Annotated in this window: 91 protein-coding genes, 3 tRNA genes and 5 pseudogenes (2 of these 99 cut by a window edge); 66 read left to right on the top strand and 33 right to left on the bottom strand. The window is 69.0% G+C overall.

Going from position 1 to position 115,343, the window contains the following annotated elements:
- Together ACQ859_RS26300 and clsB are read left to right on the top strand one after the other, a co-directional pair.
- Positions 1-80, top strand: the final stretch of a protein-coding gene (locus tag ACQ859_RS26300) for an endonuclease/exonuclease/phosphatase family protein (protein ID WP_231993309.1). It extends 625 nt beyond the left edge of the window; the window shows 80 of its 705 coding nt (coding positions 626-705); its start codon lies off the left edge, out of view; it ends in the stop codon at positions 78-80.
- Positions 77-1,351 (top strand): cardiolipin synthase ClsB, encoded by a 1,275-nt coding sequence (clsB, locus tag ACQ859_RS26295; RefSeq protein ID WP_431263436.1) that lies wholly within the window; start codon positions 77-79, stop codon positions 1,349-1,351. The genes ACQ859_RS26300 and clsB overlap by 4 nt, the downstream gene beginning before the upstream one ends.
- 22 nt (positions 1,352-1,373) lie before the next feature.
- Here the strand turns inward: clsB and ACQ859_RS26290 are convergent, their stop codons facing one another.
- The 3 genes from ACQ859_RS26290 to hutU form a co-directional block, all read right to left on the bottom strand.
- Entirely contained in the window at positions 1,374-2,663 is a 1,290-nt protein-coding gene (locus tag ACQ859_RS26290) for an alpha/beta hydrolase (protein ID WP_431263435.1), read from the bottom strand.
- A gap of 136 nt (positions 2,664-2,799) precedes the next feature.
- Entirely contained in the window at positions 2,800-4,359 is a 1,560-nt protein-coding gene (gene hutH, locus ACQ859_RS26285) for a histidine ammonia-lyase (RefSeq protein ID WP_431263434.1), read from the bottom strand.
- Positions 4,360-4,414: 55 nt separating this feature from the next.
- Entirely contained in the window at positions 4,415-6,124 is a 1,710-nt protein-coding gene (gene hutU / locus ACQ859_RS26280) for a urocanate hydratase (RefSeq protein WP_431263433.1), read from the bottom strand.
- A 119-nt stretch (positions 6,125-6,243) separates the two neighbouring features.
- Between hutU and hutC the strand changes: the two genes are divergently transcribed.
- The 7 genes from hutC to ACQ859_RS26245 all read left to right on the top strand — a co-directional run bounded on the left by hutC (position 6,244) and on the right by ACQ859_RS26245 (position 14,614).
- Complete coding sequence (gene hutC / locus ACQ859_RS26275; RefSeq protein WP_431263432.1) at positions 6,244-6,978, top strand: histidine utilization repressor; 735 nt, start codon at positions 6,244-6,246, stop codon at positions 6,976-6,978.
- A gap of 122 nt (positions 6,979-7,100) precedes the next feature.
- Positions 7,101-7,655, top strand: a complete 555-nt coding sequence (locus tag ACQ859_RS26270) for a HutD/Ves family protein (RefSeq protein ID WP_431260959.1) — start codon at positions 7,101-7,103, stop codon at positions 7,653-7,655.
- Positions 7,652-8,881, top strand: coding sequence for an imidazolonepropionase (hutI, locus tag ACQ859_RS26265; protein WP_431263431.1), 1,230 nt, complete (start codon positions 7,652-7,654; stop codon positions 8,879-8,881). Before ACQ859_RS26270 ends, hutI begins: the two co-directional genes overlap by 4 nt.
- 98 nt (positions 8,882-8,979) lie before the next feature.
- Positions 8,980-9,804: an N-formylglutamate deformylase gene (hutG, locus tag ACQ859_RS26260; protein WP_431263430.1), complete on the top strand. Its 825-nt coding sequence runs from the start codon at positions 8,980-8,982 to the stop codon at positions 9,802-9,804.
- A complete protein-coding gene (gene hutF, locus ACQ859_RS26255) occupies positions 9,801-11,156 on the top strand; it encodes a formimidoylglutamate deiminase (protein WP_431263429.1) in 1,356 nt (451 codons plus the stop codon). Before hutG ends, hutF begins: the two co-directional genes overlap by 4 nt.
- 78 nt (positions 11,157-11,234) lie before the next feature.
- Positions 11,235-12,791 carry a methyl-accepting chemotaxis protein gene (locus ACQ859_RS26250; RefSeq protein ID WP_431263428.1) on the top strand — a complete coding sequence of 519 codons (1,557 nt, stop codon included), beginning with the start codon at positions 11,235-11,237 and terminating at the stop codon, positions 12,789-12,791.
- A gap of 266 nt (positions 12,792-13,057) precedes the next feature.
- Positions 13,058-14,614 (top strand): methyl-accepting chemotaxis protein, encoded by a 1,557-nt coding sequence (locus ACQ859_RS26245; protein ID WP_431263427.1) that lies wholly within the window; start codon positions 13,058-13,060, stop codon positions 14,612-14,614.
- A gap of 1 nt (position 14,615) precedes the next feature.
- Here ACQ859_RS26245 and ACQ859_RS26240 read toward each other — a convergent pair whose 3' ends face one another.
- Complete coding sequence (locus ACQ859_RS26240; RefSeq protein ID WP_431263426.1) at positions 14,616-16,298, bottom strand: diguanylate cyclase; 1,683 nt, start codon at positions 16,296-16,298, stop codon at positions 14,616-14,618.
- Between the two features lie 110 nt (positions 16,299-16,408).
- On the opposite strand from ACQ859_RS26240, the gene ACQ859_RS26235 reads away from it, so the two are divergent.
- Together ACQ859_RS26235 and ACQ859_RS26230 are read left to right on the top strand one after the other, a co-directional pair.
- Positions 16,409-17,305, top strand: coding sequence for a DUF429 domain-containing protein (locus ACQ859_RS26235; RefSeq protein WP_431263425.1), 897 nt, complete (start codon positions 16,409-16,411; stop codon positions 17,303-17,305).
- A gap of 78 nt (positions 17,306-17,383) precedes the next feature.
- A pseudogene (locus ACQ859_RS26230) lies at positions 17,384-18,315 on the top strand (ketopantoate reductase family protein).
- Between the two features lie 96 nt (positions 18,316-18,411).
- Here the strand turns inward: ACQ859_RS26230 and ACQ859_RS26225 are convergent.
- The 5 genes from ACQ859_RS26225 to ACQ859_RS26205 all read right to left on the bottom strand — a co-directional run bounded on the left by ACQ859_RS26225 (position 18,412) and on the right by ACQ859_RS26205 (position 23,175).
- Positions 18,412-18,903: a Csu type fimbrial protein gene (locus ACQ859_RS26225; RefSeq protein ID WP_431263424.1), complete on the bottom strand. Its 492-nt coding sequence runs from the start codon at positions 18,901-18,903 to the stop codon at positions 18,412-18,414.
- A 335-nt stretch (positions 18,904-19,238) separates the two neighbouring features.
- Positions 19,239-20,159 (bottom strand): arginase, encoded by a 921-nt coding sequence (gene rocF, locus ACQ859_RS26220; protein WP_431263423.1) that lies wholly within the window; start codon positions 20,157-20,159, stop codon positions 19,239-19,241.
- 43 nt (positions 20,160-20,202) lie between these two features.
- A complete protein-coding gene (locus ACQ859_RS26215; RefSeq protein ID WP_431263422.1) occupies positions 20,203-21,141 on the bottom strand; it encodes an LOG family protein in 939 nt (312 codons plus the stop codon).
- Between the two features lie 120 nt (positions 21,142-21,261).
- Positions 21,262-22,011, bottom strand: coding sequence for a HesA/MoeB/ThiF family protein (locus tag ACQ859_RS26210; protein ID WP_431263421.1), 750 nt, complete (start codon positions 22,009-22,011; stop codon positions 21,262-21,264).
- Between the two features lie 3 nt (positions 22,012-22,014).
- A complete protein-coding gene (locus tag ACQ859_RS26205) occupies positions 22,015-23,175 on the bottom strand; it encodes a trypsin-like peptidase domain-containing protein (RefSeq protein ID WP_431263420.1) in 1,161 nt (386 codons plus the stop codon).
- Between the two features lie 13 nt (positions 23,176-23,188).
- On the opposite strand from ACQ859_RS26205, the gene ACQ859_RS26200 reads away from it, so the two are divergent.
- The 3 genes from ACQ859_RS26200 (at position 23,189) to ACQ859_RS26190 (ending at position 25,738) form a co-directional block, all read left to right on the top strand.
- Positions 23,189-23,941 carry a Nif3-like dinuclear metal center hexameric protein gene (locus tag ACQ859_RS26200; RefSeq protein WP_431263419.1) on the top strand — a complete coding sequence of 251 codons (753 nt, stop codon included), beginning with the start codon at positions 23,189-23,191 and terminating at the stop codon, positions 23,939-23,941.
- Positions 23,938-24,966, top strand: a complete 1,029-nt coding sequence (pdxA, locus tag ACQ859_RS26195; RefSeq protein ID WP_431263418.1) for a 4-hydroxythreonine-4-phosphate dehydrogenase PdxA — start codon at positions 23,938-23,940, stop codon at positions 24,964-24,966. The genes ACQ859_RS26200 and pdxA overlap by 4 nt, the downstream gene beginning before the upstream one ends.
- A 115-nt stretch (positions 24,967-25,081) precedes the next feature.
- Entirely contained in the window at positions 25,082-25,738 is a 657-nt protein-coding gene (locus ACQ859_RS26190) for an energy transducer TonB (protein WP_431263417.1), read from the top strand.
- 31 nt (positions 25,739-25,769) lie between these two features.
- Here ACQ859_RS26190 and ACQ859_RS26185 read toward each other — a convergent pair whose 3' ends face one another.
- Both ACQ859_RS26185 and mscL read right to left on the bottom strand, forming a co-directional pair.
- Entirely contained in the window at positions 25,770-28,184 is a 2,415-nt protein-coding gene (locus ACQ859_RS26185) for a DUF1631 family protein (RefSeq protein ID WP_431263416.1), read from the bottom strand.
- Positions 28,185-28,301: 117 nt separating this feature from the next.
- Positions 28,302-28,745, bottom strand: coding sequence for a large conductance mechanosensitive channel protein MscL (gene mscL / locus ACQ859_RS26180; RefSeq protein ID WP_431263415.1), 444 nt, complete (start codon positions 28,743-28,745; stop codon positions 28,302-28,304).
- Between the two features lie 221 nt (positions 28,746-28,966).
- On the opposite strand from mscL, the gene petA reads away from it, so the two are divergent.
- The 6 genes from petA to ACQ859_RS26150 all read left to right on the top strand — a co-directional run bounded on the left by petA (position 28,967) and on the right by ACQ859_RS26150 (position 33,342).
- Positions 28,967-29,563, top strand: a complete 597-nt coding sequence (gene petA / locus ACQ859_RS26175; RefSeq protein WP_088403232.1) for a ubiquinol-cytochrome c reductase iron-sulfur subunit — start codon at positions 28,967-28,969, stop codon at positions 29,561-29,563.
- Between the two features lie 32 nt (positions 29,564-29,595).
- A complete protein-coding gene (locus ACQ859_RS26170) occupies positions 29,596-30,996 on the top strand; it encodes a cytochrome b (protein ID WP_431263414.1) in 1,401 nt (466 codons plus the stop codon).
- A gap of 26 nt (positions 30,997-31,022) precedes the next feature.
- A complete protein-coding gene (locus ACQ859_RS26165; RefSeq protein ID WP_431260974.1) occupies positions 31,023-31,805 on the top strand; it encodes a cytochrome c1 in 783 nt (260 codons plus the stop codon).
- Positions 31,806-31,969: 164 nt separating this feature from the next.
- Entirely contained in the window at positions 31,970-32,587 is a 618-nt protein-coding gene (locus tag ACQ859_RS26160; RefSeq protein ID WP_067276593.1) for a glutathione S-transferase N-terminal domain-containing protein, read from the top strand.
- A 14-nt stretch (positions 32,588-32,601) separates the two neighbouring features.
- The gene (locus ACQ859_RS26155) at positions 32,602-33,135 is read left to right on the top strand and encodes a ClpXP protease specificity-enhancing factor (RefSeq protein WP_431263413.1); all 534 of its coding nucleotides are present in this window, start codon (positions 32,602-32,604) and stop codon (positions 33,133-33,135) included.
- A gap of 131 nt (positions 33,136-33,266) precedes the next feature.
- Positions 33,267-33,342, top strand: a tRNA-Thr gene (locus ACQ859_RS26150).
- Between the two features lie 103 nt (positions 33,343-33,445).
- Here the strand turns inward: ACQ859_RS26150 and ACQ859_RS26145 are convergent.
- Positions 33,446-33,781: a hypothetical protein gene (locus ACQ859_RS26145; RefSeq protein WP_431263412.1), complete on the bottom strand. Its 336-nt coding sequence runs from the start codon at positions 33,779-33,781 to the stop codon at positions 33,446-33,448.
- Between the two features lie 256 nt (positions 33,782-34,037).
- On the opposite strand from ACQ859_RS26145, the gene secA reads away from it, so the two are divergent.
- The 3 genes from secA to argJ all read left to right on the top strand — a co-directional run bounded on the left by secA (position 34,038) and on the right by argJ (position 39,626).
- Positions 34,038-36,797: a preprotein translocase subunit SecA gene (secA, locus tag ACQ859_RS26140; protein WP_431263411.1), complete on the top strand. Its 2,760-nt coding sequence runs from the start codon at positions 34,038-34,040 to the stop codon at positions 36,795-36,797.
- 314 nt (positions 36,798-37,111) lie between these two features.
- Positions 37,112-38,209 carry an FxDxF family double-cut PEP-CTERM protein gene (locus tag ACQ859_RS26135; protein ID WP_431263410.1) on the top strand — a complete coding sequence of 366 codons (1,098 nt, stop codon included), beginning with the start codon at positions 37,112-37,114 and terminating at the stop codon, positions 38,207-38,209.
- Positions 38,210-38,396: 187 nt separating this feature from the next.
- A complete protein-coding gene (gene argJ / locus ACQ859_RS26130; protein WP_431263409.1) occupies positions 38,397-39,626 on the top strand; it encodes a bifunctional glutamate N-acetyltransferase/amino-acid acetyltransferase ArgJ in 1,230 nt (409 codons plus the stop codon).
- A 7-nt stretch (positions 39,627-39,633) separates the two neighbouring features.
- Here the strand turns inward: argJ and ACQ859_RS26125 are convergent, their stop codons facing one another.
- Entirely contained in the window at positions 39,634-41,070 is a 1,437-nt protein-coding gene (locus tag ACQ859_RS26125; RefSeq protein ID WP_431263408.1) for a hypothetical protein, read from the bottom strand.
- Between the two features lie 132 nt (positions 41,071-41,202).
- On the opposite strand from ACQ859_RS26125, the gene ACQ859_RS26120 reads away from it, so the two are divergent.
- The 4 genes from ACQ859_RS26120 to ACQ859_RS26105 all read left to right on the top strand — a co-directional run bounded on the left by ACQ859_RS26120 (position 41,203) and on the right by ACQ859_RS26105 (position 45,925).
- Positions 41,203-41,940, top strand: a complete 738-nt coding sequence (locus tag ACQ859_RS26120) for a response regulator (protein ID WP_431263407.1) — start codon at positions 41,203-41,205, stop codon at positions 41,938-41,940.
- 52 nt (positions 41,941-41,992) lie between these two features.
- Positions 41,993-42,652: a hypothetical protein gene (locus tag ACQ859_RS26115; protein WP_431263406.1), complete on the top strand. Its 660-nt coding sequence runs from the start codon at positions 41,993-41,995 to the stop codon at positions 42,650-42,652.
- Complete coding sequence (locus ACQ859_RS26110; RefSeq protein ID WP_431266658.1) at positions 42,544-43,269, top strand: class I SAM-dependent methyltransferase; 726 nt, start codon at positions 42,544-42,546, stop codon at positions 43,267-43,269. The genes ACQ859_RS26115 and ACQ859_RS26110 overlap by 109 nt, the downstream gene beginning before the upstream one ends.
- 223 nt (positions 43,270-43,492) lie before the next feature.
- Positions 43,493-45,925 carry a membrane-bound PQQ-dependent dehydrogenase, glucose/quinate/shikimate family gene (locus ACQ859_RS26105; RefSeq protein ID WP_431263405.1) on the top strand — a complete coding sequence of 811 codons (2,433 nt, stop codon included), beginning with the start codon at positions 43,493-43,495 and terminating at the stop codon, positions 45,923-45,925.
- A gap of 552 nt (positions 45,926-46,477) precedes the next feature.
- On the opposite strand, the gene ACQ859_RS26100 is transcribed toward ACQ859_RS26105, so the two are convergent.
- Complete coding sequence (locus ACQ859_RS26100; protein WP_431263404.1) at positions 46,478-48,685, bottom strand: prolyl oligopeptidase family serine peptidase; 2,208 nt, start codon at positions 48,683-48,685, stop codon at positions 46,478-46,480.
- Positions 48,686-49,016: 331 nt separating this feature from the next.
- Between ACQ859_RS26100 and ACQ859_RS26095 the strand changes: the two genes are divergently transcribed.
- Together ACQ859_RS26095 and ACQ859_RS26090 are read left to right on the top strand one after the other, a co-directional pair.
- On the top strand, positions 49,017-49,328 hold the full coding sequence (locus ACQ859_RS26095) for a hypothetical protein (protein WP_431263403.1): 312 nt from the start codon (positions 49,017-49,019) through the stop codon (positions 49,326-49,328).
- Complete coding sequence (locus ACQ859_RS26090) at positions 49,325-49,615, top strand: type II toxin-antitoxin system RelE/ParE family toxin (RefSeq protein ID WP_431263402.1); 291 nt, start codon at positions 49,325-49,327, stop codon at positions 49,613-49,615. The genes ACQ859_RS26095 and ACQ859_RS26090 overlap by 4 nt, the downstream gene beginning before the upstream one ends.
- Positions 49,616-49,622: 7 nt before the next feature.
- On the opposite strand, the gene ACQ859_RS26085 is transcribed toward ACQ859_RS26090, so the two are convergent.
- From ACQ859_RS26085 to ACQ859_RS26060, 6 genes are all read right to left on the bottom strand, one after another.
- The gene (locus ACQ859_RS26085; RefSeq protein WP_431263401.1) at positions 49,623-52,007 is read right to left on the bottom strand and encodes a TonB-dependent receptor; all 2,385 of its coding nucleotides are present in this window, start codon (positions 52,005-52,007) and stop codon (positions 49,623-49,625) included.
- Positions 52,008-52,062: 55 nt separating this feature from the next.
- On the bottom strand, positions 52,063-52,461 hold the full coding sequence (locus ACQ859_RS26080; RefSeq protein ID WP_431263400.1) for a DUF2946 domain-containing protein: 399 nt from the start codon (positions 52,459-52,461) through the stop codon (positions 52,063-52,065).
- A 198-nt stretch (positions 52,462-52,659) separates the two neighbouring features.
- Positions 52,660-53,943 carry a M20 family metallopeptidase gene (locus ACQ859_RS26075; protein WP_431263399.1) on the bottom strand — a complete coding sequence of 428 codons (1,284 nt, stop codon included), beginning with the start codon at positions 53,941-53,943 and terminating at the stop codon, positions 52,660-52,662.
- 60 nt (positions 53,944-54,003) lie between these two features.
- Complete coding sequence (gene uraD / locus ACQ859_RS26070) at positions 54,004-55,836, bottom strand: 2-oxo-4-hydroxy-4-carboxy-5-ureidoimidazoline decarboxylase (protein ID WP_431263398.1); 1,833 nt, start codon at positions 55,834-55,836, stop codon at positions 54,004-54,006.
- A gap of 15 nt (positions 55,837-55,851) precedes the next feature.
- Positions 55,852-56,808, bottom strand: a complete 957-nt coding sequence (puuE, locus tag ACQ859_RS26065) for an allantoinase PuuE (RefSeq protein ID WP_431263397.1) — start codon at positions 56,806-56,808, stop codon at positions 55,852-55,854.
- Between the two features lie 75 nt (positions 56,809-56,883).
- Positions 56,884-57,567, bottom strand: coding sequence for a GntR family transcriptional regulator (locus ACQ859_RS26060; protein WP_331615863.1), 684 nt, complete (start codon positions 57,565-57,567; stop codon positions 56,884-56,886).
- Positions 57,568-57,701: 134 nt separating this feature from the next.
- On the opposite strand from ACQ859_RS26060, the gene uraH reads away from it, so the two are divergent.
- The 4 genes and pseudogenes from uraH (at position 57,702) to ACQ859_RS26040 (ending at position 60,892) form a co-directional block, all read left to right on the top strand.
- A complete protein-coding gene (uraH, locus tag ACQ859_RS26055) occupies positions 57,702-58,055 on the top strand; it encodes a hydroxyisourate hydrolase (protein ID WP_431263396.1) in 354 nt (117 codons plus the stop codon).
- Between the two features lie 9 nt (positions 58,056-58,064).
- Positions 58,065-58,883, top strand: a complete 819-nt coding sequence (xdhC, locus tag ACQ859_RS26050; RefSeq protein WP_431263395.1) for a xanthine dehydrogenase accessory protein XdhC — start codon at positions 58,065-58,067, stop codon at positions 58,881-58,883.
- A 181-nt stretch (positions 58,884-59,064) separates the two neighbouring features.
- Positions 59,065-60,308 (top strand): annotated as a pseudogene (locus ACQ859_RS26045) (urate hydroxylase PuuD).
- The gene (locus tag ACQ859_RS26040) at positions 60,305-60,892 is read left to right on the top strand and encodes a hypothetical protein (protein WP_431263394.1); all 588 of its coding nucleotides are present in this window, start codon (positions 60,305-60,307) and stop codon (positions 60,890-60,892) included. Before ACQ859_RS26045 ends, ACQ859_RS26040 begins: the two are co-directional and overlap by 4 nt.
- Positions 60,893-60,902: 10 nt before the next feature.
- Here ACQ859_RS26040 and ACQ859_RS26035 read toward each other — a convergent pair whose 3' ends face one another.
- Positions 60,903-61,271, bottom strand: coding sequence for a hypothetical protein (locus tag ACQ859_RS26035; RefSeq protein ID WP_431263393.1), 369 nt, complete (start codon positions 61,269-61,271; stop codon positions 60,903-60,905).
- Positions 61,272-61,824: 553 nt separating this feature from the next.
- Here ACQ859_RS26035 and ACQ859_RS26030 point away from each other — a divergent pair.
- The 3 genes from ACQ859_RS26030 to ACQ859_RS26020 all read left to right on the top strand — a co-directional run bounded on the left by ACQ859_RS26030 (position 61,825) and on the right by ACQ859_RS26020 (position 62,317).
- A tRNA-Cys gene (locus ACQ859_RS26030) sits at positions 61,825-61,910 on the top strand.
- An 8-nt stretch (positions 61,911-61,918) separates the two neighbouring features.
- A tRNA-His gene (locus tag ACQ859_RS26025) sits at positions 61,919-61,995 on the top strand.
- 43 nt (positions 61,996-62,038) lie between these two features.
- Positions 62,039-62,317: a hypothetical protein gene (locus tag ACQ859_RS26020; RefSeq protein WP_431263392.1), complete on the top strand. Its 279-nt coding sequence runs from the start codon at positions 62,039-62,041 to the stop codon at positions 62,315-62,317.
- Here the strand turns inward: ACQ859_RS26020 and ACQ859_RS26015 are convergent.
- Positions 62,293-62,835: a TetR/AcrR family transcriptional regulator gene (locus ACQ859_RS26015; RefSeq protein ID WP_431263391.1), complete on the bottom strand. Its 543-nt coding sequence runs from the start codon at positions 62,833-62,835 to the stop codon at positions 62,293-62,295. The two genes, ACQ859_RS26020 and ACQ859_RS26015, sit on opposite strands and share 25 nt — an antisense overlap.
- A gap of 11 nt (positions 62,836-62,846) precedes the next feature.
- Here ACQ859_RS26015 and ACQ859_RS26010 point away from each other — a divergent pair, with 11 nt between their 5' ends.
- Together ACQ859_RS26010 and ACQ859_RS26005 are read left to right on the top strand one after the other, a co-directional pair.
- Positions 62,847-63,695, top strand: a complete 849-nt coding sequence (locus ACQ859_RS26010) for an SDR family oxidoreductase (protein ID WP_431263390.1) — start codon at positions 62,847-62,849, stop codon at positions 63,693-63,695.
- A gap of 92 nt (positions 63,696-63,787) precedes the next feature.
- Positions 63,788-64,723, top strand: coding sequence for a sugar kinase (locus ACQ859_RS26005; protein WP_431263389.1), 936 nt, complete (start codon positions 63,788-63,790; stop codon positions 64,721-64,723).
- 7 nt (positions 64,724-64,730) lie between these two features.
- On the opposite strand, the gene ACQ859_RS26000 is transcribed toward ACQ859_RS26005, so the two are convergent.
- The 3 genes from ACQ859_RS26000 to ACQ859_RS25990 form a co-directional block, all read right to left on the bottom strand.
- Positions 64,731-65,264, bottom strand: a complete 534-nt coding sequence (locus ACQ859_RS26000) for a hypothetical protein (RefSeq protein WP_431263388.1) — start codon at positions 65,262-65,264, stop codon at positions 64,731-64,733.
- A 405-nt stretch (positions 65,265-65,669) separates the two neighbouring features.
- The gene (locus ACQ859_RS25995) at positions 65,670-68,660 is read right to left on the bottom strand and encodes a TonB-dependent receptor (RefSeq protein ID WP_431263387.1); all 2,991 of its coding nucleotides are present in this window, start codon (positions 68,658-68,660) and stop codon (positions 65,670-65,672) included.
- A 301-nt stretch (positions 68,661-68,961) separates the two neighbouring features.
- Positions 68,962-69,297: a cupin domain-containing protein gene (locus tag ACQ859_RS25990; RefSeq protein ID WP_067276481.1), complete on the bottom strand. Its 336-nt coding sequence runs from the start codon at positions 69,295-69,297 to the stop codon at positions 68,962-68,964.
- 181 nt (positions 69,298-69,478) lie between these two features.
- Between ACQ859_RS25990 and kduI the strand changes: the two genes are divergently transcribed.
- From kduI to ACQ859_RS25895, 19 genes and pseudogenes are all read left to right on the top strand, one after another.
- Positions 69,479-70,315, top strand: a complete 837-nt coding sequence (gene kduI, locus ACQ859_RS25985) for a 5-dehydro-4-deoxy-D-glucuronate isomerase (protein WP_431263386.1) — start codon at positions 69,479-69,481, stop codon at positions 70,313-70,315.
- A gap of 41 nt (positions 70,316-70,356) precedes the next feature.
- Positions 70,357-71,117 (top strand): annotated as a pseudogene (gene kduD, locus ACQ859_RS25980) (2-dehydro-3-deoxy-D-gluconate 5-dehydrogenase KduD).
- A 143-nt stretch (positions 71,118-71,260) separates the two neighbouring features.
- Positions 71,261-72,148 carry a carbohydrate ABC transporter permease gene (locus ACQ859_RS25975; protein WP_331615873.1) on the top strand — a complete coding sequence of 296 codons (888 nt, stop codon included), beginning with the start codon at positions 71,261-71,263 and terminating at the stop codon, positions 72,146-72,148.
- A complete protein-coding gene (locus ACQ859_RS25970) occupies positions 72,145-73,116 on the top strand; it encodes a carbohydrate ABC transporter permease (protein WP_431263385.1) in 972 nt (323 codons plus the stop codon). The genes ACQ859_RS25975 and ACQ859_RS25970 overlap by 4 nt, the downstream gene beginning before the upstream one ends.
- A gap of 61 nt (positions 73,117-73,177) precedes the next feature.
- Entirely contained in the window at positions 73,178-74,386 is a 1,209-nt protein-coding gene (locus tag ACQ859_RS25965; protein WP_431263384.1) for an ABC transporter ATP-binding protein, read from the top strand.
- The gene (locus ACQ859_RS25960; RefSeq protein WP_431263383.1) at positions 74,383-75,723 is read left to right on the top strand and encodes an ABC transporter substrate-binding protein; all 1,341 of its coding nucleotides are present in this window, start codon (positions 74,383-74,385) and stop codon (positions 75,721-75,723) included. The genes ACQ859_RS25965 and ACQ859_RS25960 overlap by 4 nt, the downstream gene beginning before the upstream one ends.
- An 8-nt stretch (positions 75,724-75,731) precedes the next feature.
- Complete coding sequence (locus ACQ859_RS25955) at positions 75,732-76,883, top strand: oligogalacturonate lyase family protein (RefSeq protein WP_431263382.1); 1,152 nt, start codon at positions 75,732-75,734, stop codon at positions 76,881-76,883.
- Positions 76,884-76,900: 17 nt separating this feature from the next.
- On the top strand, positions 76,901-79,309 hold the full coding sequence (locus tag ACQ859_RS25950) for a pectinesterase family protein (RefSeq protein WP_431263381.1): 2,409 nt from the start codon (positions 76,901-76,903) through the stop codon (positions 79,307-79,309).
- A gap of 29 nt (positions 79,310-79,338) precedes the next feature.
- Entirely contained in the window at positions 79,339-80,145 is an 807-nt protein-coding gene (gene kdgR, locus ACQ859_RS25945; RefSeq protein WP_431263380.1) for a DNA-binding transcriptional regulator KdgR, read from the top strand.
- Positions 80,146-80,296: 151 nt separating this feature from the next.
- A pseudogene (locus ACQ859_RS25940) lies at positions 80,297-81,042 on the top strand (FadR/GntR family transcriptional regulator).
- A gap of 367 nt (positions 81,043-81,409) precedes the next feature.
- A complete protein-coding gene (locus ACQ859_RS25935; protein WP_431263379.1) occupies positions 81,410-82,405 on the top strand; it encodes a Bug family tripartite tricarboxylate transporter substrate binding protein in 996 nt (331 codons plus the stop codon).
- Between the two features lie 86 nt (positions 82,406-82,491).
- Positions 82,492-83,778, top strand: coding sequence for an enolase C-terminal domain-like protein (locus ACQ859_RS25930; protein ID WP_431266657.1), 1,287 nt, complete (start codon positions 82,492-82,494; stop codon positions 83,776-83,778).
- 35 nt (positions 83,779-83,813) lie between these two features.
- Positions 83,814-84,806 carry a Bug family tripartite tricarboxylate transporter substrate binding protein gene (locus ACQ859_RS25925; RefSeq protein WP_431263378.1) on the top strand — a complete coding sequence of 331 codons (993 nt, stop codon included), beginning with the start codon at positions 83,814-83,816 and terminating at the stop codon, positions 84,804-84,806.
- A gap of 90 nt (positions 84,807-84,896) precedes the next feature.
- Positions 84,897-85,682, top strand: coding sequence for a 2-dehydro-3-deoxyglucarate aldolase (gene garL, locus ACQ859_RS25920; protein ID WP_431263377.1), 786 nt, complete (start codon positions 84,897-84,899; stop codon positions 85,680-85,682).
- A 21-nt stretch (positions 85,683-85,703) separates the two neighbouring features.
- Positions 85,704-86,624, top strand: coding sequence for a 2-hydroxy-3-oxopropionate reductase (locus ACQ859_RS25915; RefSeq protein WP_431263376.1), 921 nt, complete (start codon positions 85,704-85,706; stop codon positions 86,622-86,624).
- A gap of 27 nt (positions 86,625-86,651) precedes the next feature.
- A pseudogene (locus ACQ859_RS25910) lies at positions 86,652-88,030 on the top strand (glycerate kinase type-2 family protein).
- Between the two features lie 149 nt (positions 88,031-88,179).
- Positions 88,180-88,887: a Crp/Fnr family transcriptional regulator gene (locus ACQ859_RS25905; RefSeq protein ID WP_431263375.1), complete on the top strand. Its 708-nt coding sequence runs from the start codon at positions 88,180-88,182 to the stop codon at positions 88,885-88,887.
- 51 nt (positions 88,888-88,938) lie between these two features.
- Positions 88,939-89,802, top strand: a complete 864-nt coding sequence (locus ACQ859_RS25900; protein ID WP_431261025.1) for an HDOD domain-containing protein — start codon at positions 88,939-88,941, stop codon at positions 89,800-89,802.
- A gap of 58 nt (positions 89,803-89,860) precedes the next feature.
- A complete protein-coding gene (locus tag ACQ859_RS25895; RefSeq protein ID WP_431263374.1) occupies positions 89,861-90,211 on the top strand; it encodes a GFA family protein in 351 nt (116 codons plus the stop codon).
- A 45-nt stretch (positions 90,212-90,256) separates the two neighbouring features.
- Here the strand turns inward: ACQ859_RS25895 and ACQ859_RS25890 are convergent, their stop codons facing one another.
- Complete coding sequence (locus tag ACQ859_RS25890) at positions 90,257-90,664, bottom strand: hypothetical protein (protein WP_431263373.1); 408 nt, start codon at positions 90,662-90,664, stop codon at positions 90,257-90,259.
- 224 nt (positions 90,665-90,888) lie between these two features.
- Positions 90,889-92,301 (bottom strand): carbohydrate-binding protein, encoded by a 1,413-nt coding sequence (locus ACQ859_RS25885; RefSeq protein WP_431263372.1) that lies wholly within the window; start codon positions 92,299-92,301, stop codon positions 90,889-90,891.
- Between the two features lie 321 nt (positions 92,302-92,622).
- Here ACQ859_RS25885 and ACQ859_RS25880 point away from each other — a divergent pair, with 321 nt between their 5' ends.
- From ACQ859_RS25880 to ACQ859_RS25865, 4 genes are all read left to right on the top strand, one after another.
- The gene (locus ACQ859_RS25880) at positions 92,623-94,638 is read left to right on the top strand and encodes a peptidase inhibitor family I36 protein (protein ID WP_431263371.1); all 2,016 of its coding nucleotides are present in this window, start codon (positions 92,623-92,625) and stop codon (positions 94,636-94,638) included.
- 157 nt (positions 94,639-94,795) lie between these two features.
- On the top strand, positions 94,796-95,059 hold the full coding sequence (locus tag ACQ859_RS25875; RefSeq protein WP_431263370.1) for a hypothetical protein: 264 nt from the start codon (positions 94,796-94,798) through the stop codon (positions 95,057-95,059).
- Positions 95,060-95,112: 53 nt separating this feature from the next.
- The gene (locus ACQ859_RS25870) at positions 95,113-95,808 is read left to right on the top strand and encodes a phytanoyl-CoA dioxygenase family protein (RefSeq protein WP_431263369.1); all 696 of its coding nucleotides are present in this window, start codon (positions 95,113-95,115) and stop codon (positions 95,806-95,808) included.
- A gap of 107 nt (positions 95,809-95,915) precedes the next feature.
- A complete protein-coding gene (locus ACQ859_RS25865) occupies positions 95,916-98,558 on the top strand; it encodes a DUF2339 domain-containing protein (protein ID WP_431263368.1) in 2,643 nt (880 codons plus the stop codon).
- Positions 98,559-98,640: 82 nt separating this feature from the next.
- Here ACQ859_RS25865 and ACQ859_RS25860 read toward each other — a convergent pair whose 3' ends face one another.
- Together ACQ859_RS25860 and ACQ859_RS25855 are read right to left on the bottom strand one after the other, a co-directional pair.
- Positions 98,641-100,269: a sulfatase-like hydrolase/transferase gene (locus ACQ859_RS25860; protein WP_431263367.1), complete on the bottom strand. Its 1,629-nt coding sequence runs from the start codon at positions 100,267-100,269 to the stop codon at positions 98,641-98,643.
- A 214-nt stretch (positions 100,270-100,483) separates the two neighbouring features.
- Positions 100,484-101,434, bottom strand: a complete 951-nt coding sequence (locus tag ACQ859_RS25855; RefSeq protein WP_431263366.1) for a GlxA family transcriptional regulator — start codon at positions 101,432-101,434, stop codon at positions 100,484-100,486.
- 110 nt (positions 101,435-101,544) lie between these two features.
- Here ACQ859_RS25855 and ACQ859_RS25850 point away from each other — a divergent pair, with 110 nt between their 5' ends.
- Positions 101,545-102,549, top strand: a complete 1,005-nt coding sequence (locus ACQ859_RS25850) for an SLAC1 anion channel family protein (RefSeq protein ID WP_431263365.1) — start codon at positions 101,545-101,547, stop codon at positions 102,547-102,549.
- A gap of 16 nt (positions 102,550-102,565) precedes the next feature.
- Here ACQ859_RS25850 and ACQ859_RS25845 read toward each other — a convergent pair whose 3' ends face one another.
- The 3 genes from ACQ859_RS25845 to xdhA all read right to left on the bottom strand — a co-directional run bounded on the left by ACQ859_RS25845 (position 102,566) and on the right by xdhA (position 107,965).
- Entirely contained in the window at positions 102,566-103,561 is a 996-nt protein-coding gene (locus tag ACQ859_RS25845) for a hypothetical protein (RefSeq protein ID WP_431263364.1), read from the bottom strand.
- Positions 103,562-104,000: 439 nt separating this feature from the next.
- Entirely contained in the window at positions 104,001-106,445 is a 2,445-nt protein-coding gene (xdhB, locus tag ACQ859_RS25840) for a xanthine dehydrogenase molybdopterin binding subunit (RefSeq protein ID WP_431263363.1), read from the bottom strand.
- Complete coding sequence (xdhA, locus tag ACQ859_RS25835) at positions 106,442-107,965, bottom strand: xanthine dehydrogenase small subunit (protein WP_431263362.1); 1,524 nt, start codon at positions 107,963-107,965, stop codon at positions 106,442-106,444. Before xdhA ends, xdhB begins: the two co-directional genes overlap by 4 nt.
- A gap of 179 nt (positions 107,966-108,144) precedes the next feature.
- Between xdhA and ACQ859_RS25830 the strand changes: the two genes are divergently transcribed.
- From ACQ859_RS25830 to ACQ859_RS25815, 4 genes are all read left to right on the top strand, one after another.
- Entirely contained in the window at positions 108,145-109,101 is a 957-nt protein-coding gene (locus tag ACQ859_RS25830) for a LysR family transcriptional regulator (protein WP_431263361.1), read from the top strand.
- A 51-nt stretch (positions 109,102-109,152) separates the two neighbouring features.
- Positions 109,153-110,466, top strand: a complete 1,314-nt coding sequence (guaD, locus tag ACQ859_RS25825) for a guanine deaminase (protein ID WP_431263360.1) — start codon at positions 109,153-109,155, stop codon at positions 110,464-110,466.
- Positions 110,467-110,619: 153 nt separating this feature from the next.
- The gene (locus ACQ859_RS25820; protein WP_431263359.1) at positions 110,620-112,608 is read left to right on the top strand and encodes a prolyl oligopeptidase family serine peptidase; all 1,989 of its coding nucleotides are present in this window, start codon (positions 110,620-110,622) and stop codon (positions 112,606-112,608) included.
- A 201-nt stretch (positions 112,609-112,809) separates the two neighbouring features.
- A complete protein-coding gene (locus ACQ859_RS25815; protein ID WP_431263358.1) occupies positions 112,810-113,220 on the top strand; it encodes a cold-shock protein in 411 nt (136 codons plus the stop codon).
- 104 nt (positions 113,221-113,324) lie between these two features.
- On the opposite strand, the gene ACQ859_RS25810 is transcribed toward ACQ859_RS25815, so the two are convergent.
- On the bottom strand, positions 113,325-115,343 hold the 3' portion of the coding sequence (locus ACQ859_RS25810; RefSeq protein ID WP_431263357.1) for a TonB-dependent receptor plug domain-containing protein. The gene runs 366 nt beyond the window's last position; only the last 2,019 of its 2,385 coding nucleotides appear in the window; its start codon lies beyond the right edge, outside the window — the gene reads right to left on this strand; it ends in the stop codon at positions 113,325-113,327.

Raw genomic sequence — 115,343 nt, 5'->3', positions numbered from 1 at the left:
ACATGAAGGTGCCGCGCGGTCCGGCGTGGGCGCGCATGTCCGACCACCTGCCGCTGCTCGCCGAGCTCGTGCTGACTTGAAGCGGACGCAGGAGCCCCTCTTCCCGTGGACCCTCGGGTCCCAACCCAGCTTCACCGGCGGCAACGCGGTGCGGCTGCTGTGCGGCGGCGACGCGCTGTTCCCGGCGCAGATCGAGGCGATCGATCACGCGGAACACGAGGTCTGGCTGGCGACCTACATCTTCCACGACGACGAAGCCGGCGCCGCGACCGTCGACGCCTTGAAGCGCGCGGCGCAACGCGGCGTGCGGGTGAGGGTGGTGGTCGATGGCTTCGGCTCCAAGGGCAGCCTGGCCTGGCTGCGGGCGCAGCTCGAGGGCGCGCCGGTCGCGCTGGCGGTGTTCCGTCCGATCGACCGGTGGTGGAACTGGCTGCATCCCGGGCAGTTGCGACGGCTGCACCAGAAGCTGTGCGTGGTCGACGGCCGTGTGGGCTTCGTGGGCGGCATCAACGTGATCGACGATCGCGTGGACCTGCACCACGGACGCACCGAGATGCCGCGGCTGGACTTCGCCGTCAGCGTCGGCGGGCCGGCGGTGCGGGCCATCGAGCAGGCGGCGCGCGCGGTGTGGACCCGGGCGTGGCTGGGCCACGACTTCGGCGACGAGATGCGGGCGATGATCCGCAGCGCCTCGCCGGCGCGGCGCGCGAAGCGCCTGATGCGGCGCATCCGGATGCCGCGCGGGGAGCACCGCCGTCGCGACCCCGACCGCCTGCCGCCGGTGCGCGCGGCCTTCGTGCTGCGCGACAACCTGCGCCAGCGCCGCACCATCGAACGGGCCTACGTCGACGCGATCCGCGCCGCGACCGCGCGTGTCGACCTGATCACGCCCTACTTCTATCCGGGGCAGCGCTTCCGTCGCGCGCTGAAGGACGCCGCCCAGCGCGGCGTCCAGGTGCGGCTGCTGCTCCAGGGCAAGGTCGACTACAAGATCGCCGCGCTGGCCGCGCACGCGCTCTACGACGAGCTGCTCGGCCACGGCGTGCAGATCTACGAATACACGCCGGCGTTCCTCCACGCCAAGATCTGCGTGGTCGACAACGACTGGGCCACCATCGGCAGCTCCAACATCGATCCGCTGTCGCTGCTGCTCAACCTGGAAGCCAACGTCGTCGTGCGCGATGCGGCGTTCGCCGGCGACGTCGCGCGGGAGTTCGACGCAGCCGTGGCGATGTCCCATCGCGTCGAGCAGACGGCCGGGCGCGGGATTCGCGGCTTTCTAGGGCGCGCGCTGGTCGCGTGGGTCGCCTACGTCTACCTGCGCGTGGCGGGGGCGACCGGGCGGTATTGATCGATCGCGGGGACGCAGGCCCTCACCACTGCGTGGGACGCCGTGGCTTGAAGATGTCGGGCACGAACGAGGTCGGGAACGGATCCTGGCCCACGGCGGGCTCCTTGCGGCCGTCGGGGTTCCAGACCTGCCGGTCCAGGAAACGGAGCATGTCGCCGAAACGGGCGGCCCAACTGGCCTCGTCGTGTGTCCCGCCGGGGACCTCGACGTAGTTCAAGGTCGTGCGTTGCCAGCCGCGCGCAAACAGTTGCGCGCGCAGTTGCCGCAGCTGGGCGACCGCCTGCGGGCCTTCCTCGGTGCCCATGTCCAGCCACAGGCGCGGCCGGTCCACGCTCATCGGCAGCGGCGTGCGGGCCACGTCGCGGATCGGGAATTCGTTGTCCCACCACAGCGACGGGGAGATCACCAGCGCCGCGCCGAACACGTCGCTGTGATGCATGGCCAGCCACAGGCTCGCGATGCCGCCGAGCGAGGATCCGCCGACTGCCGTGTGCGCCGCATCCGGCAGCGTGCGGTAGCGCGCGTCGATCGAGGGCTTGAGCTGCTCGATCAGGTAGCGCGCGTAGGCGGGCGCGAGACCGCCGCGCGTGTTGCCCTCGTATTTCATCGCCGTCGCGGTGTATTCGTCGATGCGGCGCGAGGTGTTGTTGACCGCCACGATGATCAGCGGCTGGATCTGGCCGTCGACGACCAGACGCTGCGCGGTCTCGTCGACCTGCCACTCGGCGCCCGCCGCAGCGGCGTCGAAGACGTTCTGGCCGTCGTGCAGGTAGAGCACCGGATAACGGCGGTCGGTGTCGCGCTCATAGTTCGGCGGCAGCCAGACCTGCACCGGGCGTTGGGCGACGAAGTTGCCCGGCAGCGGCGCCAGCCGCTCGATCGTGCCGGCACGGCTCAGCGAGATCGGAGCGCCCGGCGCGTTGAAGGCGCGCGTGACGCGCACCTCGTCGGACACCAGTTCCAGCGATCGGTTGGAGCCGTTCTCCCAGTCGCCCTCGGGATCGTTCTGGCCGGGATGCTCGACGTGGAACTTGTAGGGCACGTTGCCGCCGGGCGGAATGCGCTCGAAGAGGACGGACACGCTGTACCAGCCCTCTCGGCCCAGGCCCGCCGCCGGTGCGACCACCGAGCGTCCCCAGTTCAGCGGCGCCGCGCCGCCGCGCACGCCGACGACGTCCTTGGTCGGATCGAAACGGCCGCCGGCGATCTCCTCGCGCATGTCGATGTCGAACACGACCTTGGTTGCGGCGAAGGCGTGCGGCGCGACGAGCATCGCCGCGATCAGCAGCAACAGGCCGACCACAAAGCGCACAAGCTGGGGCGATGCGCGTTCCGGCGCGGGGAGGGCGGAAACGCGAACGGCGCGCGGAGTGCGCGCCGTCGAGGCGGTGTGGGGCATGCGGGGCTCGCGCGGAAATGGCGGGCCACGCCCGCCGATGTCCCGGATGTTAGTCGAGCACGACCATCTCCGTGCGCGCGCGCAGCAGCGCGGCCGGGCCGCGCGGGCCGTCGTCGTTGACCAGCACGAAGGCGCGCTCGATGTCCGGCGCCAGGTAGTGGTCGGTGGACATCGCCGGGCAGCGCTCCCGCAGCAGCGCGTGCACGTCCTCCAGCGGCGCGGAACTGCGCAGCGGGCGCAGGAACTCGATGCCCTGCGCGGCGGCCAGCAGCTCGATCGCGACGATGTGCGCGGTGTTGTCGAGCATCGGGCCCAGGCGGCGCGCCCCGAAGGTGGCCATCGAGACATGGTCCTCCTGATTGGCGGAGGTCGGCAGGCTGTCGACGCTCGCCGGATGCGCCAGCGACTTGTTCTCGCTGGCCAGCGCCGCGGCGGTGACGTGCGCGATCATGAAGCCGGAGTTGAGGCCGGCGTTCTCGGTCAGGAACGCGGGCAGGCGCGAGACGCCGGTGTCGATCAGCATCGCGATGCGGCGCTCGGCGATCGCGCCGACTTCGGCGATCGCGCAGGCCAGCGCGTCGGCGGCGAGGGCCACCGGCTCGGCGTGGAAGTTGCCGCCGCTGACCATCGCGGCCGGGCCGTTTTCCGGCGCGAACACGAGCGGGTTGTCCGTCACCGCGTTGGCCTCGCGCAGCAGCACGTCGCGCACGTAGCGCGACTGGTCCAGGCAGGCGCCCATGACCTGCGGCTGGCAGCGCAGGCAGTAGGGATCCTGCACGCGATCGTCGCCGTCGCGATGCGACTGGCGGATCGGGCTGCCGGCGAGCAGTGCGCGGTACGCGGCCGCGGTCTCGATCTGGCCGGGCTGGCCGCGCACCTCATGGATGCGGGGATCGAAGGGACCGTCGCTGCCGCGTGCGGCGTCCAGGCTCAGCGCGCCGCTGACGACGGCGGCGGCGTAGACGGTCTCGAAGCGCAGCAGGCCTTCCAGAGCGAGCGCCGTGGAGGTCTGCGTGCCGTTGATCAGCGCCAGGCCTTCCTTGGCTTCGAGCACCAGCGGCTTGAGGCCGGCCTTCTCCAGTTCGGCGAGCGCGGGCTTGCGCTGGCCGTCGACCAGCATCTCGCCTTCTCCCATCAGCGCCAGCGTCATGTGCGACAGCGGCGCCAGGTCGCCCGAGGCGCCCACCGAGCCCTGCGCCGGCACGTAGGGCACCAGGCCGGCGTTGAACGCGTCGAGGATGCTCTGCACCACCGACTCGCGCACGCCGGAGAAGCCGCGCGCCAGCGAGGCCGCCTTCATTGCCAGCATCAGCCGCACGACCGGCGGCGCCAGCGGCGCGCCGACGCCGACGCAGTGCGAGCGGATCAGGTTGCGCTGCAGGGCGGCCAGTTCGTCCTTGCCGATGCGCTTGGACGCGAGCTTGCCGAAGCCGGTGTTGACGCCGTAGACCGGGTCGTCGCCGGCCGCGGCCGCCTGCACGACGGCGGCGCCGCGGCGGATCGCCGGCCAGGCGTTGGCATGCAGCGCCAGCGACACGCCGCCGGCGCGGATGCGGCGCAGCTGCTCCAGCGAGAGCTGGCCGGGAATGAGTTCGAGGGAAGTCGTCATGGGAACTCGGATCGAAGTCTGATTCGGGTGTCTGGGGAAGGGCGAGAGCGAGGGCTCAGCGGCCCAGCATCGGCAGCTTCAAGCCGCGCTCCTGCGCGGTCTGCTGCGCCAGCTCATAGCCGGCGTCGGCGTGGCGCATGACGCCGGTGCCGGGATCGTTCCACAGCACGCGGGAGAGGCGCTTGTCGGCCGCTTCGCTGCCATCGCAGACGATGACCACGCCGCTGTGCTGCGAATAGCCCATGCCCACGCCGCCGCCGTGGTGCAGCGAGACCCAGGTCGCGCCGCCGGCGGTGTTGAGCATCGCGTTGAGCAGCGGCCAGTCGGAGACGGCGTCCGAGCCGTCCTGCATGGCCTCGGTCTCGCGGTTCGGGCTGGCGACCGAGCCGGAGTCCAGGTGGTCGCGGCCGATCACGATGGGCGCCTTCAGCTCGCCGGTGCGGACCATCTCGTTGAAGGCGAGGCCGGCCTTGTGGCGTTCGCCCAGACCCAGCCAGCAGATGCGCGCCGGCAGGCCCTGGAAGGCGATGCGCTCGCGCGCCATGTCCAGCCAGCGGTGCACGCCGGCGTGGTGCGGGAAGAGCTCCTTGATCTTGGCATCGGTCTTGTAGATGTCCTCCGGATCGCCGGACAGGGCGACCCAGCGGAACGGGCCGCGGCCTTCGCAGAACTGCGGGCGCACGTAGGCGGGCACGAAGCCGGGGAAGTCGAAGGCGTTCTTCACGCCCCGGTCGAAGGCGACCTGGCGGATGTTGTTGCCGTAGTCGACGGTCGCGATGCCCATGGCCTGGAAGTCCAGCATCGCCTGCACATGGACCGCGCAGCCGCGCGCGGCGGCGGCCTTCAGGTCGGCGTGCTTGGCGGGGTCCGCAGCCGCGGCCTTCCACTGCTCGACGTTCCAGCCCACCGGCAGGTAGCCGTTGATCAGGTCGTGCGCCGAGGTCTGGTCGGTGACCAGGTCCGGCTTGATCGCGCTGCCGGCCTTCACCCGGGCGACCAGCGCGGGCAGGACTTCCGCCGCGTTGCCCAGCAACGCGATGGAGACGGCCTTCTTCTCGGCCGTGTACTTCGCGATGCGCGCCAGCGCGTCGTCGAGGTCGGTCGCCTGTTCGTCGACGTAGCGTGTCTTCAGGCGGAAATCGATGCGCGACTGCTGGCACTCGATCGTCAGCGAGCAGGCGCCGGCGAAGGTCGCCGCCAGCGGCTGTGCGCCGCCCATGCCGCCCAGGCCCGCGGTCAGCACCCAGCGGCCGACCATGTCGCCGCCGAAGTGCTGGCGGCCGGCCTCGGCGAAGGTCTCGTAGGTGCCCTGCACGATGCCCTGCGAGCCGATGTAGATCCACGAGCCGGCCGTCATCTGGCCGTACATCATCAGGCCCTTGCGGTCCAGCTCGTTGAAGTGCTCCCAGTTGGCCCAGGCCGGCACCAGGTTGGAGTTGGCCAGCAGCACGCGCGGCGCGTCGACGTGCGACGGGAAGACGCCGACCGGCTTGCCCGACTGGATCAGCAGCGTCTCGTCCTCGTTGAGGTTCTTCAGCGATGTCAGGATCTGCTCGAAGCAGTCCCAGTTGCGCGCCGCCTTGCCGATGCCGCCGTAGACCACCAGCGCATCCGGGTTCTCGGCCACGGCCGGATCCAGGTTGTTCTGGATCATCCGGTAGGCGGCCTCGATCAGCCAGTTCTTGCAGCTCAGCTGCGTGCCGGTGGGCGCGCGCACCGGGCGCGGCTGGGCGGAGGGAGCGGTGGTCTTGAGGCTCGTCGTCATCGATGTCTCCTGGTCTGCGAGGCGGGCCGGCCCGCGGTCTTCGGGGTCCGATGGGGCGCGATCATAGGAGCGGTTTTCTCGGTTGTCTATACAAGTACAGTCAAGTAGGATCGCGCCCCATGGCGACCCCCTCATCGAGCGCGGCCGGCGGCGGCCCGGCGCCGCAGTACCTGAAGGTGAAGACGCATCTGCGCGAAGGCATCGCCGGCGGGCGCTGGCGTCCGGGCGAGCGCCTGCCGTCCGAGGCGGAACTGACCGAGACCTTCGGCGTGAGCCGCATGACGGTGAACCGCGCGCTGCGCGAGCTGCATCAGGAAGGCATGATCGAGCGCGTGCAGGGCGTGGGCACCTTCGTCGCTCAACTGCACCGGATCGCGTCGACGCTGACGGTGCGCGACGTGCACGAGGAGATCGCCCAGCGCGGCCATCGCCACGAGGCCGAGGTCCACGTGCTGGAGTCCTTGAAGGCGAACGCTGAACAAGCCGCGATGCTGGGTCTGCGCGCCGGTGCGATCTTGTTTCACAGCGTGATCGTGCATCGCGAGAACGGCGTCGCCATCCAGTGCGAGGATCGCCTCGTCAATCCGGCGTGCGCCCCGGCCTACATGGACCAGGATTTCGAGCGCGTGACGCCGACGCATTACCTCCTCGAAGTCGCCCCGCTGTCGGAGGCGCGCTATACGATCGAGGCGGCCATGCCCAGCGCCCTCGAGGCGAAGCTGCTGGGGATGCCGCGCGCCGAGCCCTGTCTCGTGGTGAAGCGCGCGACGTCGAGTCTTGGCCGGACGGTGACGGCGGTGCGGCTGGTGCATCCAGCCAGCCGATATTTTCTTGAAGGCAGCTTCCAGGCGTGACGCTGTTCACGAGTTGGCGCGCCAGTTGTGGCAGGAGAGCGGATGTGACGTTTCGTGACGTGACGCGGTGGATGAGTCTTCGAAAATCCCGGGCTTCGACAAAAACCAACAAGCTGCCGGACATGAGCTGGATGAGGATCACCGCGGATGATGTCGCGCCCACCCCGTGGCGCAACGGGGGAGGGCGGACGCGCGAGTTGCTGGCCTGGCCGCACGTGGCGGACTGGAAGGTCCGCGTCAGCATCGCGGACATCGACCGCGACGGGCCGTTCTCGACCTTCCCGGGCGTGGACCGCTGGTTCAGCGTGCTGTCGGGCGGGGGCGTGATCCTGCGCGGCCGCGCGCTGAAGCCCAACGAGGGCATCGTGCAGTTCGCCGGCGAGGACGCGCCGAACTGCGTGCTCATCGACGGTCCGACACAGGACTTCAACGCGATGCACCGCCGGGACGCGGGCGTGTTCCGCGTGCAACCCGCCGACCGGCCGGTGATCCCGCACGGCGCGCAGTGGCTGGGGCTGTTCACGCAGGAAGGCGGGATGATCATCCACGGCCACCGCTCGGTGCCGCTGGCGCCGCACACGCTGGCCTGGTGCGAGTCGCCGGCCTCGCAGAGCTGCGTCTTCGACGACGGCGATCAGCACGGTCCGGCCTGGTGGCTGATCTGGAGCGAGTCATGACGGACCAGCCCTCGACGCCGCGGCGCGTGCTGTACGCCAACGCGACGCTGACCACCCTGGCGGGCGACCGCGACTGGGGCCTGGTGAGCGACGGCGCGCTGCTGGTCGAGGGCGAACAACTGCGTTGGGTCGGGCCGATGGCGGCGCTGCCGCCCGATCTGCGCGACAGCGCGGGGGAGCTGCGCGACCTCGGCGGTCTGCTGGTGACGCCGGGCTTCATCGATTGCCACACGCATCTGGTCTACGGCGGCGAGCGCTCTGCGGAATTCGAGCTGCGCCTGCAAGGCGCGACCTACGAGGAGATCGCGCGCGCTGGCGGCGGCATCCGCTCGACGGTCGCCGCGACGCGGGCGGCGAGCGAAGAGGACCTCCATGCGCTGGCGGTACCGCGCGCCCGCGCGCTGATGGCCGAAGGACTTACGACGCTGGAAGTGAAGTCCGGCTACGGCCTGTCGCTGGCGGACGAGGCGAAATGCCTGCGCGTCGCTCGCCGGCTCTCCGGACTCGGCCTGACGGTGAGGACGACCTACCTCGGCGCGCATGCGCTGCCGCCCGAATTCGACGGTCGTCAGGACGAGTACGTCGACGCCGTCTGCGCGTGGTTGCCGGAGTTGCACCAGCAGGGACTGGTCGACGCGGTCGACGCCTTCTGCGAACGCATCGGCTTCACGCCCGACCAGACCCGCCGCGTGTTCGAAGCCGCTCGCGCGCTCGGTCTGCCGGTGAAGCTGCATGCGGAGCAGTTGAGCGATCAGGGCGGCGCCGCGCTCGCGGCGGCGTTCAATGCGCTCTCCTGCGACCACCTCGAATACCTGAGCGATTCCGGCATCGCCGCGATGGCGCGTGCCGGGACCGTGGCGGTGCTGCTGCCCGGCGCGTTCTACTTCCTCCGCGAGACCAAGCTGCCGCCGATCCAGGCGCTGCGCGACGCCGGCGTGCCGATCGCGCTGGCCACCGATCACAACCCGGGCAGCTCGCCAGGACTGTCGCTGCTGCTGATGCTCAACATGGCCTGCACCTTCTTCCGGATGACGCCGGAGGAGGCGCTGCGCGGCCTCACGACGAACGCGGCACGGGCGCTCGGTTTGCCTGACCGCGGACGGCTGGCCGCCGGGCAGCGCGCCGATTTCTGCATCTGGGATGCCGCGCATCCGCGCGAGCTGGCCTACTGGTTCGGCCGGAATCCGCTGCGGCAGACGGTCGTCGGCGGGCGGCCGCGCGGCTGAAGCGGCCGGGCGACAGAGTCTCGGCCGGGACAAGAACGAGGGGCCGCGGCGGGCCGCATGGGCCTGCCGCCGCCTCCTGGAGACAAGAGGAACGAGCGATGAAGCACGACGTCTTTGAACTGCGGCGCGGCCGCACCCCGCTGCTGATCAGCATGCCGCACGTGGGCCGCGAGATCCCGGCCGACCAGCACCACCGCTACGTCGAGCGGGCGCTCGGCAGCGAGGACACGGACTGGCACCTCGAACCGCTGTACGCGCCGATCGCCGGGCAGCTCGGCGCCGGGCTGCTGGTGCCGCGTTTCTCGCGCTACCTGATCGACCTGAACCGCCCGCCCGAGGACACGCCGATGTACCCCGGCGCGTCCAACACCGAGCTGTGCCCGACGCGGTTCTTCACCGGCGAGCCGCTCTACAAGGACGGCCTCGCGCCCGACGCCGAAGAAAAGCAGCGCCGTATCGAGACCTACTGGGCGCCGTACCACCAGGCGCTGCAAGGCGAGCTGCAACGGCTGCGCCAGGAACACGGCTTCGCGCTGCTGTTCGAGGCGCACAGCATCCGTTCCGAGCTGCCCTGGCTCTTCGAGGGCCAACTGCCCGACCTGAACATCGGCACCGTCGAGGGCAAGGCCTGCAAGCAGGTCACGCGTCAGGCGATGGAGATCGCGCTGCAGGCGCAGGACCGCTTCAGCTGGGTCGTCGACGGCCGCTTCAAGGGCGGCTACATCACGCGCCAGTACGGGCGGCCGGAACTCGGCCAGCAGGCCGTGCAACTGGAGATGTGCTATCGCTGCTACATGGTCGAGAACGACATGGGCTTCACCGGCTACGAGCTGGACGCGGCCTGTGTCGAGAGCGTCCGGCCGGTGCTGACGACTCTGCTGCAGGCCTACCTGCTGGCCAATCCGACCCGGAACGCCGCATGAGCCCGACGACTTTCCACGCAAGCCTGGCGTGGCTCGACGGACGCTGGCAGTCGGACGTGCAGATGCGCGTCGGCGCCGATGGCCACTGGACCGGATTCGTCGTTGGAGAACCGCCATCGGCAGAGGCCGTCCGGCTGGACGGGCCCGTTCTGCCGACGCTCGTCGACGCGCACAGCCACGCCTTCCAGCGCGCCTTCGCCGGCCTGTCCGAGCAGCGCGACAGCGACAGCGACGACTTCTGGTCCTGGCGCGATCGCATGTACGGCGTCGCGCTGCGCGTGACGCCCGCGCAGTTGAAGACCATTGCGGCGCAGCTGTACACCGAGTTGCTGGCCGGTGGCTACACGCAGGTCTGCGAATTCCACTACCTGCACCACCGCGAGGACGGAACGCCGTACGAGGACGAGCTCGCGATGGCGATGGCCCTGGCCGAAGCCGCGCAGGAGACGGGCATCGGCCTGACGCTGCTGCCGGTGCTGTACGCGCATGCCGGCTTCACCCAGAAGGGCCTGCGGGAGACGCAGCGGCGCTTCCGCACCGATGCCGGGTGGGTCTGGCGCGCCTGCCAGCGCATCAACGCGGCGGGCCTGCCGCTGGTGCGCGCCGGCGTGGCGGTGCACTCGCTGCGTGCGGCGCACGCCGAGGACGTGCGGGCGCTGCAGGCGCTGGTCGGTGACGCGGACATCCCCATCCACGTGCATGTCGCCGAGCAGCAGCAGGAAGTCGACGACTGCCTCGCGGCCACCGGCAAGCGGCCGATCGACCTGCTGGCCGATTACGGGCTGGATCCGCGCTGGCACCTGGTGCATGCCACGCACAGCACGCCGGACGAGATCGCGCGCATCGCCGCGAGCGGCGCGGGCGTGGTGATCTGCCCGGGGACCGAGGGCAACCTCGGCGACGGCCTGGCGGACCTGCCCGGCTGGCTGGGAGCGGACGTGCCGCTGACGGTCGGGTCGGACAGCCAGGTCACGCGGGGCTGGGTCGAGGAGCTGCGCTGGCTGGAGTACGGCCAGCGCCTGGGCCAGCAGCGACGCAACGTCGCGGCGCGGCCGGGGCGGCAGCCGTCGACGGCGGCACGTCTGTTCGACGCCTGCGTCGCGGGCAGCGCGCGAGCGGCGGGCCTGGACGCCTGGGGCCTGCGGACGGGCGCGCGCGCGGACTTCCTGGTGCTCGACACGGCCGCGAGCGGCCTGGCCGGGGTGCCGGAATCGGCGCTGCTGGACGGTCTGGTCTTCGCCAGCCAGGGGGCGACCTGGGCGGCGGTCTACGTTGCGGGGCAGCGGCGTGTCATGGACGATGCCGCCCGCCGCGAGGACTTTGTCGCGACGATGAACGCGCTCTGGCGCTGACCCCCGTTTCCACAGGGTGTCCGGCTGGCACGCCGGCTGCTAGGCTTTTCCCACTCCTTCTACAAAGATGGGAATGCCATGTGGTCCATGCGTAACTTCACGATCCGGACGCGCCTCATGGCGCTCGGCCTGTTGTCGGTGTTCGCGCTGCTGCTGATCGGCGGCGACGGGCTGTGGGCGATGGCCCGCACCAAGCAGGATTTCCAGCATTACGTGCGGCAGGATGTCGAGTCGCTGGTGCAGTTGTCCGAGATCCGCGCCGGTGTCGGCAACCTGCGGCGCTACGAGAAGGACATGCTGATCAACATCGGCGACGATGCCGCGGTGAAGCGCTACCAGGAAGAATGGCGCAAGGCCTTCGAAGGCGTCAACAGGAGCCTGGACGCGATCGGCCAGCTCGACATCCTTCCGGAGATCAAGTCGATGCCGCCGGCCATGAAGACCTCGCTGGGCAGCTACCGCAGCGGACTCGACGGCATCGTGGCGCGCATCCTGAAGCAGGAGTTCGTCGATTCCGCCGAGGCCAACCGGCAGACCGAACCGATCAAGGGACCGGTCCGGGAGATGGACAAGCAGCTCGGCGCGATGACGAAGGCGATCATGGACCGCGGCAACCAGGAGGTGCAACGCATCGACGCCGAGGAGGTGCGCATCCGGATGGCGCTGGGCGGCGTGATGCTCGTGGGCGCGCTGGTGATCGGCACCTTCACCTTCTTCAACATCGCATCGATCCTGACGCCGCTGGCGCAGGCGGTCGGCACGACCGAGCGCATCGCCCGCCAGGACCTGAGCGAACGCGTCGACGTGCTCGGCACCGACGAGACCGCCGCGATGATGCGCGGCGTGCAGGGGATGCAGACCTCGATACGCAATGTGGTCAGCGGCGTGCGCAGCGCCACCGACAGCATCGCGACGGCGTCGCGCGAGGTCGCGGCCGGGGCGCACGATCTCAGCTACCGCACCGAGCAGGCGGCGTCCAACCTCGAGGAGACGGCGTCGGCGATGGAGCAGCTCACCGCGAGCGTGCAGCACAACGCGGACTCGGCTCGGCAGGCGAATGCGCTGGCGGAAGAGGCCGCCCGCGCTGCCGGACGCGGCGTCAACGTGGTCGGGGAAGTCGTCCAGACGATGGGGAAGATCAGCGCGTCCTCCGCGCGCATCGGCGACATCATCGGCACCATCGACGGGATCGCGTTCCAGACCAACATCCTCGCGCTGAACGCGGCCGTGGAAGCCGCGCGCGCCGGTGAGCAGGGCAGGGGCTTCGCCGTCGTCGCCGGAGAGGTCCGCACGCTCGCGCAGCGCAGCGCCGAAGCCGCCAAGGAGATCAAGCAGCTGATCACCGCCAGCGGGGAAAGCGTCTCCAGTGGCGCCGCCCTCGTCGAACGCGCCGGGCAGACGATGAACGAGATCTCCGATTCGATCACCCGCGTGTCGCGCATCGTGGCGGAGATCAGCCACGCCACCGCCGAGCAGAGCGGCGGCATCAACCAGATCGGGTCGGCCATCTCCCAACTCGATCAGATGACGCAGCAGAACGCGGCGCTCGTCGAGGAGTCCGCCGCTGCGGCGCAAAGCCTGCAACATCAGGCCGATGCGCTGTCGCAATCGGTGGCGGTGTTCAAGCTCGGTTGAATACCCGTACTTCGACGGTCGGGGCGTTGGCCGCCAGAGCGCGGGGCCTTGGCGTCAAGCGCCAAGACCCCGCGCTCTGCCGTCCCCGATCACTGTCGTACTCCCGCGGTTCTGCTACGGAGGACTTCGGGTGAGCGCTCGAGGGTCTCGTTCGTGACATCGGTGCGGGAGAACTCCACGGTGCACGAGGTTTAGAGGACGGCGTCCTCGGGCGCTGGCATGGCGGCTGCTAGTCTTTTCCCATCGATCCATCTCGTTGGGAAAACATGCAGTCGTTGCGCCATTACACGATCCGGACCCGCCTGCTGGGTCTGGGTCTCCTGTCCGTCCTCGCCCTCCTGCTCATCGGCGGCGCCGGCCTCTGGGCCATGGGCAGTTCACGGTCCGACTTCCAGCAGTACGTCGCGCAGGACGTCGGCGCGCTGACGCAACTCTCCGAAGTCCGCGCAGGCATCGGCAACCTGCGCCGCTTCGAGAAGGACATGCTCATCAACATCGGCGACGACGGCACCGTCAAGCAGGCCCAGGCCGATTGGCAGAAGACCTACGCAGGCGTGATCCGCTCGCTCGACACGCTGGCGACACTCGACGCCAGCCCCGAGATCCGCGCGCTGCCGCCCAAGCTCAAGCAGTCGCTGGAGGCGTACAAGGCCGGCGTCGACGACATCGCCAAGCGCATCCTCAACGCCGACTTCGTCGATGCCGCCGAGGCCAACCGATCCACCGACGCCATCAAGGCGCCCGTGCAGGCGATGGACAGCGGCGTCGGCGACATGACGACGGCCATCCTCCAGCATGGGCAGGACGAGGTGGAACGCCTGGGTACCCGCGAACTGAGCGTGCGCGGCGTGCTGGGCGTCGTGATGGCGGTCGGCGTGGCGCTGATCGCGTTGCTGACGGTGCTGAACATCCGCTCCATCCTCGTGCCGCTGGCGCAGGCCGTGAGCACGACCGAACGCATCGCCCGCAAGGACCTGAGCCAGCCCGTCGAGGCCGAAGGCGCCGATGAGACCGCCGCGATGGCGCGTGGCGTGCAGGGCATGCAGGCCTCGATCCGCGAAGTCGTCAGCGGCGTGCGCAGCGCCACGGACAGCATCGCGACCGCGTCGCGGGAGGTCGCCGCCGGCGCGCACGACCTGAGCCAGCGCACCGAACAGGCCGCCTCCAACCTGCAGGCCACCGCGTCGGCGATGGGGCAGTTGACGGCGAGCGTGCAGCACAACGCGGCGTCAGCCGGCGAGGCGAAGTCGCTGGCCGAGCAGGCCGCCGAGGTCGCCGTCCGCGGCGTCAGCGTGGTGGGCGAGGTCGTGCAGACGATGGGCAAGATCAGCACCTCGTCGGCCCGCATCGGCGACATCATCGGCACCATCGACGGGATCGCGTTCCAGACCAACATCCTGGCGCTGAACGCGGCGGTGGAAGCCGCGCGGGCGGGCGAGCAGGGCCGGGGCTTCGCGGTCGTCGCGAGCGAGGTGCGGTCGCTGGCGCAGCGCAGCGCCGAGGCCGCGAAGGAGATCAAGCAGCTGATCACCACGAGCGGCGAGAGCGTGTCCAGCGGCGCCGCGCTGGTTGGCCGCGCCGGCGAGACGATCAATGAGATCTCCGAGTCGATCTCGCGCGTGTCGCGCATCGTGGCGGAGATCAGCCACGCGACTGCCGAGCAGAGCGGCGGCATCAACCAGATCGGCTCGGCGATCTCGCAGCTGGACCAGATGACGCAGCAGAACGCCGCGCTCGTCGAGGAGTCCGCCGCGGCAGCGCAGAGCCTGCAGCATCAGGCCGATGCGCTGGCCCAGTCGGTCGCCGTCTTCAAGCTGAACTGAGTCAGCAGGGCATGAACTGCACGCGGTTGCGTCCCGCGTGCTTCGCGGCGTAGAGCGCCTGGTCGGCGGTCTCGACCAGCAGGGCGGGCTTCGCGGGCGGTTCGCCCGCGGCGAGTCCGATGGACACGGTGACTTGCAGGTCCGCCACCAGTTCACCCCAGCCGTGGCTGGCGATCGCGGCGCGCAGCCGCTCGCAGATGTCTTGCGCGCGCTCGGGCGTGACGCCGACGAAGACCAGCATGAATTCCTCGCCGCCGACCCGCGCCAGCAGGTCCGCGCTGCGCAGTTGACGCCGCAGCACCTGCGCGACCCTCTGCAGCGCCTGGTCGCCGACGCCATGCCCGAAGGCGTCGTTGACCTGCTTGAAGTGGTCGATGTCGAGCAATCCGAGCGAGATCGGCTTGTTCTCCTGTCGCGCGCGCTCGAGCAGCAGCGGCAGCGCGAATTCCGCGTGACGGCGATTGTTGAGTCCCGTCAGCGCGTCTTCATGGGCCATGCGTCCCAGTTCCGTCGCCTGACGCCGCAGGCGCTGCTGCTCCTGTTCCGCAAGGTCCGCGCGTTCGCGCTCGCGCCGCGCATCCTGCATCGCGTGCTCGGCGCGCGCCTGCGCCTGCTGGAATTCCTGCCGGATCAGCATGGCCTCGGTCTGCAGCGCCATCGCGTTGCGCGCGGATTGGCGCTCCAGCGCCGTGAGCTGCTCATGCGCCGCCAGTGCGCGCACCGCGTCGCCGCGGAGCTTGTAGCCGCGATAGATGGCCAGTGTCAGCTGCCGGCGCAGGCGCGCGGGCAGCGATTGCGGCGCCTGCTGGCCGACCAGGTCCTGGAGCGTCTCCAGCGCCGGCAGCGCGTCCTGCGCGCCGGCGGAGTCGTCGCGTTTGAGCTGCAGCAAGGCCCGCTGCGCCCGAGCCTGCAGCACCATGCCCGCATAGCCGTGCCGCTGCGCCAGGCGCTCGTATTCATCGGCGATCTGGAGCGCCTCGTCGATCGCACCGGTGCCGAGCTGCAGCTCGACCAGGTTGGACAGCGACACGACGACCAGGAAGGGGTTGCCTTCCTCCCGCACCAGCGTGGCCGCCCGCACCGCGTAGGGCTCGGCCTGCGCGAGCGCCTCGGCGGACGCCGTCCGGTCCTCGTCCCGGATGGCTTCCGCATGGGCCTGCAGCCAGAAGTGGGCCAGGTTGTTGAGGCAGGACAGCATGAGCTCGCGCTCGCCCGGCGCCTGTTGCTGGGCGATCTCGAGGGCCTGCAGCGTGTGCTGGCAGGCCTGCTCGACCTGGTCCGAGACCGCGAAGGACACCGCCAGGCGGTTCAGCGCCCAGGCTTCGCGCGCCGCATCCTCGGCACGCCGCGCGGCGGCGAGGGCCTGCCAGCCGGCCTGCATCGCGTCCCGGCCCATCTGGAACTGCGCGTAGACGTAGCAGAGCTCGGTGAGCGCTTCGGCGGTCCAGGCGTCCTGGTCGGGGCCGTCGATCAGCCGGACCAGGGCCGCGGCCTCGCTCGCACGCCGCAGCGCGCCCTGCAGGTCGCCCTGCCGGGGCAGGTTGTGGGCGATCAGGATCAAGGCCCGCGCCCGGTCGCGGACGGTGTCGGCGGCCACCAGGGACAGCTCCAGCGCATCGGTGGCGTCGCGGTAGGCACCGCGGCGGCTCAGATGCAGGGCTCGGGCCAGTTCGCGTTGGAACAAGGCGGACTCTCCTCCGTCGATGTTGTCGACCTTGATGACGCAGCATTCGCCGCCGCATAGCGCACGTCAATGGCGACTGGCCCCAGTGGACGATGGATACAGTCGCAGGCATGTCAAAAGTCTCGAAAGCGGCGGCCGCCTCCCGCCGCATCGCCGACGCGCCGCCCATCCCGATCCCGGGCCCGCTCGCGGAACCGGTGGACCGCGCGCTGGTCGGCGTCGACTTCACCAGCGCGCCGACCGCCCGCAAGCCGATCCGGCTGGCGTTCGGTCGCCGGCAAGGGAGCGTCCTGAAGCTGGAACGGCAGGTGGGGATCCCGTCGCTCGAGGGCTTCGAGGCGTGGCTCACGGAACCCGGCCCCTGGCTCGGCGGTTTCGACCTGCCGTTCGGGCTGCCGCGCGAGCTCATCGAGACGCTGGGCTGGCCGACGGAGTGGGCGTTGCTGATCGCGCACTACGCGAGCCTGTCGCGGGCGGAGATCCGGGACACCTTCGCCGCGTTCTGCGACGCGCGACCGGTCGGCGGCAAGTTCGCGCACCGCGCCTGCGATGGCCCCGCCGGATCGTCGCCGAGCATGAAGTGGGTCAATCCGCCGGTCGCCTACATGCTGCATGCGGGCGTGCCGCGCCTGTTGCGCGCCGGCGTGCATCTGCCGGGGCTGCACGCCGGCGACGCGACGCGCGTGGCGCTGGAGGCCTATCCGGGGCTGCTGGCACGCGAGCTGATCGGCACGCGCAGCTACAAGAGCGACGATCGCGCCAAGCAGACGCCCGACCGCCTGATCGCTCGCAAGGACCTGATCGAGGCGCTCGAGCAGGGCCGCAGCCGCCTGGGCCTGCGCTTGAAGCTCAGCCACGCACAGCGGGACGAACTCGCCGATGACGGCAGCGGCGACAAGCTCGATGCGGTGCTGTGCCTGATGCAGGCGGCCTGGGCCGATGCACGGCCCGATCACGGGCTGCCCGCCGGCATGGATCCGCTCGAAGGCTGGATCGTCTGCGCCTGACGGCGGCCAGGGCCATGTCGTGCCTCCACCGCCTTCATTTCTTTCAACACCCCGAACCCTGATCGCGAGGATGACGCCATGACCCGCACCGATGACACCCCGGTCCCGCAGACGCCGCTCCAGGTTGCCGTGATGGGCGCCGGCGCCGTGGGCTGCTTCTTCGGCGGCATGCTGGCCCGCGCCGGCCATGACGTGACGTTGATCGGCCGCCCCAGCCACGTGGAGGCGATCCGCGACCGTGGCCTGCGCATGGAAACGCGGATGTTCGACGAACAGGTCCGCCTGCGCGCCGACAGCGAGCCCGCCGCCGCGCGCGGCGCGCAGGTCGTGCTGTTCTGCGTGAAGTCGACCGACACGGTGTCGGCCGCGCAGGCCCTGGCGCCGCACATCGGGGCCGACACCTTGCTGCTGTCGATGCAGAACGGCGTCGACAACGCCGAGCGGCTGCGCGGGACGGTGCCGCAACCGGTCTCGGCGGCGGTGGTCTACGTCGCGACGGAAATGGCCGGCCCCGGCCATGTGAAGCACCACGGGCGCGGCGAACTGGTCATCGAGCCGGCGGCTGGCGCCGACCGCGTCGCGCAGGCGCTGGTCGCGGCGGGCGTGCCCACCGAGGTGTCCGACAACGTGCGCGGCGCGCTCTGGTCGAAGCTGCTGATCAATTGCGCCTACAACGCGCTGTCCGCGCTGGCGCAGCAGCCCTACGGCGAGCTGGTGAAGGGGAGGGCGTCTGGGCCGTGATGGACCAGCTCGTCGACGAGGGGCTGGCGGTCGCTGCGGCGGATGGCGTCACGCTGGTGGGGGATGTCCGCCAGGCCGTGCGCAAGATCGCGGAGACGATGCCAGGCCAGTTCTCGTCGACCGCGCAGGACATGAGCCGCGGCAAGCGCACGGAGATCGACCACCTCAACGGGTTCCTCGTGCGTCGTGGCGAGGCGCTCAGCGTCCCCACGCCCGCCAACCGCGTGCTGCACACCTTGGTGCGGCTCGCCGAACTCGGCCGGGACTGAGAAGGGCAGGCAAGGGCCAGCAAGGACAGTCAGGGGCAGACGTGAAAAAGCCGGGACAGGCCCGGCTTCGTTGGGAGTTCGGCGCGGGGCCGGGGCTCAGTAGGTGATGGTCAGCGTGACCGTGTCGGCGTAGTTGCCGGGCACGATGCCGTTCAGCGACGGCAGTCGACCGTAGACGGTCAGTTGCTGCTGGCTGCCGGTGCCGGTGCCGGTGTACACGCCGCTGCTGTTGCCGTCGCCCCAGACCTGGGTGCGGCCGGCGTCGAGGTAGAGCTGATACGGCAGGTTGTTGTTGCCGCTCTTCATCACGCGCGATCCGAAGGCCGAGGCGTTACCCGCGTTGGCGCCGGCGCTCAGCGCGACGCTGTAGGGCGTCGTCTTCGTGCAGGTGACATTGAGCGCGGTCGACGCATCCACCGGACCGGGCGTCTGCAACGGATCGATCGAGCCGCCGAAGGTCAGCGTGCTGCCGGTGACGTTGCAGGCGACGAGGATCGTCGCACCGACCTGGAAGGTGCCCGAGCCGGTCGAGGGCGTGGCCGCGTGACTGGAAGCGATGGTGCCAACGATGGCCGCGGCGATGGCCACTGTTCGCGAGAGAACTGAAGACAACTGACGTGACAACATGGTTGGGGTTCTATTCATGCATCGCAGGCGTCGGCGGGCTGCTATGACTTCGGTGCGATGCCTCCGATGTCGGGCCTCTGTGCCGTCCCTGGGTATCAATTGGACACGATTTTGTCAGTTTCGCTCCGTGAGCCACTTCACGGATCGTGGACATCGGCCTAGAGAGTACCCTCGAATCGGGAGGAGTCCTCCCCATTCTGATTGGTATCGCAACCATCGCTGTCGGGTAGTGATCCAGCGACGCGTGTGTGACGGAAGTCTCACCCCGCGCGTCCCCAGTCGACGTCACCGGCGCGTCACTTGCGCATCAGCGTCGACTTGCCGAACAGCGATTCCACCAGATCCACCGCCACCAGCGCCGTCTTGTTGCGGACGTCGAGCGCCGGATTCAGTTCCATGATGTCCAGCGAGCCCAGCCGCCCGGTGTCCGCGATCATCTCCATGCACAGCTGGGCTTCCCGGTAGGTCGGACCGCCGGGAATCGTGGTGCCGACGCCGGGTGCGACGTCCGGATCGAGGAAGTCGACGTCGAAGCTCACATGCAGGTGGGTGTTGGCGTCCATCGTCGCCAGCGCCAGCTCCATCGTGTGGCGCATGCCCATCTCGTCGATGTAGCGCATGTCGAAGACCTCGAGGCCGACCTCGTGCACGAAGCGCTTCTCGCCTTCGTCGACGCTGCGGATGCCGATCTGGCGGATCCACTTCGGATCGATCGCCGGGACCTTGCCGCCGATGCCGATCAGTTCCTGCGGGCCGTAACCGCACAGGCATGCGACCGGCATGCCGTGGATGTTGCCGCTGGGCGTGAGCTTGCTGGTGTTGAAGTCGGCATGCGCATCCAGCCACAGCACGCGCAGCTTCTTGCCGGTGTCGCGGCAGTGGTGGGCCACCGCGGCGATCGATCCCAATCCCAGGCAGTGGTCGCCACCGAGCAGCACGGACATGCGCCCGTCGTTGAGTTCCGCATAGACCGCGTCGTGCACCGCCTGGTTCCACGCCGTGACCTCGTCGAGGTGGCGGTAGCCCTCCGTCGGCGGCTGCCAGGGATTGGACGGTCCGACCAGGTTGCCGCAGTCCTTGACCTCGACCCCGTGCGCCCGCAGCGCCTCGGCGAGGCCCGCCACCCGCAGGGCCTCCGGTCCCATGCTGGCGCCCCGGGCGCCGGCCCCCACGTCGGTGGGGGCGCCGATCAGGCTCACGTGTCGTGCTGCGGTCATGGTCGAACCTCTCTTGCTTGCTGGAAGGCCCCGCAGGGCCGGGTCAGGTGCCGTCGGCCGGGACCGTGCCGGTCCCGTTGTGGCCGTTCGTGCCGTTCGTGCCGTTGGTGGCGCCGCCGATGTCGTATTCCTTCTTCAGCAGGGCCCAGGCCTCGTCGGCGGTTTCAACGTAATGGAAGAGCTGCTCGTCACCGGGGCTGATCATGCCGGTGTCGATCAGCAGCTCGAAGTCGATCAGGCGCGACCAGAAGTCGCGTCCGAACAGCAGGATCGGACGCCGCCGGCACTTGCCGGTCTGGATCAGTGTCAGCGTCTCGAAGAGCTCGTCCAGCGTCCCGTAGCCGCCCGGGAACGCCGCCAGCGCCACCGACCGCATCAGGAAGTGCATCTTGCGCAGCCCGAAGTAGTGGAAGCGGAAGCAGAGCTCCGGGGTGATGTACTGGTTCGGGCGCTGCTCATGCGGCAGCACGATGTTCAGGCCGATGCTGCGGCCGCCGGCCTCATGCGCGCCGCGGTTGCCCGCTTCCATGATGCCGGGACCGCCGCCGGTCACGACGTACAGCGGATGCGCGAAGTCCTTGGTCGTCTCGGTGACGAGCCGCGCGAACTTGCGTGCTTCCTCGTAGTAGCCGCTCATGACGAGGCGACGCTCGGCGCGCTGCACGGCCGCTTCGTCCTTGGCGGCGCGGGCGGCGTCGACGGCTGCCTGGGCCGCTTCGCGATCGGCGATGCGCGCGCTGCCGAAGATCACCACCGTCGACTGGATGTTCAGCTCCTGCTGGATCAGCTCGGGCTTCAGCAGTTCGAGTTGCATGCGCACCGGACGCAGCTCGGGGCGGACCAGGAAGTCCGTGTCGGTGAACGCGAGCTGGTAGGCCGCGGGCGGATTGGCGTCGAACGCCGCGTCGAAGGACGCTTGCTGGGCGGCTTCTTCCTGCGCGGAGGGGAAGTTGCGGGCGGTGAGTTTGTCGCTTCTGGTCATGATCCGTTGGCCCGAGAGATTACGGGCGTTGCCACTTAATTTCTGTTCGTTCGCCTGGGCCGGACGCGGCCCAGGGCGTTGGTTTGTTGCGCTCGTCCGCCGTCGTTGGCGGCGTCGGTATCAGCGGGTGCCGCAGCACGGGCAGCGCGGGTCGCGGGCGACCTTGAGGTCGGTCCATTCCATGCGGCGCGCGTCCAGCATCAGCAACCGGCCGGGGAGTGTCGAGCCCATGCCCGTCAGCAGCTTCAAGGCTTCGGCCGCCTGCATGCTGCCGATGATGCCGACCAGCGGCGCGAACACGCCCATGACGGCGCAGCGCTGCTCCTCGGGCGGCTGATCGGCGGGGAACAGGCAGGCGTAGCAGGGGAAGACGCGATCGCGGCTGTCGTAGACGCTCAGTTGCGCATCGAAGCCGAGCGCCGCGCCCGAGACCAGCGGCTTGCCGTGTTTCACGCAGGCGGCGTTGACCAGGTGGCGCGTCGGGAAGTTGTCGGTGCAGTCGAGCACGACGTCGGCCAGCGGCACGAGTTCGTCGAGCAGTGCCTCGTCGGCGCGTTCGGTGATGGCCCGGACACGCGGTTCCGGATTGATCGCCGCGATGCCGGCAGCTGCCGATTCGGCCTTGGGCTGGTCCACCCGCGCGAGGCTGTGCGCGATCTGGCGCTGGAGATTCGTCACGTCGACGCGGTCGTGATCGACCAGCGTGAGGCGACCCACCCCTGCCGTGCCCAGGAACAGCGCCGCGGGCGAGCCGAGTCCACCCGCGCCGATCACCAGCGCGTGCGCGTCCAGCAGGCGCTGCTGGCCTTCGACGCCGATGTCGTCGAGCAGGATGTGGCGCGAATAGCGCAGCAGCTGATCGTCATCCATGGCTCATTCCGGCACGGCGTCATCGGTCGTCTGCGGTTGCCGCAGGCCGACCTGCAGCGGCAGCCTCAGCGATTCCTTGCCGCGTTGCACCGAGATCAGCGTCTGGCTCTCCGGCTTCAGCGCCGCGACGACGTTGACGAGCTCGCGCGGCGAGCGCACCGGCTGGCCCGCGACTTCGGTGACGACGTCGCCGGCCTCCAGACCGGCCTTCGCCGCCGGGCTGGCCTTGAACACTTCCTTGACCAGCACGCCATGGTCGACCGACAGCTTCAGCGTGTCCACGACCTCGGCGTTGATGTCGCCGGTGATCACCCCCAGCCATCCGCGCGAGACCTTGCCGTCCTTCACCAGCGCTTCCAGCACCTGGTACGCCGAGTCCACGGGGATCGCGAAGCCGATGCCCAGGCTGCCGCCGCCGGTGCGCGAGTAGATCGCCGTGTTGATGCCGACGAGCCGGCCCTGCACGTCGACGAGCGCGCCGCCGGAGTTGCCGGGATTGATCGCGGCGTCGGTCTGGATGAAGTTCTCGAAGGTGCTCAGGCCGAGCTGGGTGCGGCCCAGCGCGCTGATGATGCCGGAGGTCACCGTCTGGCCGACGTTGAACGGATTGCCGATGGCCAGTACCACGTCGCCGACCTGCAGCTCGCCGGCCTTGCCGGGGTGGATCACCGGCAGCGGCGGCGGCAGCGTGATGCGCAGGACGGCGAGGTCGGTTTCCGGATCGGTGCCGACCAGGCGCGCCGGCGTGTCCCGGCCGTCGGCGAGTTGCACGCGGATCTCGGTCGCACCGGCGACGACATGGTTGTTGGTCAGCACGTAGCCTTCGGGCGAGACGATCACGCCGGAGCCCAGGCCGGTCTGCGGCCGCTGCTGCTGCGGGCGCTTGCCGAAGTGGAACCGCAGCCAGGGATCGGCATCGATCTCGCGCTGGCTGGGCGCCGGCTTGTTGGCCAGCACGGCGACGACCGCCGGGGACGCCGCCTGGGCCGCCGCCGCGAAGCTGAACTGCACCGAGGCGCGCGGCGGGGCGCCGGCGGCGGCGGGCAGCGTGGGCACGACCTTGGGGGCCTCGTGCAGCCATTCGGGCTTGAGCGTCGATACGACGAAGTAGCCGGCCAGCGCCACCGTGGTGGCCTGGGAGAAAATCAGCCAGGTTTGACGCAAGAGAGATCCTGTCATGGCACATCGCACGGAGCTGGAGCGGCTGCTCGCCGCCACGCTGGAGCCCACGCGCTTCAAGGATTATGGGCCGAACGGTCTTCAGGTCGAGGGCCGCGACCAGATCCGGCAACTGGTGTGCGGGGTCACCGCCAGCCTCGCGCTGATCGAGGCTGCCGTCGAGGCCGGCGCCGATGCGATCCTGGTCCACCACGGGCTGTTCTGGCGCGGCCAGGACGGTCGTGTCACCGGCTGGATGAAGCAGCGCCTGTCCCGGCTGCTGACGAACGAGATCAACCTGTTCGCCTACCACCTGCCGCTGGACGCGCACCCGGAACTCGGCAACAACGCGCAACTCGCGAAACATCTGGGCTGGGCCGCCGAGGCCCGCTTCGGCGACCAGGACCTGGGTTGCATCGGCGCGCTGCCGCCTGCCTTCGAGTCGCTGCAGACGCTGGGCGCACACGTCGAGCAGCGGCTCGGCCGCGCGACGATCCAGGCGGCCGGCGACGGCCGCCCGCTCAAGCGGGTCGCCTGGTGCACCGGAGGCGCGCAGGGCTACTTCGAGGCGGCGATCGCCGCGGGTGCGGACGTGTTCATCACCGGCGAGATCTCCGAACCGCAGGCCCATTACGCCGCCGAGACCGGCGTCGCCTTCATCGCCGCCGGCCACCATGCGACCGAGCGCTACGGCGTGCAGGCCGTGGGCCGGCAGGTCGCCGACCAGCTGGGCCTGCAGTGCCGCTTCATCGACATCCCGAATCCCGCATGAACACCGTCATCGAGAGTTCCCGCCCCGTGCTGCTGACGATGGGCGATCCCTGCGGCATCGGCCCCGAGATCGCCGTCGCGGCCTGGTCGCGGGACCGGGGGGCGGATCTCCGCCTGGTCGGCGACACCGGGGTATTTCGACGCGCGCTGGGTCTGATGGGCCTGGATCTGCCAGTGGCGGTGCTCGATCGCGCGGACGATCCTGCGCCGCCCGATTGCCTGCCTGTCTGGCAGCCGACGGGATTGCCGGGCGACCTGCTCGCCCAACCGCTGGGTCAGGTGAGCGCCGCGGCCGGCGCCGCCGCGGCGCGCTGCATCGTCGCCGCCACGCAGGAGCAACTCGCGGGCCGATCGCGGGCGCTGGTGACCGCGCCGATCCACAAGGAAGCCCTGCATGCCGGAGGCATCGACCATCCGGGTCACACCGAGCTGCTGCAGGCCTTGTGCGCCGACGCGGACGGCCGTCTGCCGCCGGTGCGGATGATGCTGGCCAACGACGAACTCCGGGTCGTGCTGGTGACCATCCACGTGGCGCTGCGCCAGGCGGTCGACCAGATCACCACCGGTCGCGTGCTGCAGACGATCCGCATCGCCGAGGCCGCGCTGCGCCGCGCGGGGATCGCCGCCCCGCGGATCGCGGTGGCGGGCCTGAATCCGCACGCGGGCGAAGGCGGCCTGTTCGGCAGCGAAGAGATCGAGCACATCGCACCGGCGATCGCGCAGGCCCGCAGTTTGGGAATAGACGCAAGCGGCCCCTTCGCACCGGACACGGTGTTCATGCGGGCGCGCCATACGCCGCCCAAGCGTCCCGGAGAGTTCGACGTGGTCGTCGCCATGACGCACGACCAGGGGCTGATCCCGGTGAAGTACCTGGGCGTGGAGGAGGGGGTCAACGTGACGCTGGGGCTGCCATTGGTGCGGACGAGTCCCGATCACGGCACCGCCTTCGACATCGCCGGAAGCGGGCGTGCGGATCCGTCGAGCATGTCGGCGGCGATCCGCATGGCGAGGGCGATGTCGGCCTGAACCGTCGATCCTGAGGGGCCGCCGGACATCCCCCTCATGGGGAGCGAGCGCGGTGGATTCCGCGCGGGGCGTTGTTGATAATCCTCGGCACTACATCAATGCAGGGGAGTTCGAGATGGAAGCAGGACGAATGATGCGGCCGGGTCGCCTGGCGCTGCTGGCACTGGCTGCCGCGCTGCAGTTCGGTGTCTTCGGCGGGGCGTCGGCGCAGGAGGTGCAGCAGCCCTTGAACGTCTGGTTCGACGTGCTGTTCGATGAGAACGGTCAGGCCAAGGAAGTCGTGCCGATCGACGAGGCCTCGCAGTCGCCGGCCTTCTGGCAGCAGATGACCGCCCGGCTGCAGAAGGCCAAGATCCCGCCCCGGCAGGACGAGGGCAGGAACGCCAGCTTCCGTACCGGCGTGCGCCTGTACCTGAACGTCGACCCGGTGAAGTCGACCGTCGCCATCCGTTCGATGCAGATGGTGCCGATCCCCACGAAGATCGCCTACGCGTCCTATCCCAAGGACGCCGCGTCGAATGCCGGCTGGGAAGGCGAGATCAAGATGATCTGCCGGGTCGGCACCGGGGGCACTTGCGTGCAGTCCAGCGTCGAGATGCCGGCGGGCATGCCGGAATCGTTGCGCCGCTACGGGCGCGCGTCGATGGAGCAGTGGCGCTTCAAGCCGCAGGAAGTGAACGGCAAGCCGGTCGAGGGCGAGTATGTCGAGCTGATGCGGCTGAAGACCGAGGACAACATGCCGGTCGACTTCCGGGAGCCACGCAAGCTCTGAGGGAGGACGCCGGCGCCGGCGTCGCGTTGCGTCAGTGCTTCGCGCCGAGCGCGGCCAGTTGCTGTCGGGCGCGCGCCGTTGCGCGCTCCAGCAGATGAGCGTGTTCGTATGCGCGCAGCCGGCCGCCCTCGCACAGCTTGTGCAGCATGCGCGAGGTCATGGTCAGCGTCTCCTGGTGCTTCGTCCCGTGGGTGAAGATGAAGAAGCTGCGCGTGGCGCTGATGTGGGCCAGTCTCACCTTGATCCAGTCGCCGTCGCGGTGCATCCGGTACGCGGTGCCGATCTGGAGATGGTCGAGCAGCAGTTCGCCCGAGGGTGGCGAGGGCGCCTCCTCCGCGGCGGGCAGGCCGTCGATGCTGATGTCCACCGCCTGCAGCGGCACATGTTCGTCGGCGCCCAGGTCGAGATCGATGTCGACATGGCCGTCCCAGTCGACATGCTCGTCCGCCATCAGGCCGAGCCGCTGGGCTTCGTCATCGGACAGCTTCTCGCTCAGGTCCAGATCCAGCGGCGCGTTGCCCGCGGCGGGCAGGTCCTGCTCGCGCGGCGGCGCCATGCCGAAGACGGATTCCAGCTGCTTGGCGAGCAGGTTGTATTCGAGCGGGCTGAGGGCCTGGCCCTTCAACGACTCGGCATGCGCCGGCAGCAGCTCGGCGAAGAACTTCTTGCGGTCGGCCTCCGGCCAGCGGATCAGGTCCAGGCCTTCGTTGAGCGTGCGCATCAGCACCGGCAGCGAGGCCAGGAAACCCTGGCGCTGCTGAGGCGTCGTCTTCGGCTGGACCGACAGCACCAGGTCGCGGCCCATGTTGCGCAGCCGTTCGACCAGCGCCGCGTCCAGGTCCGGATGACGCGAGGCATGCACCAGGACCTCGCTCCAGGTCTGGGTCAGGAAGTCGCGCAGGAAGTCCCGCATGTCCACGCTGGACATGGCCTGCTGCAACTGCTGCATGTAGCGGCGCTGCAGGCGGAGCTCGGTCTCCTTGCGCTCCAGCAGCGCCGCGGTGTCACCCTGCGACTTCAGCGTCTGGGCGGTCTGGTCCTGGATGAACTGTTCGAGCTGGCCGAGCTTGGACTCGTACAGCTCCATCCGGTCGAAGTCGCCGCTGACGACGTCCTGGATCAGGTCCCGCACCAGGGCGAGGTAGGACTTGCCCGGCTCGTCGGTGAAGTCGTCGTACGCCGCGGCCAGCGTCGCGATGCGATTGACCAGGCGCCGCACCGGGTGCCGGCGCGAGGAGAAGAAGGAGCGGTCGCCCAGCGCCGCGCGCAGCACCGGGAGCTGCAGCCGCGCGATCTGCTGCGCCATCAGCGGCGGCAGCTTCGCATCGGACAGGATCTGGTCGAACAGGCCGGCGACCACGTCGATCACCATGTGATCGAGCGAGCCGCTGGCCGCCTGCCGCAGTTCGTCGCGGTGCAGGTGGATCAGGTTGGGCGGCAGGACGACAGGCCCGCCTTCGACATAGCTGGCGGGATCGCCGTCCCAGCCTTGCCACTGGCTGTTCACGGGCAATGCGCCGCCGCCCGTCGAGGGCATGCCGAGCGCGGGGCTCATCGCCAGCCGGCGCATCAGGTCCATCAACTGCGGATCCACCGACCAGCCCATGCCGCCGCCTGCCTGGCCGCCGCCGGTCGACGCATAGCCATCCGCGCTGCCGCCGTGGAATCCGCCGGACATGCTGTGCAGGCCGGCGGCGCGGCTGCCGTGGACGGCCGGATGAAGGGCGCCGGGCAGCGTGGCGTAGCGGCTGTCATGCAGCGGCACGCCGGACGTCGTGCCACCGTGCAAGGCCTGACCCCGCGTGGCGCCCGCGACCGCCCGGACGCGCAGATCCTGCGGACGCAGGCCGCGGCTGCGGAACAGGCCGGCGACGTCGGCGTAGCAGGCGCGCATCTCCAGCGCCAGCGCCCGGGTGAGTTCGTCGGTCAGGACCTGGCGCGTGTCCGGATCGTCGGTGACCGCGTTGACGGCCTCGATCAACGCCTGGGCGATGGCCTGCGGGCGCAGCGGGTGACGGTCTTCGTCCACGCCGGGGATGTCGCCCATGTAGGAATTGACCTCGCGCAGCTCCCACTCGCTCTGGTGCCCCAGTGCCAGCCCGATGCGGTCCGTCGCGACCAGCGTGTTGACCTGGTCGTCGTCCATCAGGGACAGCTCGTCCCACTGCGTCGCCTTGGGCGCGGCACGCGCATTGCCGGACGAGGAGGCGCCAGTGCCCGGCGCCTCGGCCGCCTGCTGGCGCATGGACTGGTCGAAGCGCTGCGAGAACAGCGCCTGGTGCTTGCGGAAAATGAATTGCGCGGACAGCAGGGAATCCCGCCGCTTGGCCTGTCCAGAGGACAGGGCGGCGAGACCCAGACCTTCAGCGCCGCGTTCCGCGGCTTGTTCCGCCGCGAGGCGCACGCGCTGAAGCGCCGCGTCGACGTGGGGGTTCAGACGGTTCATCAAGGCATCAGGCACATTGTGGTGACCGCACCACACGCCAAGTATCGGCGATGGCCATCCCTCGTCCGAGTGGGACTCACCCGGCTTGTGCGCAAAAGGTGAGCTTTGAGCGCAGATTTACGCTTTGTCACGCCTCAGCGCATCGCGGATCTCGCGCAACAGCTGGATGTCTTCCGGCGTCGGGGCGGGTTCCGCCGGGGCGGCCGGGGTGTCGCGCTTCAGGCGGTTCACCTGCTTCACCATGATGAAGATGATGAAGGCCAGGATGATGAAGTTCAGCAGCACCGTCAGGAAGTTGCCGTACGCGAAGAGCGGCACGCCGGCCTTGGTCAGGGCCTCATAGGTCATCGGGCCGGCGTAGTTGGCCGGCGGGTCCGACAGCATGATGAAGTAGCTGCTGAAGTCCAGGCCCCCGACCGCCTTGCCGACGATCGGCATGATCAGGTCCTTGACCACCGAGTCGACGATCTTGCCGAAGGCGGCGCCGATGATCACGCCCACGGCGAGGTCCATCACGTTGCCCTTGACGGCGAACTCACGGAATTCGGTCAAAAAACCCATCGCTTGCTCCTTGTGCTCCACGTGTGCGAAGGCGCCAACTACCAAGCGCTTTCCCGGGGGCGTGCTCCGCCTCCGGGCAAGCATCCTAACGGCGTTTGCACCACGACAAATGTCAACGTGGTGCACCGATGCACATCGGTAGAGCGCCTAGGGGCGCGCCGGAAGTTTCTTACCTAGAATCTTTGGTTGCCCCTGATCAGAAGTTCCCTGTAAGGACCCTCATGAGTGACCCACAAGTGGACCAAGGCAAGCGCACCTGGCTGATCGCCACCGGTTGCGCGGGAGCAGTAGGCGGCGTGGCCACCGCCGTCCCGTTCGTCAGTACCTTTGCTCCGAGCGAGCGCGCCAAGGCGGCCGGTGCCGCCGTCGAGGTGGACATCGGCAACCTCGCCCCCGGTCAGAAGCTGACCGTCGAATGGCGTGGCAAGCCGGTCTGGATCGTGCGCCGGACCAAGGAGCAGCTCGATGCGCTCAAAGGCAACGATCCGGAACTCGCCGACCCGCAGTCCGATCGCAAGGCCTTCCCGATCCCTGAGTACGCCAAGAACGAATGGCGTTCGCTCAAGCCGGAGTACCTGGTCGTCGTGGGCATCTGCAGCCACCTCGGCTGCTCGCCCAGCGACAAGTTCCAGTCCGGTCCGCAGCCCTCGCTGCCGGACAACTGGCATGGCGGCTTCCTGTGCCCCTGCCACGGCTCGACCTTCGACATGGCCGGCCGCGTCTTCAAGAACAAGCCCGCGCCCGACAACCTCGAGGTGCCGCCTTACGCGTTCCTGTCCGACACCCGGCTGTTGATCGGTGAAGACAAGAAGGCCTAACTCCCCAGGAACAGGACCGAGGCAGACAACACATGGCTGAATTCAAGGAAGCACCCGCCGGAGCCCCCTTGGGCGTCAAGCTGATGACCTGGGTGGACAACCGGTTCCCCGCGTCCAAGCTCTACAAGGAGCACATGTCGGAGTACTACGCTCCGAAGAACTTCAACTGGTGGTACATCTTCGGCTCGCTGGCGCTGCTGGTGCTGGTGATCCAGATCGTCACCGGGATCTTCCTGGTGATGCACTACAAGCCGGACTCGACGCTCGCGTTCGCGTCGGTCGAGTACATCATGCGGGACGTCCCCTGGGGATGGCTGATCCGCTACATGCACTCGACGGGCGCGTCGGCGTTCTTCGTCGTCGTCTACCTGCACATGTTCCGCGGGCTGCTGTACGGCTCGTACCGCAAGCCGCGCGAACTGGTCTGGATCTTCGGCTGCGCGATCTTCCTGTGCCTGATGGCCGAGGCCTTCATGGGCTATCTGCTGCCGTGGGGCCAGATGTCGTACTGGGGCGCGCAGGTGATCGTGAACCTGTTCGCCGCGGTGCCGTTCGTCGGCAACGACCTGGCGCTGCTGATCCGCGGCGACTACGTGGTTGGGGACGCGACGCTGAACCGCTTCTTCAGCTTCCACGTGATCGCGGTGCCGCTGGTGCTGCTGGGCCTGGTCGTCGCGCACATCATCGCGCTGCACGAAGTGGGGTCGAACAACCCGGACGGCGTGGAGATCAAGGCGAAGAAGGGACCGGACGGCCATCCGCTGGACGGCATCCCGTTCCACCCGTACTACACGGTGCACGACATCTTCGGCGTCGGCCTGTTCCTGATGGCCTTCTCGGCGGTGATCTTCTTCGCGCCGGAGCTGGGCGGCTACTTCCTGGAGTACAACAACTTCATCCCGGCCGACCCGCTGAAGACGCCGCCGCACATCGCGCCGGTCTGGTACTTCACGCCGTTCTACTCGATGCTGCGCGCCACGACCGACGTGATGGTCCAGGTGCTGTGCGGCGTGATCGCGCTGTCGGCGGTCATCACGCTGTTGCGCGGTGGACTGTCGACGCTGGGCAAGGGGATCGTGGTCGTCGGCGCGGTGGTCGGCATCGCACTGCTGCTGACCTTCGACGCGAAGTTCTGGGGTGTCGTCGTCATGGGCGGCGCGGTCATCATCCTGTTCTTCCTGCCCTGGCTGGACCACAGCCCGGTCAAGTCGATCCGCTACCGGCCCGACTGGCACAAGTATCTCTACGGCATCTTCGTGCTGCTCTTCCTCGTGCTGGGTTACCTGGGCGTCAAGCCGCCGTCGGATGCGGGAACGATCGTGTCGCAGATCGGCACGCTGTACTACTTCGGCTTCTTCCTGCTGATGCCGTGGTGGAGCCGGGCCGGCACCTTCAAGCCGGTGCCCGATCGTGTCACGTTTCACCCGCACTGAACCGCCAACGTCACGGAGTCGAACGAATGAAGAAAATCATCGCCACGCTGCTGACGTCGCTGTGCCTGGGCGCGGGTCTGACGTCGACGGCGCTCGCGTCTGAGGGCGGCATCGAGTGGGATCGTTTCCCGACGTCGAAGATGAACGATCTGGCCGCCTTGCAGCACGGCGCCAAGATCTTCGTCAACTACTGCCTCAACTGCCACAGCGCGAGCTTCATGCGCTACAACCGGCTGAAGGACATCGGCCTGACCGACGAGCAGATCAAGGGCAATCTGCTGTTCGCCGGGGAGAAGGTCGGCGAGACGATGAAGGTCTCGCTGGACCCGAAACAGGCCAAGGAATGGTTCGGCGCGCTGCCGCCGGACCTCACCGTGATCGCCCGTTCGCGGGCCGACGGCGCCAAGGGAACAGGGGCGGATTACCTCTATACCTACCTCAGAAAATACTACCGGGACGAAACCAAGGCCACGGGATGGAATAATCTCGCTTTCCCCAGCGTGGCCATGCCGCATGTGCTGTGGGAGCTCCAGGGCGTCCGCACCGCCAGGTTCGAAGAGGAAAAGGACCCGCATGACCCGAGCAAGGTCACGCATGTCTTCAAGGACTTCGTACAGGTGACGCCCGGGACGATGACGCCGCAGCAGTACGACGAGTCCGTTGCCGACCTGGTCGCCTATCTCCAATGGATGGGCGAGCCGGCGCAGGGGGCCCGTTTCCGGCTCGGCATCGTCGTGGTGCTGTTCCTGCTGGGGTTCACCGTGTTCGCCTGGCGCTTGAATGCCTCCTTCTGGAAGGACATCAAGTAAGAACCGATGACCCGGTCGAAGACCGGGTCCTCAAGCGCAGTGGGGCGCCGAACAGGCCCCCACTGCGTTGTCGTTTGTCTGTTCGGTCTTTGACCGCGCCGGCGTTGAACTGTGTTTTGTAGAAATCGATGAAGCCGAGAGGCTTCGATCAGGAGTCCACTGCCATGATGGTGCTTTATTCCGGAACCACTTGCCCCTACTCGCACCGTTGCCGGTTCGTGCTGTTCGAGAAGGGCATGGACTTCGAGATCCGTGACGTCGACCTGTTCGCCAAGCCCGAAGACATCGCGCTGATGAACCCGTACAACGAGGTGCCCATCCTCGTCGAACGCGACCTCATCCTGTACGAGTCGCACATCATCAACGAGTACATCGACGAACGCTTCCCGCATCCGCAGCTGATGCCCGGCGACCCGGTGGCCCGTGCCCGCGTGCGCCTGTTCCTCTTCAACTTCGAGAAGGAACTGTTCGCCCACGTCAACGTGCTGGAGAACCGCGGCCAGACGGTCAAGCCGACCGAGAAGCAGCTGGAGAAGGCCCGTTCGCAGATCCGCGACCGCCTGACGCAGCTGGCGCCGATCTTCCTGAAGAACAAGTACATGCTGGGCGACGACTTCTCGATGCTGGACGTCGCGATCGCACCGCTGCTGTGGCGCCTGGACTACTACGGCATCGACATGTCGAAGAATGCGGTGCCGCTGCTGAAGTACGCGGAACGGATCTTCTCGCGTCCGGCCTACATCGAGGCACTGACGCCGTCCGAGAAGGTGATGCGCAAGTAATACACTGGCTCCCCATGGATGACAGCAAGGACGGCGGCGGTCTCGCCGCCAGCTCGACGCGGCCGTACCTGATCCGCGCCCTGCACGAGTGGTGCACGGACAACGGGTTCACGCCCTACGTCGCGGTTCACGTGGACCGCACGGTCCAGGTGCCGCTGGAGTACGTGAGCAACAACGAGATCGTGCTCAACGTCGGTTTCGACGCGACCAGCAACCTGGACCTCGGCAATGAACTGATCCAGTTCAAGGCCCGGTTCGGCGGCGTGGCGCGCGAGATCATCGTGCCGGTCGATCACGTGGTCGCGATCTATGCGCGCGAGAACGGCCAGGGCATGGCCTTCCCGCCGCCGACTGCGGAAGACGCCGCCGCACGCCCCGCAGCGCCCAGTGCGCCGCGAGGCCTGCGTCTCGCGTCTGATGCGAACGGTGGCAACGGCGGCACGGCGCAAGGGGAACCCAAGCCGGAGCCGGTCGCGACGCCGCCGGACGATGACGATCCGGGTGCGGGTCCGTCGGGCGGTCGTCCGGCGCTCAAGCGCATCAAGTGATCGGCTGACCCCCGTTCAAGTGCGGGGGGCGAGTGGGGAGGGAAGGCGCGGTTTTTCGCTCTGGACCTCTCGAAGCTGCGTCTAGAATGCAGCCCGCGTCGCAGCTTCTGCGGCGCTCCAGTTTTCCTTGTGCCGGCTTAGCTCAGTTGGTAGAGCAACCGCCTTGTAAGCGGTAGGTCATCAGTTCGAATCCGATAGCCGGCACCATCAACACCCAGGCATCCGCCTGTTCCGAAGCCCCGTTTCGTCGACCGACGAGCCGGGGCTTTCGTCTTTCTGGAGTGGGAGGAGGAGCGCCGAGCCGCGCCGGTCAGGACTGCCGGACGCGGATCCGGAGTTCGCCTTCCAGCAGCAGGCCTTCGTCGCGCAGCAGCCGCAGCAGCGTCGGTTGCAGGTGGCGCAGCTTGGCCGCGATGGCGGCGTTGTCTGCCACCAGCGTCCAGCCCTGCTCATCGAGCGTGCCGGCCTGGACGAAGCGCTTCATCGCGCCCGGCAGCGCGACGCTCACCGCCGCCAGATGCCGGCGCGACAGCGCCAGCTGGTTCCCCAGCCGCGCCAGCATCCCGTTCTGCGACATGGCCCGGCTGAAGTCCAGCGGATCCGGGGCGTCGGGCTTGACGCGAGGAGGCAGATAGCGGGTGGCCATGGGTCGGCAGTGTAGTCCCGCCGCTCGGAAACCCGGAGTCCGCCGCCGGTCCGGCACCGTGGCCGCCGCCCCGGTGCCGTCAGGGGCCGGGTGCTAAACTCCGTCGGTTTTTCTCCGCGCAGACGCTTGCAACCCGAGGCCCCGTCCTCATGTGCACCGGTCGCGCGGCGCTGCCCTCATCAGGCCGCCCACGAGGCGGTCCGCCGGGCGTCCAGGCCCGGTCGACCGGGCCCCCCACAGAACTTCAAAAAGCCGCATGTTGCCCAAGCTTTTGACCCAGATTTTCGGCAGTCGCAACGAGCGCCTGCTCAAGACCTATCGCAAGGACGTCGAGCGCATCAACGCGCTGGAACCGCAGTTCGAGGGCCTGAGCGACGACCAGTTGCGCGCGAAGACCGAGGAGTTCAAGCAGCGCATCGCCAAGGGCGAGACCGTCGACGACATCCTGCCCGAGGCGTTCGCCGTCTGCCGCGAGGGCAGCAAGCGTGTCCTCAAGATGCGCCACTTCGACGTGCAGCTGATCGGCGGCATGGTCCTGAACGCCGGCAAGATCGCTGAAATGCGCACCGGCGAAGGCAAGACGCTGATGGCGACGCTGCCGGTCTACCTGAACGCGCTGACCGGCAAGGGCGTGCACGTCGTGACGGTCAACGACTACCTGGCCCGGCGCGACGCCGAGTGGATGGGTCGCCTGTACCGCTTCCTCGGCCTGACCGTGGGCATCAACTACTCGGGACTGCCGCGCGACGAGAAGCAGGCCGCCTACGGCGCCGACGTCACCTACGGCACCAACAACGAGTACGGCTTCGACCACCTGCGCGACAACATGGTCTACGAGGTGCGCGACCGCGTGCAGCGCAGCCTGGCCTACGCGATCGTCGACGAGGTGGACTCGATCCTGATCGACGAGGCGCGCACGCCGCTGATCATCTCCGGCCAGGCCGAAGACCACACGCAGATGTACGTGGCGATCAACGCGGTCTCCCCGAAGCTGAAGCGCCAGGTCGGCGAGCTGGATCCGCGCACCGGCGAAGGCGTGATCGAACCGGGCGACTTCACCGTCGACGAGAAGTCGCACCAGATCTACCTGACCGAGGACGGTCACGAGAACGCCGAGCGCCTGCTGGGCCAGGCCGGCCTGCTGGCCGAGGGCGCGTCGCTGTACGACGCCGCCAACATCACGCTGATGCACCACCTGTACGCGTCGCTGCGCGCACACCACGTGTATCACCGCGATACCAACTACGTCGTGCAGAACGGTGAAGTCATCATCGTCGACGAGTTCACCGGCCGCCTGATGACGGGCCGCCGCTGGAGCGACGGCCTGCACCAGGCCGTCGAAGCCAAGGAAGGCGTGCAGATCCAGGCCGAGAACCAGACGCTGGCCTCGGTGACCTTCCAGAACTACTTCCGCATGTACGGCAAGCTGTCGGGCATGACCGGCACGGCCGACACCGAAGCCTACGAGTTCCAGGAGATCTACGGCCTCGAGACCGTGGTGATCCCGCCGAACCGGCCGACGGTGCGCAAGGACGAGCTGGACCTGGTCTACAAGACGACCAAGGAGAAGTACGACGCCGTCACGCAGGACGTGCGCGACTGCCACGAACGCGGCCAGCCGGTGCTGGTGGGCACGACCTCGATCGAGAACTCCGAGAAGGTCGCGGAGCTGCTGACGAAGGCGAAGCTGCCGCACCAGGTGCTGAACGCCAAGCAGCATGCCCGCGAGGCCGACATCATCACCCAGGCCGGCCGTCCGGGCGTGATCACGATCGCGACCAACATGGCCGGCCGTGGCACCGACATCGTGCTGGGCGGCAGCATCGAGAAGGACATCGTCGCCATCGAAGCCGACGAATCGCTGTCCGACGCCGACAAGCACGCCAAGATCGCCGCGCTGAAGGCCGACTGGCAGAAGCTGCATGAGCAGGTGAAGGCCGCGGGCGGCCTGCGCGTGATCTCGACCGAACGTCACGAGAGCCGCCGCATCGACAACCAGCTGCGCGGCCGCTCGGGCCGCCAGGGCGACCCGGGCTCGTCGCGCTTCTACCTGTCGCTGGACGACCAGCTGATGCGCATCTTCGCCGGCGACCGCGTGCGCGCGATCATGGACCGGCTCAAGATGCCTGAAGGCGAGGCGATCGAGGCCGGCATCGTCACGCGCTCGATCGAGAGCGCACAGCGCAAGGTCGAGGCCCGCAACTTCGACGTCCGCAAGCAGCTGCTCGAGTACGACGACGTGTCGAACGACCAGCGCAAGGTCATCTACCAGCAGCGCAACGAGATCCTCGAGGCGCAGGAAGTGCTCGAACAGATCACCCACCTGCGCAAGGGCACGCTGACGGACGTGGTCCGCGGCTTCGTGCCCGAGGAATCGCTGGAAGAGCAGTGGGACCTGGCCGCGCTGGAGCGCGTGCTGCGCGACGAGTGGAAGCTCGAGGTGCCGCTGGGCGACATGCTCAAGAAGAGCGACACGCTGACCGACGAGGACGTGCTCGACGCCGTGCTGAAGGCGGGCGAGGTGTCCTTCCAGGACAAGCTGGACCGCGTCGGCCTGGAGCAGTTCACGCCGTTCATGCGCATGGTGCTGCTGCAGAGCATCGACCAGCACTGGCGCGAGCATCTGGCCTCGCTGGACTACCTGCGTCAGGGCATCCACCTGCGCGGTTACGCCCAGAAGAACCCGAAGCAGGAATACAAGCGCGAAGCCTTCGAGCTGTTCTCGCAACTGCTGGACGCGGTGAAGCTGGAAGTGACCCGCGTGCTGCTGAACGTGCGCATCCAGTCGCAGGAAGAGGCCACGGCCGCCGCCGATGCGATCGAGCAGCGCGCCGAGAACGTCGGCAACGTGACCTACACGCATCCGAACGAGGACGGCTCGGTGTCGCAGGACGCGGCGCCGGTCGCCGGCGGGACGGAGGCCATCCCGGCCGAGTGGGGCCACGTCGGCCGCAACGACCCCTGCCCGTGCGGCAGCGGCAAGAAGTTCAAGAGCTGCCACGGCAAGCTGGCCTGACCGGTCGCTGCTCCTGAGATCGACGGCGCCCCTCGTGGGCGCCGTTGTCGTTTCCGGGGCGCGGATGAGCGGGCGTGGTGCCGCCGACGAGGACAGCGTTGCGGCATCGGGGCCAGGCCTTGCGTGACGGATTCACGGGCCGGCCGTGGCGCCCGGCCGACGCGGCGTCGTCGCGATGTGCGCTTTCTCACGACCCGGGCGCGGGCGCGCGTTGCTCCCCCGTGGCGAGGGGGACACCGTACGGCACCCCGTCGATAGAGTCCGCTGCATCGACCTGCCGCCGCGGGTCTTCGAGGTCTCCGGACCGCACCGCCATGAAGCTCACGACCCGCCTCTTCGCCGCCGCCCTGGTTGCCGCCGCCGTCTCCTCCGCGCAGGCCGCGCCGGTGACCGCGTCCCAGTCCGTCGCCCTGCAGTCCGGCACGACCGTGGACACCAAGACGGCGGGCTTCACGATCAATCATCTGGTGGCCGGCGAGTTCGTCGACACCTTCACCTTCACCGGCATGGACCGCTGGGGCCTGGTCAATGCCAGCCTGACGACCAGCGCGCAGCAGGCCCGCTTCAACATCGACTTCGTCAGCGCCACGGTCAACGGCCGGACGCTCAACTTCACCCGCACCGCACTGGGCACTTTCCAGAACGGCTTCGAATTCGGCCGCATGGACGACTACCTGCTCAGCGGTCCGCTGGTCCTGACCGTGCGCGGCTACGCCGGCCAGGGCCTGGCCGCGGGCACGGCGATCAGCGCCAGCTACTCCGGCACGATCAACGTCACGCAGGTGCCGGAACCGGGCAGCCTGGCGCTGGCGGCATTCGGCCTGTTCGGCATGGGCGTCGTCGTCCGCCGCCGCCGCGCCGCGCGCACCGTCATGACCGCCGCCGCGCTGGCCGTGGCCGCCTCCGGCGCGATGGCCGCCTCGGACCTCAACCAGACGCACGACACCGTCCTCGCCGGCGACCAGAGCGGCCTCACCGGCGCGCCCTACGTGATCCATACCGAGGCCGGCAGCTTCCTGGACACGCTCACCTTCCACTACGCCGGCACCGGTCTGGTGGACGCGTCGCTGATCACGATCGGGGCCGGCGCGGGGCAGCAGATCAGCTTCACCGAGGTGCTGCTGAACGGCCAGGCGCTGACGATCGATCCTTCCGTCCCGATGGGAAACGCCACGTACCAGCGCGCCTGGCTCGGCTCGACGCTGCTGGCCGGCGACTACACGCTGATCGTCAAGGGCATCGCCGGCGGTTCGCTCGCGGCGGGTACCAACGGCATCGCCGCGAGCTACTCCACGACCTTCAACGTGATGCCGGCCAGCGCCGTGCCGGAGCCGCAGAGCTATGCGATGTTCCTCGGCGGTCTCGGGCTGGTGACGCTGATGCTGAGCCGGCGCCGCCGGCAGCAGGGCTGATCCCGCCGCCCGCCGTCAAGGCATGAGACGACGCCCCGCTTGCGGGGCGTTTTTCATTGGCGTCGGCGGTCCACCGGGGCCTGCGGCATCGACGGGCTGACCGCCATGTCGCGCTCCTACAATCGCGCGCATTCGTCCCGGGCGCGTCGGCTGCCCGGTGCCTTCCTTCTCTTCGACGCCCACCACCATGCCTGTCAACCTGACCGCTCCCGATCCGCAATCCCTGCTGCCCGTGCCCGGCGTGCGCCTGGGCGTCACGATGGCCGGCGTGCGCAAGGCCAACCGCCGCGACCTGAGCGTGATCGCGCTCGATGAAGGCGCCAGCGTCGCCGGTGTGTTCACCGCCAACCGTTTCTGCGCCGCCCCGGTGCAGGTCTGCCGCGAGCACCTCGCCGCCGGCAGCGCGATCCGCGCGATCGTCATCAACACCGGCAATGCGAACGCCGGCACCGGCGCCGACGGCCTGGCCCGTGCGCGCCAGACCTGCGACGCGCTGGCCGCCGAGCTCAAGCTTGACGCGACGCAGGTGTTGCCGTTCTCCACCGGCGTGATCATGGAGACGCTGCCGGTCGACCGCATCGTCGCCGGCCTGCCGGCCGCGATCGCCGCGCTGAAGGCCGACAACTGGGCCGAGGCAGCCGCCGGCATCATGACCACGGACACGCTGCCCAAGGCCTGCTCGCGGCAGGTCGCCATCGGCGGCCGGACGGTGACGGTCTCCGGCATCTCCAAGGGCGCCGGCATGATCCGTCCGAACATGGCGACGATGCTGGGCTTCGTCGCCACCGACGCGGTGCTCGCGCCCGAACTGCTGCAGCCGCTGGTCAAGGAGGCGGCGGACCTGTCCTTCAACCGCATCACGATCGACGGCGACACGTCGACCAACGACTCCTTCGTCCTGATCGCGACGCACCAGGCCGGCCATGACCGGATCACGTCGCTGACCAGTGCCGAAGGCCGCGCGCTGCGCGATGCCGTGGTGGCCGTGTCGCAGCAGCTGGCGCAGGCGATCGTGCGCGACGGCGAAGGTGCGACCAAGTTCATCTCGGTGGTGGTGGAGGGCGGCAAGGACGAGGCCGAATGCCGCAAGGCCGCGTACGCGATCGCGCACTCGCCGCTGGTCAAGACCGCGTTCTTCGCCAGCGATCCCAACCTGGGCCGCATCCTGGCGGCGGTCGGCTACGCCGGCATCGACGACCTCGACCAGAGCCTCATCGACCTGCATCTGGACGACGTCCATGTCGTCACGAAGGGCGGCCGCCGTCCCGAATACAAGGAAGAGGACGGCCAGCGCGTCATGAAGCAGAGCGAGATCACCGTGCGCGTGGGCCTGAACCGCGGTCCGGCCGCGACGACGGTCTGGACCTGCGACTTCAGCCACGAGTACGTGACGATCAACGCCGACTACCGGTCCTGATCGGGCCTCAGAAGTCGACGGCGCGCGTCCCGCGGATGCCGCGGGCCAGCAGCGTCGCATTGATCAGCTGCGCTTCCTCTCGGCTGCCGAACGGCCACACGGCGGCGCGCCAGCCGTCCTTCGTCTGGAAGACCTCGCCGTTCGGCACGGTGTTGCCACCGAGCGTGGCGCCGATCATCTCGCGCATGCGCGCCAGTTGCGCCTCGGCGTCGGCCTTGTTCTTGTGGGGCTGGCTGACCAGCGCGACCAGCTTGCCGCCGGAGGCGCCGTCGCGCTTCATGAGGCTGCCCAGGCCGGCGTCGTCGACGCCCACGCGGCGTTCGGCCTCGGAGGCGCCAGCCTTCGCGGCGGTGGCCGCGTTGGTCGTGTTGGCCGCGCCGGGCTTGTCTGCCGCACCGGTCCCGCCCGACGATGCTGCGGGGGCCGTCGTGGCCGGCGCCGCCTCCTTCGCGCCCGGGGCGCGTTCCGCGCCGCCCTGCAATGAGGGGCGGATGTTCGGGATCGCGCCCGTGGGCGTTGATGCAGCGGGCATCGATGCGGCGGGACTCTCCGCCGGCGCGGACGCCGCAGCGCTCGCGGCCGAAGCCGGATCCATCGCCGCGACGGCGGAGGCTGCCGGCGAGGCCGAGGAGGCCGCTGCCGCCGGACGTGAGGCCTGTTCGGCCAGGGCTGCCGCCGAGGCGGCCTGGGCGGCGGACGCGGCGGATGCCGCTTCGGCGGCCGCTAGCGCGGCCAGCGCCTCCTTGGAGGGCTTGGACGAGGGCCACAGCGCCCAGATCGCCGCGATCAGCACCAGGGCTGCGACGCTGCCCGCCACGCCCAATCGCGCGGGATCCAGCGCACGTTGTCCCAGCACCTGGTCGCGACGCCCCACGAGCACGCGCCGTCGTGCCGGGCCCGCATCGAAAGCGGCGCTCAGCAGCACCAATTCCATCGGCCATGCACCAGGCTGGTTCGCGTCGGCGGCGAGCGCCCGTTCGTCGATGTCCACGCGCCGCAGCGGCAGATCGTCCGGCGCGGTGGTGAAGCCATTGTCCAGCGCCATCGTGGCAACGGCCGACGTCTTCAGGCCGGGGATGAATTCGTCCAGCCAGGCGGGTCGAGGTCCCGACCCCGCGGCCTTGCGCTGCCACGGCAGACGGCGCTTGGGCGCCGGCGGCGTGGCCTCGGCGGGCGCGCCGCCTTCGAGGCTGGGCTCCTTGGGCAGCGCCTGCGCCATGAAGGGCAGGGCCACCGCGCCCACCGTGTGGACGTCGGCGATCCCCAGCCGCCGCGCCAGCGGATGCTTGTTGTGCCAGTTCACCAGCAGCCAGGCGACGACGTCCGGCGACGGTCCTTCCCACGGCGCCGCGGGGGCGGCGGCGGGAGCGGCGACCGGCGCGGCGGCCTCGCCGGGCGGCGGGGCGGTCGGATCGATGTCGGGCGAGTCGGGGGTATCGTCCATGGCGCCGGCCATTGTGCGTCAGCGCCCGCGGCGCCGATCGCCGCGGGACGGGGGCGATCGCCCCGGAGTTCGAGGCTTCCCGCTGCCGCCGGCGTCTTGAGAGGCGGGCACGGGACTTGTATGGTGGAGCCCATGCCCTCGATGCCGCCGCCCGATCCGACCCGCCCGCGTTCCGCGCCGCGACCGCGCCTGCTGGTCGTGCAGGCGCTGGCGGTGCAGCCGCTGGCGGCCGTGCTCGAGGAGAGCGGGTATGACCTGCTCCGGGCCGCCGACGCGCTGGCGGCGATCGACGGACTGGGTGCCGGACCCGCCCTCGTGATCATGGACATGGAACTGCCCGAGCTGCCCGGCGACGGCCCCCTGACCCTGCTGCGGCGTCTGGCCGGCAGCGGCGTGCCGGTACTGACGCTGAGCCGTCCGCGCGGGCCTCAGCCGGTGGAGGCGTTGCACGAGGCCGGCGCCTCGGAGTGCCTGGTCAAGCCGGTCCGCATGAGCGAGCTGCTGTTGCGCATCGAGGGCCTGATGTCGCCGGCGCCGGTGATCGCGCCGGTCGAGCCGCGCCGGCCCACGGCCCGCATGGCGGTGCGCGAACGCGATGGCCAGTGCACCTGGCAGACCCCGCAGGCGCGCGCGCTGATGGCGGCGCATTTCCCGCCGCCGTGGGCGGATCACGCGCGCCTGCCGCCGGAGGTGCTGGCCTGGCTGCACCGCGAGGCGCTGCGCCGGCGTGCGGGGGCGCCGCCGTCCTCGCTGACGGTCGCGCCGCGCGCGGGCGAGGGGCGACACCGGTTGAGCTTCACGCTGACGGCCGGGGACGACGAGGTCGTCGGCGAAGGCCACTGGTTGCTGGTGCTCGACCGGCCGGAATGAGCGTGATCCCGGATTGGCGGGACAATCCGTCCCCATGTCCTCCGGAAGTCCCTTGTTCACACCGTCCCCCGACGCCCCCACCCCTGACGAGCGCCAGCGCTTCCTGCGCCTGCTGCGCACGGCCCTGGCGGAACGCCGCTTCCAGCGCCTGCTGCTGAACCGCCACGAGGGCGAGGACGCCTCGATCGAGCGCCTGACCGTGCGCGACATCGAGCTGCGCGGCGAGCGCGCGCTGAGCTTCCTCTGGCGGCACAAGACCAAGGACGTCACGAAGAACCACCCGCTGGACGAAGGCCTCGCGCTGATCGACGCGCTGCTGGGGCGGGACTTCCAGCAGGCGCACCTGGACACCCTCGCCGAGGAGGTCCAACTGCGCTTCAGCCGCAAGGGCAAGCCGCTGCTGCAGGTGGGGAAGAAGGGGGCGCCTCCGCGACCGGTGAAGACGCCGGCGGCGTGGAGGGCGTCGCGACGCCCGGCGGGCACGACCGCGCCAAGCCCCGGGAGTTGTCGTCCGACAGTCCTTTCTGGCGCGACCTCGGCGTCACGCACGAGATCAAGGGCCAGCCCGCGCTCGTGCCGGCGATGGCCCGCAAGTGGAAGCAGATCAACAAGTTCATCGAGATCTTCGGCGCGGCGGTCCGCAAGGCGGGCCTGGACGCGCCGGGCACGCCGGTGCGGCTGGCTGATTTCGGCTCGGGCAAGGGCTACCTGACCTTCGCGATGCACGACTGGCTGCGCGCGCAAGGCCTGACCCCGGCGGTGCAGGGCGTCGAGCTCAAGCAGGACATGGTGGCGCTGGGCAACGCCGCCGCGGCGCGACACGGCCTGGCGGGATTGCGCTTCGAGCACGGCGACGTGCGCGAGCGCGGCGACCAGCCGCTGGACGTGATGGTCGCGCTGCATGCCTGCGACATCGCGACCGACTACGCCATGCACTTCGGCCTGCGCAGCGGCGCGCGCGTGATCATGTGCGCGCCGTGCTGCCACAAGGAGATCCGTCCGCAGATGTCGACGCCGGCCGCGCTGCGGCCGCTGCTGCAGCATGGCATCCACCTCGGCCAGGAGGCCGAGATGGTGACCGACTCGCTGCGCGCGCTGCTGCTGGAACTGATGGGATACGACACGCAGGTGATCGAGTTCATCGCGCTGGAGCACACCAGCAAGAACAAGATGGTGCTGGCCGTGAAGCGTCCGCAGGACCTGACCCCGGCGCGGCGCGCGGAGCTGCTGGCGCAGCTCGACGAGATCAAGCGCTTCTACGGCCTGCGCAGCCAGGCGCTGGAGACCTTGCTGCGCGTGGAAGGCAAGCTGGAACCTGAGCCGGCATGAATTCCGCCTGAGCCGGCATCAGCGGGCATCAGTCGGTAGGGGGGCCGTGAGCCGGCGTGAATCCGCCGTGAGGCCCGGGTGAAGGGGGTCCGCTGCTCAAAACTGCAGCAGCGCAACGAAGTGCCTGACGGATCAACAGCTTGAGCGCGCCGCCCTCAGCTTTCCCCACGACTTGTCCACAGGCGGCGGGGGCAACCGGCATGTCGATTGCCGAACACGCGGCATGTCGACCGTCCTTGCTCCTTCTCCCGCTCCCGTCCCCTGGCTGGCCCGCGTCCTCGGCGCCGCGCTGCTGATCCTGGGGTTCGTCATGCTCGCCGCGGGCGGCCTGCTGGCCTCGCTCGGTGGCAGCTGGTACTACGCGCTGTCGGGCCTGGCCTGGGCCGTCATCGGCGCATTGATGTGGGGGCGGCTGCGGGAGGCGGTGCTCGGCTACGCGCTCTATTTCCTCGCCACGCTCGTGTGGAGTCTGTGGGAAGTGGGCCTGGACTGGTGGCCGCTGGGCGCGCGGATCGGCGTGCCCTTCGTCATCGGCGCGGTGCTGCTGGCGCTGGTGCCGACGATGCGTCGTCATCTGCCCGTCGACGATGTCCGACGCGTCGCATGGCGCAGTCCTCCCGCGCTCGCGCTGGCGGCGGTGCTCGGGATCTTCGTGGTCCTCGCGGTGACGTCGTGGACGCGTGACCTCCACGCCGTCGAAGGCACGATGCCGGCCAACGGCGCCGCGCGTCCGCCGGGCACGCCGGCGTCGGGCGCGGCCTCGGTGCCCGACGGCGAGTGGCACGCCTACGGCCGCACAGGCTTCGGCCAGCGCTGGTCGCCGCTGGCGCAGATCACGCCGGCCAACGTGGGCGACCTGAAGCTGGCCTGGGACTTCCGCACCGGCGATGTCCGCGGGCGGCCCGGTGATCCGGTGGAAACCACCTTCGAAGTCACGCCGCTGAAGGTCGGCGAACGGCTCTTCCTCTGCACGCCGCACCAGACGGTGCTCGCGCTGGACGCGACGACGGGCCGTGAACTCTGGCGCTTCGATCCCCAGGTGCGTGGACAGCTCGCGCTGCAGCATCTGACCTGCCGCGGCCTGTCGTACCAGCCGCCGCCCGATGCGATGGCCGCGGCGGGCGCCCAGCCGGCGGCCTGCGCCGCCAAGCTCTTCATGCCCACGGCCGACGCGCGCCTGATCGCGCTGGATCCGGCCACGGGCAAGACCTGTCCCTCGTTCGGACAGCAGGGCGCGGTGAACCTGATGGCCGGCATGCCGAATGCGCAGCCTGGCGCCTACTACTCGACCTCGCCCGTCGTCGTGACGCGCAAACTGGTGATCGTCGGCGGCACGGTGCTCGACAACGCCTCGACGAAGGAGCAGTCCGGCGTGATCCGCGCCTATGACGTCGAGACCGGCGCGCTGGTCTGGAACTGGGACTCCGCGAATCCGGACGCCACCGCGCCGATCACGGCCGGGCAGACCTACGCCGCCAACTCGCCCAACAGCTGGTCGGTGGCCAGCGTCGACGAGGCGCTCGGCCTGGTCTATCTCCCGATGGGCAACCAGCCGCCGGACCAGTGGGGCGGCAAGCGCTCCGCGGCGGTGGAGAAGCATTCGTCGTCGGTGGTGGCGCTCGACCTGGCGACCGGGCAGACGCGCTGGGTCTTCCAGACGGTGCACCACGACCTGTGGGACTACGACGTGCCGTCGCAGCCGGTCCTGGTGGACCTGACGGTGAAGGGGCAGCGCGTGCCGGCGCTGGTGCAGCCGACCAAGCAGGGCGAGCTCTTCGTGCTGGACCGCCGCGATGGCAAGCCGGTGTTCCCGGTGACCGAGACGCCGGCCCCGCAGGGCGCGGCGGCGGGCGACTTCAGCGCGCCGACGCAGCCGGTCTCGGCGATCTCCTTCAATCCGCCGGAACTGCGCGAGCGCGACATGTGGGGCGTGTCGATGTTCGACCAGCTCTGGTGCCGCATCGCCTTCCACAAGCTGCGCTACGAGGGCCGCTTCACGCCGCCGTCGGAGCAGGGCTCGCTGATCAACCCGGGCAACTTCGGCGTCTTCAACTGGGGCAGCATCGCCGTCGATCCCGTGCGCGGCATTGCGTTCACGACGCCGGCGGTGCTGGGCTTCACCTCGACGCTGGTGCCGCGCCGCGATGACACCTCGCTGCTGGTGCAGGACGGCGGCCCGCCCAAGGGCGCGCTGCCGGCGCTCAACGAGAACTTCGGCGCGCCGTTCGCCGCGAAGATGAAGCCCTTCACCTCGCCGCTGGGCATCCCGTGCCAGGCGCCGCCCTGGGGCACGGTGGCCGGTGTCGACCTGAACGAGGGCAAGGTCGTCTGGCGGCATCGCAACGGCACGGTGCGCGACCTGTCCCCACTCCCCGTGCCGTTCAGGCTGGGCGTGCCGAGCCTGGGCGGGCCGCTGATGACGGCCGGCGGCCTGGCCTTCCTGTCGGGCAGCATGGACGACTACGTGCGCGCCTACGACGTCAACGACGGCCGCGTGCTGTGGGAAAGCCGCCTGCCCGCGGGCGGCCAGGCGACGCCGATGACCTACCTGGGCGCGGACGGGCGGCAGTACCTGCTCGTCATCGCCGGCGGGCATGGGTCGACCGGCACCCGGCCCGGCGACCACGTGCGGGCGTACGTGCTGGACAAGCGCTGATCAGGCGCTGATCAGGCGCTGAACCGGCGCCGGGCGGAACGAAAAAGCCCGGCCCCTCGTGGAAGGGCCGGGCAAGGGCGCTGTGACGCCGCCTGGACACCCCGACTGCTGGGGGCGTGGCGCTGCGGCGTGGCGAATGGGGAAGCGCATGCGCGCCGGCCATGGGCGACCCGCAAGGGGCCGCGGCCTGGGCGCGAGGATCGTGGTGAGTCAGGTCCGCGGAAGGGGGACCGGCGCCGGGGCTGGCCTGGCCGGGCACGAAGGCGGGCAGGTGTGCGGGCAGGGACGCGGGAGCGTGGACTGCGGGCTGGCGGGCGTGCGGCGTGTCGTCATGCTTCGCATCATCGCGGTCGCCAAAGATTCCGAGACGACAAGAACAGGGCGCAAATCCGGCCAAACATCTGGCCGGATTTCACGCCCATTTCCGCCTGCACGGTGAATGCCCGGCCCGGCAGCGTCCAGCCAGAAAGTGGAAAGCCCGGCGCGTCGTCGACGGCCGGGCTTCGGGGCGGCGCGCCAGGGCGCGCCGGGGCGGGCGACGAGGCCCTCAGTTCACTTCACGTCCATCCCGAAGGTGTTCGCGATGAAGGCCAGGATGTCCGCACGCTCCTCGATGATCTTGGAGGTCGGCTTGCCGGCGCCGTGGCCGGCCTGCGTCTCGATGCGGATCAGCTTGGGCGCGGGGCCGGTGTCGGCGGCCTGCAGCGTCGCGGTGTACTTGAAACTGTGGGCCGGCACGACGCGGTCGTCATGGTCGCCGGTCGTCACCAGGATGGCCGGATACCGCGCGCCGCTCTTGATCGTGTGCAGCGGGGAGTAGGCCTTGAGCCACTGGAAGTCGGCGGCGTTCTCCGAGCTGCCGTAGTCCGAGGTCCACGCCCAGCCGATGGTGAACTTGTGGAAGCGCAGCATGTCCATCACGCCGACCTGCGGCACCGCAGCGCCGAACAAGTCCGGGCGCTGGTTCACGACCGCGCCGACCAGCAGGCCGCCGTTGGAGCCGCCGTTGATGGCGAGCTTCGCGGGCTGCGTGTACTTGCTGGCCACGAGGTACTCGCCGGCCGCGATGAAGTCGTCGAAGACGTTCTGCTTCTTGCCCTTGGTGCCGGCTTCGTGCCAGGCGGCGCCGTACTCGCCGCCGCCGCGCAGCACGGCCAGCACGTACACGCCGCCCATCTTCATCCAGGTCGCGGCGGTGACGCCGTAGCCCGGCGTCATCGGCACGTTGAAGCCGCCGTAGCCGTAGAGCAGCGTCGGGTTGGTGCCGTCCAGCTTCAGGCCCTTGCGGTGGGCGATGAAGATCGGCAGCTTGGTGCCGTCCTTGCTGGTGACGAAGACGCGCTTGCTCTCGAACTGGTTCGCCTCGAAGGCCGTCTCCGTGCGCTTGAACAGCTCGGCCTTGCCGGTCTTCGCATCCAGGCGCCAGATCTCGCCCGGCGTGGTCAGGCTGGTGTAGCTGAAGAAGGTCTCGGGGTCGTTCCACTTGCCGCCGAAGCCGGCGGCGGTGCCGACGCCGGGCAACGCGATGTCGCGCACATGCTTGCCGCTGGGGGCATGCACGCGCACCAGCGTGGCGGCGTCCTGCAGGTAGCTCAGCACCAGCTGGCCGCCGACGCCGCTGGCGGCGGTCAGGGCATCCTTGGTCTCGGGCACCAGCGTGGTCCAGGTCTTGGGGTCCTTGGCCTGCCAGTCCTTGTCCAGGTCGATCGCGATCAGGCGGCCGCGCGGCGCGTCCTTGTCGGTCTTGACGATCAGGCGCTGGCCGTCGAGCACGACGGGCGCGTACTCGGCGTCGAAGCTGACGGTCAGCGGCACGGGCTTGGCGCCGCCGTAGCCGCCCTTGCCGTCCAGCGGCAGGACGAGCAGGCCGTTCTTGCGGGCCGAGCCCTTCCAGACGTTGATCAGCGCGAGGCGGCCGTCGTCGGTGACGTCGACGTTGAAGCCCCATTCCTTCTCGGCGGGGTTCTCGACGACCAGCGTGTCGGCGGACTGCGGCGTGCCCAGGCGGTGGTAGTAGACCTTCTGGAAGTAGTTGGCGCCGGTGAGGGCCGCGCCCTCCTTGGGCGCGTCGTAGCGCGAATAGAAGAAGCCCTTGCCGTCGGGCGTCCAGGAGGCGCCGGAGAACTTCACCCACTCGATGGTGTCGTCCAGGTCCTTGCCGGTGTCGAGGTCGCGGACCTTCCAGGTCTGCCAGTCGGAGCCGGCGCCGGCGGTGCCGTAGGCCATCAGGCGGCCGTCCTTGGAGACGACGCTGCCGGTCAGGGCGACGGTGCCGTCCTTGGACAGGGTGTTGGGGTCGAGGGCGACCTGCGGCGTGTCCTTCAGGCTGCGGGCGGTGTAGAGCACCGCCTGCTGCTGCAGGCCGTTGTTGCGGGTCCAGAAGTAGCGGCCGCCTTCCTTGGAGGGCACGCCGAACTTCTCGAAGTTGTAGAGGTCGGTGTAGAGCTTGCGCGCGGGCAGGCGCTGCGGCATCGCGGCGAGGAACTTGTCGGTGACCGCGTTCTCGGCCTGGACCCAGGCCTTGGTGTCGGCGCTGTTGTCGTCCTCGAGCCAGCGGTACGGGTCGGCGACCGTGGTGCCGTGGTAGTTGTCGGTCTGGTCGACCTTGCGGGTGGCCGGGTAGGCCAGGCCTTGCGAAGCGGCAGAGGTCGCCGAGGCGGCGGCCGGGGCCGCGGGGGCCGAGGCGGTCTGTGCGGTGGCGGCCGTGCCGGCGCCGAGCCCGACCACCAGCGCGGCGGTCAACGAGAGGCGGGATTGCATGCGATGTGCTCCTGGAGTCGGGAAGCCGCCCGCGCGGCTCGTGGCCGTGCGGGGCGGTGCGCGGGGATTGTGCCCCGCTGCCCGTGGGGTGCCTTTGGTCAGGGCGGGGAACTACGGGGTGGACGAACCGCGACGCCGTGTCGCCGCCGCGGCTGGCTCAAAGTGATCGTCTTTCGCGACGGACAGACTTGTCCGAGTCGTTTTGGGCTCTGGCTCGATCCTGACCGGTCCAACTGCTTCTCAGAATCCTGCATCCCCCTTCATTGGAAAGTGCAGGTGCAGAATGAACGCTGTCCTAGAGCGATTTGACTTCAGTCCGTACATGACCGACATGACCGACATCACCCCGACTACATTGACCATCCGGCTCAGCGAGGCGCTCAAGCGCAAGCTGGAAGCGAAAGCCGCTGCGGCGCACTTCAGCGTCGATGAGTTTGTCCTCGGGCTGATCGAGGAGGCGATGTTCATCAACAGTCCAGAATTCTTCGATCCGAACAACTGTGAGGCGCATGAGTATCGGCTGGTGCGCGAGAGCCAGCGGTCGGTTGTTCTTGGTCACTCGATCTCGCTGGAAGATGCGATCAAGGAACTCGAAGAACGTTTCGGAGCGGTGAGGCCGTCGGACCTCCCGTCGCAGCCTTGAACGTCGAGCTGACGCGCGAAGCTCACCAAGACCTGACCAACATCCTGGCCCGCATTGAGGCGGACAACCCACCTGCCGCTCGAAAGATGGCAAAGGAGTTTGTCCGCAAGTTCATGATGCTGGGATGTCAGCCATGTCTTGGAACGCGCACAAAGAGCGGCAACCTGCGAGTCCTCCCAGTCAGGCGAAGCTATCGCCTGCACTATGAGGTCATTGATCCGACCCTCTGGATTCGACGGATCATCCATACCTCCCGGCGGTGGCCGGGGATCGAGTTGCCAGACTGACCTCCGGCTAGTAGTCCCACCTCGCCTCCACCTGGAACGTCCTCCCCGGATACGGGTGGAAGTTCCAGTACTGGTAGTTGTTGAGGTTGTCGACGCCGGCGGCGAGGGTCCACTGCCTGTCGATCTTCCACTGCGCCCGCACGTCGACGGTGAAGTACTTGCTCGCCGCCATGTAGGCGAAGCCGTTGACGTCGCTGTTGTCCAGCGTGCTGAACTGCTTGCCGCTGTAGCGCGCGCCCAGGCTCAGGCTCAGGTCGTCGCGGGCCTGCCACTGCGCGAGCAGCGTGGCGCGCCAGCGCGGCACGCGCGGCTGCCACTTGCCGATCGTGTCGCCCGGCACCGTGGCGTAGCCGGCGTTGGCCAGGATGATCGAGTCGGCGAAGGTCACGCTGCCGGTGAGGCTCACGTGCTGAGGAAGCCCTGCAGTGCCGCTGAGTTCGACGCCCCGCGTGCGCACGTGATTGATGTTCTGCACTGTCGCGGTCGTCGTGTTGACGCCCGGATTGATCTGCGAATACAGCGCATCCCGGCTGTCCTCATGGAACAGCGTGAGCCGCAACGCATCTCGGTCCGCCCCGGTCCACTCGGCGCTGAGCTCGCTGGTCCAGCTGCGCTCGGCCTTGAGATTCGGGTCGTTGTTGATGAAGCTGCCGGTCGGGCTGAAACCGCCCTGGAACAACTCGCTGACCGTCGGGAAGCGAACCGCGCGACCCGTGCTGGCCTTGATCACCCACTGCTCGCTGAGTCCGTAGGACAGCGCGGCCTTCGGGGACCAGGCCGTCTGCGATCGATCAGGATGGGCATGCGGGGTCTGGGTGGCCAGCGCTTGCGTGAGGCCGTCGAAGGCCTGCCAGCGCTCGCCGCGCAGGCCGAATACCGCCGTCCAGTCCGGCGCGAACGCCCAGGCGTCCTGAGCGAACACGGCACGCACGCGCGTGTCGCCCTCGAAGCGCGCGCTCTGCGCGCCGCCGGCCGCCGCGCGCCAGTCATCCAGCCCGAACACGCGGCTGCGCAGGCGGAAGCGCTCCTGCGACACGCCCGCGTCGATCGTGTGATCGCTGCCGTCCGGCGTCCAGCTGAGCTTGGCCGACAGTGTGTTCCAGCCGGTGCCCGCCTGATCGGTGAGCCGGCCGCCCTGAGGCAGCGTTGAACTCGGCGTGCTGGTCGGCGCGTAGGCGCGCGAGCGGTCGGCGAGGTAGTCGTACAGGCTGCCGGAAACTTCCCATCCAAGCCCGTCGCGCACGCGGCGCTTCAGCGACAGCGCGTACATGCGGTGCTCCAGCTCATCGCGCGTCTGCGGGAAGTCGGCCGCGCTCAGCGTGTAGCCCTTGCCATCGATGCTGACCGGCTGCGTGATGCCGCCGCTGGCACGGTGATCGATCGTGCGTCCGTTCGCATCGGTCAGGAAGCTCTCCGACTGCCCGTCCGAGCGGTTGCTCCAGAGCCCGACCACCGCCATCGCCCGCAGCCCGGGATCGATGTCGTAGGCAAGCTTCAGCTTGGCCTGGTCCTGCACCGTGTCGTACTGCGTGCCGCTGCTGAGCAGCAGCCACGGCTGGTTGGCGCGATTGAGTCCGCTCACCGCGCCCGTCACCGGCACGGCGTTGGCCGCCGGTGCCGATGAACTCAAGGGTCGGTTCGCAAAGGTCTGAGGCTGCCCTTCGCTGTCGGTGCGGCCGGCGTGCAGCCACCACGAGAACGCGCCCTCGGCACTGCCGATCGAGGCGCTCGCCTGCTTGGCGTCGTAGTCGCGCTTGTGCCCGTACAGGTCGTTGGGCTGATGGCTGTAGCCCACCCGCGCATGCGCCTCGAACCGGGTCGGCATCCGCGTCTGGTAGTCGACGACCGCACCGACCGCGTTGCCTGAGTACGCCGCCGAGAACGGCCCGTACATCACGTCGACGCGGGCGATCTCCTCCGGCGAGACGAGGCCCCAGCGCGGCGCGAAGGTCGCGCCGTTGCCGAGCAGGTTGGACAGCAGGATGCCGTCCGCATAGACCAGCGAACGCGCGCTGTTGCCGGTGCCGGAGGCGCGCGTCGACAGCACGGCGTGGTTGTAGTCGCCGATGTAGCGCTTGCGCACCAGCAGGCTGGGCAAGTACTTGAGCGCGTCCTCGGCGTCGGTGGCGTTGATGTCGCGGGCGATCGCCTCGCCGGAGACGCCCTCCATCGTGGTGGGAATGCGGCTCGGAAGCGAGGTCGGCGCGGCGCCGTCGACACGGACGATGCCCAGGGACTGCGCGCGAATGGGGGCGGAAATGGCGGCGGAAGCGGCGGATTCGACGGCGGCGTCCTCCGCGGCGTACACGGTCGTGAACGCCGCGGCGGAAGCGGACGCCAGCGCCGTCAGCGCGCCGGCTCGAAGCCGGCGCGCACGGGAAATGCTGTGCATGGAAAGGAACTCCAACGGAATGAAGGAGCACCGGCTGGGGCCGGTGCGGCTGACTTCAGACCGTCAGAGGGGGCGCTCTCGCCGGCGCGCTGCGCCAGGCATGCGCGGTGACCGTCGCGCTGTAGAAGCGCTCGGGCAGGCCGTGGCGCAGCTCGGTGCGCAAAGGCAGCACCGCAGGGAACGGCGGCAAGGGCAGGGCGTCCTGGTGCAGATGGCAGAACGCACAGTGCTGGAACAGCGCGTGATCCTGATCATCGGCACCGCTGTCCGCCAACCCCGCCCGCAGTTCGGCGGCGCGCGGGCCGACCACGCTGGACCGGCAGATCTGCGTCCAGGGCGCCAGATCCCCGTTCAGCGCCTGCGCCGCCATCGACGCCGCAGGCAGCAGCGCCGCCAGCCAGAAGACCAGGACGGCCATCCAGCGGACGAAAACGGTGGGGGAATGCAGGCGCATGACGGGGCGCATTCTAGGGCGGGCGCGCGAAGCAGGCATGGCCGGGGCCGGCGGCTCGCGCCTCGCGAGGTCGCGCCAACTCGTTCCGTTCACCTGCGGCTCACTGCACTCGGACAGACGGCGCTCAAGTCAGTCTTGAACGCTCGGCTTCGCCGCCGGCCCCGGCCATGCCCGCTTCGCGTTCGACGAGTGGAGCGATCAGGCAGGCGTCAACAAGTCCAGCAGCGTGCGTGCGACGACCTTGGTCGCCCGGCGCAGATCGTCCAGCTCGACACGCTCGTCCGAGCGCTTGGCATGCGACTCGAGGACGGTGCGCGGGCCGGCACCGTAGATCGCCGCAGGAATGCCGTGCTCGCCGTAGAGACGCACGTCCGTGTAGAGCGGTGTGCCCGAGGTCGGGATCGGCTCGCCGAATACAGCCTCGCCATGGCGCTGCAGCGCCTCCACGAGCGGAAGATTGCCCGGCAGCGGCTGGAGCGCGCGTGCCAGCAGCAGCCGCTTCACGTCGACCGTGATGCCGGGGAACGACGCCGCCGCTTGCGCGATGGTGTCGCGGATCTCGGCCTCGACGGCGATCGGGTCCTCTTCCGGAATCATCCGGCGGTCGAGCTTCAACGTCACCTTGCCCGGCACGACGTTGGTGTTGGTGCCGCCCTCGATGCGGCCGACGTTCAGGTAGGGATGTTTGATGCCTTCGACCTTGGACGTGACCTTGCGGTAGTCGGCGTTGCGCGCGTAGAGCGCGCTCAGGATGACGACCGCCCCCTGCAGCGCATCGATGCCGGTGTCCGGGATCGCGGCGTGCGCCATCTTGCCGTGGACCGTCACCTCCATCTGCAGGCAGCCGTTGTGCGCGGTGACGACCTGGTAGCTGAAGCCGGCCGCGAGCAGCAGATCGGGTTTCGTCAGTCCTTGCTGCAGCAGCCAGCCGGGACCGAGTTCACCACCGAATTCCTCGTCGTAGGTGAAGTGCAGCTCGACGCCACCGTTCAACGCGGCGCCCTGCGCGTGCAGCGCTTCCACCGCGCGCAGCGCGAAGGTGTAGGTCGAGAAGTCGCTCTTGCTGACGGCGGACGCGCGCCCGAAGAGCTGGCCGTCGACCACCTCGCCGCCATAGGGATCGTGTGTCCAGCCGTCGCCCGGCGGAACCACGTCGCCATGGGCGTTCAGCGCGATCACGGGGCCGGCGCTTCCAGTGCTCGTGCCCCCGTCTTCCGCGCCGAAGCGGCGTCGCACGATCAGGTTGGTCAGCGATTCGAGCCCGTACTCGCGCACCTGCGCCTGTGGCACCACATGCTTCTCTGCGACGTACCCCATCTCGGCGAGCAGGTCGGCCGTGCGCTCGGCATGCGGCGCGTTGTTGCCGGGCGGCGTGTCGGTGGGCACGCGCACCAGCGCCTGCAGGTAGCGGACCTGTTCGTCGAAGTGGGCGTCGATCCAGGCGTCGAGCGCGTCGTAGGAAGACGGGGCGGAAGCGGTCATGAGGCGTTCATCCAGGAAATCGTGATCCGGCGGATCGGAGTCGGACAGGTCGCGCGGCGTTCACAGCCGGTCGAGCAGCGCGAGGAAGGCCTGCACGCAGAGTTCGGTGTCGTCGTTGCTGATCGCTTCGAGCGGGTTGTGGCTGATGCCGAGGTTCAGGCCGCGCTGGAACAGCATGGCCTGTGGCATCGCCTGATGCAGCTTCATCGCGTCGTGGCCGGCGCCCGAGGGCATCCGGTGCACGGGCAGCCCCAGCGCGTCGACGGCCGATTCCCAGAGCGACTGCCATGCGGCGTCGCTGGGCGCGGCGGCGGCGGCTTCGGTGCGCTCCAGGGTGAAGCTGACACCGCGACGTTCGCAGATCTCGGCGAGCCGGGCGCGCACGTCGGCGTCGAGCGCGTCGCGCGCGGCGTCGGTCGTCGCGCGCAGGTCGAGGCTGAACCGGCAGCGGCCCGGGATGACGTTGATGGAGCCGTTGGGGACCTGCAGTTGCCCGACGGTGCCGACGACCTCGGGCACGGCGCCGGCGCGTTCCTCGACGTAGAGGATCAACTCCGCCACCGCCGCGGCGGCGTCACGCCGGCGGTCCATCGGCGTCGTGCCGGCGTGCGAGGCCAGCCCGCGCACTTCGCCGACATAGCGCAGGCTGCCGTTGATCGAGGTGACGATGCCCAGCGGCAGGTCGAGCTCGTTGAGGACGGGGCCCTGCTCGATGTGGACCTCGATGAAGCCGAGGTAGCGCGCGGGATCCCGCTGCAGCGCCTGGATCGCGTCCATCGTGCCGGGCAGGCCGGCGTCGCGCATCAGGTCGCGAAGCACGACACCGTCGCCATCGGCCTGATCGAGCCAGTCCGGGTCGAAGCGGCCGACCAACGCACTGGAACCGAGGAAGGTCGCCTTGTAGCGCTGGCCTTCCTCCTCGGAGAAACCGATCAGCTCGATGCCGTGCTTGAGCCGGCGACCTTGGCGTTTGAGTTCGCGCACGCAGGCCATCGGCACGAAGATGCCGAGGCGTCCGTCGTACTTGCCGCCGTTGCGGACGGTGTCGTAGTGGCTGCCGGTCAGCAGCCGGGGAGGCTCGCCCGCCTGTCCGTCCGGCTTGTCGTGGTCCTCGCCGTGATAGACGCCGACGACGTTGCCGACCGCATCGATGCCGACCTCGTCGAAGCCGCACTCGCGCATCCAGTCCGCGAGTTGCGCTGCAGCGGCGCGGTGGGCCTCGGTCAGGTAGAGGACGGTGAGCTGGCCGTTCTCCGCGAAGCCCGGATCGGAGAATCGCGCCAACGACTCCGCCCAGTCCCAGACCTGGTTGCCGAGCGTCGGCGTCACGCCGAACTTGTCGTTCAGGCGGATCTCCGCGATGCGGTGGATGTTGCGCAGGCACTCGGCGCGCTCGATGTCCGGGTGCGCATTCAGGCGCCGCGCGAAGGTGTCGATGATCTGCTGCCGCGTCAGGCCGTCGCCCCGCGGGCCGCGGACGGCGAGGATGAACGGCCACCCGAAGCGCGCGTTGTAGTCGGTGTTCAGCTGCTGCAGCCGGGCGAACTCCTCTGGTGTGCAATCGGTGAGGCCGGCCTTGCTCTGTTCGTTCGTGGATTCGGCCGTCAGCGACCTGGCGACCATCGCTTTGCCGGCGAGTTCCGGATGCGCTCGGATCAGGCCGACCTGTTCGTCGAGCGCGGCCTCGCGCACGACGGTGGCCATCGCATGCTTCAGCGCCGCGAGGCTCGCGAAGCCGCCGGCGGCGCGACCCGCGAACGCGCGTCGCGCGATCCATGGCGAGTGTTCGTAGACGCCGTCCAGCAACGCGACGAAGGCGTCTTCGTCGGCGGCGTTCAACGTGGCGAGGGCCAGGGCCGGCAAGGGCGGGGATGTTGGCGAGGAGGTGCTCATCGATAGCTCAGCGATTCAGCCCCACACGAAGGCCTTGTCCGCATCGAACGGATGCGTGGCGCGCCAGTGGCGGGCGATGTCGACGCGCCGGGCGACCCAGACGCGGTCGTGTTTCTCGACGTGGTCGAGGAAGCGCTGCAGGGCGCGCATCCGGCCCGGCCGGCCGAGCAGGCGGCAGTGCATGCCGATGCTCATCATCTTCGGGGCCTCGGCGCCCTCGGCGTAGAGCACGTCGAAGGTGTCGCGCAGGTACTCGAAGAACTCGTCGCCGTGGCTGAAGCCCTGCGGCAGCGCGAAGCGCATGTCGTTGCAGTCCAGCGTGTAGGGCACCACCAGATGCGGTGTCAGCGCGCCGTCGGTCTTGCGGACGTTGAGCCAGAACGGCAGGTCGTCGCCGTAGTAGTCGCTGTCGTATTCGAAGCCGCCGAAGTCGGCGACCAGCCGCCGCGTGTGGGGGCTGTCGCGGCCGGTGTACCAGCCCGACGGGCGCTCGCCGGTCAGCTGCTGGATGATGTCCATGCCGATGTCCATGTGCTGGCGCTCGATCGCTTCGTCGACGCCCTGGTAATGGATCCACCGCCAGCCGTGGCACGCGATCTCGTGGTTCAGCTCGACGAAGGCCTTCGTCAGCTCGGGATGCCGCTCCAGCGCCATCGACACGCCGAAGACCGTCAGCGGCAGCGCGCGTTTCTCGAATTCACGCAGCAGCCGCCACACGCCGGCGCGCGAGCCGTATTCGTAGATGCCCTCCATGCTCAGGTGGCGCGCGGGGAAGGCCGGCGGGTTGAACATCTCGGACAGGAACTGCTCGCTGCCGGCGTCGCCGTGCAGCACCGAGTTCTCGCCGCCTTCCTCGTAGTTGAGGACGAACTGCACGGCGATGCGCGCCTGGCCGGGCCACTGCGCGTGTGGCGGATGCTCGCCGTAGCCGACGAGGTCGCGGGGATATCCGGGGGAGACGACGGGCTTCATGCGGCGGACTTCATGGCGGTGTCGAAGGAATGTCGGGAGGCGCGTCGGCGGACGTGTCGAGGGAGGGCGGCCGCATCAGCGCTGCAGGACCGACTTCAGGTCCTGCACGCGCGGATCGAGCCGCAGGTTGGCCTCGACGTTGCCGAGGTGCGCATCGAGCAGCTTCAGCGCCGCGCGCTTGTCGCGGGCCTCGAGCGCGTCGACGATGGCGTCGTGCTCGGCCTGCGATTCGGCGGCGGAATGGGAGCTCTGGTACATCAGCGCGATCAGCGAGCTGCGCGAGAGCAGGTCGGTCAGCAGCTGCGCCAGCACCTCGTTGCCTTGCATGCGGGCGAGCACGACGTGGAAGTCCGCCAGCAGCCGCGTGCGGCCGGGGACGTCGGTGCGGGCGACGGCTTCGCGCTCCTGCTTCAGATGGGCGCGCAGCTGCTTGATCTGCGCGGGAGTGATGCGCTGGCAGAGGTCGGCGAGCATCGCCGCCTCCAGCATCTTGCGCACCTCGAAGACCTGGCGGGCCTCCTCGACGCTGGGCTGGGCGACGAAGGCGCCGCGCGCCGGCTCCAGCCGCACGAGCCGGTCGCGGCTGAGCTGGTTCAGCGCCTGCCGCACCAGCGTGCGCGAGCACTCGAAGATGTCCGCCAGTTGCTGCTCGACCAGCTTGGTGCCCGGCATCAGCCGGCGCTCGACGATCGCCTGCGTGATGGCGGCCGTGATGCGTCCGGTGACGGATGCGCTGGCGTCGAGGTCCCGGGCGTTCATGGCGGAGTGGGTGACGGACGGAGAGGGCGTGGCGGACGCGGCCAACGGCGCGAGGCCGTGTGGATGCGGGTGTGCAGTGTGTTCGGGAGTGTATACACTTTGTGCTTTCATTCCCTCTTTCACCGAAGGCGCCGATGGGCAAGCTCACGACTCACGTCCTCGACACCATGCACGGCAGCCCGGCCGCCGGCATGGCCGTCCGGCTGTACCGGATCGAGTCCGGCGAGCCGCGCCTGCTGCAGGCGCTGACGCTGAACGCCGACGGGCGGGCGGACGGTCCCTTGCTGGAGGGCGCGGCGCTGCAGGTCGGCCGCTACCGGCTGGTCTTCGCGGTGGCGGAGTACTTCCGCAGCCGGCGCGTGACGTTGCCGGAGCCGGCGTTCCTGGACGAGGTGCCGCTGGACTTCGGGATCGCGGACCCGGGCGCGCACTATCACGTGCCGCTGCTGGCCAGCCCCTGGTCGTATTCGACCTACCGGGGCAGCTGAGGTCCTCGCATGCGCGCCTGGCAGACGCTGGCCCTGAGACTCGCGCGCGAGCCGGCGGTGCTGGTGCGCGTGGACGAGCTGCAGGGCAGCGGCCCGCGGGAGGTCGGCGCGTGGATGGCGGTGACCGCCTCCGATGTCGTGAACACGATCGGCGGCGGACAGCTCGAATTCGACGCGATCGCGAAGGCGCGAGCGGCGTTGGCCGCGGGACGCGTCATGGAGGCGCGTCAGCGCTTCGCGCTCGGCCCCTCGCTGGGGCAGTGCTGCGGTGGCGTCGTGTGGCTGAACTTCGCATGGTTGGACGCGCAGTCCATCGCCGGCTTGGCCGATCGCCTCGGCGACCAGCGCGAATGGCGGCGCATTGCGCTGTTCGGCGGCGGGCACGTGGGTCGGGCGATCGTCGACCTGCTGTCGAAGCTGCCGGCGACCGTGCACTGGATCGACAGCCGCGAGGGCATGTTCCCGGAGCCGTTGCCGGACAACGTCCGCGCCGAGCAGTCCGAGCCTGTGCAGGGCGCGGTGCCGACGCTGGCCGCGGGCTCGCATGTGCTGATCATGAGCTTCAGCCATGCGGAGGACCTCGACATCCTCGCCAGTTGCCTGAAGCGCCAACGCGAGTCGCAGGATCTGCCGTACATCGGCCTGATCGGCAGCAAGAGCAAGTGGGCGACGTTCCGCCACCGCCTTGAGGCACGAGGCTTCACACCCGCCGAGCTGGCGCACGTCACCTGCCCGATCGGCATTCCCGGCATCCCTGGCAAGCAGCCCGAGATGGTGGCGCTGTCGGTTGTTGCGCAAGCGATGCAACAACCCGACGAACCACGGTGAAACTCCCTCTCCCGCTTGCGGGAGAGGGCGGGGGTGAGGGCCCGCGGCCGTCGCAGTCCGCAAGCCAAACTGTATACACTTCACTCCTCAACGTCGCCGCGGCGCCCCGGTTTTCTCAGCGCGACGCTTGCCGGTTCACAGCGCCCGCAGTGGTGGTCCGGATCTTGCACGACGTTCGTTGATGGACAGCTACCTGCTCGACTGGGCCAATTTGCTGCTGCGCTGGCTGCACGTGATCGTGGCCATCGCCTGGATCGGCGCCTCGTTCTATTTCGTCTGGCTGGACAACCATCTGGTGAAGCCGCAGGCCGAGGACTTGAAGTCCAAGGGCGTGGACGGTGAACTGTGGGCGGTGCACGGCGGCGGCTTCTACAACCCGCAGAAGTACATGGTCGCGCCGGCCAACCTGCCGCAGCACCTGCACTGGTTCTACTGGGAGAGCTACTGGACGTGGATGAGCGGTTTCGCGCTCTTCGCGCTGCTGTACCTCTTCAACGCCGACACCTACCTGATCGACAAGCGTGTCTTCGACTGGAGCGCGCCCGCGGCGATCTCAGGAGCGCTTGGCTTCCTGGCGGGCGGCTGGATCGTCTACGACCAGATCTGCCGGCGCTTCGGCCGCAAAACCGACGGCTCGATCGGCAACGACGGTGTGGTGCTCGGCCTGATCGCGGTGGCCGTCGTGGCGGCGGCCTGGGGGCCAGCCAGCTCTTCGCGGGCCGCGCGGCCTTCCTGATCACCGGCGCCATGATCGCCACGATGATGAGCGCGAACGTCTTCTTCTGGATCATCCCGGGCCAGAAGCAGGTCATCGCCGACATGCGGGCGGGGCGGCCGGTGGACCCGGTCCACGGCCAGCGCGGCAAGCAACGCAGCGTGCACAACACCTACTTCACGCTGCCGGTGCTGATTGCGATGCTGTCCAACCACTACGGCATGCTCTACAGCCACTCGCAGAACTGGCTGGTGCTGGTGATGCTGATGGCCGCGGGCGCGCTGGTGCGCACCTGGTTCGTGAAGCGCCACAAGGGCATCGATGCCTGGCCGCTGCTGGTGGCGGTGGTGATGCTGCTGGCGGTCCTGATCGCGTGGCTGGCACCTCAGCCGGCGACGGTGCCCGTCACGATGGCACCGGCAACGTCGTCTGCAACACCTGGCCCCGGCGCCACCGCGGCGTTGGGCGATCCGGCCGAAGTGTCCTTCGAGCAGGTGAAGACGATCGTCAACGCCCGGTGCCTCGCGTGCCACAACGCGGCGCTCGCGCCCAAGCGCATCCAGTTCCACGAGCCGCAGATGATCGAGCAGCATGCGGCCGAGATCTACCAGCAGGTCGTGGTGCAGAAGACCATGCCGCTGAACAACGCGACCGGCATCACCGACGAGGAGCGGGCGGCGTTGGGGCGGTGGTTCAAGGCGAGGCAGTGAAGATGCGTGTCCAGGACGATCCCAGCCTGCGTCCGCGCTTCATCCGGATGGAGGACCTGGAGGCTGAGATTGCGCGGGCGGGCGGCCACCGGGAAGGCCGCCCCGACGACCGCATGCCCGTGCATTTCGAGCACAACGAGTCTCTGGCCTTGATCTGCACGGTCCATCGCGATGGCGGCATCGACATGGTGCGATGGGGCGAGATCCCTTGGGATGCTGATGAATACGAAGACCTTCTCACCCGCGCCTTCAACCGTTTCGCCGCGACGTTGTCGGGCACTGAACCGGAGCGGATCGCTTCGGCATCGGGTCTGACGTACCGCGTGACTTTGCGTGACCCGCACGATTCGCTGTTGCTGCTGGTCGGGACGACGTGGCGGAGATGGACGGTGGAATGCCGCGGAGAACTCCTTGCGGCAGTCCCGGCTCATGACGTCCTGCTGATTGCGGACGCTGGCGTGCCCGGAGCCCGTGAGGAGCTTGCGATGCTGAGCGCGGAGTACTTTCGAACGTCGGCGCATCCGCTGTCGGAGCGCACGATGTTTCGCAACCAGCACCATTTTGGCGAGTCCGGGCGACGTTGACGACGCCTGGCTAGACCGTCCAGGTCTTGAGCAGCTGGCGAAGCTTCTTCCGCCCATCGCTGTTGGTCTCCCGATAGGTCTTGAGCGCCAACGCGACGAACTGCTGCTCGGCCTGGCTCATGCCTTTCGGCGCGCGCTCCTCGTCGAGCCAACCAGATGGATGTCCGCAGCGGTCTTCGAACTGCCGCGCGAGCTTGTCGCCGATCGGGCGTTCGCCGGACTTGGCCATGCTCCAGGTGGCGCGGCTGACCTCGAGCTTCTCGGCAAACGCCGCTTCAAGCCCCTTCGGCGATCCGCCGGTGGAGATGCTCTGCTCGACGAACTCCTGGAACAGGGACAGGACGTTCTGGCGTCGGAGGGTCGAAGTGGGCGTGGTCACGTGGCGATGTGAAAAGTATTCACAAATTCTAGTTGACGTCGATGTGAACGGTGTTCACAATCTGCTTCATTCCAGAACAACGGAACGGGTCTCCGACCCGCTCCACCCCAGAAGTCGATCCGAAGCCCATCTGAAGTCAAGAGCTGATCATGAACCGCGCCATCGCCCTCCAGACCAACGCACTGCCTGCCGGCGGTGTGGCTGTGTCCCTGGTGAGCGCGCATCACCGCTGCTGTCATTGCCATGCAACCGAAGGCCATCGTCATTGGATGGCAGGTGCGGATGACGGGGCGGATCACTCAGCGCGCAAGGCTTAGCCGACAGGCGCGCACGATTCGCAGGACTCGAAAGAGGCCCGGATTCCGCAAGGATCCGGGCTTTTTTGTTTCCGTTTTCCGTTCTTCTTCTCTCGGGTGTGTCCGTGCACAAGCGGCGGGCCGGCTCGACGTGCATGTGTGCCGACGCGGCCGCGCCGGCATGCAGCGAGACGCACCGTGCAGACGGCCGGGCTCGCGTGCGGACACAGCCGAGAGAGGACATCTCACGCATTCATCTCGACGTAGCCAAGAGGTTCAAGGCGACGGATTGCAAATCCGTTGGCGCAAGCCGTCCCCGGTTCGAATCCGGGCGTCGAGTCCAGTTCAAGGGTGGCCGTAGCGCAGTTGGTCAGCGCGCCGGGTTGTGGCCCCGGAGGCCGTCGGTTCGATCCCGACCGGTCACCCCATTCCATTCATCAGCGAGGGAAACCCCTCGGTTGAAGCCTCGCGGTGCGTCTCGATCTGCGCGCCATGTTCTTCTTCCGCCACCCCAAGCCCGTCGTCGATCGACGCCCCGTCGCGGAGCACTCGGTGCAGGTCGAGGCGCGGGATCTGCCCATGCTGGTCGAGCTGAAGGAGATCCCGAAGCCGGAGCTTTCAGTCCGCGCCGTCTGCGGCAGCCCCGGTGATCCAGAGCTTCAGGCCGAGATCGAATCCGGCGGAAGGCTTGGCGCCGCCAAGGACGCCAGCCCGTTCCAGCACCGTCATGCCGTGAAGAAACGCCCATAGGGCCACGGCGGCCTCCGCGGCGCGCTCCTCGCCGTACAGCCGCGCCACCTGGGCGACGACGAACCGCCAGCTCTGACTGTGCGCCGCGGCATCCCCTCGACATTGGACGGATGCAGCGTGGTCGCGAAAGCGTGCGGGCTCTCCCGTGCGAACCGGAGATACGCCTGCGCGATGGCCCGGATCGCCTCGCTGGGACCCTTGCGGCCGACCCCTGCCTGCATCGCCGACAGCAGGCGTCGCTGGCTCTCCTCCGACACCGCGCCCCGGAGGTCGGAAAGACTGCCGAAGTATCGGTAGAGCGCATTGGGCGCAATGCCCAGCTTGGTCGCCACGCCTCGTATCGACAGGGCGTCGGCGCCTTCTTCTTCGGCTTGCTGCATCGCGGCTGCCAGGATGGCTTCGCGGTCTGTCTTGGCTGGATATGGCACGAGAACATCGTACATCTTGACCAACTGGCCTAAAAATGTACTATGTCCACCTTCATGATTGACAATGTACACCTTGAAGGGGAACTGCAATGACTTCAGACGTGATCCTCGTCACCGGTGCGTCCTCCGGGATCGGGCGCGCCACCGTGGAAGTACTGTTGGAAGCCGGTTATCGCGTCTTCGGATCGCTGCGCAGCGACGCCGACGCGAAGCGGGCCCAGGCCGAGTTGGGGGCGCGGTTCACGCCGCTGCTCATGGATGTCACGGATGAAGCGTCCGTGAGGGCGTGCGCCGACGAGCTGCGCGATCAACTAGGTGGCATGACCTTGCGCGGGCTCGTCAACAACGCCGGCTTCTGCGTGGTGGGCCCGCTGCTCCACCAGCCGATCGAGGACATGCGCCGGCAGCTGGAGATCAACACCTTGGGCCCCGTCATCGTGACCCAGGCATTCGCTCCCTTGCTCGGCGTCGACCGGGCGCTGAAGGGCAAGCCCGGCCGCATCGTCAACATCAGCTCGGTCGGCGGCCGCTTCGGCGCGCCGTTCCTCGGGGCCTATGCCGGATCCAAGCATGCGCTCGAGGGCATGACCGAGTCGCTGCGTCGCGAACTGCAGCTCTACGGGATCGACGCGATCCTGATCGAGCCTGGCTACGTGAATACGCCGATCCTGGACAAGGCCCTGGCCGAGGACTACAGCCAGTACCGCCACACCGATTACGCAGCGGCGATGGAACGCTTCCGGGTCGGGTTCGTGGCCGAGGGCAGGAAGGGCCTGCACCCGCGCGTCATCGGGCAGGCGGTGTTGACCGCCCTCACGAGCACCAGTCCCAAGGTCAACTACACCGTCGTGAAGCAGAAGTTGAAGAACTGGACGATTCCGATGGCGCTGCCCAAGCGCACTGTCGATGCGGCCATCGGCAAGCAGCTCGGTCTGTTGGTGAAGCGATGAGGCCTCGCTAGGGTCACTCCGGTGGCGCTCGACGCCTCTGGAAATCAGAATCCAAAACAGCGTTTCAAAACTGAGAAACGAAGAGGATTCCGATGACCAAGCGCGTGGCCGTGATCGGCGAATGCATGCTGGAGCTCAAGGGCGAGGCCTTCGGCGCGATGACGCTGGGCTACGGCGGCGATACCTTCAACACCGCCGTCTATCTGCGTCGTTGCGGCGCGGCGGCGGGGCTGGAGGTGGCGTATGCCACCGCTGTCGGCGAGGACGGTCTCAGCAGCGGCCTGCTTGAACGGTGGCGAGAGCAGGGCATCGATACGCGCCTGGTGAGGCGGCTCCCGGGGCGCATGCCCGGGCTGTACATGATCGAGGTCGATGGCCGTGGCGAGCGCAGCTTCCACTACTGGCGTGACACCGCGGCGGCGAAGGCGTACTTCGATGTCGAGCGCACGCCGCTGGAGGCGCATGCGGGTGGGTTCGACGCGCTTTATCTCAGCGGCATCACGCTCGCGATCCTGCCGCCCGCCGGGCGTGAGCGCCTCTATGCGCTCATGGCCGCGATGCGCGAGCGCGGCGCCCACGTCGTCTTCGACAACAACTACCGGCCTCGCTTGTGGGTGGACCGCCAAGCGGCGCGTGTCGAGTTCGAGCGGGCGTTCTCGCTCGCCACGATCGCGCTCGTGACGGCGGACGACCATCAGGCGCTGATGGACCTGCCGGACCTCGACGCGGCCATCGCGCATGCGAAAGCCTTGGCGGCGCCCGAGGTGCTGATCAAACGCGGCGCGTCATCGACGCTCGTGCGTGCCGTCGATGGACACGGACGTTGGCTCGAAGCGCCGACGCAATGGGTCGAGCGCGTCGTCGATACCACCGCGGCGGGAGATTCGTTCGCCGGCGGCTACCTGGCGCGTCGGCTCTCGGGACACGATGCCGTCAGTGCGGCGACGCATGGCAATCGAGTCGCATCACGCGTGATCGGATATCCCGGCGCGATCATTCCCGCCGAGGCCATGGCGGACCTGCTCTGACCTCTGCTCAGCGCATCCAGCGCTTGAGCTCGGGCATCACCACGACCAGTTGCCCGGCGACCATCGCCGAGAACACCTGTGCGCCCTTGGCACCGAGGTGCGTGCGGTCGAACACGGGGTTCGAGGCGCCCGCGCGATCGGGCGCGGACGCGGCCTGCGCAGGGGCGTCGATGGGCTTGGGCGCCATCGCCAGCGTGTCGGCCTCGGTTTCGCCCATGGCCTGGACGGCCGCGTGACTGATCGCGTTCAGGTCGAGCAACGGGACCCGGTGCTCTGCGCTGACGCGGATCGTCGCGTCGGTCCAGGGGCGCAGGGTGTTCTCGAGCTGGCCCTGCGCGTCGAAGCTGCGGCGCGTGAGCGGCGTGATCATCACCAGCCGCGCGCCGGTCGGCGCGACGTCGTCGATGTAGCCGGCCAGGTTGACGGGGAACTCCGTCTGCAGGTCGGTGGACCGGCCCGGCTTGCCGGGCTGGTCGTTGTGGCCGAACTGCATCAGCACGACGTCGGCCTGGCCCGCGGGCCGATCGCGCAGCAACGTCATGATCTGACCCCAGAGGCCTTCGGCGCGGAAGCTCTTCGTGCTGCGCCCCCTTGGCGAGGTTGAGGCAGGTGACCTCCGGCTTGAAGCGTGCGCAGAGCGCGTCGCCATAGCCGCTCTTCCTGGCCATCGTCGAATCGCCGACGAGGATGACGCGCAACGACGATGCCGTCTCCTGCGCATGCGCGGCGCCGGCCACAAGGACCAGCGCTGCGAGCCATGATGTCTTCATGAGTTCTCCGTGGTGATGCGACCGGAATGGGGCTTGGGGTTCCCGGAGGGAGGCCCCATGCCCCGTGGAGAGTCGGCGCTCATCCTCACGCAGTCGTTCGCTGAACCTGCCCGGCGCTGCGAAAGGAAATGGGGTCGAGCGTCACCGCCCGACCCCTTGCCGTCAAGCAAGCAAACTCAGAACTTGTAGCTTGCTCCCAAGAGGTATTCCCGTCCCGTCACGTGATAGACGACCGGGCTGTTGCGGGCCCTGGAGATGAACTGGTCGTTCGCCTCGTTGGTCAGGTTGACGCCTTCCAGGGTGATGGTGAGGTGGTCGTTGACCTTGTAGGAGATGGACGCGTCCACATTGAGCGTGGCGTTCTTCCCTTCGACGTCGTTGTTGTTCTGTCCCGGCACGCGCGTGAGGAACGACGACCGCTTGGACGCCGACACCCGCGCGCTGAAGGTGTTGTCGTCGTAGTACAGCGTGGCGTTCCACGACTTCGGCGACATGTTGAGCAGGTCGTCGGTGATGGTGGTGTTGCTGGTCGGCGAGATCAGGTAGGTGATCTTGGACTTCACGTAGGTGTAGTTGAGCACCGTGCCGAAGTTCTTGCCCCAGCTGGGCAGGAAGGTGAACGGCTGCTGGTAGTTCAGCTCGATGCCGCGCAGCTTGCCCCCGGGGGTGTTGATCGGCGTCGTGAGCTGGAACACCTCCTCGCCGGTGAAGTTGGACGGCAGCAGCGACATCGGCAGCCCCGTCTGGTTGTACGGCGCGTTGGTGCGCAGGCTCTGGATGTAGGTGTCGATGTTCTTCTGGAACAGGCCCACGCCGATGAAGGCGTTGCGGCCGAAGTACCACTCCAGGCTGCCGTCGAAGGTCTTCGCGCGGAAGGGCTTCAGGTACGGGTTGCCGGTGGTGATCGACAGCGTGCCCGTCGTGCTGATGGTGCCGCCCGGGTTCAGGTTGCCGAGTTGCGGACGCGCCATCACCTTGGCCGCGGCGAAGCGCGCGATCAGGTCCTTGGTCAGGTTGGCCGAGAGGTTCAGCGCCGGCAGCCAGTCCTTGTACTTCTGCCCGATCACGACCTCGGTGCCGCCGCCGGTGGCCAGGTAGCCGGTGGCGTCCTGCTCGGTGACGACGTAGCGCACGCCGACGTTGCCCTGCATGCGCAGGCCGAGCAGGCGCCCCTCGAAGTCCGCCTGGACGAAGCCGCCGCGGTCCTTCTCGACCACCGCGCGGTTGTTGCCGCGCGCGTTGCCGTTGGTGGTCGAGGACAGCGTGTAGTCGCCCGGGCCGCCGGCGGGACCGCTCTTGATGCAGTTGCAGTAGATGTCGTAGGCCGCGGCGATCGCGTTGAGGTCGGGGATGACCCACGAGGTCGGCGTGCCCTCCGGCAGGCTGAGCCCGCGACCGAAGCCGGTCAGCATCTTCGTCAGCACGCCCGATCCCGCCGCCGGCGAGAAGATCGTGTCGTTCTGGTTGATGCGGCGGAATTCGTAGGTGTCGAAGCTGTACTTCTTGTAGTCGAAGCCGGCCTTCAGCGTCAGCGTGTCCGGCATCACTTCCCACGCCAGGTCCAGATGCCCGATGTCGTTGACGTTGTTGGCGCCTTGCGGCCGGATGCGGATCTCGCTGGTGGTCGTGTTGGTGACTGTCGTCGGCTGCGTGCCCGTGGTGACCTGCGGCACGCCGACGATCTGCAGCGCGCCGTTCTGCGCCGTCGGATCGAAGGGGTACTTGATCACCGGCAGCCGGTCGTTGTTGCGGAAGTCCAGCGTGTAGCCGTTGACGTTCAGCGCGTCCAGCGTGACCGTCGTCTGCACCGGGTTGCGGAACTTGGAGTCGGCCCGGCCCACCTTCGCGTTGAGCTTGAGGTGGTCGGTGAGGTCCTGCTCCAGCGTCAGGCTGGGCTGCTTGAAGGTGGTCGAGAGCTCGTCGTAACGCGACTCGGCGCGGATGTCGACGCCGTTGAACACGCCGTACTGGAGCGCGCCGTTGGGCGCGTACTGCGCCTCGACCACGCTGGTCTGCGGCTTGCCGCCCTGGCTCGCCGTGCGGCTGAAGGAGATCGCCTCGAGGAAGTCCTCGCGCCGCGTCGCGTCGAGCTTCGAGTACAGCATGTCGAAGGTCAGCAGCGTGCGGTCCGTCGGCCGGAACTGGATCGAGCCGGTCAGGCCCAGCCGGTCCTGGTCATGCGAGAGCCGGCCGTAGCGCGGCAGGCGCGGGTGGAAGTTGTCGGCGCTGCTGGCCGCGTTGTAGGCCGCGGTCGCCCCGGCGGAAGCGGGCAGGCGCGGCACGCCCTGTGCGGCCGGTCCGCAGTTGGCGGCGGTGGTCGTCGGATTCGCCGGGGTCACGCCTTGCGGCGAGCACCAGCCGCCGGAGGAGGGCCCGTTGTCCCAGCGCACCGTCGAGAAGCCTTCCTCGAAGAGGCGGCGCTTCGAGTACGCGCCCGAGACCAGCACGCCGAGCTTCTTGTCGAGGAACACGTCGCTCAACAGGAAGGCCGCGCGCGGATCGGTCTCGCGCGCCAGGTCGTTGTAGCGGCCCTTCACCGAGGCGGCGATGACGCGCTTGTTGAAGTCGAAGGGACGCGCGGCCTGCAGGTCCACCGTCGCGCCGAGGGAGCCTTCGTCCACTTCGGCCGAGCTGCTCTTGCGCACGGTGATCGTGTTGAAGAGCTCGGCGGCGAAGACGTTGAAGTCGAAGCCGCGCGAGCGGTTCGCGCCGCCGGAGCTGTCGGTGCCGCCGGTCGTGGCGAGCGCCTCGATGCCGTTGATGCGCACGCGCGTGAAGTCCGCGCCCAGGCCGCGCACGGTGATGTTGCGGCCTTCGCCGGCGTCGCGGTCGATCACGACGCCCGGGATGCGCTGCAGCGATTCGGCCAGGTTGGTGTCGGGGAACTTGGCGATGTCCTCCGCCTTGATCACGTCGACGATGCCCTTGTCCTGGCGCTTGGCGTTCAGCGCGCTCTCCAGCGAGGCGCGGATGCCGGTGACCACCACGGTGTCCAGCGACTTGTCGGCGGCGGGGCCTGACGGCGCGGGCGCCGGCGCGGCGGCAGCGGCAGAAGCGGCGGTGGCCGGCGCGGGGGCGGCCTGCTCCTGGCTCCAGGCCGGCAACGACAGCGTTGCGGTGCCCAGCAGGCAGGCGGCGAGGCGGGTCAGCCGAGGGGTCGACGCCACGGGCACGGCCCGTGATGCCCGACGCGGGCGGTTGGACGTGGACGTCCCGAGGCGAGTCCCAATACGGTGGGGCATGACGTTGTCTCCAAGGTTCTTCTGCGTCCGCGGGCGCGGGATCGTGGCCCGTCGCTCTCGCGGCATCGGTCGGTCGCAGGCGCGCGCAGGGCGCCGGCAGGTCGGGAGCGGCCATCGCTGCAGTGCGATCGCCACCTCGGTACTGCGGATGCGATCCGCGCCGTGCGCGGACCCTGGGGAACTGCTGGTACAGCCGGAACGGCTCAGCGGCCGGCGCCGCAGGTGCCTAGAGGTAGTCCTCGCGCCGTGGCGAGAACTGGTCCAGCAGCGTGCTGCCGGCCTCCAGCGCGACGACGCCGTGCGTCGTCAGCCGCGGCGCGACGAAGGCGTCGCCCGGCTTGAGCACGCGCTTCACGCCGCCGACGTCGCATTCGAACGAGCCGCTGATCACGAACGCGATCTGGTCATGCGCATCGTGCGCATGCGGGGTGCCGATGGCGCCCTGGTCGAACTGCACCAGCACCGACATCAGCTCCGGCGTGTGGCCGACGATCTTGCGGCGGATGCCGTCACCGAGCTCGGTCCACGGCTGGTCGTCGTTCAGGAAGTACGGGCTGCTCATCGGGGATGTCTCCTGGATTCAGGACGGTTCTCGGCCGTCGTTGCGAGCAACTATAGCGATGTCGGATAAAAATGAAACAGTGGTTCACTAGATGGAAACCATAGTTCCGGGAAAGTCCGCAGACCCGTACGCTGCGATCCCATCAGAGCTCGTGAAGCCACAGGAACCGCCAGGAGACGACATGGAAATCCGCCAACCCATCCACAGTGAACACGCCCGCACGCTGGACACCGAAGGCCTGCGCCGCCAGTTCCTGGTCGACGACATGTTCAAGCCCGACGAGGCGACGCTGACCTACAGCCAGATCGACCGGATAATCGTGGGCGGCATCATGCCGGTGACCAAGCCGGTGACCTTCTCCGCGGAGCTGGGCAAGCACACCGGCACCGATTACTTCCTGCAGCGGCGCGAGCTGGGCCTGATCAACATCGGTGGCGCGGCGCGCGTCTTCGTCGACGACACACAGTACGACGTCGGCCCGCGCGAGGCGCTCTACATCGGGCAGGGCGCGAAGATCGTCGAGTTCAAGAGCGTCGACGCCGCGAATCCCGCCAAGCTGTACTTCAACTGCGCGCCGGCGCACACCGCCTACCCGACGCGCAAGGTCACGCTGGCCGAGGCCTCGCCGGAGACGCTGGGCTCGCCCGAGACCAGCAACCGCCGCACCATCCACAAGTTCCTGGTGCCCGACGTGCTGCCGACCTGCCAGCTGCTGATGGGCATGACGCAGCTCGAGCCGGGCAGCCTCTGGAACACGATGCCCTGCCACCAGCACGACCGCCGCATGGAGGTGTACTTCTACTTCGACATGAAGTCGGACGCGGTGGTCTTCCACATGCTGGGCGAGCCCACGCAGACCCGCCACCTGGTCGTGCGCAACGAGCAGGCGGTCATCAGCCCGAGCTGGTCCATCCACTCCGGCGTCGGCACGCAGGCCTACACCTTCATCTGGGGCATGGTGGGCGAGAACCAGGTATTCAAGGACATGGACCACGTGCCGATGACGACGCTGCGCTGAGCGCGCCGGACTGCGTCACGGACACCAAGGGAACGACAGACATGATCCTGGACAACTTCCAACTCGACGGCCGCGTGGCCATCGTCTCGGGCTGCAACACCGGCCTGGGGCAGGGGATGGCGGTCGCGCTGGCGCAGGCCGGCGCCCACATCGTCGGCGTCAACGTGTCCGACCCGGCGGAGACGCGCACCGAGGTCGAACGGCTGGGGCGCCGCTTCCTCGACCTGCGCGCCAACCTCGGCGACATCAGCTGCATCGAGGGTCTCGTCGCCGAGGCCAAGTCGCTGACCGGCCGCGTCGACATCCTGGTCAACAACGCCGGCATCATCCGCCGCGAGGACGCGATCCGCTTCAGCGAGAAGGACTGGGACGACGTCGTCGACCTCAACCTGAAGACGGTGTTCTTCTTCTCGCAGGCGGTGGCCCGGCAATACCTGGCACAGGGGGCGGCGGCAAGATCATCAACGTCGCCTCGATGCTGTCCTTCCAGGGCGGCGTGCGGGTGCCGTCGTACACCGCCAGCAAGAGCGGCGTGATGGGCATCACCCGGCTGATGGCCAACGAATGGGCCTCGCACGGCATCAACGTCAACGCGATCGCGCCCGGCTACATGGCCACCAACAACACCGCCGCGCTGCGCCAGGACGAGACGCGCAACGCCGCGATCCTCGATCGCATTCCGGCAGGGCGTTGGGGCAGTCCGGACGACCTCGCCGGTCCCGTCGTGTTCCTCGCATCCAAGGCCTCGGATTACGTCAACGGCTACACCGTCGCTGTGGACGGCGGCTGGCTAGCTCGGTAGCCGGGCCCACCCCTACGCGCTGCGCGCGCCCCTCAAGGGGGCGAACCCGACGATCCGGCAAAGCCGGTCCATGGGTTCCGCTGGATGAAGACACCACGCGCGCGGCTTCCATGATCGGCCACCGACGAGACAACGGGGGATCGATGTACGAGAACAAGAGGCTTGGGTTTCTGTTCGTCCTGCCATTCGTGCTGGGCGTGCTGCTGTTCAAGCTTTTCCCCTTCGTGATGAGCTTCGCGCTCAGCTTCACGCAGTACGACCTGATCGATCCGCCGACCTTCGTCGGGCTGCGGAACTATGAAGAGCTCGCGACCGCGGATCCGCTGTTCCGCAAGTCGCTGGGCGTGACGCTGCTCTTCGCGCTGCTCGCGGTGCCGCTGCGCGTGGGCTTCGCGCTGTTCATCGCGCATGTGCTGAACTTCAAGCTGCGCGGCATCAACTTCTTCCGCGCCGCGTTCTACATCCCGTCCATCCTGGGCGGCTCGATCGCGGTGGCGGTGCTGTGGCGTTTCGTCTTCGCGCGCAACGGCCTGGTCAATCTGGTGCTGATGAAGCTCGGGATCGAGCCGATCGCGTGGCTGGCCGACGAGCACTACTCGATGTGGACCATCGTGCTGCTCTTCACCTGGCAGTTCGGCTCGGCGATGGTGATCTTCCTGGCGGCGCTGCAGAACGTGTCGATCTCGCTCTACGAGGCCGCGGAGTGCGATGGCGCCAGCAAGATGCAGCAGTTCTGGAAGATCACGGTGCCGTTGATCACGCCGGTGATCTTCTTCAACGTGATCATGCAGATGGTGCACGCGTTCCAGGAGTTCAACGGCCCGTACATGATCACCGAAGGCGGCCCGCTGCACTCGACCTACGTGCTGGCGCTCTACATCTACGACCAGAGCTTCCGCTTCTTCAACCTGGGCTACGGCGCGGCGCTGTCGTGGGTGCTGTTCGCGCTGGTCGGCGGCCTCGCGGCGCTGTCCTTCTGGAGCTCGAAGTACTGGGTCTTCTACTCCGGCGAGAAGGAGACCAAGCGATGAGCCGCCCGCCCGAACCCATCCCTGTGCGCGCGAACGGCCACACGCCTCGGTCTTCCCAACTCCCTCTCCCGCTTGCGGGAGAGGGCGGGGGTGAGGGCAGCGGTGGTGGCACTGCACCCGCCCTCATCCTCGGCCGCGACCGCGGCAATCGCACGCTGCGCTACCTCGCGCTCGGCGCGGTGGCGATCGTGATGCTCTACCCGCTGCTCTGGCTGATCGGCGCCTCCTTCAAGAGCAACGCCGAGATCTTCAGCTCCGCCGGTTTCCTCCCGGACCGCCTCGACTTCAGCGCCTACGCCAAGGGCTGGAAGACCAGCACCGAGTACACCTTCGCGACCTACTTCCTCAACAGCTTCCTGATCACCATCCCGCGCATCATCGTCACCGTGATCTCCTGCGTGCTGGTGGCCTACGCCTTTGCGCGTTTCGAGTTCTGGGGCCGCAAGCTGCTCTTCAGCATCATGATCGCCACGATGATGCTGCCGCTGATCGTGTTGCGGCTGCCGCAGTACCTGGTGTTCCGCGAGATCGGCTGGCTGGACTCCTACCTGCCGCTGATCGTGCCCTCGGCCTTCGCCACGGACACCTTCTTCGTGTTCATGCTGGTGCAGTTCCTGCGCGGCATCCCGCGCGACATGGAAGAGGCCGCGCAGATCGACGGCTGCAATTCGCTGCAGCTGCTCTGGCACATCATCGTGCCGCTGCTCAAGCCAGCCATCATTTCCGTGGTCGTCTTCCAGTTCATCTGGACGATGAACGACTTCATGGGCCCGTTGATCTACCTCGCGTCGGTCGAGAAGTACCCGGTCTCCCTCGCGCTGAAGATGAGCATCGGCGCGACCGAGGAGGTCGAGTGGGCCAACGTCATCGCGATCTCGGTGGTGGCGCTGATCCCCTCGGTGGCGGTGTTCTTCGCGGCGCAGAAGCACTTCATCGAAGGCGCGACGTCCAGCGGCGTCAAGGGCTGACCCCGCGCCCGCATCGCCAGCGCAGACACGACGACACAAGAAGAGAACCCGGAGACACGACGTGGCAAGACTGAGCCTCAACAAGATCGAGAAGGTGTACCCCAACGGCTTCAAGGCCGTGCACGGGGTGGACCTGGAAGTGCGGGACGGCGAGTTCATGGTGTTCGTCGGCCCGTCGGGCTGCGCGAAGTCGACGCTGCTGCGGATGATCGCGGGGCTGGAGAGCATCACCGGCGGCGAGCTGCGCATCGGCGACCGCGCGGTCAACGCGCTGCCGCCCAAGCAGCGCGGCATCGCGATGGTCTTCCAGAACTACGCGCTGTACCCGCACATGAAGGTCTACGACAACCTGGCTTTCGGCCTCAAGCTGGCCGGTACGCCCAAGGCGGAGCTGGACCAGCGCGTGCGCCACGCCGCGGGCCTGCTGGAGATGGAGCATCTGCTCGACCGCTACCCGAAGCAGCTGTCCGGCGGCCAGGCGCAGCGCGTCGCGGTGGGCCGGGCGATCGTGAAGAAGCCGGACGTGTTCCTCTTCGACGAGCCTTTGTCCAACCTCGACGCCAAGCTGCGCGCCGCGATGCGCGTGCGGCTCACCGAGCTGCACCGCACGCTGCGCGAGAGCCGCCAGCCGGCGACCACCGTTTACGTCACCCACGACCAGGTCGAGGCGATGACGATGGGCGAGCGTATCTGCGTGCTCAAGGATGGCGTGATCCAGCAGGTCGACACGCCGACGGCGCTGTACGACCGGCCGGCGAATTCCTTCGTGGCGGGTTTCATCGGCTCGCCGGAGATGAACCTGCTGGCGGCGCGGCTGCTCGCGACCGACAACGGCCTGGCCGTCGAGGTCGGCGGCGCGAGGCTGCCGCTGCCCGCGGAGAAGACGGCGAGCGTCACGTCACTGCCGCGTCTGGCGGACGGCGCGCTGACCTTCGGCCTGCGGCCCGAGCACATCGGCCTCGCGCCGCGCGCGCAGGGCGACAGCGTGCCGGTCGGCGCGCGGGTGCGCTTCACCGAGCACATGGGCTCGGAGGTCTATCTGCATGCGGACCTCGGGCCGCTGCCGATCTCCGCGCGCATCCCGGCCGAGCAGGCGGTGGCGTTGCAAGGCCTCGCGCGTGGCGACGCCTTGACGCTGCATCTGCAGATGTCAGCGTGCCACCTGTTCGATGCGACGAGTGGGCTGAATCTCCTGACGATGCCGGCTTCATCCTCATCCTCGACCTCGTCGACAGCGGCGTCGACCTCGACCTCCGGGACCTACGCATGAGCCTGCCGCGACGACAGCTGCTGGGCATCGCCGCGGGATCGGCCGCGGTGGCCGCGACCGCGGGCGTGACGGCGGCGCTGACCGCCTCGGGCCTGCGCGCGCAGGACAAGCCCACCGTGCTGCGCTTCGCCTGGTGGGGCGGCGCCGGCCGGCACGAGGCGACGCTGAAGGCGCTCGCGCTCTTCGAGCGCCGCCACGGCGTGCGCGTGAAGGCCGAGTACATGGGCTTCAACGGCTACCTGGAGCGGCTGACGACGCAGATCGCCGGCGGCTCGGAGCCCGAGGTGATGCAGATCAACTGGGCGTGGATGGCGATGTTCAGCAAGCGGGGCAACGGCTTCGCGGACCTGAACCGGTTCGGGCGTCTGCTGGACCTCGCGCAGTTCGATCGCGACGACCTCGCCTATGGCGACGTGGCCGGCAAGCTGAACGCGCTGCCGGTCTCCTTCAGCGCGCGGGTGATGTTGTGGAACCAGGCAGCGTTCGAGCGCGCCGGCCTCGCGCTGCCGACCACCTGGGACGAACTCTTCGCCACGGGACCGGCGTTCCGTCGGATCCTCGGCGAGGACGCCTATCCGCTCGACGGCGAGCTCTACGACATGATGCTGCTCTCGCAGGCCTGGGTGCAGCAGAGGCACGGCACGGCCTACGTCGATCCCGCGCAGCCGCGCGTGGCGATGAACGAGGCCGCGGCGCTCGACTGGGTGCGCACCTACAAGCGCCTGGTCACCGACCACGTCGCCACGCCGCTGCCGCTGCGCGCGAGCCTGGGCGGCGCGGAGAAGCCGACGGAGCAGCAGCCCGACTGGGTCGTCGGCCGCTGGGCCGGCAACTACACCTGGGACTCGGTCATCGCGTTGCGCGCGTCCACGCTGGACAAGCAGCAGAAGCTGGTGCTCGGCGAGTTCCCGACGCTGCCCGGCGCGCTCGACAGCGGCATGTTCGGACGTCCCACCGTGATGTACGCGGTCAGTCGCCATGCGGAGAAGAACGGCCGCGCGGAGATGGCGGCCAAGCTCGTCAACTTCCTGCTGACCGATCCGGAGGCTGCGGCGCTGCTGGGCCGCACGCGTGGACTGCCTTCGGCGCGCGGCCCCTACGAGCAGTTGAAGGCGGCGGGCAAGCTGCCGCCGCTCGAAGTCGCCGCGCACGAGCAGATCAAGGTGCAGCGCGAGTCGGGCCGGCTCAAGCGTCCCGCGCCGCTGTTCGAGCACGCGCGGTTGCACAAGTTCATGCGCGAGGTCTTCGAGACCGTCGCGTACAACAAGACCAGCGATGTCGATGCCGCGCGCCGCCTTGTCACGGAAGGCCAGGCCCTGCTGCAACGGATCAAGTGAAAGCCATCATGAAAGCCAACGAACGACAGCTCCATTTCGCCACCCGCGAGGATCCGGACACCGGCGCGCGCGTCACGCGGCTGACGCCCACCGACGTGACCTGCCATCGCAACTACTTCTATCAGAAGTGCTTCACCAACGACGGCGCGAAGCTGATCTTCGGCGCCGAGTTCGGGCCGGGCACGAGCTGGAACTACCACCTGCTCGACCTCAAGACGCAGGTCGCGACCCAGCTCACCGACCAGCCCGGCGAGAACACCTTCGGCGGTTTCCTCAGTCCCGACGACAGGCACCTCTACTTCGTCCGCGCCGAGCGGCAGCTGATCCGCCTGTCCATGCGGGATCTGGGCGAGGAGGTCGTCTACACCGTGCCCGAGGGCTGGGTCGGTTACGGCACCTGGGTGGCGAATTCGGCCTGCACGAAGATGGTCGGCATCGAGATCGCGGCGAGCGACTGGTTCCCGCTCAGCGACTGGCAGAAGTTCCACCAGATGTTCCATGCGAAGCCGCGCTGCCGCCTGATCCGCATCGACCTGGCGACGGGCGCGCGCGAGGTGATCCTCGAGCAGCAGGGCTGGCTGGGCCATCCGCAGTACCGGCCGGGCGACGACAACACCGTTGCCTATTGCCACGAAGGGCCGCATGACCTCGTCGACGCGCGCATGTGGTTCATCGACGAGGACGGCCGCAACGTCCGCTGCGGCCGCCGCCACGATCCGGGCGAGAGCTGCACCCACGAGTTCTGGGTGCCGGACGGCTCCGCGATGATCTACGTCTCCTACCTGAAGGGGCAGCGCGACCGTTGGATCTGCTCGCTCGATCCGGTGACGCTGGCATCGAAGCGGCTGACGCGCATGCCGCCGTGCTCGCACCTGATGAGCAACCAGGACGGCACGCTGTTGATCGGTGACGGCTGTGATTCGCCGGCCGACGTCGCCGACACCGGCAGCCACCAGATCGCCACCGATCCTTTCCTGCATCTCTTCGACCTGAAGGCCGGCACCGAACGCCGCGTCGCGCGGCATGACAGCTCGTGGCGCGTCTACAAGGGCAACCGGCAGGTCACGCATCCGCATCCGTCCTTCACGCCGGACGAGAAGCAGGTCCTCTTCAGCGCCGACGCCGAGGGCGAGCCGGCGCTGTATCTGGCGGATCTGTGATGCAGGGGCGGATGGGGATGCGGCGCGCAGTCGTGACGGCGAGTCTGGTCCTCATGGGGTTGTCGGGCGAGGCCGCGGTGGCGTCGCCGGCCCCGATACCGGATCGCCCCCAACTCTCCGACGCGCAGGCGGCGACGGCGACCGTCGCCGCTTACCTCGGCGACTGGCAGCCGGCGCCGCTCGATCCCTCGCTTTGGACGCCTACCTTTGTCGTAGCTGCCGACGGCAGCGGCACGCACCGCACGGTGCAGGCGGCGATCGATGCGCTGCCCGCAAGGGCGGCGGGGTCGACCCCGCGCGCGTACGTGCTCGTGAAGCCCGGCATCTACCGCGAACCGCTCTGCATCCAGGACAAGGCGCCGTTCGCGCTTTACGGCGCGGGAGATCCGTCCGAGGTCGTGATCGTCGAAGGCCGCTACAACGCGCGGCCGAAAGCGAAAGGCGAGGTCGCGCATCGCTGCATGCCGCTGCTTGACGCCGAGACCCATGGCACGCCTGGAAGCGCCAGCGTGATGCTGTTCAGCGATGACGTCCAGCTCGCCCGCCTGACCATCGCGAACGATGCGATGGACCGCGTGCGCGATGGACAGGGCTATCCGGCCGGTGTCGCGGAAAGCGGCGGCGCGCAGGCCGTCGCGCTGATGACGCGCGGCGACCGCATCCTGATGGAACAGGTCCGGCTCATCGGGCATCAGGACACGTTCTACGCGGAGCGCAACGTCGCATCGACATCGACGGGCGGACATGCGCCGAATCGTGCCTCCGACGAAGCGCGCGTGCTGGTGCGCCGCTCGGAGATCCGCGGCGACGTCGACTTCATTTTCGGCGGCGCGACGCTCGTCATCGACGACAGCCTGATCGTGAGCCGGGCCGGCCGTCGCATGCCGGGCCACGGCGGGCATGTGATCGCGCCCAGCACGCCCAACGGGCTGACGCGCGGCTTCCTGATCCAGGGCTCGCGCTGGCTGGCCGAGCCCGGCGTGGCGCCGGCCAGCATCAGCCTGGGTCGTGCCTGGGACCGCGGCATCGCGCGCGGCGAATGGCGCGCGTCGCCTTCGATTCCGAACGGCCAGGCGGTGTTGCGCGGCAACCTGCTCGGTCCGCATCTGGCGCCGTGGTCGGCATCGACCTCGCGACGTCCGTTCAGCGCCACCGGTGACGCCGCCAACCGCATGGCCGAGTACCGCAACATTGCGCTGCCGGTGGCGCTGCCCGTTGCCGCGTTCGACGCGATCGCGCCCGGCGACGGCTGGGCATCGATGAACGGCGGCACCGTCGGCGGCGCGAGGGCGGCGCCCGAGGCGGTCCGCGTCGTGCGCACGCGGGCGGAACTCGATGCGGCGATCGCGCTCGGCGACACGCCCAAGCTGCTCGCGCTCGCGGCGCGCATCGACCTTGCCGCGGACGCCGCGGGACGGCGCCTGGGCATGGACGACTTCCGCGATCCCGCCTTCGACGTCGACGCCTTCGTCAAACAATACGACCCGGCGACCTGGGGTCGCCGCGACCCCTCGGGTCCGCTCGAGGACGCGCGCAAGCGCTCCGCGAAGAAGCAGGCCGCGCAGGTCGTCGTGAAGGTGCCGTCGAACACGACGATCGTCGGCGTCACCCCCGACGCCGGCTTCGACGGCGGCTCGCTGATGCTGGACAAGGTCTCGCAGGTGATCCTGCGCAACCTGCGTTTCTCCGACGCCTACGACTTCTTCCCCGCCTGGGACCCCAACGACAACGGCCACGGCGAGTGGAACTCCGAGTACGACACCGTCTCGCTGCGCGAAGCCACGCAGGTGTGGGTCGATCACTGCGCCTTCGACGACGGCGAGCGGCCCGATCCGCGCGAGCCGGTGGCGCTGGGCCAGCGCATGCAGCGGCACGACGGGCTGCTCGACATCACCCGGCGCTCCGACTTCGTGACCGTGTCCTGGAACGTCTTCCGCCGGCACGACAAGACGATGCTGATCGGCGGCGGCGACGGTCATCGCGACGATCGCGGCCACCTGCGCGTCACGCTGCACCACAACCTCTGGGAGCAGGTGAAGGAGCGCACGCCGCGCGTGCGCTACGGTCAGGTGCACGTGGCCAACAACCTCTATGTCGCGACGGCCGACGGCGACTACCCCTATGGCTACTCGATCGGGGTAGGCATCGCCTCCCAGGTGTTGAGCGAGAACAACGCCTGGGAGGCCTCGCCGGGCATCGCGCCGGCGCGCATCGCGCGCCTGCTCAAGGGCGATCGCCTCGAGGATCGCGGCTCGCGCTTCAACGGCGCGCCGGTCGATCCGGCGGAACTGCTGCGTGCCGCGAACCCTGACAAGGCTGTCGCCGGCGAGGCCGGCTGGACGCCGCCGTACCGGCTGTCCATCGATGTTGCGGCCGATGTGCCCGCCCAAGTCCGCAGGGGCGCGGGGACGGGCCGGCTGTGGTGAAATCTCCCCTTTCCAGGAACACTGTGCGCATGGATGACGATCTGAACGATGGCAAGCAGCAGCCCGAATCCGTGGCCGCCGTGCTCAAGGTGTTCGCCATCCTGCAGGCTCTGTCAGAACGCAGTGATACCGGTATCTCGGAGTTGTCCGTCAGGCTGGCGATGCCCAAGGCGACGGTCTACCGCTTCCTGCAGACCATGAAGACGCTGGGCTATGTTCGTCAGGAGACCGACAGCGAACGCTACGGCCTGGCGATGAAGGTCTTCGAGATCGGCGCGAAGGCGCTGCAGTACCCGGACCTGGTCGACCTGTCCAAGCACCACATGCAGATGCTGGCCGACGCCACCGGCGAGACGGTGCACCTGGGCACCTTGATCGACAGCGAGATCATCTACGTCCACAAGGTCGATTCGAAGCACATGCTGGGCATGTACTCGCGCATCGGCCGCCGCGCGCCGCTGCACTGCACGGCGATCGGCAAGGTGCTGATGGCCTGGGAGCATCCGGAGCGCCGGGCCCGCGTGCTGGCCGGCGCCGAGTTCCAGCGCTTCCGCGACAAGACCATCACCGAGCCGGCGGCCTTCCAGGCCGAGCTGGAACGGGTGAAGGGGCAGGGCTTCGGCGAGGACCGCGAGGAGTTCGACGATCACATCCGCTGCATCGGCGTGCCGATCTTCGACCGGCTGGGCCAGCCGATCGCCGGCATGAGCGTCAGCTTCCCGACCTTCCGCTACGACGACGCCAAGGCGCCCGAGGTCGTGGCGATGCTGCAGACCGCCAGCCGGGACATCTCGGCGCGGCTGGGTTGCACGAAGTTTCCGCTGGACGCGGGCTGAGACGCTCAGCGAGGCTGGAGCAGGGACAATCCGCGTCCCGCGCGCGCCCGTCGGCGCACGTCTCCATTGCCCGACCACCCGCTGCATCGGCGCGACACCGCGATAACGCGGTTGTCGTGAAGGCCTATGTTGTCGTACAACTGACCCCGTGATGAATGCTTCGTTGACCCGTTCCCGTCCGAAATCGCTGGCGCTCGGCCTTGTCCGCGCGCTGGAGGACCGGATCCGCGCGGGTGCGCTCGCCAACGGCGACAAGCTGCCGACCGAGGCGGCGATCATGGCCGAGTTCGAGGTCAGCCGGACGGTGGTCCGCGAGGCGATCTCGAAGCTGCAGGCGGCGGGGCTGGTCGAGACCCGGCACGGCATCGGGACCTTCGTCCTGGGGCTGGGGGAGGGCGGCCCGTTCCGCATCGGCGCGGAGCAGATGGCGACCTTGCACGACGTCGTCGCGGTGCTGGAGCTGCGCATCGGCATCGAGACCGAGGCGGCGGCGCTGGCCGCGCAGCGGCGCAGCGATGCGAACCTGAACAACATGCGCGCGGCGCTGTCGGCCTTCGCCGAGGCGGCCGAGGCGGGCCGAGACGCGGTGGCATCGGACTTCCAGTTCCACCTCGAGATTGCCCGCGCGACGGGCAACCCGCACTTCGAGCAGCTGATGGCGACGCTGGGCGCGCCCAGCATCCGCGCGCGCGCCTCGCGAGCCTGCAGGCCGCGGGCGACGAGGACCCGGTGGCGCAGCGCGACTACCTGCTCCGCGTGAACGCGGAGCACGAGAGCATCCTCGACGCGATCGCCGCGCGCGACACCGAGGCTGCCCGCGCCGCCATGCGGACGCACCTGGCCAACAGCCGGGAGCGGCGTCGCCGTGCGGCGCTCGCGCTGCAGGACAAGCGCTAGACCTGAACAAGCGCCAGGCTGACAAGGCACCACGCTCGCGCAAGACGTCAGGCCCGAACACAGCGAGAGCGGGTGGGGCCGGAAGGGTGCTTGGGGGTCCAGGAGGGAGCCCCCATGCTCCCTGGAGAGCCCGCGCCAGGCCTCCCGCAGGCGTCTCCCGAACATCTCTCGGTGATCCCGCCGGCCAGGCAGGTCGGCCCAGCCTGATTACGCGTTTTTCCCGATCCTCAATGCGGACAGACCGCCTTGCCATCGGCTCAAGCCAACTTGTATGATGACTGACAACAAGACCGCCGAAGCGACCCAGGGCTGAGTCCCGAGGGCGCACCAAGAGCGGTTTCCACGGTTCCTTTCCGGAGACAAAACCATGACCGTCCTGACCCGCCGCCTGGCTGTCAAAGCGGGTGCCGCCCTCGGCGCCGCCGTCCTGTCCACCTTCGCGGCCGGCCTGGCCCACGCCAGCGGCTTCCCCGAGCGGCCGGTGACCATCGTGGTCCCGTTCCCCGCCGGCGGTTCCACCGACATGCTGGCCCGCGCCATGGGCGCCGAGCTGCAGAAGAAGTGGGGCCAGACCGTCATCGTCGACAACCGCCCCGGCGCCACCGGCACCCTGGGCACCACCCAGGTCAAGCGCGCCGCGCCCGACGGCTACACGCTGCTGGTGTCCTCGCTCGGACCCTTCGTCATCGCGCCGCACCTGATCAAGGCCGTCCAGTACGACGCCCTCAAGGACATCGACCTGCTCACCGTCGCCATCCAGGCGCCCAACGTGCTGGTCGTGCCGGCCGCCTCGCCGCTCAAGAGCGTCAAGGACGTGATCGACACGCTCAAGAAGGAGCCCGGCAAGATGAGCTTCGCCTCCTCGGGCAACGGCTCCTCCGACCACCTCACCGCCGAGCTGTTCTGGCTGCAGACCGGCACCAACGGCCTGCACGTGCCGTACAAAGGCGGCGCCCCCGCGATCAGCGACCTGCTGGGCGCCCAGATCGACGCCTCCTTCCAGAACGTCAACGCGGTGCTGCCGCACATCCTCGGCGGCAAGCTGCGCGCGCTGGCCGTGACCGGCGACAAGCGCTCCGCCGTGCTGCCCAACGTGCCCACGCTGTCCGAGTCCGGCATCAAGGGCGCCGACGTCTACTCCTGGCAAGGCGTGGCCGCACCGAAGGGCCTGCCGCCCGCCGTGCGTGCGCAGCTGCAGAAGGACATCGTCGCCGCGCTGCACGAGCCCTCGGTGAAGCAGAAGTTCACCGACATCGGCATCGAGACCGTGGCCAACACGCCCGACCAGGCCCAGGCCTTCCAGAAGACCGAGTTCGCGCGCTGGAAGCAGGTCATCGAGACCCGCAAGATCACCGCCGATTGATTCAGTTTGACCAGGAGCTTCTCGTGAGCGCAAGCAGTCCCATCGTCACCTCCGCCCGCGCGATCCCGGTCGCCGGCCGCGACGGCATGCTCATGAACCTGAGCGGCGCCCATGCGCCGTTCTTCACCCGCAACCTGCTGATCCTCGAGGACAACGCCGGCCACGTCGGCATCGCCGAGATCCCCGGCGGCGAGCCCATCCGCAAGACGCTGGAACAAGCCGGCGAGCTGCTTGTCGGCCAGCCGGTCGCGAAGTGGAACGCGCTGCTCGCGCAGGTCCGCGAGAAGTTCAAGGGCCTGGACAGCGGTGGCCGCGGCCTGCAGACCTTCGATCTGCGGACCACCATCCACGTGCTCACCGCCGTCGAATGCGCGCTGCTGGACCTGCTCGGCCAGCACCTGGGCGTGCCGGTGTGCGAGCTGCTCGGCGAAGGCAAGCAGCGCGACAGCGTCGCGATGCTGGGCTACCTGTTCTTCGTCGGCGACCGCACGAAGACGGGCCTGGCCTACAAGACGCCCGAGGACGAGGTCGGCAGCGACGCCGCCTCCGACGCCTGGCTGAAGGTCCGCCACCACGTCGCGATGACGCCGGAGACCATCGTCGAGCAGGCCGCCGCCGCGCAGGCGCGCTACGGCTTCAAGGACTTCAAGCTCAAGGGCGGCGTGCTGCGCGGCGAGGAAGAGGTCGAGGCGATCAAGGCGCTGAAGGCGCGCTTCCCCGAAGCGCGCGTCACGCTCGATCCCAACGGCGGCTGGCTGCTGAAGGACGCGATCCGCCTGCTGCGAGACCTGGGCGGCGTGCTCGCCTATGCCGAGGATCCCTGCGGCGCCGAGGAGGGCTTCTCGGGCCGCGAGGTGATGGCCGAGTTCCGCCGCGCCACCGGCCTGCCGACGGCCACCAACATGGTCGCCACCGACTGGCGCCAGTTCACGCATGCGCTCAGCCTGCAGTCCGTCGACATCCCGCTGGCCGACCCGCACTTCTGGACCCTGTCCGGCGCGGTCCGAGTCGCGCAGACCTGCCGCGACTTCGGCCTGACCTGGGGCTCGCATTCCAACAACCACTTCGATGTGTCGCTGGCGATGTTCACGCACGCCGCCGCCGCCGCGCCGGGTCGCCTCACCGCGATCGACACGCACTGGATCTGGCAGGACGGCCAGTTCCTGACCGAGAAGCCGCTGCAGATCGTCGAAGGCGAAGTCGCGGTCCCGACCGCGCCCGGCCTGGGCGTGACGCTCGACATGAAGGCCGTGGAAGCGGCCCACCAGCTCTACCTGCAGCACGGCCTGGGCGCGCGCGACGACGCCATCGCCATGCAGCACCTGATCCCCGACTGGAAGTTCGATCCCAAGCGGCCCTGCATGGTCCGCTGAACGATCCCCCCGAACGACACCTGGAGAGAGACAACATGCAAGACAAGAAGTTCGCCCGCCGTGCCCTCATCAAGACCGCCGCCGCCGCCGCTGTAGCCGCGGTGGCAGGTATTGCCCCCAGCGCCTACGCGCAGGCCGCCTGGCCCAGCAAGCCGCTGAAGATCATCGTCCCGTACACCCCGGGCGGTTCCTCGGACATCATCGCCCGCATCATTTCGCCGCTGCTGGGCGAAGCGCTCAAGCAGACCGTCATCGTCGAGAACAAGCCCGGCGCCAGCGGCAACATGGGCGCGGACCAGACCGCCAAGGCCAACGACGGCTACACCATCATGCTGTGCGACGTCAGCGCGCTGGCCATCAGCCCGTCGCTGTACACCAAGCTCAACTTCGACCCGTCCAAGGACCTGAAGGGCGTGGCGATGCTGGCGTACTCGCCGCACATGCTGGTCGTGCATCCGTCGGTGCCGGCCAACAACCTGAAGGAACTGGTCGAGCTGTCGAAGAAGTCCAAGATCGACTTCGCCGTCACCGCGATGGGCAGCGCGCCCCACCTGGCCGGCTTCCAGGTCGCCAGCCTGACCGGCGCCAAGTGGGAATACATCCCGTACAAGGGCGGCTCGCAGGCCGTCACCGACACCATCGCCGGCCAGACGCAGGTGCTGATGAACGGCATGCTCGCGACGCTGCCTTTCGTGCAGCAGAACAAGCTCAAGGTCATCGGCGTGAGCAAGTCCACCCGCGTGCCGCTGCTGCCCAACGTGCCGACGCTGGCCGAGCAGGGCGCCACCGGCTTCGAATCCGGCACCTGGCAGGGCATCCTCGCCCCGGCCAACATGCCCAAGGCCAACATCGACAAGCTGTCGGCCGCGCTGATCGCCATCATCCGCATGCCCGACGTCCGCGCGCGCCTGGCCGCGCAGGGCGCCGAGGTCAACACGATGAACGCGACCGAGATGGACACCTTCTTCAACGCCGAGCGCAAGAAGTGGGCGGGCGTCGTGGCCAAGAGCGGACTGAAGCTCGATTGATCGCCGATCGGCGCATCGATGACGCATCGCTGGATGCGTCGTCGGTCGCGTCGACGCAGACCCGTTTGATTCCGACCTGAGGAGCCCGTCATGCCGACGCCGACCACGCCCTATTCCGCCTTCCCCAACACGCTGCGCCAGCGCCTGATCGCCGGTGAGCGCCTGATCGGCTGCTGGTGCTCGCTCGCCAGCCCGATCAGCACCGAGGTGCTGGGCGTGGCCGGCTTCGACTGGCTGCTGCTGGACGGCGAGCACTCGCCCAACGAGGTCAGCAGCTTCGTGCCGCAGCTGATGGCGCTCAAGGACAGCGTCAGCGCGCCGGTCGTGCGGCCGAGCAGCAACAACGCCGTCGAAATCAAGCGGCTGCTCGACGCGGGCTTCTCCAACTTCCTGGTCCCATTCGTCGAGAGCGCGGAGGAAGCGGCCCGGGCCGTCGCCTCGACGCGTTATCCGCCGCAGGGCATCCGCGGCGTGTCGGTCTCGCAGCGCAACAACCGCTACGGCACGGTGCCCGGCTACTTCCAGGGCATCAACGAGCAGATCACCGTGGTCGTCCAGATCGAGAGCCCGGCGGGCGTCGCCGCTGTCGCGGCCATCGCGGCGGTGGACGGCGTGGACGCCGTGTTCATCGGCCCGTCCGACCTGGCGGCCGGCTACGGCCACCTCGGCAACCCGCAGCACCCGGACGTGCAGGCGGCGATGGCGACGATCTATGCGGCCTGCAAGGCGGCCGGCAAACCCGTCGGCATCCTCGCGCCGGTCGAAGCGGATGCACGCCGCTACATCGAGCAGGGCGCCACCTTCGTCGCTGTCGGCAGCGATCTCGGCATCTTCCGCGCGGCCACGCAAGGCCTGCGAGACAAGTTCAAGGATTGATTCAGGTTTGATTCAGGAGTTATGGCAATGAGCATCAAGATCGGTTTCATCGGCCTGGGCATCATGGGCGCGCCCATGGCGGTGCGTCTCGCGCAGGGCGGGCATCAGTTGTTCGTCCAGACGCGCAGCAAGGTGCGCGAGGAAGTGGCCGCCGCCGGCGCGACCGTCTGCGCCAGCGCGACGGAACTGGCCGAGCAGGCCGACGTGATCTTCACGATGGTGCCGGACACGCCGGACGTCGAGCGCGTGCTGTTCGGCGAGGGTGGCATCGCCGCCGCGTTCGCCGGCGGCAAGGGCACGGGCAAGACGGTCGTGGACATGAGCTCGATCTCGCCGATCGCGACCAAGGACTTCGCCGCGCGCATCGAGGCGCTCGGCGCCGAATGGCTGGACGCGCCGGTCTCCGGCGGCGAGGTCGGCGCCAAGGCCGGCACGCTGTCGATCATGGTCGGCGGCAAGGAGTCCACCTTCGCGCGCATCAAGCCGCTGTTCGAGCTGATGGGCAAGAACATCACGCTGGTCGGCGGCGCGAGCGCGGGCCAGGTCACCAAGGTGGCCAACCAGATCATCGTGGCGCTGAACATCGCCGCCGTCGGCGAGGCGCTGGTCTTCGCGTCCCGGGCCGGCGCCGATCCGGCCAAGGTGCGCGAGGCGCTGATGGGCGGCTTCGCCTCCAGCCGCATCCTCGAGGTCCACGGCGAGCGCATGATCAAGCGCACCTTCAACCCGGGCTTCCGGATCGCGCTGCACCAGAAGGACCTGAACCTCGCGCTGCAGAGCGCCAAGTCCATGAACGTGGCGCTGCCCAACACCGCCAACACCGCGCAGCTGATGCAGGCCGCCGCGGCCCAGGGCTGGGACCAGCTCGACCACTCGGCGCTGGTGCGCGCGCTGGAAGTGCTGGCCAACCACGAGGTCGGTAGCACTACGGACGCCGTCTGAGGGGACAGGTCTCCACAATCACCGGTCATGAGCCAGCAACACGACGCCTCCGCCCCACCGGCCGTTTCGACCGCTTCGGCCTCCGCCACGCCCGCCGCCGGCTCGCCTGAGGCGCAGGCGCTGCTCGACGACCCCCGCGCGTTGCTGAAGCACCTCTACCGCGTCGCGGTGGACCGCGCGCTGCCGGGGAAGATCCTGGCCAGTCACCTGCCGCCGCCCCCAAGGGTCGCACGCTGGTGATCGGTGCGGGCAAGGGCGGCGGGTCGATGGCGCAGGCCTTCGAGGCCGCCTGGCCGGCCAGTGCGCCCATGACCGGGCTGGTGATCACGCGCTACGGTCACATCCCGCCGGATTACCGGCCACGTCGCATCGAGATGGTCGAGGCCGCGCACCCGGTGCCCGACGCCGCCGGCGAACGCGCCGCGGCGCGGATGATGCAGAAGGTGCGCGACTTCAACCCGACCGCCGACGACCAGGTGATCTGCCTGATCTCGGGCGGCGGCTCGGCGTTGATGCCGCTGCCGGCGCCGGGGCTGACGCTGGCCGACAAGCAGGCGGTCAACCGCGCGCTGCTGGCCAGCGGCGCCAACATCGTCGAGATGAACTGCGTGCGCAAGCACCTCAGCGGCATCAAGGGTGGCCGGCTGGCCGCCGCCTGTGCGCCGGCCAGGGTGCTGACGCTGATGATCTCCGACGTGCCCGGCGACGATCCGCAGGTGATCGCCTCCGGCCCGACGGTGCCCGACGCGAGCACCTGCGCCGAGGCGCTGGCGATCTGCCGCCGCTACCGCATCGCCCTGCCGCAGCTCGCGGTCGACGCGTTGGAGCGCGGCGAGTGGGAGACGCCCAAGCCCGGCGACCCCTGCTTCGACGGCCATGAGCAGCGCATCATCGCGGCGCCGCGCCAGAGCCTGCTCGCGGCCGCCGAGGCGGCGCGCGCGCTGGGCATCACCGCGCACGTGCTCTCCGACGAGATCGAGGGCGAGTCCAGGGAGGTCGGCCGCGTGCACGCCGCGCTGGCGCGCTCGGTGGCGCGGCACGGCGAGCCCTTCGCGAAGCCCTGCCTGATCCTGTCCGGCGGTGAGACCACGGTGACGCTGGTCCCGCAGCCCGGACGCGGCGGCCGGGCGGGCGAGTTCGTGCTCGGCTGCGCGATCGCGCTGGACGGGCAGCCGGAGGTCTGGGGCCTGGCCGCGGACACCGACGGCATCGACGGCGTCGAGGACAACGCTGGCGCCTTCCTCAGTCCCAGCACCCTGGAGCGCGCCCGCGCGCTCGGCCTGAAGCCGGCGGACCTGCTGGCGGCCAACAACGGCTACGCGCTCTTCGAGGCCCTGGGCGACCTGCTGATCACCGGACCGACGCAGACCAACGTCAACGACTTCCGGGCGCTGCTGATCCGTTGAGGGTCAGGCCTCGCCAGCCGGGCGGGCAGGGCGGCGGATATCCCCCATCGAGCGAATCGTGGGGGAGATTGACCAGATGTTGACGCGCCTCAAGGCAATTTCCGTCCGGGGCGAGGACAGTCCGGCATTCCCGGTTTCCGAGAATGCCCGTGATTGCCCCTCTGACCTCCGACCCCGCTCCATCCCTTTCCCCTCCCGCCAGCACCGGCCTGATCCCCGGTCCCTCGCATCCGATCCCGTGGCGCGCGCTGCTCGGCGACGTGCTGCTGGACGGCGGGAGCTGGTCCGCGCTGGCCGGCATCACGCAGGTGCGCCGCTGCCAGGCCGGCGAGCTGGCGATCCGTCGCGGTGACGCCGCCGTGGCCATGCTGGCGCTGTGCGAGGGCAAGGTCGCCGCGCGCGGCCCGCTGACCGGTCCGCAGTGGCTGGACCTGCACACCGCCTGGCTGGAAGGCCGTTACGAGGAGGATGTCAGCGTCGTGTCCTCCTCCGCGCTGCTGATGGTCTGGCCGATGACGGTGGCGACGATGTGGCTGCGGTCGCAGCCGCTGGTGCTGGAGGCGCTGGTGCGGGCCACCGCCGCGCAGCTGCGGGACGCGCAGGACGCGATCCGCGGCCTGACGATGAAGGACGCCACCGGTCGCGTGGCCGCCTGGCTGCTCGCGCAGGCGGGCGCCGCGCAGGAGCTGCAGCTGGCCGAGCGCAAGCGCGACGTGGCGGCGCAGCTGTCGATCTCGCCGGAGACGCTGTCGCGCACGCTGCGCCAGCTCGCCGATCGGGGCGTCGTGGCGGTCCGGGGCTACCGCATCGGGCTGCTGGACCGGGTCGAGCTGCTGGCGCTGGCGCGCGGTCGCTGAGCGGCTTAGACTGGTCGCCACACTTTCCGTTGCGTCCCCAAGGAGGCCAATGTGACGATCGCCAGCGTGACCCCCGCCACCACCACCGTTTCCAGCGCGGAACGATTCTTCGGGGGGCACGCCAGCCTTCCGGTGATGCCCGAGGTCGGACGCAAGCTGCTGCGCAGCCTGGACGACGACGGCGTCTCGCTCGGCCAGATCGCCGAGCTGATCGGCAAGGATTCGACGCTCGCGGCCAAGGTGCTGCGACTCGCCAACTCGGCGCGCTACAGCCCGTCGCACACGATCAGCACCCTGCAGGACGCGGCGATGGCACTGGGCCTGGAGACGCTGCGCAACCTCGCGATGGCGGCCAGCCTGACGGGCACCTTCCCGGACGTGAAGGGCCTGGACCGCCAGCGCTTCTGGCGCCACAGCATGCGCACGGCCGGGTATGCGCGGCTGCTGGCCAAGCTGCTGCACGGCGACGCCGACACCGCCTACCTCGCCGGCCTGATGCTGCGCACCGGCCAGTTGATGATGGCGATGAGCGAGCCCGACCAGGTCGCCGACGTGGAAGCCCACGCGGCCGAGCCCGGCAGCCGTTTCTCGCTGGAGTCGCACCGTTTCGGCTGCACGCATGCCGACGTCACCGCCGCGCTGGCCGCGCACTGGCACTTCCCGGCCGACCTGGTCGAGGCCTTCAAGGATGCGAACGTGCCGCTGGAGGTCAAGCCCTTCTCGATGCTCGCCGCAATCCTGCACCTGTCCGAGGTGGTGGCCGACGCCTGCGACACGAACGTCGACCGCATCGCGGCGCTCACGACCGCGGTGCCCGAGCTGGTCGAGCATCTCCACCTGGACCTCGAGTTCCTGCGCCTGCGCCTGGACGGCTGCGGCGATCCGGGACAGGACGTGGAGCTGATGCTGAAGTGATGTGGCCTCGAGCTCAGCTCAGCCGCGTCAAGATCCGGACCATCGCATCGGAGACCGCATGACGACGTACCAGGGAAGCTGCCACTGCGGACGCGTGGCCTACGAGGTGGACGGCGAGATCGACAGTGCGATGGCCTGCAACTGCTCGATGTGCCAGCGCAAGGGCTCGCTGCTGTGGTTCGTGCCGCGCGGCCAGTTCCGGCTGAAGACCGACGAGGCGGCGGCCGCCACCTACCTGTTCAACAAGCATGCGATCAAGCACCGCTTCTGCGCGGTGTGCGGGATCCATCCTTATGCCGAGGGCACGGATCCGAAGGGCAACGCGATGGCGGCGATCAACGTCCGCTGCCTCGAAGGCATCGACCTGGAGACCATTCCGGTCACGCATTACAACGGCCGGGATGCCTGAGGGAGCGCGGGGCCGCCGTCGGCGAGCCGTCGCCGTGCCGCCGGATCACTTGGTGCGTAGTCCCCGGCCGTAGACCTCGAGCGAATCGTCGAAGACCGCGCAGTGGGACTGCTTGCGTGTCGGCGCGATCTCGCGGTCATACCGGCCCTGCAGCCGGGCCATCAGCAGCATGGATGCTTCCGACGCGCGCTCGCGGGGCAGGGCGCCGGTGGCGACGGCGGCGTCCTCGATCGTCTTCGTGGACAGGTCGAAGACGGCCTTGTTCCTGACCTCCCACTTCATCAGCGACTTGATCGCGGTCTTGCCGAACGGCTCGCAGAACATCGCCTCGTTGCGGGCGCCGATGAGCAGCATGAGGTTGTTGGCCGCGTCTTCCTTCGTCAAAGCGTGAGCGGGCAAGGCCGCGCTCAAGCTCAGGGCCAGCGCGGGAGCGAAGAGGAAGCGCGGTCGCATGGATCGATCCGGTTGAGGATGTGGGAGCGCGACGGTAGCGATGTGAACGGTGCGCGTCAACGACGGGGACGCGGCCTTGTCTCTGAAATGCGCGGCACTCCCTCCAAAGGGTGAATCGACGGCAGAGAATCCAGTCGAACGACGTCGGCGCGTTCCTCCGGCCCGCGCCGCCGGACGCCACGGGGAATCGTTCCTCCCCGTGACGCCGGTCGATCAGCCCGCGCTCACAGCTTCGTGATGCGCACCCAGTTCAGGTTCCAGCCGCCGGCCGGTGCGTAGACGCCGAGCGCGTAGGTGCCGGCGTTGACGTTGACCGTGTGCGAGACCGTCGTCCAGTTCTGCCAGCCGCCGGTGGCCGGGATCGTGACCTGGCCGAGCTGGATGCTGCCGGCGTTCAGGTCCAGCGACAGGCGCGAGCCGCTCGGGCTGGCGACGCGGTACTCGACGCGGTAGCTGCCGCTGCTCGGGAAGTTGACGTTGGCGTAGGCCATCCAATCGCCGGCATCGATCCAGCCGACGTTGCTGCCGCCTTCGCTGCAGGCCTCGGTCTGCACGCCGCTCTGGTTGGTGAAGGCCTCGGCCTCGATCAGCTTGCTGGTCGACGGGGGCGGCGTGGTGCCGCCGCCGATCTCGGCGCGGATCGCGCCCAGCAGGCTGTTGGCGCCGGTGCCGTCCTGCGACAGCTCCCAGATCATCACGCCCGCGCCTTGCTGCAGCGCCAGCCGCGTCTTGGCCTTGATCGTCGGGATGCCGTTGTAGGTGATGTAGCCGCAGCTCGCGCACAGCGTGCCGATCAGGTCCTTCTGCGCCGCCGCCGCGCCGAACTGGTTGATGATGTCGTTGAAGCCGTAGTCCGACGAATAGCCGTTGAAGCCGTAGCCGTAGAACGGCACGCCCAGCACCAGCTTGTCCTTGGGCAGGCCGCGCGACTGCCAGGTCGCGACGTCCTTCTGCGCCATCGCGTAGGTCGAGTGCTCCTGGCCGACCTGGCCCCAGCTCGGTCCCACGTTGTCGTAGGACATGATGGTCACGAAGTCGAAGTGCGGGATCGAGGAGACGGGGATCATCCCGCCCTCATAGCTCGCCGTGGCCGCGGTGATCAGCTTGCCGGGCAGCGCGGCACGCAGCGCCTGGATGAAGGGCGTGTAGTTGCCGGCGCGGTCGATGGCGGTCAGCACGGCGCCCTCGATGTCGATGTCCGCGCCGTCCAGGCCGAAGGTGTTGACGAACTGCGCCAGGCCGTTGACCGTGGCCGCGCGGTTGCCGGGCTGCAGCAGGGTCTGCCAGTTGCCGGAGCAGCCGGGGATCGCGCCGCCGGCCACCGAGATCAGCACCTTCGCGCCGGCCGCGTGGGCCTTCTGCACGACGTACTGGATGTCGGAGGCGGAGGCGTCCATGCAGCTCGGGTTGCCGTTGCTGAGGAAGGCGCCGCTGCCCGACGGATTCGCGAAGGCCAGGTTCACGTGGGTGAGCTTGGTCAGGTCGGTGCGGTCGGCGACGGCGCGCAGGCCCTTCCAGCCCGGGATGTAGCCGACCACCTTGGTCTGGGCGAGGGCGCTCGACGCCACGCCGCACAGGGCGAGGGCGGCCAGCAGACCGGTGAGGACAGGACGGCGGAACGAATGGGACAGTGTCATCGCGAGCTCCCTTGGGGTTGAAGGATCGGTCGGGCGCAGCGCGACATCCGCGCGGCCTCGGTCGATCGCCGGCGATTCTGTGGCGTTTTGTGAAATCGCTTTCATGGCTGTCCCTGAATCGGCGACGCGTTTTCGGTTTCGAATGCAACCAGGCGTTCCCTGGTTGGGTGCCTGCGGGGGCGCGTGTCCGCCGTGTAAAGCCCGGAAGGCTGGAAACCTGCTTGCGACCGCTTACGAATCGGCGCGACCGGTTGCACGCCGTGCGCAGAGCGCTCCGAATAATCCGCCGCCTACCTCCAAAGGTCTAAAAGGACGGATTCCATGACGATCACCACCCAGCGCCCGACCGGCGCACTCCGCCTGCATCCGCTGGCCCTGTCGCTGGCCCTGGCCGGCGTGCTCGTCGGTTGCGGCGGCGGCAGCGATGGCGCTGGCGGCCTGGTCGCGGCGGGCCAGCAGAACGGCACCACCACGGCATCGGCGGGCGCCGTCACGGCGGCCGCGGATCCGCAGGTCTGCTTCTATGAACACGCCAACTACGCCGGCGCCGGCCTGTGCCGCAGCACGACGACGAGCTGGATCGGACCGACCTGGAACGACCGCGTCTCGTCCATCCGCGTGCCTGCGGGCTTCAAGGTGGAGCTCTTCGCCGACATCAACTTCGGCGGCCGCTCGGTCACGCTGACGGCGGACAACGCCAACCTGACCTCGGTCAGCATGAATGACGCGGTCTCCTCGATGCGCGTCACGAAGATCGTCTCGTCGAACGTGACGCTGGCGTCGGTGCAGTTCGCGCAGTCGATGCTCTACGGCAGCACGGACAACCAGCTGGTGCTGGTCGCCAACAAGCCGGCGCTGCTGAAGGTCAATGTGACCGCGCCGGCCGGCACCGCCGCGCCGACGGGCCTGGTGCGCGTCGACAACACCGTCGACGGCTCCAGCCGCGACCTCGTGCTGGCCGCGCCGCGCCGCGGTCTGCCGACGACGGTCTCCGAGACGCAGTCCTTCGACGACGCCTACACGGTCACCGTGCCGGCCGAGCTGGTCAAGAACGGCCTGAAGGTCACGGTCACCGTGGCGGGCGCCGCGGCGCAGACTTTCACGCCGCGCGTCGGCGGCGGCACGCCGATGCGTTTCGTGCCGATCGCGGTGCGCATCGCCGGCACGACCGGCCAGCTGCCGGTGGACCAGACCGGTCACCTGCGCGCGCTGTTCCCGGTGTCCACGGTGACGCCCCAGTCGCATCCGGTCTTCGTGTCGGGCAAGGTCACGACTCTGCCGACCACCGACGCGCAATGGAGCGATGCCTTCGGCAAGATCCTGGGCGAACTGGCCGACCTGCACCGCATCGAGGGCGCCGCCCGTCACGACTACTACTTCGGCTTCATCCCGAAGCGCACCTGGGGCCTGGCGGGGCTGGGCTACGTGCCCGGCAACTCGGCGGTCGGCTTCGACATGCCGAGCAATCCGGACACGGTGCGCGACGTCGTCGCGCACGAACTCGGCCACAACTTCTCGCTGCCGCACGCGGCCTGCGGCGGCGCCGGTTCGCCGGATCCGAAGTACCCGTACCCGGACGCCAACCTGGGCAAGCCGGGCCGCTACATCTGGAGCTACCTGTCGGACACGAACTCGTTCTACGACCCGCGCCCGACGGACCGCCACGACATCATGAGCTACTGCGGCGGCACGGTGTTCTCGGACTACAACTACCGCATCATGCAGACCTTCCTGACGCCGGCCGACACGGTCAAGGCGCAGGCGGCGGAAGCCAAGGCGGTGGCGCAGGACGTGCTGCTGATCAGCGGCAACATCAACGGCCGCCAGGTCGAGGTGAACCCGGTGAAGTCGCTGTTCGCCAAGCCTGACGCGGCCTCCGGCCCGTACGTGCTGCGCGTGCAGACGACCGGCGGCCAGATCGTGGACCAGGCCTTCACGGCGCAGTCGCTGGACCATGACGGCGACAACCAGCACTTCAGCGTGCTCGTGCCCAAGGTCGACAACATCGCCAGCATCAGCGTCCTGAAGGACGGCGTGACCCTGGCGCAGGCCCAGGCGCGCGTGACCAACGCCCGTGCCAAGGCCCAGGCGGCCGGCGGCAGCCGTGCGCAGGTGTCGGTGAAGGAAGCCGGCGGCAAGGCGACGCTGCGCTGGGATGCGGACTCCGCGCCGTTCCTGAGCGTGACCTGGACGGACGGCACCCGCCGCCTGAACCTGGCGCAGGACCTGCAAGGTGGCGAGGCGACGCTGGATACGCATGAACTGCCGGCCGGCGGCCGCTTCGAGTTCATCGTGTCGGACGGCCTGAACGCGCAGCGCATCGAATCGGCGCGTTGAATTGATTGAGCGCCCTGGAGGGCGCGCCATTCAGACGGGGAATCGGGCGGATCGCCTGATTCCCCGTTGCCGTTCATGGGCGTGAGCCGCCTGGACTGCGGTGGCCCCGAGGTTGCGCATTCAAGCGACACAATGGTCCACCATGTCACCATTCACGATGCAAATCCTGTTCAGTTCCATCGCCGGCGTTGCCGGTGTGCTGATCCTGCTCGCCATGATCCTCGGCCTGGTCAAGCTGTCCGGCTTCGAGGTGAAGCGGAAGACGACCCGCTTCGAAGCCGCGACGATCACGTTGATCGGCGCCATCGTCTTCGGGCTCGGGGTGATGAGTGCGGGCTCCGAGGAGATCGGACTGGGCGCGGGACTCCTGGCACTGGGACTGCTGGCGGGTTTGCGTCTGGCGATTCGACCGGCGCGCTGACGCTGAATCGCTCACGTGCGAGCGTGGAATTCATTTCCCGCAGAATGCGCCGCATGAGTGTCGATGTCGCTTTCGAGGCCGGCGGATTCGCGTTGATCGAGTCCGTGGTCGATCCCGGGGAACTGAAGGCGCTGGCGCCGGTGATGTTGCGCGAGGGCGCCGTGGGCGGCTCCCGCTGCCTGCTGGATCGACCGGAGATCGCCGCTTTGGCGACCACGCTGCAGGCGCATCGCGTGCTGCGGTCGCTGATCCCGGAGGACCACGTCGCCGTGCAGTGCACCTACTTCGAGAAGTCGAGCGATCGCAACTGGCTGGTCGCCCTGCATCAGGACCTGAGCATCCCGGTGGCGCGACGCGTGGAGGCGCCGGTGCTGCGGGGCTGGTCCGACAAGGAAGGCACGGTGTTCGTGCAACCGCCGCCGGAGGTCCTGGAACAGTTGATCGCCGTCCGCCTGCACGTCGATGCCTGCGGCGCGGAGGATGGACCGCTGCGTCTGGTGCCGGGTTCGCACCGGCTGGGTGTGCTCTCGCCGGAGGCGGCTGCGGCGGTCCGTGCCGACCGGGGCGAGTCCACCTGCCTCGCCGCGGCGGGCGACGCGCTGGTCATGCGCCCGCTGACGCTGCACGCGTCGTCGAAGTCCGTCGGCACCAGCAGGCGCCGTGTCCTGCATTTCGTGTTCGGACCGCCGCGATTGCCGTTCGGACTGGCGTGGGCCGCGGCGAGAGCAGGGATGCAAGCCGTGGCGTGACCCGGCCGGGAGCGCCGCGCGCTACCCCAGGACTTTCGTCCATTGACGCGGTTCGCGCCTGAAAGACACTTCGAGCCTTCCCCCGACCTGCTCCGGCCGCGCGCGACATGGACTCCTTCGAAGCTTTCTGCCTGCTCGCCGCCCTGGGCTATCTGTGGTGGCAACTCACCAAAGTGAAGCGGCGCGTCCGGGTCCTGGAGGAACAGCTCGCGACGCAGAACGCGGCGCGGCAGGCGCCGCAGGGCATCGCGCAACCGGCGGTCGCAGCGGCAGCGGTGAAGTCCACCGCAGAGCCGACTTCGTCGACGTCGATGCCGGCACCGCCGCCTGCAACGCCTGCGACGGCGGCCGTCGTCGCACCGCCAGCAGTGACGTCGCCCCTTCCTCAGCACAGCGAACAGTCGATGCCCCTGTCGGTGACGGCGGCGACGGCTGCGCTCGACTCAGCCACGGCGCCGATCGCTGCCGCGCCTGCATCGTCCGTACCGTCGGCACCACGCGCCATCCCCACACCGTCCGCGACTCCCACCACGCCGCAGTGGCAGGTGGCCTTCTTCGACCTGCTGCGCAGGAACCTCTTCGCCGTCGCCGGCATCGTCCTGCTGCTGCTGGGCTTCGTGGTGCTGTTCCGATCCATCGAATGGGGCCACTTGCTGTCGCCGATCGCCAAGGTGTCGATGGGATGGGGCGTGGGCGTGGCACTCGGTGTCGCCGGCATCCGACTGAGCGCGCGCAACACGCTGTGGGGTCAGGTCGTGCAGGGCGGCGCCGCAGCCATCGGTTTCCTCGCGACCTATGTCGGCGCGTCGGTGTACGAGGTCGTCCCGCCGACCGTCGCGCTGCTCCTCTTCACGGCGATCTCCGGCACGCTGGTGTATCGCGCGCTGAAGGAGGACGCGAAGGTCCTGGCCGGCGTCGGCTTCCTGGGCGCCTATGCCGCGCCGCTGCTGGCCATGTACGGCCATGCGGGGCTGCTCTTCAATCTGGGCTACGGCCTCATCGTCACGGCGTTCGCGTTGTGGGTGAGCCTGTCGCGCCGCTGGCAGGAGATCGGCATCCATGCCCACGTCTGCGCCACGGGCCTGGCCTCGCTGGCCTACGTCGGTGCGAGTCACGAGCCCGCGTTGCCCGCGTGGCAGCAGCAGGCGCTGCTGCTGGCCTACGTCGTCCAGTTCGCGGGCTGGGCCCTGGCCTGGGCGCATCGTCACAGTCCCGCCGAGGTGGCGCGCGGCGACGTGTCGTCCACTCCGGCGCGCGAGATCCCGATCCTCAGCGCCTGCTTCTCGACGACCGCCGTCGTGTTCCTGGCGCTGGAGAGCTGGCTGCTCACGCCGACCGCGTTCCTGGTCGTCGCCGTTGTCACGGCGGCGCTGCTCGCCTTCATCGGCCTCAAGTTGTTCCGGCAGCAGGCGCTGCGCGAGACCGCCTGGGTGCTGAGCGCGCTGAGCGTCGCGGCCGGACTGGTGCAAGGCGATCTGGCGCGGTCGGTCGCGAGCTTCGGCCTGTTCGCCGAGGGCGCCGTCCTGATGCTCACGACGCGCGCGAAGTCGGTCATCCGGCGCGTGCTGGCGCGTCTGCTCTTCGCCATCGGTGCCGTCGCCGTCATGGACGTGCCGGCGTTGTGGCCGGTCGCGCTGCTGCTGGTGGCAGGTCTTGCCATGTCGCTGCGGATGCAGCGAGAGGGCAGGGCGGTCGACGCGGCGCTGGCAGCGGCCGTGACGGTCTCCGCCGCCGCGGCGTTCTCGTACCGCTACGCCGGGCTCGAATTCCACCTGTTGCCGGTGTTCACGCTGATCATGCTCGCCGCGACCGCGCTGGCACATCGGATGGGTCGCCCCGCGCCGCAGCCGGCGCAGGACACGGGAGAGGCGAAGCCGCCCGACGTCGTCTTCGTGCGAGCGATCTACGCGGTGGTGCTGGCCGCGGGGTGGCTGCTGACCTTGACGATCGCGCGGGAGGCGCCGCTGGTGCTGGCACTCGCCGCGGTGATGGCGCCCGTGGTCTTCGGCGCGGCGGCGGCCTTCCTGTCGCTGCGCCGGACGCTCAGCCCCGGCGCGGCGGAACGCGCGAAGGCGCTGCTCTGGCTCGCGCACCTGCTGCCGGCGCTCGTGGCCTTCGTCTTCAACAGCAGCTGGGTGCTGGTCGCCCTGCTCGCGGTGGCCGGCACAGCGGCCTTCGCTCATGGGTCGCGCCGGCTGCGCGTCGATGCGCCGTCGGCCAAGGAGTTCTTCATCACATCCGCCAGCGTGGCGCACGCGGCGCTGCTGGGATCTGCTATCCCGCTGGTGCTCGCGGCCTGGCCCGATGCAGGCACGAACAGCGTGGAATGGGTGCTGGCGGCGGCATCGTTCTATGCCGCGCTGGTGACCTGGTGGAAGCTCGGCGACGGCGTGCCCGCGCAGGTCCGCAGCGTTGCCGCCACGGCGGCGGGCGTGGCGATGGGCTACGTGGTGGTCCGCGGCCTCACCGATACGCCGCAGCAGGCCTTCCTGCTCGCCTGGAGCAGCTACCTGCTGCCGGTGGCGCTGGCTGCCGTCGGCGTGGCCTTCCTGTTCCTGAGCACGCGCGGCGGTCGCCGCCTGGCCTGGCAGGTCTCGGCCGCCGTCCTGGCCGGCTCGGCGGTCAAGCTGCTGCTGTCGCTGGGCAGCCTGGCGCTGTCGCCGATGGGCATCGTCGGCAGCCTGCTCGGCATGGGCGCGCTGTTCCTGATGGCGGGATACCTCGCGCCCCAGCCGCCGGCGAAGGCGTAGGGCACGCATCCAGGTCATCGCGCGAGTGCTGCTCGCCGGCCGTCCGTTGTCCGCCGACTGGCCGCTGGCCGCGATGCAACGACTACTGGTCGAAGCGCTTGACCGGCGCCGCCAGTCGCGGCGCCTGCCAGACATACCGGGCATCCAGGACGTTGCGGTCGTGCCGGGCGCCTGGCCATTCCAGCGCCATCAGATCGGTCAGCGTCCAGCCGGCCCAGTCCACGCGGAACGGTCGACCCGCCGCCAGCGGATCGAAGGCCGCGCCCTGGCGCCACAGCAGCGCCGGGATCCGGTATCCGGCCGGCGTGCCGGGACTGTGGCCGGCGTGGCTGATGTCGTGGCCCACCTCCTGGCCGTGGTCCGATAGGAACATCCAGGCCGCGTCGCCGTCCCGGGGCGCATGCCGGCGGGTCAGGCGCAGCGATTCCGCCACCACGGTGTCGTGATAGGCGATCGCGCGGTCGTAGGCGCGGCGGGACGCGCGCAGCCACGCGGGTCGTCCCTCGTCCACCATCTCTGCGTCGATCGAATCCGTCGCGACCGCCATCACCGGCGCGTCGGCCGGCGCCCGCAGCCGGTAGTGCGGATGCGCGCCCAGCAGGTGCACGACGATCAGCTTGCGCGGCGCCGGATCCGACAAGGCCTCCTCGAGGCAGTCGAGCAGTTTCCCGTCCAGGCTGGCGCCGGAGCGGCCGGGCTCCCGGTTGATCATCTCCAGCGAGTCGGCGAGGCGCGCATGTTGCTGCTCGATGGCGGTGTCGTCGTGGTTGCTCATCCACCAGACGTGGTAGCCCGCGGCGCGGGCCAGCGCCAGCACGTGGTGCGTCCGGTCCACCGGGTCGTCCGCGTCCCGCGCGCCGAAGCTGAAGAGGCCGCTGAGCGAGGCCACCGTGCCCGGCTCGACCGACCAGGCATGGCGCAGGGTGAGCATCCGCTCCCGCTCGTCCTGCTGCAGCGCGACCAGCTGCGGCGTGGTCGGCCGGGCGTAGCCGTAGAGACTCATGTTGTCGCGGTTGACGCTGTCGGTGAGCACCAGCACGACGGTCGACGATCCGGTCCCGGTGAAGCGCACGCCGGCCTGGCGCGCATTCGACAGCAGCGCGTCCCGTTGCTGCTGCTGGTCCGCCCAGGCGCGCTGCAGCGCCTGGGCAGATGCCGTCCAGGCGGGCCAGTACACGAGCGGGTGATGCCGGCGCCAGGGCTTGATGGCGAGGCTGGCGACGCAGACCAGCACCAGCAGCGCCATGCCCCACCGCTCCGGGCGGCGCAAGGCGGCCCCGTGCCGGTTGCAGACCGCCAGCAGGCGCAGGGCGCCGGCGATCACCGCCGCCAGCAGCGCGCCCTGACCGGCGAGCGACGCGCCCTGCGACGCCGCGTACTCGAGGGCCTCGCGCGGCGTCGTGTTGGCCACCGCGGACAGGACCAGCGCGCTGTCGGGCAGTGCGCGGTAGCTGGCTTGCAGGAAGGCCCGGACGGCGCTGTCGAGCAGGAAGAGCACCAGCACCGCGCCGACCGCCACGAGGCGGACGCGACGCCAGCGCGGGTCGCTCACGGGCAGTCGCAACCACAGCAGGGCGGGGAGGGCCAGCACCGCGACCTGCGCGATGCGTCGGCCGTCATGGGCCAGCACGAAGGACAGGAGCAGCAGCCCGCACAGGAGCGCGGCCGCGACCGGCCGGGTCCAGCGCGACGCCGGGGAAGGTTCAAGCATGTCGGCGCGGTCGCTGCCGGGCGACGGGCGCCGGCGACCTTCTCAAGGGAAGGCGGGATCCTAGCCACGGGCGCGATCGGTCGGGCTTGCGACGACGGACCGTCCGTCCTGCGGGAATCTTCAGCGGAACTTCAGGTCGGGCCGGTAGCCGGGCCTCGTGGAGGCAGCATCAGCATCTCTGTCGACATCTACGTCGGCATCGGCATCGACCGCGTCACGCGAACCGCCGCCGGTACTCGACGAGCGTGAGCCCCAGGCGCCGGCTGAAGGCCCGGCGGAAGCCGTCGACATTCGCGTAGCCGACCGCATCGGCCAGGCGTTTCGCCGGCAGGTCCGAGTCCTCCGCCAGGCGGCGTGCGGCATCGATGCGGGCGTTCTCGACGAACTCCGCGGGCGTCGTGCCGGTCTCGTTCCGGAACACGCGCGCGAAGGTGCGCTCGCTCATGCCCGCGCGTGCCGCGAGGGCCGGGATGGACAGGTCCGCGCGCAGGTGGGCGAGCACGTAGTCCTGGATCGTGCCGACGTCGGAGCGCTCCGCCGTCTGCGCGGCGAGGTGAGCGCTGAACTGGCTCTGGCCGCCGGGCCGCTTCAGGAACATCACCAGCTGCCGGGCCACGCGCAGCGCGAGTTCGCGCCCGTGGTCGTCCTCGACCATCGCGAGCGCCAGGTCCATGCCGGCGGTCACGCCGGCGGAGGTGAAGAGATTGCCGTCCTTCACGTAGATCGCGTCGGGCTCGACGCAGGCGTCGGGATGGTCCGCGGCCAGGAGGTCGGTGGAGTTCCAGTGCGTCGCCACCCGCTTGCCGTCCAGCAGCCCGGCCGACGCCAGGGCGAAGGCGCCCGTGCAGACCGAACCGTAGCGGCGGGCGCTGCGGGCCTGGCGTTGCAGCCAGCGCCGCAGGTCGTCGTCGACCGCCATGTCGTCGCGCCGCGGACTGCCCGCGACGAGCAGCGTGTCGATGCGGCCCCGGAACGTCGAGACGGTCGCGTCGACGGCCATCCGCAGCCCGGCGCTGCTGCTCAGTTGCCCCGCGTCCGTGCCGATCAGGCGGACCTGATACGCCTTGGCGTCGCCGAGCTGTCGGGAGGCTTCCGCGAAGACATCGGCGGGCCCGGCCACGTCGAGCAGCTGGAAACGGGGGAAGGCGAGGATGGCGATGCGCATGGCGGGGAAGGCCCGGTGATTGGCAGGAATCGACGTGCTGTCGACAGGCACTCGCCGAGGAGCTTGGCAGAAAATGAACAGCCAAGCAAATCCAGCCAAAGGACGATGACATGAACGCCTCGCCTCCCATGCCCCTGACGCCCGGTCTCGCGGCGTCCGCCGTTCCGGTCGCCGCGTCGATCCGCCATCTGCCGGTGAATCTCTTCGCGTCGGTGATGGGACTGTCCGGCCTGGCGATCGCATGGCGGCTTGCCCACCAGGCCTTCGCCGCGCCCGCTTTCATCGGTGAGGCCGTCGGCGCGCTGGCGGTCGCCGTGTTCGTGCTGATGGCCGCCGGCTACCTCGTCAAGCTGGCGAGGCATCCTCACGCCGTGAGCGCCGAGTTCCAGCATCCCGTGGGCGGCAACTTCTTCGGCACGATCGCGATCTCGCTGCTGCTGCTGTCCTCGCTGATCGAGCCCTACGCCGCCTCGGCGGCACACGCGCTCTGGACGGTCGGCGCGCTGGGAGCGTTCGCGCTCGCGTTCATCGCCGTGTCGCGGCTGCTGAAGGGGCAGCTGGACGCCCCGCTCGTGATGCCCGCATGGCTGCTCTCCGGCGTGGCGACGCTCGACATCGCGGTGACCGGCCGGGACATGCCGATGGCCTGGGCGCCGGAGATGACCCTCGTGGCCGGTGCGCTCGGCGCGATGCTGGCGCCGGTGCTGTTCGTGATGATCGTGAGCCGCCTCGTGCATCGCGAGCCGCTCGCGCCGGCGGTCACGCCGTCGCTGATGATGCTGGTCGCCCCCTTCGAGGTGGGATTCCTCGCGTACACCAACCTCGTCGGCGGGGTCGACCGTTTCGCCGCGGTGCTCTTCTACTTCGGGCTGTTCCTGTTCCTGGTGATTGCGCCCAAGGTGTTCCGCCCGGGCATCGCGTTCTCACCCGCCTGGTGGGGCATCAGCTTCCCGATGGCGGCGCTGGCGAGCGCGGCGCTGAAGTACGCGCATCACGCGGGCGGCGCGGCGCTCCAGGGGCTGGCGATGGTGCTGCTGGCGATCCTGAGCGGGGCGTTGGCGGTGCTTTTCCTCCGGACGGTCCGCCTCGTTGCCAGCGGTCAGCTGTTCCGCTGAGGTCGCGCGAGGCGGGCTAGCGTCCGGCCATGTACCGCCGATAGAGGGCCATCAGCTCGCCACTGTTCTTGTAGAGCAGCGCGATGCCCACGATCGCCAGGGCCCAGACATAGAAGGACGGCGGGAAGATCGAGGCCCCGGGCGCCGGACCGTTGGCCAGGCGGCCCCCGGCCAGGTGCATCAGTTCGACCTGGTTGTTTCCCGCCGCCGTGAACTTCTGGTTGAAGTTCCGCGCATCCGCCAGCCGATTGGCCTGCCAGTCGGCATTGGCGATCAACCAGCGCGCGTTGATGAGATCGGCCGGATACTGCCCGGGCTCCGCGGCATAGAAGGCGCCGACCACCTGCGGGAGTTCCGCGTGCACTTGCGATTCGGTGTACTTGTTCTCCCGTCCCTGGGCCAGATTCTGATAGCCCTGGCCCGGCGCGAGTCCGACCAGATTGGCTTCCAGCGCGCTCAGCACATTCGGACTGCCGGGCCCCAGCGGGTGGTTGAATCCGTTGTTCTGGTAGTGATCCTGCAGGGCCGCCGTGGCGCACCGCTTGACGACGGTCCGTGCCGCGGCCTTGGCGTCGGCGGACACGGCGCCGTCGCCCAGGAAGGCTTCGATGCGGCCCTTGAGCGTCTTCGCCGTCATCAGGTCCGTCACCGGCGCGGCGAAATCGCCGCCGTATCCCTGTCCGTCGATCGCGCCCTGGATGACGCCGCCATCGAGCATCGCGGCGCGGATGGCCTCGAAGGCGCGCCAGTACTGCTGCCGACCTTCATGAAGCAGCGAGGTGCTGCCGTCGCCTTCGAAGTGTCCGAGGACCTGCCCGTCGGGCACGTCGACGACGAAGCCGACCGGCGAGTAGTACTGGTTCTGTCCGGGGTTGTAGTGGGTGGTGCTGATGCCTGCGCCCCCGGCCAGCCACTTGTTGATCTCCAGCGCCTGGCCGTACTCGTTGTCCCCGCCGAAGGTGCCGGTATCCAACGGCGACGTGCCCGTCAGCCGCGTGATCTCGCCATCCATGTTGTCGGGGTTCTGGATGCTTTTGATGTAGCGGGCAAACTGCGCGACCGGGCGATCGGAACGGGCCCCGGGCGATGCCTGTGCCGCTGTCCGCGGCCCTGCCGTCATCGTGTCAAGCCGCTGGCGCTCGGATGACTGACGGGGCGAGTCGTCGACCCTGCGCTGAAACGCCGATTCCGGTCTCGCGGCAGCGTCCAGACGTGACGTCCGGTCAGCCGCGGCGGTGGTCCTCTGGCGGGAGGAGGCGGAAGGCGGGAGGTGGTGCTTCATGGCGGTCGCTCTCGTCGGACTGGGCGCGAAGTCCGCGGGTCCCAACGTATCCGGGCGCTCCCTGGCATGGCATCGGAAGAATGCTGAATTTGCGCCTCGCCGAATCCTGCTTCATCCCACCGATGACGAAGAGGCATGGGGAGGGGGCTGCCTCGGACCGACGGGAACCTTATCCGGTCGAGGTCTGAAGACTGATCCGATTCAGGACGGCGTCGATCGCATCCAGCACCGCCTCCGGCGTCGCTGGGGCGCGCAGCGGCGAATCGCAGCGCTCGGGCCCGCAGGCCGCGACCGCGTCCTTGATCGCCAGCAGCACCGAGAACGGCAGCAGCAGCGGCGGCTCGCCGACCGCCTTCGAGCGGTGGATGCTGTCCGCTGCATTCGGCGCGTCGTAGAGCGCGACGCGGAAGTCCTGCGGCATGTCGTTGGCCGTCGGGATCTTGTAGGTGCTCGGCGCGTGCGTCAGCAGCAGACCCGACTGCGGATGCCACACCAGCTCCTCGCTGGTCAGCCAGCCCTGGCCCTGCACGAACGCGCCCTCGACCTGGCCAATGTCCAGCGCCGGGTTCAGCGATTGGCCGACGTCGTGCAGCACGTCCGCGCGCAGCACGCGCATCTCGCCGGTCAGCGTGTCGACGAGCACCTCCGCCACCGCCGCGCCGAAGGCGTAGTAGTAGAACGGGTGGCCCTGCAGCTTCGCGCGGTCCCAGTGCAAGCCGGGCGTCGCGTAGAAGCCGTCGCTCCACAGCTGGATGCGCTCCAGATACGCCTTGGCGACGAGGTCCTTGAAGCTGATCGCCTTCGGGCCGTCGAGGCCTTCGCGATGACCGTCGCCGGCGCCATCGGCGCGCGCATCGACGCGCACCTCGCCGCCGTCGAAGACGAGCGCGGCTTCCTCGCAGCCGAGCAGCCGCGCCGCCAGCGGCTTCAGGCGCTGCTTGATCTTGCGCGCGGCGTCCTGCGCCGCCTTGCCGTTCAGGTCCGACCCGGTCGACGCCGCCGTCGCCGAGGTGTTGGCGACCTTGCTGGTGTCGGTTGCGCTCGCGCGCACCTGCAGCGCCGGCACCCCTAACTCGTGCGCCACCACCTGCGCGACCTTGGTGTTGAGCCCCTGGCCCATCTCCGTGCCGCCGTGGTTCACCAGCACCGAGCCGTCCGTGTAGACATGCACCAGCGCGCCCGCCTGGTTCAGGTGGACGACGTTGAACGAGATGCCGAACTTCACCGGCGTCAACGCGAGTCCGCGCTTGAGCACCGGATTGGCCGCGTTGAACGCGGCGATCTCCGCGCGTCGCGCGTGGTAGCCCGACGTCTCGACCAGCTCGTCCGTGAGCGGACGGATCTGGTTGTCCTCGACGCGCTGGCCGTAGGGCGTGACGTCCTGGCCGTCGCGATAGAAATTGCGCTGCCGCACCGTGAGCGGATCGAGACCCAATCGTCGCGCGACGCCGTCGAGGATCATCTCGATCGCCAGCGCGCCCTGCGGGCCGCCGAAGCCACGGAAGGCCGTGTTGCTTTGCGTGTTCGTCTTCGCGGCGTAGCCGTGCATCGAGACGTTCGGCAGCCAGTAGGCGTTGTCGAAGTGGCACAGCGCGCGTGCCATCACCGGTCCCGACAGGTCGGCGCTGTGGCCGCAGTTGGAGATGAGGTCGATCTCGGCGGCGAGGAGATGCCCCTCGTCGTCGAATCCGACCGACCACCGGTAGTCGAAGCCGTGACGGCGACCGGTGACGAGGAAGTCGTCGTCGCGGTCGACGCGCAGCTTGACCGGACGGCGCAGCTTGTTCGCCGCGATGGCCGCAACGCAGGCAAACAGCGCCGACTGCGATTCCTTGCCGCCGAAGCCGCCGCCCATGCGCCGGCATTGCACCGTGACCTGATGCGACTGCCAGCCCATCGCATGCGAGACCAGCTGCTGCATCTCCGACGGATGCTGCGTCGAGCAGTGGATCAGCAGCGCCTGGTTTTCCTGCGGCAGCGCGTAGCTGATCTGGCCTTCCAGGTAGAACTGCTCCTGTCCGCCGACGGCCCATTCGCCGTCGAGCCGGTGCGGGGCAGCGGCCAGCGCCGTGGCCGCATCGCCGCGCGCCAGGTGCATCGGCGGGATGACGTATTGCCCGATGGCATGGGCCTCGCGCGCGGTCAGCACCGCCGGCAGCGGCATGCCGACGATGGCCTGCTTCGCCATCGCGGCGGCGCGGCGCGCGAGTTCGCGATCGGTCGCGATCACGGCGTAGACCGGCTGGCCGACGTAGCGCAGTTCGCCGTCGGCGAGGATGGGATCGTCGTGCAGCAGCGGGCCGCAGTTGTTCTCGGCGGGGATGTCGGCGGCGGTGAGCACGGCGACGACGCCCGGTTGCCGGCGCAGCAGCTCGACATCGATCGAGACGAGCTTTCCGTGCGCGATCGGCGAGAGGCCGAGCGCCGCATGCAGCGTGCCCTGGGCCTCGGCGATGTCGTCGATGTAGGTGGCCTCGCCGCTGACGTGCAGGTGCGCGGCCTCGTGCGCGCGGCTGACGCCGACCTGCGGCTGCAGCGCGGTGGGCGGTGCGTTGAGTGCGGTGGGCGGTGCGTCGGCCGCGAAGCCGGCCGGCAGTTCCGACGGCTTGTTCATGCGACGCTCCGCTGCAGGTTGACGGCCTGCCAGACGCTGCTCGACCCGGCGGCGACCGGCGCGTTGGCGCGGGTCTCCAGCCAGAAGCGGCGGACCAGGTTGGCGGCGGTGCGCTCGCGGTAGCTGGCGCTCGCGCGCAGGTCGGTCATCGGCTTGAAGTCGTCCTTCAACGCGGCGGCCGCGGCGATCGACGCCGCCTCGTCCCAGGCGCGGCCGGTGACGGCGGCTTCCGCCTTCGCGGCGCGCTTCACGATCGCGGCCATGCCGCCGAACGCGAAGCGGGCATCGCGCACGACGCCGTCCTCCAGCCGCAGGCTTAGCACCGCGCAGACGGCGGAGATGTCGCTGTCGTAACGCTTGGCGAGCTTGTAGCCGCGCAGTCGCGTGCCCGGCGGTGGAGTGGGGACCTCGAGCGCCTCGACGAACTCGCCGGGCTCCAGCGCGTTCTTCATGTAGTCCAGATAGAAGGCCTCGAGCGGCAGGGTGCGTTGCGTCGCGCCGCGGCGCAGCACGATGCGCGCGCCCAGCGCGATCAGCGCGGGTGCGCCGTCGCCGATCGGTGAGCCGTTGGCGATGTTGCCGCCCAGCGTGCCGGCGTGCCGCACCGGCGGCGACGCGAAGCGCAGCCACAACTCGCGCAGCGCGGGCACGCGCGCGGTCAGCGCGGACCAGGCGTCTTCCAGCGTCACCGAGGCGCCGACGCGCAGCGTGGTGCCGTCCTGCGCCGTCACCGCGTCGATGCGCCGCATCTCGTCGACGCATCCCGTCAGGATCACGTCGCCGAGTTCGCGCTGCTGCTTGTTGACCCAGAGACCGACGTCCGTCGCGCCGGCGACGAGCCGCGCCTGCGGCATCGCCTCGCGCAACACGGCGAACTCGTCGATCGAACGTGGCGCGAAGACGCGCTGCGGCGAACCGGCGCGCGAGGGCGCCTCGTAGTGGAGCGGCGGATCTTCCGCCAGCACGCGCAGCGCTTCGACGATGGGCTGGCGGGCTATCGTGCGCACCGGCGCGTCGAACATGCGCTCGCCCGCGTCCAGGATTGGCCGGTAGCCGGTGCAGCGGCACAGGTTGCCGGCGAGGTCGTCCGCGAGCGCCTGACGCTCCGGCCGCGTTCCGCAGGCCTGGTGGCGCTCGTAGATCGCCTGCATCGTCATCGCGAAGCCGGGCGTGCAGAACCCGCATTGCGAGCCGTGGCAGTCGACCAGCGCCTGCTGGACGGGGTTCAGGTCGGCGCTGTGGCCGAGGTCCTCGACCGTCAGCAGCGCCTTGCCGTCGAGCATCGGCAGGAACTGGATGCAGGCGTTGACGTTGCGCAGCCCGACCGCCTTTCCGTCCGCATCCAGCTCCCCGACCAGCACCGTGCAGGCGCCGCAGTCGCCTTCGGCGCAGCCTTCCTTGGTGCCGGCGCAGTGGGCGTGCTCACGCAGGTACTGCAGCACCGTGGTCGTCGGCGGCAGTCCGGACACGGACTGCAGCTGACCCTGGTGGAAGAAGCGGATCGGACGGGGAGAGGTCATGGACGGGAAGACGGATGAGCGCGGATGAGCGGGCTGGCAGACCGGAAGGACCGCTGGCGGGCAAGCAAGAAGCGGGCGAGGGGGCACCGGTGCCGCCGGATGCAATTACCCGGAACGGTACTCCTCTGACATCGCCATGGTTATACGATGCGGCTTATGACATCCATATGCCATCGGCCATGTCGGAAGCGCTGAACTTCGACAAGATCGACCTCCTTCTGGTGCGGGTCCTGCATACCTTGATTTCCGAGCGCAGTGTGTCCAGGGCCGCCATGCGGCTCGGCAGCACGCAGCCCGCCTTGAGCGCGCAGCTGCGGCGTCTGCGCACCCTGACGGGCGATCCGCTGCTGGTGCGCAGCGGCGCCGGCATGACGCCGACCGCGACCGCGCTGGAGCTGCTGGGCCCCGCCGAGCGCCTGCTGCGCGAGGCCGACGAGCTCTTCGGCGCGCGGCTGCGCAAGACCGGCTTCGATCCCGCGACCGCCGAGCTGCGGCTGCGCATCGCCGCCAGCGATTACCTCGACCCGCTGTTCCTGCCGATGCTGGTGGCCCATCTGCAGCGCCAGGCGCCGGGCGTGCAGCTCGACCTGCAGCCGCTGAACGCGGACTTCGACTACCGGGCCTCGCTCGCGCGGGGCGAGGTGGACCTCGTCATCGGCAACTGGCTGGAGCCGCCCGGCGAGCTCCACATGGGCCGGCTGCTGGTGGACGAGGTCGTCTGCCTGGTCAGCCAGGACCATCCGGCCGCGCGGATGGCGCCGCGAGCCTGGACGCAGGAGCGCTACCTCGACTGCCAGCATCTGGCGCCGATGCCCTTGAGCCGCGGCCAGCCGGGCGTGATCGAGCAGCACCTGGCCTCGCTCGGGCTGGAGCGCCGCATCGCGGTGCGCTGCGCCCACTTCGGCCAGTTGCCGCAAATGGTGGCGCGCAGCTTGCTGGTGCTGACCACCGGCCGGCTGTTCTGCAACCGCTACCTGGACCAGTTGCCGGTGACGGTGCTGCGCTGCCCGGTGGCATTCCCGCCGATGACCTATTACCAGCTGTGGCACGACGTCAGCCACAACAGCGCGCCCTTGCGCTGGCTGCGCGAGCAGGTGCGCGATGTCGCGCGCGAGCTTGTGAAGCCGGCCGCCTGATGCCCGACCCGTTCTTCCGCCCCCTTTGTCCGACTCTCCATTCCTGACCGCATGACGACCGACCGATCCGCCGTTCCGGCACGCCTGGCCCTGAAAGGCGACCTGCTGGACTTCACCGCCGCGCCGCACTGGGCGCGCGTGGACGACCCCGCCGTGCGCTTCCGTCCGGATCACTGGCTGCTGGTCGAGGACGGCCGCATCGTCGGCGCACAGGCCGAGGATCCGGGCGAGGGCTGGGTCCGTCACGACCACAGCGGCCGGCTGATCCTGCCGGGCTTCGTCGACACGCACGTGCACAGCCCGCAGCTGGACGTGATCGCGTCCTACGGCACCGAGCTGCTGGACTGGCTCAACACCTACACCTTCCCGGCCGAGCAGCGCTACCAGGACCCCGAGGTCGCGCGCATCGGCGCGGGTCGGTTCCTCGACGCGCTGCTGGCGCACGGCACGACCTCGGCGGTCGTCTATCCGACGGTGCACAAGGTCTCGGCGGATGCGCTGTTCGATGCCGCCGCCGAGCGCGGCATGCGCCTCATCACCGGCAAGGTGCTGATGGACCGCAACGCGCCGGAGGCGCTGCGGGACGATGTGAAGCAGGCCGAGCGCGACTGCCTCGACCTCATCGCCAGGCACCATCAGCGGGCGCGGCTGTCCTACGCGGTCACCGTGCGCTTCGCCCCGACGAGCACGCCCGAGCAGCTCGCGATGGCCGGCGCGCTGTGCCGCGCCGATGCCAGCCTCTACATGCAGACCCATGTCGCGGAGAACCGCGGCGAGGTCGAGTGGGTGGCCAAGCTCTTCCCCGAGGCGCGCAGCTACCTCGACGTCTACGACCGCGTCGGCCTGCTGCATCCGCGCGCGGTGCTGGCGCATGGCATCTGGCTGGACGACGAGGACCGCCGCGTCGTCGCGCGCACGGGCGCCCACATCGCGCATTGCCCGTCGTCCAACCTGTTCCTGGGCAGCGGCCTGTTCGACTGGCCCGGCGCGCTCGCCGCAGGCGTGCGCGTGAGCGCGGCCAGCGACGTGGGCGGCGGGACCTCGCTGTCGGCGCAGCGCACGCTGGCGGACGGCTACAAGGTGCAGGCCCTCAACGGCCAGCGGCTGACGGCGTGGGCGGGACTGCATGCGGCGACGCTCGGCGCGGCCGAGGCGCTGGGGCTGGCGGACGAGCTGGGCCACTTCGGTGCGAAGACGCTGGCCGACGTCTGCATCTGGGACTGGGCCGCCGGCCCGGTCGCCGAGGCCCGAATGGCGCTGGCGCGCGACCCGCATGAACGCGCCTTCGCCTGGATGACGCTGTCGGACGATCGCAACCTGGTGGCGAGCTACGTCGCGGGCGTGCCGCGCTACCGGCGGCCCTGACGACCCCGTCGTCTCCCGTTCATCGCGCCTGGATGCGGCCTGTCGGGGCAGGGAGCAGCGCGTGAAAGCCGGGATGGTCAAAGCCTGACCCTGATGCCTACAGTCGGGGGATCCCGGGACGTCCCCGGGACCGATCAGGAGAGGAGATCCCCGATGACGAAGTTGTCCCCGAAGGGCGCGCCGCGTCTGGCGCTGACCGCGCTGTGTCTGGCGCTGGGCGCGATGACCGCGATGCCGTCGCAGGCCGCGACGGAGAAGGTCGCGAAGACCCCCGCGACGGCCGCGACCGCCAAGGCGCAGGCCAAGTCCGCGCAGCCGCGACCGGCCAAGCCCTACACGATCGAGCAGTTCATGGCGACGACGTCCGTCCGCGGCGCGTCGTTCTCGCAGGACGAGCGCCGCATCCTGTTCAGCAGCAATGCCACCGGAATCTTCAACGTCTACAGCCAGTCCGTCGACGGCGGCGAGCCGGTGGCGCTGACCCAGTCCACGACGGAGAGCCATTACTCCGTCGGCTATTTCCGCACCGACGACCGCGTGCTGTTCACCCGCGACCAGGGCGGCAACGAGAACAACCACCTGATCGTGCGCGAGCTCGACGGCAGCGAGCGCGACCTGACCCCCGGCGACAAGGTCAAGGCCGGCTTCGCCGGCTGGAGCCGCGACGGCGACGCCTTCTTCGTCACGACCAACGAGCGCGACGCGCGCTACATCGACGTCTACCGCTACGACGCGAAGACCTACGCCCGCACGCTGATCTACCAGAACAACGACGGCAACGCGGTGTTCGACGTCAGCGGCGACGGCCGTTGGGTGGCGCTGGGCAAGACCAACACGACCGCGGATTCGGACGTCTACCTGTACGACACGCAGTCGAAGGAGACGAAGCATCTGACGCCGCACCAGGGCGTGGCCTCGTTCAGCACGACGGACTTCGACCCGGAATCGAAGACGCTGCTGATCCTGTCCAACGAGGGCTCCGAGTTCCAGCGCCTGATCGCCTACGACCTGGCCTCGGGCCAGAAGCGCGACCTGGAGAAGGCGGACTGGGACATCGTCTACAGCAGCTATTCGCGCGACGGGCGTTACCGCGTGACCGGCATCAACGCCGATGCCAGCCTGGAACTGCGCATCGTGCAGACCGCCGATGGCAAGCCGGTGACGCTGCCCAAGCTGCCCGGCGGCGAGTTGCGCGGCGTGACCTTCTCGAAGAGCAGCCAGCGCATGGCGTTCTACCTGAACGGCGACCGCTCGCCGAGCAACCTCTATGTCTACGACTTCGGCACGAAGCAGGTGAAGCAGCTGACGCGCACGCTGTCCAAGGACATCGATCCGGAGGAACTCGTCGAAGGCCGCATCGTGCGCTTCCGCTCGTTCGACGGGATGGAGATCCCCTCGGTCTACTACGAGCCGAAGGAGGCCTCGCCGACCCGCAAGGTGCCGGCCGTGGTGATGGTGCACGGCGGGCCGGGCGGCCAGACCACGCGCGGCTATTCGGCGATGGTGCAGTACCTGGTCAACCACGGCTACGCGGTGCTGGGCATCAACAACCGCGGCAGCTCCGGCTACGGCAAGACCTTCTTCACCGCCGACGACGGCAAGCACGGCCGCGAGCCGCTGTGGGACTGCATCGAGGCCAAGACCTACCTGGCCGGCACCGGGGTCATCGATCCCGAACGCATCGGCATCATGGGCGGCAGCTACGGCGGCTACATGACGCTGGCGGCGATGGCCTTCCGGCCGGAAGCCTTCAAGGTGGGCATCGACATCTTCGGCGTGTCCAACTGGCTGCGCACGCTGGAGTCGATCCCGCCGTACTGGGAGAGCTTCCGCAAGGCGCTGTACCTGGAGATCGGCGATCCGGTGAAGGACAAGGACTTCCTGATCGCGACCTCGCCGCTGTTCCATGCCAAGGAGATCCGCAAGCCGCTGCTGGTGATCCAGGGCAAGAACGATCCGCGCGTGATCAAGCCCGAGAGCGATGAGATCGTCGAGGCCGTCAAGAAGAACGGCGTGCCGGTCGAGTACGTGGTGTTCGACGACGAGGGTCACGGCTTCTCGAAGAAGAAGAACCAGATCGAGGCCAACCAGAAGATGCTGGAATTCCTGGACAAGTACTTGAAGCCCGGCCTGAAGAACTAAAACCGTGTGAAGTTGCACGGTTTACAGGCTGTTGCCGTGCCTCGCACGGTGTTCGGCACGATGCCCCCATACACAAAAAGAGCCCGGCCCTGCGCCGGGCCTTTTCGTCAGGATTGAGAGAGAAGCGCCCGGTCCAGGACGCCGCCGCAGGCCACGAGCCGGCGGGGCGCGTCGGGTTTCTACACGATGGGGGATCAGATCATGCGATTCGATGGCACGTTGGAGAGTTGGTACGCCGAGCGCGGCCACGGGATGATGAAGCCGGAGCAGGGCGGTGATGCCCTCTTCGTGCATGTGTCGGCCTTCCCGATGGACGGTCAGCCGCCGCGCGAAGGCGAGCGCCTGAGCTTCGAGGTTGTGTCCAGAAGTGACGGCAGCAAACAGGCGGTGCGGGTGCATCGTCTGCAGGAATACAAGCTGCCGTCGCAGTTGCGTCCCGCCCGCATGGGCTCGCGCCCGCCGCGTCCGATCGCCCGCCGTCGCACGTCGCCGCTGACCTGGACCGTGCTGGTGCTGCTGCTGCTGGGTGTCGGCGCCACCGTGTGGTCGCCCGCCAGCCACGCCATCGCCGGCAAGGACCAGGCGCAGGCGCAGAGCTCCTCGCGCCGCTGAACCGGTTGACTCCTTGGGGCTGGCCTCTGCAGCCCCGTCGCCCTCGCGGAGGCTAGCTGCTCCGCTCTTTGCAGGCTGCCCTCGCGGGCAGCCTTTTTGCGTCCTCAGACCTTCAATTCGAGGCGGACGGTCCACACGGTGAAGCTGCGGCCGGTGCTCTCGCTGGTGACGATGCGGCCCGGCGTGGTGGCGATGCTGCCGTTGCCGAAGGTCAGCGGCACGAGGTTGCTGGCGGCGACGCGCACGGCGACCACGGGCGAGAAGGTCCACATCGCGGAGAGGTCGATCACGCGCTTCTTGTCGATCTCGTTGAGGATCTGGTTGCTCTGCTGGAGCAGTGTCGAGGGCGTGTAGTTCAGCGAGGCGCCCAGCGTCAGCGGCACCGAACGCAGCCGGTAGTCGGCACCGAGGTTGGCGGTGTAGCGCGGTTGCTGGTCGAGCTTGTTGTTCGGGCCCTGGATGCCGTCGACGGCCGAGTGGAACAGCGACAGGTTGCTGCGCAGGTTGACCGGGATCGCGTCGGTCAGGTATTCGTCGAGTCGGAACTTGGCCTCGAGCTCCACGCCGTAGGTCTTGGCGTTGCCGATGTTGCGCGGCCGCACGACGTAGCGCTGCACGGGGGCGTAGGGCACCGTCTCGAGGACGATCTGGTTGCGGATCAGATCCGTGATGCGCCGGTAGAAGAAGTTGGCGCTGAGCAGGCCGCCCTTCGAAAGGTATTTCTCGTAACCGATCTCGACGCCCGTGGCCATCTCCGGCTTGAGGTCGGGGTTGCCCAGGCGATCGGGCGAATCGATGGTGTTGTACGAGCAGGGCAGGTTGGGGTCGTCGCAGGGGAATCGGTTGCTGATGCTCAGCCGGCCGATGACGTCGTTCAGGTTGGGCGACTTGTAGCTGCGGGTCAGGCTGGCGCGGATCTGCTCGCGGCTCTTCTCGTCGATCTTGTAGACCGCGTGCAGCAGCGGTGTCAGGACGCTGGAGCTGTTGCTGACGGGCCCCTGGTTGTTGGTGCTTTCCGTCTTGATCCCTTCCCAGCGCAGTCCGGCGTAGAAGCCCCATGCCTTGCCGACGTTCCACTCGTCCTGCGCATAGGCGGCGAAGCGGCGCGTGGAGGCGTCGACGTTGTCGCCGAAGTCGGCGAGGAAGCTGCAGGCGGTGCCCGCGGCGCCTTCGGTGTAGCTCTGCAGGCAGACGCGGTTCTGGTGGCGCTTGGTGCCTTCGCCTTCGATGCCGGCGACCAGGTTGTGGTCGTTGTCCATCTGGTGGCTCAGCTTCGTGTTGAAGCTCCACGAGGTGTCGCGGCTGCGGGTGTTGTCGTCCTGCGTCCGGTAGAACGTGGTCGCGGCGTCGGTGACGTTGTCTTCCGCGCGATGGCTCTCGCTGGACATCGTCATGCGGCCGACGCCGACGCGGGTCTCTAGGCGCGACTTGTCGTCGATGCGCTTGTTCCACTGCACGTTGAGCCGGGCCATGTTGGAGCGGCTGCTGCCGTCGGTGGCGGCTGTGTTGTAGCGCAGGGCTTCGGGGTCCTTGTCGTCGGTGATCGGCGGCGTCTGGGTCTGATGGAAGCTGCTGGACGACTCGCCGCGATTGGCCATCAGGAAGGGCTGGATCGCGATCGTGTCGCCGCCGTCCAGGCGCAGCTGCAGGCGGCCGGTCATGTTGAGCGACTTGCGCTCATCCTTGGACTGGCCGAGGTTGGTGAGCAGCGTCTCGCGCTTCAGCGCGCCGGTGTTCGTGTCGTAGACCTGGGTCAGCGAGTGCGAGTCGATGTCGTCGACGCGCTTGTGCTGCATCGCGTTGACGGTGAAGTTGTAGGCGTCGCCGTTGTCGCCGATCTTGTCGTTGCGGGTCCAGTTGAAGTGCGGGGTGACGTGGTCGCGCTCGAAGGCGGTGGCGAGGCGGACCTCGTTGAGCCGTCGCTGGATGGCCTCGCGCAGGACGACGTTGATGGTGCCGGCGATGGCGCGGGCGCCGAATTCGGCGGTGGGCGCGCGCATGACCTCGATGCGTTCGATCTGTTCCGGCGGCAGTTCGTCGAGCGAGAAGCCCGGCGGCATCCGCTCGCCGTTGACGAGGATCTGGGTGTAGCCGCCGCCCATGCCGCGCATGCGGACCTCGCC

Origin of the sequence: Roseateles chitinivorans, from assembly GCF_050632235.1 — a bacterium.
Taxonomy (GTDB): Bacteria; Pseudomonadota; Gammaproteobacteria; order Burkholderiales; family Burkholderiaceae_C; genus Roseateles; species Roseateles chitinivorans_A.
Note: the sequence above shows the minus strand (reverse complement) of the source record. Positions and strands in the feature narration are given on the sequence as shown.

Excerpts from the sequence above, each read along its gene's own strand:
- guaD (WP_431263360.1), top strand. The coding sequence starts at position 109,153 with ATGACGACCGACCGATCCGCCGTTCCGGCACGCCTGGCCCTGAAAGGC.
- ACQ859_RS25970 (WP_431263385.1), top strand. The coding sequence starts at position 72,145 with ATGAGCCGCCCGCCCGAACCCATCCCTGTGCGCGCGAACGGCCACACG.
- ACQ859_RS26155 (WP_431263413.1), top strand. The coding sequence starts at position 32,602 with ATGGATGACAGCAAGGACGGCGGCGGTCTCGCCGCCAGCTCGACGCGG.
- ACQ859_RS26250 (WP_431263428.1), top strand. The coding sequence starts at position 11,235 with ATGTGGTCCATGCGTAACTTCACGATCCGGACGCGCCTCATGGCGCTC.
- ACQ859_RS26125 (WP_431263408.1), bottom strand. The coding sequence starts at position 41,070 with ATGGACGATACCCCCGACTCGCCCGACATCGATCCGACCGCCCCGCCG.
- ACQ859_RS26100 (WP_431263404.1), bottom strand. The coding sequence starts at position 48,685 with ATGCAATCCCGCCTCTCGTTGACCGCCGCGCTGGTGGTCGGGCTCGGC.
- ACQ859_RS25860 (WP_431263367.1), bottom strand. The coding sequence starts at position 100,269 with ATGCTTGAACCTTCCCCGGCGTCGCGCTGGACCCGGCCGGTCGCGGCC.
- ACQ859_RS25975 (WP_331615873.1), top strand. The coding sequence starts at position 71,261 with ATGTACGAGAACAAGAGGCTTGGGTTTCTGTTCGTCCTGCCATTCGTG.
- ACQ859_RS25850 (WP_431263365.1), top strand. The coding sequence starts at position 101,545 with ATGAACGCCTCGCCTCCCATGCCCCTGACGCCCGGTCTCGCGGCGTCC.
- mscL (WP_431263415.1), bottom strand. The coding sequence starts at position 28,745 with ATGGGTTTTTTGACCGAATTCCGTGAGTTCGCCGTCAAGGGCAACGTG.
- ACQ859_RS26210 (WP_431263421.1), bottom strand. The coding sequence starts at position 22,011 with ATGGATGACGATCAGCTGCTGCGCTATTCGCGCCACATCCTGCTCGAC.
- ACQ859_RS26145 (WP_431263412.1), bottom strand. The coding sequence starts at position 33,781 with ATGGCCACCCGCTATCTGCCTCCTCGCGTCAAGCCCGACGCCCCGGAT.
- ACQ859_RS25955 (WP_431263382.1), top strand. The coding sequence starts at position 75,732 with ATGAAAGCCAACGAACGACAGCTCCATTTCGCCACCCGCGAGGATCCG.
- ACQ859_RS25895 (WP_431263374.1), top strand. The coding sequence starts at position 89,861 with ATGACGACGTACCAGGGAAGCTGCCACTGCGGACGCGTGGCCTACGAG.
- ACQ859_RS26085 (WP_431263401.1), bottom strand. The coding sequence starts at position 52,007 with ATGCACAGCATTTCCCGTGCGCGCCGGCTTCGAGCCGGCGCGCTGACG.
- hutC (WP_431263432.1), top strand. The coding sequence starts at position 6,244 with ATGGCGACCCCCTCATCGAGCGCGGCCGGCGGCGGCCCGGCGCCGCAG.
- petA (WP_088403232.1), top strand. The coding sequence starts at position 28,967 with ATGAGTGACCCACAAGTGGACCAAGGCAAGCGCACCTGGCTGATCGCC.
- kduI (WP_431263386.1), top strand. The coding sequence starts at position 69,479 with ATGGAAATCCGCCAACCCATCCACAGTGAACACGCCCGCACGCTGGAC.
- ACQ859_RS25925 (WP_431263378.1), top strand. The coding sequence starts at position 83,814 with ATGCAAGACAAGAAGTTCGCCCGCCGTGCCCTCATCAAGACCGCCGCC.
- pdxA (WP_431263418.1), top strand. The coding sequence starts at position 23,938 with ATGAACACCGTCATCGAGAGTTCCCGCCCCGTGCTGCTGACGATGGGC.
- ACQ859_RS26190 (WP_431263417.1), top strand. The coding sequence starts at position 25,082 with ATGGAAGCAGGACGAATGATGCGGCCGGGTCGCCTGGCGCTGCTGGCA.
- hutG (WP_431263430.1), top strand. The coding sequence starts at position 8,980 with ATGAAGCACGACGTCTTTGAACTGCGGCGCGGCCGCACCCCGCTGCTG.
- xdhC (WP_431263395.1), top strand. The coding sequence starts at position 58,065 with ATGCGCGCCTGGCAGACGCTGGCCCTGAGACTCGCGCGCGAGCCGGCG.
- ACQ859_RS26105 (WP_431263405.1), top strand. The coding sequence starts at position 43,493 with ATGTCGACCGTCCTTGCTCCTTCTCCCGCTCCCGTCCCCTGGCTGGCC.
- ACQ859_RS26165 (WP_431260974.1), top strand. The coding sequence starts at position 31,023 with ATGAAGAAAATCATCGCCACGCTGCTGACGTCGCTGTGCCTGGGCGCG.
- ACQ859_RS25815 (WP_431263358.1), top strand. The coding sequence starts at position 112,810 with ATGCGATTCGATGGCACGTTGGAGAGTTGGTACGCCGAGCGCGGCCAC.
- ACQ859_RS25865 (WP_431263368.1), top strand. The coding sequence starts at position 95,916 with ATGGACTCCTTCGAAGCTTTCTGCCTGCTCGCCGCCCTGGGCTATCTG.
- ACQ859_RS26235 (WP_431263425.1), top strand. The coding sequence starts at position 16,409 with ATGTCAAAAGTCTCGAAAGCGGCGGCCGCCTCCCGCCGCATCGCCGAC.
- argJ (WP_431263409.1), top strand. The coding sequence starts at position 38,397 with ATGCCTGTCAACCTGACCGCTCCCGATCCGCAATCCCTGCTGCCCGTG.
- ACQ859_RS26200 (WP_431263419.1), top strand. The coding sequence starts at position 23,189 with ATGGCACATCGCACGGAGCTGGAGCGGCTGCTCGCCGCCACGCTGGAG.
- xdhB (WP_431263363.1), bottom strand. The coding sequence starts at position 106,445 with ATGAACAAGCCGTCGGAACTGCCGGCCGGCTTCGCGGCCGACGCACCG.
- ACQ859_RS25960 (WP_431263383.1), top strand. The coding sequence starts at position 74,383 with ATGAGCCTGCCGCGACGACAGCTGCTGGGCATCGCCGCGGGATCGGCC.
- ACQ859_RS25935 (WP_431263379.1), top strand. The coding sequence starts at position 81,410 with ATGACCGTCCTGACCCGCCGCCTGGCTGTCAAAGCGGGTGCCGCCCTC.
- ACQ859_RS26080 (WP_431263400.1), bottom strand. The coding sequence starts at position 52,461 with ATGCGCCTGCATTCCCCCACCGTTTTCGTCCGCTGGATGGCCGTCCTG.
- ACQ859_RS26160 (WP_067276593.1), top strand. The coding sequence starts at position 31,970 with ATGATGGTGCTTTATTCCGGAACCACTTGCCCCTACTCGCACCGTTGC.
- ACQ859_RS26135 (WP_431263410.1), top strand. The coding sequence starts at position 37,112 with ATGAAGCTCACGACCCGCCTCTTCGCCGCCGCCCTGGTTGCCGCCGCC.
- ACQ859_RS26270 (WP_431260959.1), top strand. The coding sequence starts at position 7,101 with ATGAGCTGGATGAGGATCACCGCGGATGATGTCGCGCCCACCCCGTGG.
- secA (WP_431263411.1), top strand. The coding sequence starts at position 34,038 with ATGTTGCCCAAGCTTTTGACCCAGATTTTCGGCAGTCGCAACGAGCGC.
- ACQ859_RS25875 (WP_431263370.1), top strand. The coding sequence starts at position 94,796 with ATGCAAATCCTGTTCAGTTCCATCGCCGGCGTTGCCGGTGTGCTGATC.
- hutF (WP_431263429.1), top strand. The coding sequence starts at position 9,801 with ATGAGCCCGACGACTTTCCACGCAAGCCTGGCGTGGCTCGACGGACGC.
- ACQ859_RS26095 (WP_431263403.1), top strand. The coding sequence starts at position 49,017 with ATGACCGACATCACCCCGACTACATTGACCATCCGGCTCAGCGAGGCG.
- hutU (WP_431263433.1), bottom strand. The coding sequence starts at position 6,124 with ATGACGACGAGCCTCAAGACCACCGCTCCCTCCGCCCAGCCGCGCCCG.
- hutI (WP_431263431.1), top strand. The coding sequence starts at position 7,652 with ATGACGGACCAGCCCTCGACGCCGCGGCGCGTGCTGTACGCCAACGCG.
- ACQ859_RS25855 (WP_431263366.1), bottom strand. The coding sequence starts at position 101,434 with ATGCGCATCGCCATCCTCGCCTTCCCCCGTTTCCAGCTGCTCGACGTG.
- ACQ859_RS26060 (WP_331615863.1), bottom strand. The coding sequence starts at position 57,567 with ATGAACGCCCGGGACCTCGACGCCAGCGCATCCGTCACCGGACGCATC.
- ACQ859_RS25830 (WP_431263361.1), top strand. The coding sequence starts at position 108,145 with ATGTCGGAAGCGCTGAACTTCGACAAGATCGACCTCCTTCTGGTGCGG.
- ACQ859_RS26075 (WP_431263399.1), bottom strand. The coding sequence starts at position 53,943 with ATGACCGCTTCCGCCCCGTCTTCCTACGACGCGCTCGACGCCTGGATC.
- ACQ859_RS26170 (WP_431263414.1), top strand. The coding sequence starts at position 29,596 with ATGGCTGAATTCAAGGAAGCACCCGCCGGAGCCCCCTTGGGCGTCAAG.
- ACQ859_RS25950 (WP_431263381.1), top strand. The coding sequence starts at position 76,901 with ATGCGGCGCGCAGTCGTGACGGCGAGTCTGGTCCTCATGGGGTTGTCG.
- ACQ859_RS26005 (WP_431263389.1), top strand. The coding sequence starts at position 63,788 with ATGACCAAGCGCGTGGCCGTGATCGGCGAATGCATGCTGGAGCTCAAG.
- uraD (WP_431263398.1), bottom strand. The coding sequence starts at position 55,836 with ATGAGCACCTCCTCGCCAACATCCCCGCCCTTGCCGGCCCTGGCCCTC.
- ACQ859_RS25990 (WP_067276481.1), bottom strand. The coding sequence starts at position 69,297 with ATGAGCAGCCCGTACTTCCTGAACGACGACCAGCCGTGGACCGAGCTC.
- ACQ859_RS25880 (WP_431263371.1), top strand. The coding sequence starts at position 92,623 with ATGACGATCACCACCCAGCGCCCGACCGGCGCACTCCGCCTGCATCCG.
- xdhA (WP_431263362.1), bottom strand. The coding sequence starts at position 107,965 with ATGACCTCTCCCCGTCCGATCCGCTTCTTCCACCAGGGTCAGCTGCAG.
- ACQ859_RS25820 (WP_431263359.1), top strand. The coding sequence starts at position 110,620 with ATGACGAAGTTGTCCCCGAAGGGCGCGCCGCGTCTGGCGCTGACCGCG.
- kdgR (WP_431263380.1), top strand. The coding sequence starts at position 79,339 with ATGGATGACGATCTGAACGATGGCAAGCAGCAGCCCGAATCCGTGGCC.
- ACQ859_RS25890 (WP_431263373.1), bottom strand. The coding sequence starts at position 90,664 with ATGCGACCGCGCTTCCTCTTCGCTCCCGCGCTGGCCCTGAGCTTGAGC.
- ACQ859_RS25930 (WP_431266657.1), top strand. The coding sequence starts at position 82,492 with ATGCTCATGAACCTGAGCGGCGCCCATGCGCCGTTCTTCACCCGCAAC.
- ACQ859_RS26245 (WP_431263427.1), top strand. The coding sequence starts at position 13,058 with ATGCAGTCGTTGCGCCATTACACGATCCGGACCCGCCTGCTGGGTCTG.
- ACQ859_RS26215 (WP_431263422.1), bottom strand. The coding sequence starts at position 21,141 with ATGACCAGAAGCGACAAACTCACCGCCCGCAACTTCCCCTCCGCGCAG.
- ACQ859_RS25845 (WP_431263364.1), bottom strand. The coding sequence starts at position 103,561 with ATGGATGGCGAGATCACGCGGCTGACGGGCACGTCGCCGTTGGATACC.
- ACQ859_RS26000 (WP_431263388.1), bottom strand. The coding sequence starts at position 65,264 with ATGACGTTGCTGCGCGATCGGCCCGCGGGCCAGGCCGACGTCGTGCTG.
- ACQ859_RS25885 (WP_431263372.1), bottom strand. The coding sequence starts at position 92,301 with ATGACACTGTCCCATTCGTTCCGCCGTCCTGTCCTCACCGGTCTGCTG.
- ACQ859_RS26185 (WP_431263416.1), bottom strand. The coding sequence starts at position 28,184 with ATGAACCGTCTGAACCCCCACGTCGACGCGGCGCTTCAGCGCGTGCGC.
- ACQ859_RS25870 (WP_431263369.1), top strand. The coding sequence starts at position 95,113 with ATGAGTGTCGATGTCGCTTTCGAGGCCGGCGGATTCGCGTTGATCGAG.
- ACQ859_RS26120 (WP_431263407.1), top strand. The coding sequence starts at position 41,203 with ATGCCCTCGATGCCGCCGCCCGATCCGACCCGCCCGCGTTCCGCGCCG.
- puuE (WP_431263397.1), bottom strand. The coding sequence starts at position 56,808 with ATGAAGCCCGTCGTCTCCCCCGGATATCCCCGCGACCTCGTCGGCTAC.
- hutH (WP_431263434.1), bottom strand. The coding sequence starts at position 4,359 with ATGACGACTTCCCTCGAACTCATTCCCGGCCAGCTCTCGCTGGAGCAG.
- rocF (WP_431263423.1), bottom strand. The coding sequence starts at position 20,159 with ATGACCGCAGCACGACACGTGAGCCTGATCGGCGCCCCCACCGACGTG.
- ACQ859_RS25915 (WP_431263376.1), top strand. The coding sequence starts at position 85,704 with ATGGCAATGAGCATCAAGATCGGTTTCATCGGCCTGGGCATCATGGGC.
- garL (WP_431263377.1), top strand. The coding sequence starts at position 84,897 with ATGCCGACGCCGACCACGCCCTATTCCGCCTTCCCCAACACGCTGCGC.
- uraH (WP_431263396.1), top strand. The coding sequence starts at position 57,702 with ATGGGCAAGCTCACGACTCACGTCCTCGACACCATGCACGGCAGCCCG.